The sequence below is a fragment of the Prevotella sp. SGI.167 genome, from assembly GCF_050313615.1.
Taxonomy (GTDB): Bacteria; Bacteroidota; Bacteroidia; order Bacteroidales; family Bacteroidaceae; genus Prevotella.
The window spans coordinates 1-81817 of record NZ_JBNPLT010000016.1; the positions used below are offsets into that span (position 1 = coordinate 1).

Here is an 81817-nt window from a genome sequence, read left to right on the forward strand (position 1 = left end):
TTGGAAACAAGCAAATTATGCGTGTTAAAAAATTAATATTGTTCTATAAAAATCAACATTTTTTTACTATTCTTTTAATACATAAATTCCTAAGTCGTTGATTGAACGAAAGTTTTCGGCATTTCTGTATCTCTTATGTAAAGATTCAGAAAAATTGGTTCATTTTGGTTCATTTTTCGAAAACCCTCTTTTTATTCTTTTTTGTGGCTCATAGGGCTGCCAGTATCTTGGCGTTTGCATCATCCACTTCTGAGCTTTTGATGGAGCGGAGATAGATTTGTGTGGTGGTTTCGGAATGATGTCCCAATGCCTCGCTGATAACGGAGATAGAGACATCATTGTCTCTTGCCGCCGTTGCCCAGGAATGGCGGGCGATATAGAGGGTAAGCTTGCCCTTGATGCCAATCTTAGTTCCTAACTTCCTGAGGTGGTAGGAGATACGGGCTTCCGCATTGTGATACAGGCGCGCCTCTTCCTGCATTTTGTCAATAGTTTTATCCTGTCTTTTGTTTCCATCATCAACAAGGAAAGGAAAGAGATAAGATGAGGAGGCGGTCTGCGCCTGGTACTTTTCCATCAACTCCTGCATCTCCTTCTCCCATCGGATGGTGAGGCGCTGTCTTGTCTTGCTTCGGGTGTAATAAAGATGATAGCCCTGCTCTGCGCCATGCTGATGATTCCTGCCCTGCCAGGTGGCGGATACGAGGTAAGAGGCAATGGCGAAATGTTTCCGCTCAACGGCCCCGCCTGGTCGCTCTTCTTCGAGTACATCGGCAACATCCTCTATGCCCTTTTCATCCGGAGGCTCTCCACCAGGGCTCTGGCTATTCTCGCCGGAACCCTATCCATCCTGCTGCTTTGGTTCACGGCTACGGATGTATGCGGATATGGCATGTTTGGTGTGGGCTGGACGCTCGATGGTCTCAACTTCTGGGGTGGACTTCTGCGCATGCTCTGCCCGTTTACGATAGGAATGCTGCTGTCCCGTGTTTTCCATCGCATCCAGTTCAAGGTAAAGGGTGCGTTCTGGATCAGTTCCATCATTCTTCTCCTGCTCTTCCACGTACCTTATATAGAGAGCATGGTTGGCGGCAGTAGTGTGGGCAGCGTTGATGGCATCATGGAGAATGGCATCATGCTGAATGGTGTTTTCGAAGCAGTGTGCATCATTCTGATTTTCCCGGCGATAGTATGGCTGGGAGCGAGCGGAACAACAACCGACCGTTTCAGTACCCGCGTCTGCACGTTCCTTGGCGACATCTCCTTCCCGCTCTATATCGTACACTATCCGTTTATGTATTACTTCTATTCGTGGCTCATCGAGAAGCAGCTCTTCACGCTTGGTGAAACCTGGCCCGAGGCACTCATCACCTGTGCGGTTTCGATAGCAGCAGCCTGGCTCTGTCTGAAGTTCTACGACCGGCCAGTGCGCAGATGGCTGGCGAAGAAATAACATATCCTCTAAACGAGGGAAAAAAATATCAGGCATCCCGACGGATTTCCGTTCCGACAGGACGCCTGATGTTTTTTATCTAATCCTAATGATAATCCTTTCTTTCTATCCTCCTGGCTCGCAGGTTCAGCTTACGAGGATTTTGGCGCAAATCCCAGAGATCCACCAGCCAGAGGATATCTTTCTCTTCATTGTAGAAATAGATAATCTTGAAGTTCTTCATGATGATGGCACCACGATACTTTCTCCATTTCTGCAGTTCAGGCACAAACGGATAACTCTCAGGCATCATTTTCAACCGATGCATGATACGAGATAACTGCTCTTGCCATCTCCCAACCGACTTCTTTCCAAACTCTTCTAATGCAAAAACAAGACATTTCTGAAATTCCTGCATGAAGATCTCATCCTGTCTTACAACCATCCTGGAATCGTTTTACGTAAATGAGCATTAAATTCCTCCCACGACATTCCATAGTTCGGGTCATCCAAGTGCTTGTCTATTTCTGCACAATGCTCCATCACCTGCTCCAGCGAGCGCCCCAAAGGATAGGAATCGGTGTCGTAAGCCTCATCCCATGATACTGATGATGCTGCTGATGCTGCCGAACGATAGGCAGGCGATGGCTCGCAGACCTTATCCCCTGCTATCTTCGATCCCTCGATATGATATTTCTTTTCCTCCATATTTCTTTCGCTCTTAAAGTTCCACGTTACTTATTTGGTGCAAAAATACGAAGAAAGATTGGAACTCGCAAGAAAATCTGAAAGAAAATGGCAGAGAACACTGAAATTTAAAGGATTATGCGAATCAATCCAGATGCTGCAAAAATCAAAGATAACAAAGAGATTCGCCACCTTTTTTATATTATCCCCCATTTTTTCTTGCGAAATCAAAATATTCGTCGTATCTTTGCAGAAAGAATTTGTAGAAAGGTGGATGGCTCGCAAAAAGCTATCCTGAAAACATAGGAGATCAGATTATGACAGATACAGAAATGAACGATAGAAGATTGCCGGTAGGTATCCAGTCCTTTGCTGAAATAAGAAGAGAAGGTTACCTGTATGTTGACAAGACTGATATAATATGGAGACTTGCCAACAGGGGGAAAAAGTATAATTACCTGAGCCGCCCACGCCGCTTCGGTAAGTCGATTCTCGTGGATACACTCCAGGCTTACTTCGAGGGGAAAAAGGAACTCTTCGAAGGATTGAAGGTGATGAAGCTGGAGAAAGACTGGACCTGCTATCCCGTCATTCGACTCGACATGAGTTGCGGAGGAGCTACACCAGAAGAACTCAACTCCTATCTCGATGATGCTTTCTATAAATACGAACAGAAGTATGAAGTAGCCGTGCGCCCGGAGGCTTCCCTTGCCGTCCGCTTCCAGAACATCATCGAAACGATGTTTCAAAAGACCGGAAAACAGGCGGTTATCCTCATCGATGAGTATGATTCTCCATTGCAGCATTCCTGGAAGACTCCTCAGCATGATGCCTGCACAGCCATCTATAAATCCGTATTTGCCGTCTTGAAAAAAGAGGACGAACACGAGCGCTTCGTCTTCATCACAGGCATCACCAAGTTCACACAAATCTCCCTCTTCTCTGTGCTTAACAATCTGAGCAACATCAGTTTTGATGCACCCTACGCCACCATCTGCGGCATTTCAAAGCAGGAAGTTGCCGAAAACTTCATACCTGAGATTGAGGCAATGGGAGAAGAAAACGGATGGACTCCTGAGGAGACGCTGAAGCAGCTCACGGCGTTTTACGACGGATATCATTTCTGCAGCGATAACATGGTAGATATATTCAATCCGTTCAGCCTCATCAATGCCCTGGAGGATAGGAAATTGAGAAATTACTGGGCTTCATCTGGCGCCACTTCCCTATTGCCAAAGTTCGTGGATGACATGGAAATGAAGATGGAATATTTTGACCACTGCTTCATCGAGGGCGATACCCTGGAGACATCGGACGTGGTGAATGGCGGAGCCGAGCTCTTCCTCTACCAGTCGGGGTATCTCACCATCAAGGGTTACGATGATGGCGTTTACATCCTGGGCTTCCCTAACTTTGAAGTTCGCAAGGCATTATACCGCGTAGTGGTTCCAGCCTTGACCATGAAGTCGAATTCGGAAGTGGTTTCTGCGCAGAGTTTTCTCAGAAAAATGATGCAAGACGGCAATACCGCTGAAGCCAAGAAGGCATTGAAGGCTCTAATCGCCGATGTTCCATACAGCAACAAGAAGATGGCTAGCATGGATATGGAGGAGCGTTACCGACTGATAATGAGCACGATATTCAGAGCCTTGGGATTTAGGGTGGAAGTAGAGAGAATGCTGGCCACTGGCAGAATAGACATGATTGTGGAGGTTCCGTCCATCATCTACGTCCTGGAACTGAAGCTATCTAACAATGGCGGCATTTCTGCTGCCGAGAGCCAGATAAAGGAAAAGAGCTACACAAAACCATTCAAGGCCGACAAGCGCAAGGTCATCGCCCTGGCAGTGGAACTCGATGAAACGGGCAAGGGATTGATAGATTGGAAAGAAGTGGATGAGTCTTTGTAAAATACAACTCCAAACAAACATCCCGCCAGATGTCCTACCGGATTCAAAATCCGTTGGGACACCTGGCGGGTTCTTTTGTTTATCATAAAGACTAATGATACTCCTTTCTTTCTATCCTCCTGGCTCGCAGGTTCAGCTTACGAGGATCTTGGCGCATATCCCAGAAATCCACCAGCCAGAGGATATCTTTCTCTTCATTGTAGAAATAGATAATCTTGAAGTTCTTCATGATGATGGCACCACGAAACTCCATTCTTTCATTACGGAAATGAGCTACTATAGGATAACGCTTGGGCATAAATTCCAATGAACGCTTAATTTCCTTATATTGTGTTTGCCACTTACGAGCAGTTTTTAATCCAAACTCTTGCAAGGCATACTCAATACTCTTTTTTATCTCCTTCTTGAAAAGGGCATCAGTTTTTATTTCCATTCTGCAATCATCCTTTCTATCTCATCATCCAAAACGGAAATAGGCTCTCCATAATTAGGATCATCCAATTTATCAAAAATGCTCTCGCAATGCTCCATCACCTGCTCCAGCGAGCGCCCCATAGGATAGGAATCGGTGTCGTAAGCCTCATCCCATGATACGGATGATACTGATGAAGCTGATGATGCCATAGAACGATAAGCAGGCGATGGCTCACATACCTTATCCCCTACTATCTCCGATTCCTCGATATGATATTTCTTTTCCTCCATAATTCATTCTTTTTTAAGTTCTACATAATCATTTATATTTTGAGACTGAGAACCTTTTTGGATTCTGCCTCATATCCCAAATGTCAACAATATGCACCACATCCAAGGATTCATCATAATAATAAACCAACTTGAAATTACGCATAAAATTAGCACCCCGAAGCAAATAACTAAACTTTGGAGCACCAAGAAAAGGGGGTTTACCTTCAGGATATTTTTTCAGGAAGTTCTGAATTTTCATCAGTTCTTCTTTCCACTTTCGAGCAGTTTTCTTACCAAAATTCTCATAAGCATCGATAATATACTGGCGTTCCTTTTCTTCATACAGCTTGTGGACAACTATCTCAGCCATGGGAATTCCTCATATAAACGTTCATTAAAGGCATCAACAGATTCCCATTTAGAAGGATCATCCTTAATGGTTTCACAATAATCTATACTATCCAAAAGACCCTCATAGCTAAAATGATTTTTAAGAACAGGAATTTCATCTTTCTGCTCTATCCCATAATCAATCACGTGATGAGATACAGACTCTGATGCAACAGATGCATAGGCTGGCGATGGCTCACAGACCTTATCCCCTGCAATCTTCGATTCCTCGATATGATATTTCTTTTCCTCCATATTTCTTTCGCTATTAAAGTTCCACGTTTTTTATGTAAAGATGATGCAAAGTTACAAAGAAAGATTGGAAACCGCAAGAAAATCTGAAAGAAAATGGCATAGAACGCTGAAATCAATGTACAGATGGAAGGAGATAACAAGATGGTAAAAGAGAAGCAAGAGGTGGTCCACAAAGCAAGAAGGCAATCTCAAGTGAACTTAATCACTTTTGATTGCCTTCTTTTTTTTATCATTAATCGTAAAGTAATATTCTGATTCTATTTTTCGCTTCCTGAGAAAATCTTGATGCGCTGTTCCTCAGAGAGCTTGCAGATGAGAAGCGTTCCGTCTTCCTCAGCTACGATATAGCCGTCGAGTCCCTGGATAACCACCTTCTTCTCGTTCATCGTATGGATGATGTTGTTCTTTGATTCTATCATCTCGATGTTTTTGCCAATCAGGGCATTGCCGTTGAGGTCCTTGCGGCTCTGAGCCAGCAGACTGCCCCATGTGCCCAAATCACTCCAACCGAAATCGGCTGGCATCACGAAAATCTCCTCTGCCTTCTCCATGATGGCATAGTCTACCGAGATACTCTCACATTCAGGATAACGGAGATCTATCTCTTCCTGCTCCTTGTCGGTGCCATAGATGCTTCTCATGCTCTCGAAAATCTTGGCGATGGCAGGCTGATAAACGCGGAAAGCATTCACGATGGTGGCAGCACTCATCACGAAGATGCCCGCATTCCAGAAGAAACTCTTATCCTTGATATATTCTGTTGCCGTTGCCAGATCAGGCTTCTCTCTAAACTGGTCTACACGGAATATTTCCTTGTTTCTTGCCGAAGGAGTAGTCAAATCTGCCTGAATATAACCGTAGCCTGTCTCCGGACGGTTGGGCTTCATACCGAGCGTCACGATACTGTCGGTCTCGCTGGTAAATTTCATGGCAGAAGCAATCACTCTTCTGAACTCATTACCATTAGTAACAATATGGTCGGATGGTGTTACCACGATATTGGCATGTGCATCCTTCTCCTTGATGCGCCAACTGATATAAGCGATGCAAGGAGCCGTATTTCTGCGGCAAGGTTCCTGAAGGATGTTACTCTCCGGTATCTCAGGCAACTGCTCATGAACCAATGCTGCATATTTCTTGTTGGTGACAACCCACACGTTTTCCGGGTCACAAATACCTTCAAAACGGTCGAAGGTGAGTTGCAACAGCGTACGTCCCGTTCCTAGAACATCGATAAATTGCTTTGGCTTTTCAATGGTACTCATAGGCCAGAATCTACTGCCTACTCCACCTGCCATTATTACTAAATGATTATTTTTATGAGCCATAATTTAAAAATATATTTTAATAATGGGCAAAGGTACTAAAAATTATCTGTATAAACGAAAAAAAAGGATGGAAAAAACTTCCATCCTTTATTATTTGTCAGTTTCTGACTGATTTATATCAAAAAAGACAGATTTCAATCCCTAAAGACTGATTTACATGATCATGATTTTCAGCAAAAGCCCGTTTAGAGCTTTGTCAATTCTGCCTTCCAGTTAGCATAAGCTTCGAGATAAGCCTGGCGGTTAGCCTCATCCGGTTCGATAACAGCCAACTTCTTCAGGGTTGCAAATGCCTCATCATGGTCCTTGTAGATACCGGCACCGATACCAGCACCCTTGGCAGCACCGGCACTACCATCTGTCTCATAGAGTTCGATGGTGGCTCCACTTACGCCAGCCAATGTATCTCTGAACAATGGGCTGAGGAACATGTTAGCCTTACCGGCGTGGATTTTCTTGATGTCCATACCCATCTGCTGCATGATTTCCATACCATAGCAGAAGCTGAATACGATACCCTCCTGAGCTGCACGTACGATGTGGGCACGGTTGTGCTTGGTGAAGCTCAAGCCACGGATGGAGCAGCCCACCTCTCTGTTCTCCAATACACGCTCAGCACCATTTCCGAATGGGATAATCTTCACGCCGTCGCTACCGATTGGCACACCGGCAGCCAGGTCATTCATATCAGCATAGCTGACGTCTGGAGTAACATTGCGATGAACCCAGGCATTCAGGATGCCGGTACCATTGATGCAGAGCAATACGCCGAGACGGTCAAGCTCTGTGGTATAGTTGACATGTGCGAAGGTATTCACGCGACTCTTAGGATCGTAGTTCACATCACCGAGCACACCGTAGACCACGCCAGATGTACCCGCTGTACTTGCGATTTCACCAGGGTTGAATACATTGAGGCTGACAGCATTGTTAGGCTGGTCGCCGGCACGGTAAGAGATAGGAGTACCCTCCTTGAGTCCGAGTTCATCAGCAGCAGCCTTGCAGACTACGCTCTGTACAGAGAATGTAGGAACGATGTCGGCAATCATACTCTCATCAAATCCGAAGTAATCGAACAGGAACTTGGCAGGCTTCTTGGCTGTAAAGTCCCACATCATACCCTCAGAAAGACCGCTGATGGTAGTCTTCACCTCACCGGAAAGTTTCATGGCGAGATAATCGCCTGGGAGCATGATTTTATCAATCTTGTCGAAGAGCTCAGGCTCGTTCTCCTTCACCCATGCCAGCTTAGAGGCAGTAAAGTTGCCTGGAGAGTTGAGCAGATTGCGCAAGCAGAGGTCTTCTCCCAGTTCACGGAAAGCCTTCTCGCCATAAGGTACGGCACGGGAGTCGCACCAGATGATAGATGGGCGCAACACCTGCTGGTTCTTGTCAACGCAAACCAATCCGTGCATCTGATAAGAGATACCGATAGCGAGGATATCCTCACCCTTGGCACCGCATTCAGTCATGATTTTCTTCAGCGCCAGCTTGGCATTATCCCACCACATCTGTGGATCCTGCTCAGCCCATCCAGCCTTCACCGCCATGATAGGCGCCTCATGGTCTGGATAAAACGCAGACGCTACAATTTCACCGTTGTCTACATCGGTAAGAGATGCCTTTACCGAACTGGAACCTACATCAAAGCCTAATAAATATCTTCTAGCCATAATTAGTTCATTTTATATGTTTATTATAATTAAATTGTTCTTTCTTTATATAATACGAACCAACATGGAATTCCCCCCGAAATGAAATATATTTTTTCTTGCTATTTACAGATTATCGCCAAAGAGATCGTTGCTAACGTAGCCATTTCCGCTGTCGGAACCGGGATTATCCTCCTCGTTATTGATGCCAGCCGTGGCAGAAGAAGAGAAGTCGAGCATGAGCTGCTGAACCTGAACCGACTTGAAATTGATATGATAAACACCATATCCCTTGCCTTTCTCAATAAGCGAACCTGGGTCTTTGGCGCAACGGGTGAGATACTGTGTGACATAGGCATGCACATCCTTATAATTCAATGGTGTAAAGATTGAATTACATGAATTATAAACATGACGGGCAATCTTCTCAAGTTTGAGACCATTGCTGCCCGCAGCCATCAACACTCTGAATATCTCCTGATCTATAGACATGGTTACTGTAATAATAAAGTTTTTAAGTTAAAACAAAGATAAAGAACAAAGAAAAAGAAAGACTAGAGACAGAAAGAGCCGCGGCATTCTCCTGAAAAGAAAACCGCGGCTCCTTGAGATTTCTTATTTAAGCGAGAGCTACCTTGTTGTCCTCGTCCTTAATCTTACCCTCTTTGAAGAGCCAACCGAGACCGAGGATAGTTTCCTCTGTGCTGATACCAGCAGCCTTAGCAATCTCTGCAACTGTCTGAGGCTTCTCTGCAGCAGCAAGAGCCTGATAAACATCACCAGCACGGAAGCCAGCGTTTTCTGCGTTCAAGTAAAGAACGTCCTTCTTTGCAACAGTTGTCTTCTTTGCAACTGGAGCCTTCTTTGTAGCTGTCTTCTTTGTGGCAGCTGTCTTTGTTGTTGATTTCTTTTCTACCATGATTTTAGTAAAATAATTATAGTCTCTATATAAGCACCACTTGATGCTTCACTTCCTTTTGAAGGAAGCATCTGATGATGCCCTTGCTTTAGTCATTTTTTAACACCTTTCAGCGTTATCTTTTATTTTGTACTGCAAATTTATAACATTTTTTTTAGATTATCAACTTTTTATTGAAAAAAATGACGTATAATAAATAAAAGCGCAGCATTTCTTGACTTACATCAAGATAATGCTACGCTTTTTTGCTTATATTCAGCGATTTAGCTAAAATATTAATCCTTTAAGTCTAACTTGATTTCCAACTCATCGAGCTGCTTTGGATCCAACTCTGATGGTGCATCAAGCATCACATCGCGGCCTGAATTGTTCTTAGGGAATGCGATACAGTCGCGAATGCTGTCGAGACCTGCCAAGATGCTGACGAAGCGGTCGAGACCGAAAGCAAGACCTGCGTGAGGTGGTGCTCCATACTTGAAGGCATTCATAAGGAAGCCGAACTGAGCCTCAGCACGCTCTGGTGTGAAGCCGAGAACCTCGAACATCTTCTCCTGCAACTGGGTGTCGTGGATACGGAGAGAACCTCCACCCACTTCGATACCGTTGCAGACAAAGTCGTATGCCTTGGCACGAACCTGCTCTGGATGCTCATCGAGCAATGGGATATCGTCTGGATTTGGCATGGTGAATGGATGGTGGGTAGCCATCAGGCGCTGCTCCTCGTCGCTCCACTCGAAGAGAGGGAAGTCAATAATCCAGAGACACTTGAATACGTTCTTGTCGCGCAAACCAAGACGCTCACCCATTTCAAGACGCAGAGAGCAGAGCTGGATACGGGTCTTGTTGGCATTGTCGCCACTCAGGATCAATACCAGGTCGCCATCCTTGGCACCCATCACGGTCTTGATCTCAGCCAATTCCTCTGGAGTATAGAACTTATCGATGCTACTCTTGATAGTACCATCAGCATTATACTTGATGTAAACCAATCCCTTAGCACCTACCTGTGGACGCTTCACGAAATCGGTCAGTTCATTAAGCTGCTTGCGGCTATAGTCAGCGCATCCAGGAACGCAGATACCACCGATATACTTAGCCTCATCGAATACGGCGAAGATTCCCTTGCCCTTGAAAGCTTCCTTGAGTTCTACAAACTCCATGCCGAAGCGCAAGTCTGGCTTGTCGCTACCGAAGCGGCGCATAGCATCATGCCATGTCATCTGCTCCAGCTTAGGCAATTCTACGCCACGGATTTCCTTAAACAGGTGGCGTGCCATCTCTTCGAAAAGATTGATGACATCATCCTGGTCTACGAAACTCATCTCGCAGTCAATCTGTGTAAACTCTGGCTGACGGTCAGCACGGAGGTCCTCATCACGGAAGCACTTGGCAATCTGGAAGTAGCGGTCGAAACCAGCTACCATCAGAAGCTGCTTCAGGGTCTGAGGGCTCTGAGGAAGTGCATAGAACTGTCCTGGGTTCATACGGGAAGGAACCACGAAGTCGCGGGCACCCTCTGGAGTACTACCGATGAGGATAGGAGTCTCAACCTCCATGAAGTTCTGGCTGTCGAGGAAGTTACGGATGAGGATGCACATACGGTGGCGCAACTCCAGGTTCTTGCGTACGGCAGGGCGACGCAAGTCGAGGTAACGATACTTCATACGGATATCATCACCACCATCAGTATTATCTTCGATAGTGAAAGGAGGAGTCTGGCTCTTAGAGAGCACGTTAAGTTCCTTCACCAGGATTTCAATATCACCGGTATCCATCTTAGGATTCTTGCTCTGTCGCTCGCTTACTGTACCCTTAATCTGGATGCAGTATTCACGACCCAGCTTGTTAGCTGCATCGCACAAGTCCTTGTTATCGGCCTCATTGAAGACCAACTGTGTGATACCATAACGGTCGCGCAAGTCAACGAATGTCATACCACCCATCTTTCTTGTGCGCTGTACCCATCCGGCAAGAGTTACCTCTTTGCCTGCATCAGAGAGACGAAGCTCTCCACAAGTATTACTTCTGTACATACCTTTATATTATATATATTTATTTACTACAATGTGCAAAGTTACGACAAAAAGAGGAGAAAACAAAAAAAAAACGCGAAAATATTATAAAATAATACCTTCGCGACCTTATTCTATTATAAACCAACTATCAATTTGCATCATTCCTGCCCATTTGTGCATCTTGCAGGAATCTTATTTCTATCCAAGACGAAATATTATTTGTGCATCCTGCGGAATGCCTGTCTGTGGAATTTCTCCTCTGCCCTGATAACGCTGAGCACCTTATAGGCAGGCAGCACGGTCATGAATCTTGCATGATATTCCTGCTGCAGCTGTTTCAGCTGGATGTCTATCTCATCCTGTCGGCGGATAGCCGCTTCGCACGCCTCGTTGTCCTTAGGATTGATGTGTCTGTACCGGCGCATCTCATCGAAAAGCATACGCATCTTCTTGCCCATCTGTCGATACATGGGGAAGAATCTGGCAGCCTCTCCAGGCGTCAGGGCAGCATTAGTTGTGATATACTGCTCCAGTTCCACCTGAAACTTCTTAGGGTCGAATGCAGCATGCTTTCTGCCATGCTGAGCCTGAATGCCAGTGATGCCCATCAGCAGCATGACCATCAAAATGATGATTCTATGTTGGAAATTCCATTTCATATCTTTAATTATTGTTTATTTCATCTGATTCCGTAACCTAAACGTTACTATCTTAGTTCTCTGTCATCAATGATGCATAGATAGTCTCATTGTCTATCATCGCATAGTCTGCCATCTCATTGAAGGCGGCTTCCTCACTGGCCACAGTTTTCTGTTCATGCTGCTTCACATGAGCCACCACCTTGCTGTTGCCTTCATGCTGCCAAGCCCAGAACGAGCCGCCGCCCAGCAGCGCCACGACAGCAACGGCAGCAGCTATCTTGCGCAATGGCAACTTCTGCCAGAGCGTCTGACGGCTGCGTATGTCGATGACACGAATCTCCTGTTCCGGCAATTTCTCCATGATTCTCTCGGTGAGATGATCGAAGTAACCATCAGGAACCTTGAAGGGATTCTCCTTGCTAAAACGTTCTTTCAATATGTTTTCTTCTCTTGTCATATACTACTACCTTTCCTTCTTTTTTATTATTGACGGATTCAACCTCAAAAGGTTTAATATTTCTGCAAGAATTCTGTTATTTTCTTCACTGCCAGATGGTAAGATGCCTTCAAGGCGCCTTCGCTGGTAGAGAGGATTTTGCTTATCTCAGAATATTTCATGTTGTCGAAATACTTCAGGGTGAACACCGTGCGCTGCACATCGGGCAACAGGGCTACGGCTTCCTGCAGATGTACCTGGATCTCATCCCCGTCGAAATATTCATCGGCAAGCAAGCGTGAAGCGATGCCGGGTTCATCATCCGCACTCACCTGCGTGGACTGCTTCTTCTTTCTGAGGAAATCCAGGGATTCGTTGATGGCGATGCGGTAGAGCCAGGTGGACAGGGATGACTTACCCTGAAAGGTTGCCAGATTGGTCCATGCCTTGATAAAGACATTCTGTAAAATGTCATCGGCATCGTCATGATTGAGTACGATGTTACGAATCTTCCAATACAACGTCTCGCTGTACTGACTCACCAGCACAGCGAATCCTGCCCGTTGCGTCTTCGGATCGCTCAACATTTCCAAAAGTTCTTTATCTTTGATCATAATTAAGATTTATTTTCTTATAAATATTTCTTCAGATGCTCCCATATCACCTTGTCATATCCGTACACGTCGGGATATTCCCTGGTGCGTCCACCTGCCAGCGGATAGAGCGTATAGTAGGTGATGAAGAGAGGCACCTCCGGCTTCACCTTCACAACATTCACCACCATCTTGCGGTTGCTCAGCGAGTCGTCTGTCATCGAATATTGTATCTTGTCCATCAGCTTCCGGTTCTTTTCTGCCAGGAGGAATACTGCAAAATCGTAAGGCTTCTCTATTCTGATACATCCATGCGATACTCCCCTTTCCTCTCTTTCAAAGACTCCCCTGCTGCTGGTATCATGCAGATAGACCGAGAAGTTGTTGTCGAATCGGAAGATGATGCGTCCCAGGGCATTGCCCTTTCCTCCGCGCTGCACCACTCCATAGGCACCAGAAACCAGCATGGCTCTCGTCACCCGATGCAGATCCACCTCCTCACCGGTCTTCACATCCCTCACATAGTAGTTACGTGCCAGGAAATAGCCTGGGTTTCCGGCATGGCGGGCCATATCGTGAAGAATGATGCTGCGTGGCACAAACCATTTCGGATTGATATCCATTCTCTTGATATGGCTGTTGAGCAATGGGGTCTTGGTCTTGAGCGATCCGCAGCCGATACGCATGGTGAGCGTATCCTGCCCGTCTACCGCCATCAGCTGGTAAGCCGGGATATTGACCACAACATATTTCTGATGGTTCCAGATATTGTCCTTCTGTCTCCATCTGCTCCTTTCCATATTCACCAGCACCCGGTCACGCTCTCCTTTGGAAAGTCCTCCCCTGTTCAGTTTTTCCTTGAATACGCGGTAGAACGGATTTTCCGGCTGTACTGATTTCAGGAATGCGGTAAGCGAATCTGTTCCCATACCGATTCTTTCCATCGCCTGGGCAAAGAACGAATCATCAGGATGTTCCATCTTCACATCAAAGAGCTCCCTGAATCTTACAGGTAGCTTGATTGTATCATAGGGATTAGGAGCCACCGTATCCAGGCGGTTCAGCACGAAGTTGGGATTCATATAACCAAAGCGCTGACCGGCAACGTATCTCAGATACGATTTGGTAAGCCGGTACTCCAATCTAGCCATCACCCTGTTCACCTGGTTCTGCTGTCTGTCCAGGTGCAGGGTTCTGAGCCGTTCGATGTCTTCCGTAATCTCATCCACAAAAAAGCGTCGCTTATTGAATCCGAATTCATCTACAGTTTTCAGAAACGAGAGCAGCGAATCGGCACGATGATCTATACCATGACGGTCAATCCACAGGAAGCCGCCACGGTGCTGATAATATTTCCGAGTATGGAGGTCGGCAACAAGACGGTCTTTATCCTGCTGCATGAGGCTATCCATCAATCCTCGAATCACTTTAGAATTGACAGCATACGCCTTCTCGTTAAAATCCTGATAGTATTCTAACGTCAACAGCCTGTTGCTATTGGGTTGCGAATCCTTACACCCCATCATCATCAAACCGAGCAACAGGGGTAAAAATCTCAATAACTTCACTTTTACCTACGATTGACAGTAATTTTACGTGTAAACGATGGACCTACTTTAATAATATAGATACCATCCGACAAAGGCATGGAGATGCGCTTGTCCTGACCTTCTACCATAAAGGATTTGACAACGATGCCAGCCAGGTTATAAACCTTAACTACCAGCCCGTTGGCACCCGTGATATGCATCACGCCATTGGTATAGCTTACGGCAATGTCCTGTGCTTCCAGGTCTATCATTTCCACAGCACTGGTTTCTGCCAGCACCTGGGTAGGTGCTGCCATCATCATTGCAGCCAATGTTATCATAGAAAGTATAGTTTTCTTCATATTGTGATTCCTTATATAATGATTTTACGTAAAATTCTTTCTGCAAAGGTATACAAAAAATAGGAACCTTCCAACATATAGCTGGTAAAGTTCCTATTATTTTTATATTTTTAACCTAACAGGCAATATGATTTCATCATGATTACATGATACCGTCTTCACGGAGTTTCTGCTGCCATTTCCATGCAGAAGCCAGGACGTCAGAAAGATTAGCTTCTGCCTTCCAGCCCAATACCTTGTTTGCCTTGGTGCAGTCGCCCCAGATCTTCTCGATATCACCCTCACGGCGAGGACCATACTTCCAGTTCAGCTTCACACCGGTAGCCTTCTCGAAGGTCTCTACGATTTCGAGGGTTGAATTACCGTTGCCTGTACCAATGTTGAAGTACTCGATAGGCTCTGTCTCCTTGTCAAGTACACGAGCCATAGCGCAAACGTGAGCCTTGGCAAGGTCTACTACATAGATATAGTCGCGGATGCAGGTTCCGTCTGGAGTATCATAGTCGTTACCGAAGATGGTCAACTCCTTGCGGATGCCCATAGCGGTCTGAGTAACGTAAGGAATCAGGTTGTTTGGCACGCCGTTAGGCAACTCACCGATTTCAGCAGATGGGTGTGCACCGATTGGGTTGAAGTATCTCAGCACGATGCTCTTGATGTTGGCACCGCTGTGGATATAGTCGGCAATGATCTGCTCGTTGATTTCCTTAGTATTACCGTAAGGAGAGGTAGCCTTCTGGTGAGGAGCCTCCTCAGTAACAGGAAGGTTCTCTGGCTTTGGCTGACCGTAAACGGTGCAAGAAGAAGAGAAGATGATACCCTTGACATTATATTTTGGCATCAACTCAAGCAGGTTGATGAGCGATACTACATTGTTACGATAATACATCAGAGGTTTCTGAACGCTCTCGCCTACTGCCTTGCTGGCAGCGAAATGGATGATACCCTGGATTTCAGGATACTTCTGGAAAATAGCCTCTGTTGCTTCCTTGTCACGCAAGTCTACTTTCTCGAAAGCAGGACGAATACCTGTGATCTTCTCGATACCGTCGAGAACCTCAATCTTTGAGTTGGAGAGATCGTCTACAATGACTACATTGTAACCTGCCTGCTGTAATTCTACTGTGGTATGACTACCGATAAAACCTGTACCGCCAGTTACCAAAATTGTCTGTTTCATACTTCTTAGTCTTTGATTGAATAATTGATAGTGTCTAGCGTTTATCGCTTAGATGGTTGCAAAAGTACTGCAAAAAAGTGAAACTACAAAATAATTCTGAAAAAATATGCTTACTTATTCTTTATTTTCAAGAATTCAACGTAACTTTGCAACTGAATCAGAATGATCAGCGGAAGAAATCTTTTGAATTTAACATCCATAGAAAACAAAATTATTATGAAACAGTACGATATTGAAAAAGACATAAGATACTTGCAACTGCTGTCGCAATCGTTTCCTACGATAGCAGAAGCCAGCACTGAGATCATCAATCTCAAGGCTATCCTCAACCTGCCTAAGGGCACTGAGCATTTCCTTGCCGACATCCACGGTGAGTACGAGGCTTTTCTGCATGTATTGAAAAACGCATCGGGTAACATCAAGCGTAAGGTGAACGAACTCTTCGGCACTACCCTGCGCGAACAGGAGAAACGTGACCTCTGCTCGCTCATCTATTATCCGGAGCAGAAACTCGAACTCGTCAAGATCAACGAGAAGGACATTGATGACTGGTATCACATCACGCTCCACCGCCTGGTGGCTGTTTGCCGTGATGTTTCCAGCAAGTATACCCGTTCCAAGGTGCGCAAGTCGCTGCCTTGCGATTTCTCCTATATCATCCAGGAATTGCTCCACGAGCATACCGAAGATCATGACAAGACGGCATACGTCAATGTCATCGTTGATACCATCATCTCTACCGGCCGTGCCGATGATTTCATCATTGCCATCGCCAACGTCATCCAGCGCCTTGCTATCGACCAGCTGCATATCCTGGGCGATATCTACGACCGTGGTCCGGGTGCGCATATCATCCTCGACAAGATGCGCCGCTACCACAGCTGGGACATCCAGTGGGGCAACCACGATGTTTTGTGGATGGGTGCTGCTGCGGGCAATGATGCCTGCATCTGCAATGTCATCCGCCTCTCCCTGCGTTATGCCAATCTCTCTACCCTAGAGGAAGGCTACGGCATTAACCTCATTCCGCTTGCCACCTTCGCCATGGAGACCTACAATGATGATTCTTGCACCGAGTTCCTGCCTAAGCTGAGCGGTGGCGCTGCCAGTCTTGACGACAAGACTACCCGACTCACAGCACAGATGCATAAGGCGATAGCCGTCATCCAGTTCAAGATTGAGGGTCAGCTCATCGAGAAGCATCCGGAATGGAAGATGGACGGCAGACGCCTCTTCGAACACATCAATTATGAAAAGGGTACGGTAGAAATCGATGGCAAGGAATACGAGATGAGTTCCTGCAACTTCCCTACCATCGACCCGAAATACCCAAACCGTCTCTCTGAAGAAGAAACGATACTGATGCAGAAACTGCACCACTCTTTCAAAGTCTGCGAAAAGCTGCATAAGCATATCCGGGTGATGTTGCAGCATGGCTGCATGTATGCCATCTTCAACAACAACCTGCTCTTCCATGCTTCCTGTCCGCTCAATGCAGATGGTTCCTTGAAAGAGGTAGAAATCTATCCGGGTCATAAATACAGCGGTCGCGACCTGATGCACTATACCGGCATGCAGATTCGTACCGCCTTCCAGCAGGACAGCGACCCAGCCGAGAAGGAATATGCCATCGACTACTTCCTGTATCTCTGGTGCGGTCCGGACAGTCCGCTCTTTGACAAGAGCAAGATGGCTACCTTTGAGCGCTATTTCGTGGCTGACAAGGAGACCCATAAGGAGGAGAAGGGTTATTACTTCCTCCTGCGCGACAACGAGGAGGTGATAGACCATATCATGGATGAGTTTGGCGTTACCGGACCTAACCGCCACATCATCAACGGCCACGTGCCGGTACGTACCCTGAAGGGCGAGAATCCTATCAAGGCAAACGGCAAGCTGATGGTGATAGACGGTGGTTTCTCCAAGGCATACCACAACGAGACGGGTATCGCCGGCTACACGCTGGTATACCATTCCCGTGGTTTCCAACTGGTACAGCACGAACCGTTTACCAGTACCGAAGATGCCATCAAGCAAGGTACCGACATCAAGAGTACCACCCAGATTGTGGAAATGTCCAACCGCCGTATGCTGGTTGCCGATACCGATATAGGTCAGGAACTCCGTAAACAGGTAGAAGACCTGAAGGAACTTCTGTATGCTTACCGTCATGGCTATATCAAGGAGAAGGAAACAAAGAAAATGTAAGTTCCAGAAAAGATAAGAGGCTGATGCTGTCATCGTTAACCGATAACAACACCAGCCTCTTTTTTATTCAATCGGCTTTTTTATTCATTCAGCCATTTTTATTCATTCAGCCATTTTTATTCCAATCCAAACAAAGTCTTCAGACCACCGTCTACACCAGAGAAGCCCATGAAGGCTAGACTGAGGAGTGCAGCTGTAACCATCACGATAGCTACGCCCTGCATACCCTTAGGAATGCGGACCAATGCCTGCTGCTCACGAATGCCGGCAAAGACGATGAGAGCCAGGGCAAAGCCGAGAGCGGTAGAGAAGGCGTAAACCACACTCTCCAAGAGATTGTAGTCCTTCTGGATAACCAGGATGGCTACACCCAGCACAGCACAGTTGGTAGTAATCAAAGGCAGGAAGATACCGAGCGCCTGATAAAGTGCAGGAGAAACCTTCTTGAGGATAATCTCTACCATCTGAACCAAGGCTGCAATCACGAGGATGAACGCCAGGGTTTGGAGATATTGCAATCCGAATGGATCGAGTACATACTTCTGAACACACCAGGTAATGATGGTTGCCAGGGTCAAGACGAAGGCGATGGCACCCCCCATACCGATGGCTGTATTAACTTTCTTCGATACGCCCAGGAACGGACAGATACCGAGGAACTGCGACAAGACGATGTTGTTGACGAATATCGCAGAGATAAATATCAATAAATATTCCATAATTTCTATTCTATTTCATGGATTGAAGCGATGCTTACGCTTACTTCTTTACCTTATTAAATATAGCAATGATGTAACCCAAGGTGAGGAAAGCTCCAGGAGGCAGGATAAACATCAGAATGTTGGTAGTCTCTGGCAACAGAGTGATACCGAATACGCTTCCTGCACCGAGAATCTCACGGGCACTACCCAAGATAGTCAAACCGAGGGTGAAACCCAAACCGCAGCCGAGACCATCAAAGAGACTGGCAATCGGTGAGTTCTTGGCAGCAAAGCTCTCTGCTCTACCCAGGATGATACAGTTTACTACAATCAATGGGATGTAGATACCCAGTGCCTGGTTGATGCTGTCAGGAGCATAGGCGCTCATCAACATCTGCAGGATGGTTACGAAGGCTGCAATCACTACGATGAAAACAGGGATGCGAACCATATCCGGGGTAATCTTCTTGATACAGGAAATCACAAAGTTGGTACAAACCAATACTGCCATGGTTGCCAATCCCATGGAAAGACCATTGATGGCACTGGTAGTTGTTGCCAAGGTAGGACACATACCGAGGAGCAACACGAAGGTAGGGTTCTCCTTGATGAGTCCGTTCATCAAAATTTTCATATTACTCATATCGGCTTATCCTTTCTTTTCGTTATGTTCAACTTTAGATGCACGGCTCTCAGCATCTGCTTTCTGAGATGCACCACTCTCGCCATCTACATTCTTACCTGCATAGGCAGCATACGCCTGATTGATAGCCTTGAGGAAGGCACGGCTGGTAATGGTTGATGCGGTGATGGCATCTACTGCATTGCCACCCTTATCGTCCTTGCTTACGTGAAGGTCGCCATCCTTTGGAGTTTTTCCGATGATGCTACCCTTTCCGTCTTTCTGGAACCAGGTAGTTGCCTTGGCACCCAGACCCGGAGTCTCTGAAGCCTGAAGGATGGTGTAACCCATAATCTTGCCCTCGGTATCGAAACCTACGAGCACCTTCAAGTCGCCACCGAAACCGCCGGTAGTACTCTCTACGGCTGCGCCCAACTCCTTACCGCTCTTGTCAGAGCACTTGTGGAGGATAAAGGTAAACTCCTTGCCGCCAAACTCCTGCTTCACCTCTTCAGGTTCTGCTACCTGGAGGTCTTCAGTACCCATCACGCTCTTGATACCGGTAGCCAGACTCTGTGCTGCCTTCTCGGCGATAGGACCAGATGTAAGGTGATTGATGTATGCCAGCACAGCACCCACAACGAGCGCTACGCCTACGAGCACCAAAACCATGTTCTTTAATGATGATTCTAATTTCTGCATGTCTCAGTCCTCCTTATTTCTTAGCTGGCTTCTCACCGAAGCGCTTTGGTTTAACGTATGTATTAATAAGAGGTGTGAACGCATTCATGATAAGAATGGCGAACGACATACCTTCCGGATAACTACCCCAGTTACGGATGATAACGGTGAGAAGACCGATGCAGACACCGTAGATGAGCATACCCTTGTGAGTCATTGGTGATGTTACATAATCGGTAGCCATAAAGATGGCACCGAGCATCAGACCACCACTGAAGATGACTGCCAGAGGATTGGCATAAACAGGATTAGCCAAATGCATCAAACCGCTGAAAACGAATACGGTAGCAATGATGCTGACTGGAATATGCCAGGTGATGACCTTCTTCCAGAGCATGTAAGCCAAACCGAGCAAGAGGGCGAATGCACAAACCTCACCGGTAGTTCCGGCACCGAAGGTATCTCCAGTAGCACCGAAGAGCAGGCTCATGGAATCAGGCAACTGATTCAGGAGAGAAGCATCGCCAGTCTTGATGGCTGTCTTCATGATAGCCAGCGGTGTAGCACCAGTTGTAGCATCGGTATAGCTGAGCATCTGTCCAGCCACAGGCCATGATGTCATCTGTGCAGGGAAACTGACGAGCAGGAAGCAACGGCCTACCAAAGCAGGATTGAAAGGATTGTTACCCAGACCACCGAAACTCATTTTACCCACACCGATGGCAAACAGGGCACCGATGATGATAATCCAGAGAGGAAGGTTACTTGGCAAGTTCATGCCGAGCAGAAGACCGGTGATGATGGCAGAACCATCGAGCAAGCTGGTCTCCTCCTTCAGGAGATATTTTGTAATTGCCCACTCAAAGAAGACGCAGGCTGCCACAGAGGTGAGCAGTACGACTGCTGAACCCAGACCGAAGAAATAGAAAGATGCGAGGATGGCAGGCACAAGAGCGATGATCACTCCGTACATGTTCTTCTCCACGCTCTCATTTCCATGGGCATGTGGCGATAATGAAACGATTAATTTTCCCATTTTATCTTTTAAATTCTTTCTTAAATGAAATTCATTCTTGACGTGAACGCTTACTTCTTGGCGTTGCGAGCTCTGATGATGCCCATTACCGCTGCCTTACCATTGATGATGTTATCGAGGATAGGACGATGAGATGGACAGGTAAACTGGCATGAACCGCAGGCAATGCAGGATGTTACCTCCTCTGCCTCCAGACGTTCATAATCCTTCACTACGCTCAGGGTAGCAAGCAAGTATGGCTCCAGGCCCATTGGGCAGGCATCCACACACTTGGCACAGCGGATACATGGCTGAGCCTTCTTGCGATGAGCATCCGCATCGGTCAGTACGGTGATGGAGTTGGTACCCTTGGTTACAGGAACATCGAGACTGATTACAGCCTTACCCATCATCGGACCACCAGCCAACACCTTGTTGTCGCCCTCAGGCAAACCTCCGCAATTCTCAATCATCTGAGAGAATGGAGTTCCCATACGTACGAGGAAGTTGCCCGGATTCTTCACCTGCTTACCGGTCACGGTGGTATAGCGCTCGAAGAGAGGCTTGTTCTTCATAACTGCCTGATAAACAGCGAAGGCAGTACCTACATTCTGAACTATTGCTCCAACGTTGACTGGGATAGCTGGAGGAGCAGGAACCTGACGGCGAATGACGGCATCCACCAGCTGCTTCTCACCTCCCTGAGGGTACTTCTTAGCCAGAGGTACAATCTCGATACGAGCGTCATTAGCAGTCTTTTCCTCGAAGAGTTTGATGGCAGCAGGTTTGTTATCCTCGATACCGATGTAGCCCTTCTCTACCTTTGCCGCCTTCATCAGAAGGTTCAAACCAACGAGAATCTCATCGGCATGCTCCATCATCAGGCGATAATCGGCTGTGATGTAAGGCTCGCACTCTACACCGTTGATGATGACGCACTCTGCCTTGGCTCCTGGAGGAGGACAAAGCTTGATGAAGGTAGGGAAACCGGCACCACCCATACCAGTGACACCTGCTACCTTGATGCGGTTTACGATTTCCTCTGGAGTAAGCTCAGTATGAGCCTCAAGCGTCTCGAGTTTATCAGAGCGGTCGATGCTCTCCTCCCACTCATCGCCTTCTACATTAATAATAATGCAAGGCTTGCGATAACCGGTAGCATCAATAGATGTATCTACCTTGAACACGGTTCCAGAAACGGAACTGTAAATAGGAGCACTCACAAAACCACCAGCCTCAGCGATGAGTGTACCCACCTTCACCTTGTCGCCCTTGGCAACTACAGGCTTGGCAGGAGCACCGATGTGCTGACCAAGTGGGAAAATAGCCTGCTTTGGGAGAGGAGCCACCTGAGTAGCCATCTCAGCAGTAATCTTATTCTCTTCTGGGTGAACTCCACCAATTCTAAAAGTTCTCAAATTCATGATTTAGTCCTCCTTCTTTTCTTCTGAAGTTTCTACCTTTGGAGCGGCTACAGGAGCCTCAGCCTTTGGTGCAGCAACTGGAGCTTCTGCTACAGGAGCAGCCTCTGCAGCTGGCTTTGCCTTCTTAACTGGGAAATTAACTTTTACGAGAGCACCTGTTGGGCATTCATCAACACACTTGGTACACATGCGGCACTTATTGAAGTCAACATAAGCCACATTGTTCTCAATGGTGATAGCATCAAACTTACAGACTTTCTGACACTTACCGCATCCGATGCAAGCAACGCTACAAGCCTTCTTAGCCACAGCTCCCTTGTCGTGGTTCACGCACTGAACGTAAACACGGCGACCCTTAGGACCCTTCTTACGGAGTTCGATGATATGACGTGGACAAGCCTTGGCGCACGCACCACAGCCCGTACACTTCTCCTCATCAACCTCAGGAATACCCGTCTCAGGATTGATAGAGATGGCACCAAACTGGCAAGCAGCCACGCAATCACCACAACCCAGACAGCCGAATCCGCAGCCGGTTTCACCAGCGCCACAGGAGTTCATAGCAGCACAAGTATGCAAACCATCATACTCGGCGATGCGAGGACGATGCTCGCAAGAGCCATTACAACGAACCACAGCCACCTTTGCCTCTGTGTTAGCCACAGCCAGACCCAGGAGATCAGCTACCTTGCCCATCACGTCGGCACCACCTACAGGACACATCAGCCCATCGATGCTACCTGCATCAGCACCCTTGACCAGCGCTGCAGCCATACCGGAACATCCGGCAAAACCGCAACCACCACAGTTGGCACCCGGAAGGAGTTCTCCCACCTGTCCCAGTCGAGGGTCTTCTTCGACGGCAAACTTCTTAGATACTCCGAAGAGCACCAATGCTGCAATCAGCGCAATGGCACCGAGTACCAAGACCGCAATCAAAATAAAATTCATAATAATTTGTATTTGTTTTAGTTAATAATCAACAACGTTCGAGTTTAAAACTGAATCGGTTTCTTAACCTGTTACGCATCAGATAGAGCACAACATAATAAGGGACGAGAATTCCCAGCGCCGAAACGGCAGCCATACCCTCAGAATGGGTAGTAGCAAGAACAGCTATCAAGGTTGCCACCATGGTCACCAGAGGCAAAAGATAACCGTAAAGGCTGGCTCTGTAACCTACGGAAGCGTCAGCCACCACGACAACTGAATCGCCCTTCTGATAAGAAGCAGCGTCAGCCATTCTTATCTCTACCATTTTTTCTTTCATTTCAGAGGCATTGCAGTGGGCAGCCACTTTGCAGGCGCTGCAGGCAGAAGCCTGGAGGATGCGAACTTTCACACATTCTCCCTCTACCCCATCTACGATACCAGCATGTTTTATCTTGTTCATTTGCAAAGTCTAGTTAGCAATTTATTTGGTTGCAAAGGTAGCAAATATTTTAGAAATGACAAACAATTTAAGAAGGTTTTTTAATTAAAAGGGGCGTAAACGTTTTCTTTGTTACTTTTTTTGCCAAACTTCTTTGTTTGTTTCATTTTTTTGTGTACCTTTGCAATAGAAAGATAAAAAACAAGCCTCAAGCTCGCAAAAAGCCAAGGGCTGATAAAAACGTAGATTTATGGAAGTAACAGAACAAATGATTCAACAAGTAGAGCGCTTTATCAGAAAAGTGTCTCAAAAGTTTCCTGTACCAGCGTCTGAAGAAGACACATGTATGCTGACCGATATCCATGTGAGAGTATCACAGGACAGCGGCGAGATGCTTGCCTTTGACGATGACGAGAACGAAATTACCCGCTGTGTTGTTGAGCAATGGATTGACAACAAAGATGAAAACTTCTATGATGAGGTGGCGAAGCTTTTGCGTGACCTCTTGCGCAAGAATGCTGAGACGGTAGACCATCTCGGAATCCTAAAGCCTTACAGCTTCGTCTTGGAAGATGATGAGAAAGAGAATCTGGGAGAACTCTACCTTGCCGATGATGATACCATCATCGTGGGTGGCGACCTGATGGAGAATCTGGATCACGACCTGGATGAATTCCTTGACGACTTGCTTAAGGAATAACTTTCCGAATCAAGGAATCATGACATAAGCATAAAAAAGGAGGGAGGTTCGAAAGCCGCTGCTTCCTTCTCCCTCCCGGGCTAATGATATAAAAACTAATATTGTCTTAATGCACCCAGCAATTCTGCATTCTCACTCTTATTACCGATGGTAATACGAAGGCAGTTGCCACAGAGTTGCACTTTATTTCTATTTCTTACGATGATGCCCTGTGCCACGAGATAATCGTAGATGGCATTGGCATCCGTCACCTTTGCCAGGAAGAAGTTGGCATCCGTAGGATATACCTTCTCGCAGATAGGTAATTCCATGAAGGCTGCCATCACCTTGGAACGTTCCTGCAGGATGTTCTTCACCCATTCATCCACCTTCAGCGGATTCTTCAATACCTCCAAAGCCTGCTCCTGGGTAAGGAGATTCACATTATAAGGATATTTCACCTTATTAAATATATCTACTATTTCCTTACTGGCAAAAGCCATACCCAGACGAAGGGCTGCACAGCCCCAAGCCTTGCTCATCGTATTCAGGACGATGATGTTTGGGAAATGATCGATCACGCTGCGGAAGGTTCGCTCGGAAGAGAAGTCGCTATATGCCTCGTCTACGATGACGATGCCATCGAACAGGCGCAACACTTCTACGATGGCTTCACGGTTGATGTGGTTGCCCGTAGGATTGTTAGGACTACAGAACCAGATAACCTTGGTATTGTCATCGCAGGCATCGATAATCTTATCGGCTGTCACCTGATAGTTCTCATCAAGCAACACCTCCCGATACTCCACGTCATTGATATCGGCACATACCTGATACATGCCATAGGTTGGAGCAATGGCTACAACATTGTCCTGACCAGGGCGACAGAACACACGGTAAACCAGGTCGATGGCTTCATCAGAGCCATTGCCCAGGAAGATTTTTTCTTCCGCCACACCCTTTATCTTACTGATCTGCTTCTTCAGCTCCACCTGAAGCGGGTCTGGATAGCGATTGTAAGGGTCGTTATATGGATTCTCGTTGGCATCGAGAAATACGCGGGCATTTCTGCCGGCGAATTCTGTTCGAGCGCAACTGTATGGTGCCAGGTTCCAGATATTCTCCCGGCACAAGTCTTTTAAATCTTTCATACTATCAAACTACTTTAGACTTTCTACTCTCAATCTCATGGCATTGGCATGTGCCTCGAGCTGCTCGTTTTCAGCCATGGTCACCACCGCATCTCCTATGTTACGAATACCTTCTTCAGTAAGATGCTGGAAAGTGATCTTGCGGTTATAGCTGTCGAGATTCACGCCGTTGTAAGCCAAGGCATAGCCATGGGTTGGCAGGGTATGATTGGTACCGCTGGCATAGTCGCCCGCACTCTCACAGGCATAATTGCCCAGGAATACGCTACCGGCATTCACTACCCTTTCAGCCAGCTGCTCATAGTTGGCAGTAGCGATAATCAGATGCTCAGGAGCATAGGTATTGCAGAGATCGATAGCCTCCTCATCATCCTTGACAAGGATAAACTTGGAATTATCCAACGAGGTCTGTGCCATCTCCTTACGTGGCAATCGTTCGAGCTGTGCTTCAATTTCCTTCTTCACCTCCGCCAATACCTTTTCAGAGGTAGTGATGAAGAACACCTGAGAGTCGAAGCCATGTTCTGCCTGAGAAAGCAAGTCGGCAGCTGCGAAAACAGGGTTGGCTATTTCGTCAGCAATCAGACAAACCTCCGAAGGACCGGCAGGCATATCGATAGCCACATCATGCAATGAAACCTGCTGCTTGGCAGCCATCACGAACTGGTTGCCCGGACCGAAGATTTTATATACCTTAGGCACGCTCTCAGTACCATACGCCATGGCACCGATAGCCTGTACGCCACCCGCCTTGAAAATCTTGCTCACGCCGGCAATCTTAGCCGCCATGAGAATGGCTGGGTTCACCTTACCCTCCTGGTTAGGTGGAGTACAGAGAACAATTTCCTCGCAACCGGCAATCTTGGCAGGAGTAGCAAGCATCAGTACGGTAGAGAACAGCGGTGCAGTACCGCCCGGAATATAAAGTCCCACCTTCTGGATGGCAACACTCTTCTGCCAGCAGGTTACGCCAGGGCATGTTTCAACCTTCTCGCCTGCAAACTTCTGGCTCTGATGGAATGCGGCAATGTTATGATGGGCGAGGTGCAAAGCGTCTTTCAGTTCTTGAGAAACCAGTTGCTCAGCCTCTTCGATTTCAGCTTCAGTCACAGCCAAAGAATCGAGATGGGCATGATCAAACATTTCCTCGTAACGCTTCACGGCTTCGTCGCCATGCTTCTTCACATCGTCGAGTACACCCTGTACCGTAGCATTGAGCTTGGATACATCCAGGTGTGGGCGTTTTACTATCTCGCTCCATTCCTCCTTTGCAGGATACTTAATTACCTTCATTCCAATTTAATTAATAATTTATAATGTATAATTAAGAATTAGACCTGCACATAAACAGTTCCCAACTCCTAATATCTAACTTTCTTACAATATCATCTTCTCAATTGGTGTTACAAGGATGCCCTGTGCACCGAGTTCCTTCAGCTTACCGATGATTTCCCAGAAACGCTTCTCATCGAGCACGGTATGGATAGAACACCAGTCATCGTCTGCCAATGGGATGATGGTAGGACTCTTGATACCCGGCAATACCTGGGTAATCTCCTCTACCTTTGCCTTAGGGGCATTCATCATCACGTACTTCTTGTCCTGGGCAGAACGCACAGCCTCGAAGCGGAACAGCATCTCGTTCAGAATCTGATGCTTCTCCTCATCCATTTTCCAGTTGCCGATGAGCAAAGCCTCACTCTTCATCACTACCTCTACCTCGGCAAGGTTGTTGCTTACCAGTGTAGAACCGGAACTGACGATATCAAAGATACCATCTGCCAGACCGATGCCCGGACTGATCTCTACAGAACCGGTGATGACATGGATGTCGGCATTGATATTATGCTTCTTCATGAAGTTGCGCAGGATGTTAGGGTAAGAGGTGGCAATCTTCTTGCCGTTGAACCACTGTAATCCTGGATATTCTATCTTCTTAGGGATGGCAAGACTCAAGCGGCACTTGCTGAAACCCAGGCGATCGATGATCTGCGCTTTCTCACCACGCTCCACGAACTCGTTCTCGCCCACGATACCGATATCTGCCACACCAGAGGCTACACTCTGAGGAATATCATCATCACGGAGGTAGAGAACCTCGAGTGGGAAATTACTTGCCTGCACCAGAAGTGTGCGCTTGGAGGCACTGACCTTGATGTCTGCCTCTGCTAAAAGATTCATGGTGTCGTCGAACAGACGACCCTTACTTTGTACTGCTATTCGTAACATATTTCTGTATTTTGTCTGAAAAACATTGCAAAAGTACATAAAATTGTTAGAATATGCAAATAATTTAGCACTTATATTTAAAAATTTCGTACTTTTGCAGTCGCAATGAGAAAAAAGTTATATTTATACGCATTTTATGCTCTTATTTTACTGGGAAGTTGCGAAGAAAAGAAACCGCAACAAGAGCTCACGCCGTGGGGAACTCCTATAGGCGAAGTGGAGGGCATGTCTGATGGCGAAGAAGGGGCGGCTGACGAATCAGCCAACAAGAATAAAAGACAGAAGGGCTTCTCGCTGGAGGACATTCAGGAAAACGGTGAGCTGATCATGCTTACCGTGAACGGTCCTACTACCTATTATGATTATCACAACCACGGCATGGGTCTGCAATATCTCCTTTGCGAGAAGTTTGCCCAGCAGATTGGTGTATCGTTACGCGTGGAGGAATGTAAGGATACCACCGAGATGATCCAGAAGCTGACCAAGGGAGAAGGTGACATCATCGCCGTTCCCCTATCCCGGAAACAGACCAAGGGCGACCTGCTCTTCTGTGGTGTGACACCCGACAGTACCCGCACGCAGTGGGCTGTGGTAGGCGGCAACAAGAGTCTTGCCGATACACTGAACGGCTGGTTCAAGCCAAAGATGATAGCCGAGACGAAGAAGGAGGAAAACTGGCTGCTTTCTTCTGCCAGCGTTACCCGACATGTCTATTCTCCGTTCCTGAACCGTTCCAAGGGCGTCATCTCCCGTTACGACCATCTCTTCCAGCGATACAGCGGTACGGCAAGAATGGACTGGCGCCTGATGGCGGCACAGTGTTACCAGGAAAGTTGCTTCGACCCGAATGCCAAGTCATGGGCAGGTGCCTGCGGACTGATGCAGATCATGCCTTCTACGGCAGACCATCTGGGATTGCCGATGAGTGCGATACATGATGCAGAATCGAATGTGGCGGCGGCAGCCAAGTATATGGCAGAGTTGCAGGGCCATTTCTCTGACATCGGAGATCCTACACAGCGAGTTCTCTTCGCCCTGGCTGCATACAATGGCGGTTTCCATCATATCCGTGATGCGATGAACCTGACCAGAAAGCATGGTGGCAATCCTTATAACTGGGGACACGTAAGAGAATATGTCCTGCGCCTGGCACAGCCGGCTTATTACCGTGATCCGGTTGTGAAATACGGTTTCATGCGTGGTACGGAGACTGCCGACTATGTGGACAGAATCAGAGCACGCTGGAGTGAATACTGCGGTGGCGCCAGCTTCCACGACAGTTATCGTGGTGGCAGCAGAGGCATCGGTGGCGGTGCCTTCCATGGTGCACCGATGAAATCGAAAAGACATTATCAGGGTAAATACCATATATAACATAAAAGGCTTCTGCGTATGTATTCGCAGAAGCCTTTTATGTATCGATGAATATAAAATAATTACTTACCCAAAACCTCATCCAACAAGGTGTAGAATGCAGGATCCTCACCAACGATGGTCTTTACAATCTTGCCGTCAGGACCTACAACAATCTTGGTTGGGAAACCCTGGACACCATACTTGTCGAGTACATCGCTACCCTTTGGATTATAAACGTGAATCCATGGCAACTGATGCTTCTCTACGGCAGCCTTCCACTTTGCCTCGGTATCATTGCAGTCAACACCCAGGATTTCGAACTTACCCTTATACTTCTCGTAGTACTCCTTCATCTTAGGCATACCCTTGATGCACCAACCGCACCATGAGCCCCAGAAGTCGATGACAACATACTTGCCACGGAGACTAGAGAATGTAAATGGCTTGTCATTAATGTCGTTCAATGTGAAGTCAGGAGCATCTATACCGGAAGCCTGCAACTTCTTAGCCTTCTCATCAGCCTCTGCACGCTTCTTAGCCGTATCAATAAAATACTGATAATAGGCCTTCATTCTTCCATTCTTCACATTCTCAGAGAGCAAGCCCAGAAGTTCCTTCATCTGGTCGTAATCATCCATTTTCTCGAAAAGTGTAGCACATGCCTCGTTATCAGGGTTCTGCTTGACGAAAGCTAAGATTTTCTCCGTTCTAGCCTTCAGCAAAGCAGGCATCTTCTTCTCATACTCATTCATGATGGTCTCACGGTCTTCACCATTCTTCGTGCGAGCATTCAGAGATTCTGAATACTCCTTCAAATCCTTCTCGGCAGACTCCATCATCAAATCAACCTCATGACACTGCTGGTAGAACTTACTACCGGTAACATCGAAACGGGTAGCGAAATCACCCTTTATCTCTGCCTTCTCGCCTGGCACGCAAGGGAAATTGAACATCTTTCTTTCCAAACCACGATAGGCCTTTGGTGTCAAGAAAGCACGGTTTGACACCTTGGCAAGGTTATCGGAATAGGTAAACTTACCATTCTTAACCAAGATGGTATCCATCTTCACATCACGGCCTTTGAACACGATTACAGAATCGGTAGCAAAGTTCTTCAAATCCACTTTCACCTGAAAGTTGCTCTTCTGAGCCATCGCTGCTGCTGATGCCAGCACCAAAGCAGCAGTAAAAATCATTTTCTTCATTCGTACTATATCTTTTCTTTTATATTTCCACAATAACCTTTATCTATACCTTATTATATAGGTATCCTTATTCCTCATACTCTGTGGTATCTTCGATACCCGCCTCAGCCAGGGCTTCCTTGCGCTCTACGCAGGTGCCACACTTGCCGCAATGCTTCTCACCACCCTTGTAGCAGCTCCAGGTCTCGGCATAATCGATACCGAGTTTCTTGCCGATGGCCGCAATCTCACCCTTGGTGATGTTGGTATAAGGAGCCACCACGCGAACATCCACGAAGGTGCCAGCCTCGGCAGCCTCATCGATAGCCTTGATAAACTCCGGGCGACAGTCCGGATAGATGGTATGATCACCGCCATGATTAGCAATAAACACCTTCTTGAGGTTATTACTCTCAGCAATACCGATGGCAATGCTCAGCATGATACCGTTGCGGAAAGGCACCACGGTAGACTTCATGTTGTCGGCAGCATAATGTCCCTCAGGAATTGCACCCGCACCTTCCAGGAGCGAACTCTTGAAATACTGGTGCATGAATCCCAGATCGATGGTGATATGCTTGATGCCCAATCTCTCACAATGCATCTTGGCGAAAGGAATCTCCCGCTCGTTATGATTGCTTCCATAGTTGAAACTGATACCCAGGGCTATCTCGTCCTTCTTGTCATAGAGCAGGGTAATACTATCCATACCGCCGCTCACAATAATTACTGAATCCTTCATTTACTTTGAACTTATTATTTATAAAATCAGATTATATTTAAAATTCAGACTATACACTAAAATCTGCGCAATCTGCGAAATCTGCGTGAGATCTTCACCCGAACAGGCAGCGGAACGCCTCTTCCACTTTCCTTACGGGATGAATCTCTATCTGATACTTCTTATGGTCGAAACCATGATAGTTGTATTTCGGAATGATGATGTGCTGGAAGCCGAGTTTCTCAGCCTCTGCTATGCGCTGTTCGATACGGCTTACCGGACGAACCTCACCACTCAGTCCTACTTCGCCTGCCATGCACCACCCCTGCTCTATCGCAGTATCCACATTGCTGCTCAATACCGCAGCCAGCACACTCAGGTCCATCGCAGGGTCAGTAACCCTCAATCCTCCGGCAATATTCAGGAACACATCCTTCTGCATCAGCTTGAAGCCTACCCGCTTTTCCATTACCGCCAGGAGCATGTTCAGTCTACGCTGGTCAAAACCCGTAGCCGAACGCTGTGGAGTTCCGTATGCAGCCGTACTCACCAGAGCCTGCGTTTCTACCAGAAACGGACGCACACCCTCGATGGCAGCACTGATGGCTACACCCGAAAGTCCGTCATGGTCCTCTGTAAGAAGCAGTTCCGATGGGTTGCTCACCTGTCTCAATCCTCCCTGCAGCATCTCATAGATACCCAGTTCCGAAGTACTTCCGAATCGGTTCTTGATGCTTCGCAGGATGCGATACATATAATGCTGGTCACCCTCAAACTGGATGACGGTATCCACGATATGCTCCAATATCTTAGGTCCCGCCAAGGTTCCCTCCTTATTGATATGACCTATCAGGATAACCGGAATGCCACTGGTCTTGGCAAAACGGAGAAGATGGGCTGCACACTCACGAACCTGAGATACCGAACCCGGAGAACTGTCCACCTCTTCGGTAGCGATGGTCTGGATAGAGTCAATGACGATGAATTCCGGAGCCACCTCCTGGATATGAGAGAAGATTTTCTCCAGCTGCGTTTCACAGAGAATCGTGATATGATCGAAGGGTTGAACCACTTCCTCTCCCCTCAGCAGCGCCTGTCCCTTTGCCAGTCGGTCGGCACGCAACTTAATCTGATGGGCACTCTCCTCACCGCTGACGTAGAGAATACGGCGGTCGGTCATATTCAGAATGGTCTGCAGGGTAAGCGTACTCTTGCCGATACCCGGTTCACCACCCAGCAGGGTGATGCTTCCCGGCACCATTCCTCCACCCAGTACGCGGTTCAACTCCTCATCGCGCATATCGATGCGAGGCTCATCAATGGCAGAGATGTCGCGCAACTTCATCGGCTTGGCATCATGGTCGCTATGCTGACCGCCGAACATGGTAGCAGCCCCGCCATGTCTCATAGTCATGCCGGCATTCTTAGCCGCCTGCGAGCCGCTATCGCCCGCAATGCGAATCTCCTTGAAAGTGTTCCATTGTCCGCAACTAGGGCATTTACCCATCCACTTGGAACTTTCCTGTCCACAGTTGCTACAAACGTATGCTATTTTGTCCTTTGCCATAAATGTAACATTTATTCGTGCAAAAGTACAGCATTTTTTTCAAGTGACACAACTTTTTTATTTTATTTAAGGTAAAAAACGGGATGTAGGGATTTTCCCCCACCCATTTAGGGAAAAACCTTACCCCGAGAACGAAAATAGCCCTATCTTTGCACCAGAAATAAGAAACAAGAGTATAAACAATTTTAAAATATACGATTATGAAGAAGTTAATCATAGCACTTGTAGCAATGTTCATCATGACATTCACTACTGCATCAGCAATGAGTTACGAACAGGCACGCCAGCAGGCACTCTTCCTGACTGACAAGATGGCTTACGAGCTGAACCTGACAGATGATCAGTACGAGGCAGCTTATGAGGTGAACCTCGACTATCTGATGGGCATCAATACTTATGATGACCTGTATGGCGTATACTGGCGCCAGCGTAATCTCGACCTGAGCTATATCCTGCTCGACTGGCAGTTTCGCGCTTTCTGCAATGCCACCTACTTCTATCGTCCTCTCTACTGGGACGGAGGTTACTGGCATTTCGTAATCTACGCACGTTACCCTCGCCGCGACTACTTCTTCTTCGGTAGACCACACTTCTACGTTAGCTATAGAGGCGACCACTGCTGGAGAGTGAACGGTGGAAGAAGCTGGTATCACGGACGTGCATACGGCAGACCATTCGCTGGCGGTCAGCCACGCATGGGAATGAGAGACAGTTTCAACCGTGGTGATTACGGCCGCGGACAGTCTTTCGGCAACATGCAGCGCCAAAGCAGCACCCGTACCACAGTAACCAGAGACCGCAACTTCGGCAACGGTTCGTTCAATAACGGTCGTATAGAAAGTAACCGCAACAATAATGGCGGTGGCACATTCGGTGGAGGAACCTTCGGAAGCAGAAACAACAGCCGTTCTAACATGAGCCGCGATTTCACCCCACGTTCTACAACTCCAAACAGCAGTTCGTTTGGCGGTAACCGTTCATTCGGTGGCAGCAACCGCTCATTCAACAGCGGAAGCAACAACAGAAGCAATAGCCGTTCATTCAACAGCGGCAGCAGCAACCGTTCATTCGGAGGTGGCGGTACATCCCGTTCATTCGGAGGTGGTGGTTCTCACAGCAATGGCGGAAGCAAAAGCGGTGGCGGCAGCTTCGGTGGCAGAAGATAATATGAAACGTACCAGCGTTAAAATCTTTAAATAAAATTTGTTACAACTCAGCACCCATGGAAGCCCTATGGGTGCTGAGTATACGCTATGAGATGGAAAACTATCTCTTCAAGGCGATATTATAATTGTCATACTGGGTATTGCCCGTAATATCTTCCACCACCTGGATGAATGGAGGGAAGTTTACATTCTCATGCTGAGCTATTCCCTTGGTTTCCAGTATCATCAGGTCGTGAACTGGCTGCTCGAAGGAATCCAGTTCGAAGTACTGTCCCTTCCAGATAAAGCTCTTACGGTGCTTGCGGATGGTGGCACGGTAAGGGTCTGCCTGCTGAAGCATCGATTCATAGAGATTAGCATTGATCTGACGCTCTGTCTCAATCTGCTCCTTATCCGAAATACGCTTCTTGGAAGTATGAACGTAAACATATTTACCACCCTCAAAACTACGGCGACGGAGACGGATTTCACTACCCGGCTCACCCGAAAGATAGGTCTGGACAATATCGCTGTCAATGGCATTAGGCACCTCGCCCACCAGTTTCACGATATATTTGCGCTCCTCCTCTATCGGCTGAGGAATGCCCAGGACATTGCTTATCTCCTTCAATACGCGATTGAGTTTGTTCTCGAAATCCTCATGGTTGTTGATGACACGGAGATGAGGATGACCCTTCCAGGCAGAAACAATCTTCTTATCCAGTTCACGGGCTATCTGAAGACCAGCCTCATCAGCCTTCTCCAATCGCTGCGCATTATTGGCGGTGGTATAGAACTGTTCTGCTCCATCGGCAGCACTCACGAGATGAAGCACTGCATCATAACGCTCACGCAACTGGGTGTTGCTGTATCCCTGTTCAGAGATGATGCGGTTCCAGAAATCTACAGAAAGATAAGTAGAAATATCCATCGTACCACGATCGCAAACGATGATGACCGGCTGATCCAAAGTCTCTGCCATACGGGAAAAGCTATCCTCTAACCCTATCTGAGTCAGGAAGGTAGCCTTCTCACCCTCAAAAAAGAACTTCTCGTTTTTGGTAAGATAATTCATACCCGACTGGGTGAACATGGTTGGTACTTCTGGAATGGTAAATACCTTATAGCCAAGGCTCGTAAAATGCTCTATCACCTTGACCAATGCAGTGGTCTTTCCCGCACACGGACCACCCGTAAGTACAATCTTCTTAATTGTATTCATATCTCATTATTTGTTTTTATTCGTCTGATTAGATGCAACCATCTTGCTTATGTTCTATTCTGGGTGCAAAGATAGCAATAAAATCTTAAAGATAGAAAAAAAACGGTTCTTTATTTTGTAATCTAACCGAAATATAGTAACTTTGCATAATCTATGGATAAGAATTATTAAACTAAAGGAAATAAATGGAAAAAGTAAAGACATTAATCATAGGTAGTGGACCTGCAGGATATACTGCAGCCATCTATGCAGGTAGAGCCGACCTCAAACCTGTTCTCTATTCGGGTATGCAACCTGGTGGACAGCTTACCATCACCACCGTAGTAGAAAACTTCCCAGGCTACCCTAACGGTGTAGACGGAACCCAGATGATGATGGACATGAAGGAGCAGGCTGCAAGATTCGGTGCTGACCTGAGAGACGGAAGCATCGAGAAGGTAGACTTCAGTTCACGCCCTTATCACCTGACAGATGAGCGAGGAAATGAGATTGAGGCTGATACCGTAATCATCGCAACAGGTGCTTCTGCCAAATATCTGGGTCTGCCGGACGAAGAGAAATACCGTGGACAGGGCGTTTCGGCATGTGCTACCTGCGACGGCTTCTTCTACCGCAAGCGTACTGTTGCCGTAGTAGGTGGTGGTGATACAGCCTGCGAGGAAGCACTCTATCTCTCCAGTCTTGCCAAGAAGGTTTACATGATTGTCCGCAAGCCTTATCTGCGTGCGGCAGAAATCATGCAGCAGCGCGTGAAGGAAAAGGAGAATATCGAAATTCTCTTCGAAACCAATACCTTAGGTCTCTTCGGAGAGAACGGTGTAGAGGGGGCTCATCTCGTTCGTCATAAGGGAGAAGCCAACGAGGAGGAGTTTGACATCGCCATCGACGGTTTCTTCCTGGCTATCGGCCATAAGCCTAATTCCGACCTTTTCAAGGATTATCTTGAATTGGACGAGCAGGGTTTCATCAAGGTTATCCCAGGTACGGCAAGCACTAAGCTGCCAGGCATCTTTGCAGCCGGTGACGTTGCCGACCCAGTTTACCGTCAGGGAATCGTTGCAGCAGGTTCAGGAGCCAAAGCAGCCATCGAAGCAGACAGATACCTGCAGACATTGTAGGTATTGGGCAGGTGAAAGTATAATTAAATTAAAAAAAATCGTCTATATTTTGTCAGGTGCAAAAATAATCGTACTTTTGCATCTGATAATGACGAAGGAAGATTGGCAGAGTGACCGAATGCGCTGGACTCGAAATCCGGTATACCCTCTTTCGGGTATCGGGGGTTTGAATCCCTCATCTTCCGCAACATTCGTTTTTTTCAGATAATAAGTAAAACCAACATGAAAAAATTTATCATCCCTATAATGATGCTTCTTCCTCTTACTATGCAAGCACAGACTGTGCTTACAGAGCAACAGCAGTTGGAAGAAGCCCAGAAACAATTGGAAGCTGCCAAGAAGGCACTGCAGATAGCTAAGATGAAGGCGGAAGCAGCTCGTCTGAAGGCGCAGACCGACAGTCTGAACCAGGAAGCAGCCAAGGCGGAAGCTGAAGCCAAGCAGATGGAAGCCAAGAAAGCAGAAATCAAGCAGGCTGAAGCCCAGAAAGCTGAAGCAGAACCTGCTCCCAACCTCCCGAAGGAAGAAGCTGTCACCAAGGGTGGATGGGCAATTCCTACCACGGTAGCCAAGAAGAAGGAAGATGCAAAGCCTGTGCTGATGGCAAACGGTGTGGAGCTCAAGGAAGATCCTAAGTATCTGGAAGGAGCTGTCAAGCTGAACCAGGAGGGCAAGGTGGAATTCACCCTTGATACGGATGCCAACGGCAAGACAGCCAAGCAGATCTACGACATCGTATACGAATATATGAGCGACCTGACACAGTCGGATGAAAATATCGGCAGCAGAGTGGCGTTGGTGAACCCTAGCGAATACATCATCGCCAACAGCATGGACGAATGGCTCGTATTCAGCAGTTCCTTCATCTCACTCGACCGTTCAGAGTTCAAGTATCAGCTCGTTGCCAAAATCGCAGACAATCATCTGAATCTCAGTCTTCTCCGCATCTCATACAACTATGAGGAAGACAGACCGACAGGATTCAAGGCTCCTGCAGAGAAGGTGATTACCGACAAGGTGGCACTGACCAAGAAAAAGAACGACCTGGCAAAGATATTCGGTAAGTTCCGCAAAAAGACTATCGACAGAAAAGACCAGATTTTCAGTGAGATAACAGCATTGGTTAAAAAATAACATCAATTCAAAACATGACAGAAGAAAATAACAGCATACAGACAGAACAGGCAGAAAACAGCAAGCAGCAGGAACAGCCAAAGAACAGCTATGCCGTGCGTCCGGATCACAGACATCACCGCCGACTAGCCTACAGCGACCAGAACAATATGTTGCAGTTACGCAACTTCCTCAACATCGCATTCATGCTCCTGGCTATCATCGGCGTTGTTATCTGGACCCAATTGGACGACTATCACACATTGGCAGCAATCGTACTGATTCTTGGTGTGGCAATCAAGATTGCAGAAGTTTGCATCCGACTATTCAAAAAATAACAGCTGGTTTCCAAACATCCAGAAAGATTACAGCCAGTTCCGAACATTCAGAAAGATAATGAAGAAATCAATATTAACGATGATACTATTTTGTGCTGCAACTCTCACAGTTGCGGCACAAAACGATTTTAACAATAACGAAGATTCACAGTTCAGACCACAGACCAGCAACCGGGTGAACACAGACTCGCTCGGTTCGGACAAGGAAATACCAAAGGGTATCAAGGTGTGGACCATAGACGAAAGATTCGGAGACAGGACGGAAGCTCCCGTCGACACACTGCAGCACCTGTATATGAACTCTACATTCAACGAGGGACTATATGGACAGTATAACACACTGGGCAACATGGGTACTGCAAGAATCAACCGTATCTTCATCGACCGACGTACGCAGGGTAACTTCATGTTCACGGAACCATACGACAACATCGTAACGCCCGTGAGCGACTTCCATTTCACCAACACCTACTCTCCTATCACCAACGTGACGCTGAACAGTTGTGGTGACCGCACCAACGGAGAAGACGACTTCAAGGCTATCTTTGCAGTGAATGCCAACAAACAGTTGGGTGGTGGATTCCGTTTCGACTACAAATACGGCAGAGGATACTACAATGCACAGAGTACTTCCCACTTCAAGTACACCATGTGGACCTCTTATCTGGGCAACAGATATCAGGCACACTTCCTCTTCAGTACCAATCACCAGAAGGTGACCGAGAACGGAGGTATCACCAATGATGACTATATCAAGCATCCGGAACAATATACCGATGATTTCGCCAGCAATGAAATCCCTACCGTACTGGAGGAGAACTGGAACAGAAATGACAACCAGCATATCTTCCTGAGTCACCGATACAGCTTCGGCTTCAACCGCAAGGTAAAAATGACCGAGGAAGAAATCCAGGCTAAGAAATTCGCCATGGAATCGGCCAAGGAAAACGCTGCGGAAGATGCCAAGGAGGAAGCCAGGAAACAGGCCAAGAAAAGCGGAAAGAAATTTGACGAGAAGGCTTTCGACAAGAAACAGAAGGCCCAGTTCTCGGGAAGACCGGACAATGCCAAGATTGCCGGAGACGAACCTGCAAAAAATGAGAATGGTAAGGATGACAGCAACCGTATCGCCGTGAACGGAAAGGCGGCTGCCGACAGTCTGATGGCCATCGAAAAGAAAAAACAGGAGGATTCGCTGTGGTACAAGAACGAGTATGTGCCGGTTACAAGTATCATACATACCGTGAAGTTTGACAATTACAAACGTATCTACATGGCATACAAGACTCCTGCCGACTATTATCTAGAAGAATACTATACCGCAGGCAGACTGCAGGGTGACTCCATCTACGACCAGACCAAGCACTGGCACATGAAGAATACCCTGGCACTGGCTACACTGGAAGGATTCAGCAAGTGGGCAAAGGCTGGTATCAAGGCTTTCGCCAGCTATGACCTGCGCCACTATACCCTGCCTGACAAGGAAGGCGGATTCGAGAAATTCAACGAGCATGCACTGAGCGTGGGTGGACAGTTGAGTAAGCAACAGGGTAAGACGCTGCACTATAATGCCACAGCTGAGATTGGCTTGACAGGTGTAGACGCCGGTACCCTCGCCATCGACGGTAACCTGGATGTCAACATCCCATTCCTCGGAGATACCGTTCAGGTAAGAGGCGATGCGTTCTTCCACCGGGAGACACCATCCTTCTACTACCGTAAATATCATGCACGTCATGCATGGTGGGATGATGACCTTGAGAAGACCATCCATACCCGCATCATGGGTACATTGAGATATAACAAGACCAACACGACCCTTCGTGTGGCTGTAGACGAGATCAAGAACTATACTTATTTCTCACAGTCATACAACGTGACAGAAGATTTCCTTCGCACTGGCGTTGTGGTGACACCGATGCAGGAAAGTTCAGGCATCAATCTGCTGACAGCCCAACTGGAACAGAACTTCAAGTTCGGCATCTTCCATTGGGAGAACCAGATTACCTATCAGAACTCCAGCAACAAGAGTGCACTTCCGGTGCCAGCACTCAATGTATACAGCAACCTCTATATCAAGGTAAACATTGCCAAGGTACTGAAAATAGACATGGGTACCGACGTACGCTACTTTACCAGCTACGAAGCTCCAGACTATTCTCCATACGTGGGCATGTATACCGTGCAGGGTAATGGCGAGAACAACGTGAAGGTAGGCAACTACCCTATCATCAACGTATATGCCAATGCACATCTCAAGCATACCCGCTTTTTCATCATGATGAGCCACATCAATGCCGGCAAGGGTGACAAGAATTATTTCTTCACCCCTCATTATCCTATGAACGCAAGCGTGATGAGAATCGGTGTAAGCTGGAACTTCTTCAACTAGTATATTTAAATAATTGTAAGGAGTGAGTCTTATCGCTCACTCCTTACATAAAATTCCCTAATCTATGGTTAAAACTAATTCTCTCAAAGCATGGTTTCTGGCAGCCCGTCCGGTTACTCTGACGGCAGCTGCTGTTCCCGTAATGCTGGGTGTAGCCCTGGCATACAAGGATTCCAGCACCCATTGTCAATGGATTCCAGCCCTGCTCTGCCTACTCTTTGCCTGGGTGATGCAGATAGATTCCAACCTGGTGAACGACTTCTTCGACTTCAAGCATGGCAACGATGACGAGACGAGACTCGGTCCAAAACGCGCCTGTGCCGAAGGCTGGATTACGATGAAAGCAATGAAATGGGGCATCATCCTCACTACCCTCCTGGGGTGCGCCATCGGACTGCCACTCGCCTTTTACGGAGGAAAGGAGATGATCATCGTAGGCATCTGCTGTGTGCTATTCTGCTTCCTCTATACCACCAAATTGAGTTATCTGGGATTGGGTGACCTGCTGGTGCTGGTCTTCTTCGGCATCGTACCGGTCTGCTGCACCTACTACCTGGTGATGCCGGAAGGAATGCAGGGAGTATCCGGCGAAGCCATACTGACTTCCATCGCCTGCGGACTGGTAGTAGATACGCTGCTCATCCTGAACAACTATCGCGACCACGACAACGACCTCAAGGCGGGCAAGAAGACGCTGATTGTTCACATCGGGAAGAAAAACGGTGAACGACTCTACTGCGCACTGGGCAACATCGGCATCCTCATCATGATAGGAATCAACATCTACGGTGCCCTTGCCTACGATGCAGATTCGAAGTTCTTGCCTTTTGCTGCTGTATGCCTTGTGCAGCACAACCGAACATACGCCAAGATGAGGAAGATAGGAGAAGGAAGAATGCTGAACAAGGTGCTGGGTTATACTGCGCTCAACATCTTCACCTTCGGTATCATCTCTACCTTCATCATCATTGGAATGATGTAATTATATAATGTACGCGCGTACATTATTATACATATAAAGAAGAAAAAATATGAAGCAACAAGTAAATCTCGAAATCATGCAGTTTGTGGAAACACAGATTCTGCCCAAATATACGGAGTTTGGTGAGAGCCACGGCTTGCGCCACGTGACCCGTGTGATCAAAAACGCCCTGAAACTCGTACCTGTAACACATGCCGACATCGACATGGTTTATATCGTTGCCGCCTACCACGACTTAGGAATGAGCGGTCCGCGAGCCATCCATCACATCACGAGCGGAAAAATTCTCCAGGCTGATGCCAGACTGAAACGCTGGTTTACTCCCGAACAGATCAAGATCATGAAGGAAGCAGTGGAGGATCATCGTGCTTCATCCAGCAGACAGCCACGAAGCATCTATGGGAAAATCGTTGCCGAAGCAGACAGAGACATCGAGGTACACGAGATCTTCCTTCGCGCCATTGAATACGGAAAAGAGAACTATCCAGAGAAAAACAAGGAAGAACAGTGGGAAAGATTCTCTGAACACATGGAAGAGAAGTATTCCAGAAACGGATACATCAAACTATGGATTCCGAACTCCCCCAACGAGAAAGCACTGAAGGAACTGAGAAACATCATCGAACACAAAAGTATGCTCAGAAAGGAATTCGAAAAGATATACGACGCAATAGAGAACAGGAAACCATAATAACTATTTGGGTAGAACAAAAGATTTTTAGAAAAAAAACAGCATAAAGATTTGGTAGTTTCAAAAGATTACACTATCTTTGCATCATAGAAAAACGAAAGACTTCTATCGATAGATGATAGCATAAGCTACGTCTAGTCGAAAAAATATAAGGGTCGTGTCGGTTCGATCGGGATACTCATCAAATTACACTTATGAAACCGAGAAGACTTCTCTTGCCAATGGCGGGCCACATAAACTGACATGTCAACTAAGCTGCAAAGCCGGTGGATTACAAAAGCGGAGAGCTCTCAAATGTTACTGACATTCGGAGTTTCATCACATCATCGAGCGGCCCTTTCCTTTTAAAAGGCAGATTTCCTTAGTTGGAAATCTGCTTTTTTCGTATTATCTAAAATTTATTTTGCTCATAAACCTCGAAAATACGTTCTTCACACTCGTTTTAAACTTACATCAGACTTACCACATTTTATACTTTTATCTACATTTTACACCCAAACTCCATTTTAAAAGATAAAAAGTAAAAAAATGGGTGCCTGAGAATGAGAGGGTTACGAAAAAAGTGATTTTTTATTTAAAAATAATCGCTGAAAAATTTGGTAGAACCGAAAAAAAGTAGTACCTTTGCAACCGCATTTGAGAACGATGCTTGTTGATTCGGTAACGATTTCCGACTGGAAGGTTGGGTGAGTGGCTGAAACCAGCAGTTTGCTAAACTGCCGTGCGGGTAACCGTACCGGGGGTTCGAATCCCCCACCTTCCGCAAGCTGACTTCAAAAAATGTACCGTTGGTCGATTCATCTAATGGTTAGGATACAAGATTCTCAATCTTGGCATAGGGGTTCGATTCCCCTATCGACTACAACACAACAAACAGCATAGCAATATGCAAACAATAACCGGTCGATTCATCTAATGGTTAGGATACAAGATTCTCAATCTTGGCATAGGGGTTCGATTCCCCTATCGACTACAGTGTTTTCATGTATTAGTTAGATTGTTTAAGCTTGCATTCAGTCCTTCAGAGACTATTGCAAGTTATTTTTTTGCCCTTTTGTTTGGTAGTCTCCCCTATTTGCCGTATCTTTGCAAAGACAAAAAGATTCAGTACAAACGCATTTTAAAACATGAAAAAAGATAACTCCATCATTTCATCCAGCATCAAAGCGATGATGATAGGCTGCATACTCATCCTGACAGCTCAACTACCAGGTAAAGCTCAGCATAACATCATACACAACAAACGCATTGCTTCACTCCAGGTGGTAGCCGGAACAGACTGGCTCAGCATGCCTATCACCCAACTGGGCGGCAATGCCATCAACATAGACTTCGACGACATGACCCACGATTATCATCGCTACACCTACAAAATCACCCATTGCGATGCCGACTGGCAGGAATCGGAAGGAATCTTTGATACCGACTATCTGCAGGGATTCAATGGAGAACTGACGATTGACAACAATGAGCAGTCGTTCAATACCAACCACCTATACACCCATTACCACCTGACTATCCCCAACGAGAACTGCCGGATTACGATGAGCGGAAACTATAAACTGACCGTTTACGATGACAACGCAGAAGAGGGAGAAAACACAATGTTTACGGCATGCTTCATGATCGTAGATCCCAAGATAAAGGTAGACCTAGCCTACTCTTCCAATACCGACATCGACAACAACAGACAGCATCAGCAGGTGAGGATGACGGCCAACTACAGGAATATCCACGTTACAGCACCCGGCGAACAGATTAAAACCGTGGTACTGCAAAACGGAAGATGGGACAATGCCGCAGTGAACGCAAAACCCGACTATCTCAGCGCAGAACAGATGAGCTGGATACACAACAGACAACTCATATTCAAGGGCGGAAACGAATACCACAAGTTTGAAATGCTGGACCTAGACCACCCGACCATGGGTATCGAGCGAATCAGCTGGGACGGAAAGGACTATCACGCCTACGTCACTCCCGACGAACCCAGACCCAGCTACGTATACGACGAAAGCGGACAAGGAGCCTTCTACATCCGCAACAGCGACAACATAAGCAACAACAGCCAAAGTGACTACGCCATCGTCCACTTCACCCTGAAGGCTCCCCGCCAGGAAGGAGCAGTATACCTGAACGGTTTCTGGACCCAAGATTCATTTACCCCAGAATACCAGATGGAATATGACGAAAGCAGCCATTGCTATCATGCACAGGTGAAACTGAAACAAGGCTATTACAGCTACCAGTACCTGGTTTTAAGAAATGATGGAAGCACAAGACACGTATCAACAGACGGTGACTTCTATCAGACAGCCAACAGATATGATGCACTGATATACTATAGGGGAACCACAGACCGAAGCGACCAGCTGCTAGGATGGAAAAGCATTCAATAGAGAGGCGGACAATCTTAAAAGGATTAAAAAGAATGCCGGATAATGCCCTAATTAGTTAAATCTTCATAAAACCATATTCTTTAGGAAAGCAATATTCGTTTATATCGAAGATAATTTGTAATTTTGCACTCCGAATGCTCATGGATTGGGCAAATGTTACAGAAAAGTTTAGTTCGTTGGGGCTCGGTCAAGATCCGGCACGAAGCAGGACGCCTCGCGGAAAAACCCGTTTATATAAATAATTAAATGTACGCAATTGTAGAAATTAACGGTCAGCAGTTCAAGGCTGAGGAGGGCAAGAAGCTCTTCGTACATCACATCAAGGATGTTGAGGCAGGTCAGACTGTTGAGTTCGACAAGGTTTTGCTCGTTGACAAAGACGGCGCAATCACTGTCGGTGCACCAGCTGTAGAGGGTGCAAAAGTAGTAGTAGAAGTAGTGAACCCACTCGTAAAGGGTGACAAGGTAATCGTCTTCAAGATGAAGCGCCGCAAGGACTATCGCAAGAAGAACGGTCATCGTGCTCAGTTCACTGAAGTATCAATCAAATCTGTAATCGCTTAAAATTAGGAGGAATTAGAAAATGGCACATAAGAAAGGTGTTGGTAGTTCTAAGAACGGCCGTGAATCAGCTTCACAAAGATTAGGCGTTAAGATCTGGGGTGGTCAGAGCATCATCGCAGGTAACATTATTGTTCGCCAGCGTGGTAACAAGCACTTCCCAGGTGAGAATGTAGCTCAGGGTAAGGATGATACATTGTATGCTTTGACAGACGGTATCGTTTACTTCCACAAGGGCCGCAAGGACAAGAGTACAGTTTCTGTTCTCTCTCCAGAGGTTTACGCTGAGAAGACCAAAAAAGCTGACGCTTAATTTTTAAAGTTTTAGAAAAAACTATTCCAAACAAACAACATAGAAGCCTGCTCATACCTAGAGCAGGCTTTCTTCGTTTATATAAGTTTTTATTTTATGAGAGATGATAATCGTTTTACTTATATTAGCGCCATAAGTCCGTGTAATCCGTGTAATCCGTGCCTTATCTATATTCTAAGAAGCTTACACCTCACCCCTTTCTAAGCTCCTTAACCCTGTAAAACCACAAAAAAACTTTAATTCTACCCTTCCCTGTAAAAAAGTCAGCATTTTTTTGCGTTATCACAAATATTTTTTGTACTTTTGCCTACAAATAGTAAATAATTAAATAAAAAGACATTATATGCTTACACTTAAACTCATCAGTGAAGAAACTGAACGTGTAGTTAAAGGTCTTGAAAAGAAGCATTTTCCAAATGCTCGTGAGGCCGTAGAGAAAGTTTTGGAGTACGACAAGATTCGTCGTGAAGCTCAGCAGAAGCTGGATAACAACAAGCAGCAGGCTAACCAGTTTGCCAAGCAGATTGGTGCCCTTATGAAGGAAGGTAAGAAAGAGGAAGCTGAGAGCGCAAAGGCTCAGGTAGCTATGCTCAAGGCTGACGCTAAGGCTCTTGAAGAGATCATGGAGAAAGCACAGAACGATATGACCAATCAGTTGCTCGAAATCCCTAACATCCCTTGCGAACTGGTTCCTGAGGGTAAGGATGCGGCTGACAACGTGGTCGTAAAAGAAGGTGGCGAAAAGCCAAACCTCGGCGAGGATGCACTCTGCCATTGGGATCTCTTGAAGAAGTACAACCTCGTGGATTTCGACCTCGGTGTGAAGATTACCGGTGCCGGCTTCCCTGTATATATCGGTAAGATGGCTCGCTTCCAGCGTGCTCTCGAGGCATTCTTCCTCGATGAGGCTCGTAAGAGCGGATATCTTGAGATTCAGCCTCCTTATGTAGTAAACGAGGATTCTGGTCGTGGCACAGGTCAGTTGCCAGACAAGGAGGGTCAGATGTATCACGCGAATCTCGACAACCTCTTCCTCATCCCTACTGCTGAGGTTCCTGTAACCAACATCTTCCGTGATGTCATCCTTGACGAGAAGGATCTCCCTATCAAGCGCTGTGCTTACTCTGCCTGCTTCCGTCGTGAGGCTGGTAGCTACGGTAAGGATGTTCGCGGCTTGAACCGCTTGCACCAGTTTGACAAGGTAGAGATTGTACGCATCGATAAGCCAGGTCACTCTTACGAGAGTCTGAACGAGATGCTCGACCACGTAGAGGGGCTGCTGAAGAAACTGGAGTTGCCATACCACATTCTCCGTCTCTGCGGTGGTGATATGAGCTTCACCTCTTCTATCTGCTACGACTTCGAGACCTGGAGTGCAGCTCAGGGTCGCTGGTTGGAGGTTTCATCAGTATCTAACTTCGAGAGCTACCAGGCTAACCGTCTCCACTGCCGCTATCGCCATGCAGAGGACAAGAAGATTGAACTTTGCCACACCTTGAACGGTTCTGCTCTCGCCTTGCCACGTATCGTTGCAACCATCCTGGAGAACAACCAGACACCAGAGGGTATCCGCGTGCCTAAGGTATTGGTTCCTTACTGCGGATTCGAGATGCTTGATGACAAAAATTTCGATTAATTTGAAGTATCGGTAAGACTTTCAGTTTTTCTCGATTATACAAAACATTCGAAAAACAAAAATAACATATATTGTACGAGGATAACTTCGACTGCCACAAAGGTAGCCGATGTTATCCTTTTGCATTTTTATGTACCATGAAGCAAACTCTAAACAGCGAACCAGAAATATTAATATATCAGCATTAAGAAATTTAATAGCCCATGAACAAGATTATCAAGAAAGAACAATACTCAGAGAAAGTATTCCGCTTCGATGTAGAAGCACCGCTTATAGCCAAGAGCCGAAAGGCAGGTAACTTTGTTATCATCCGTGTAGACAACAACAGCGAGCGTATGCCGCTGACCATCGCTGATGCTGACATTGAGAAAGGAACCATCACACTGGTTGTGCAGAAGGTAGGTCTTTCATCTACCAAACTCTGTGCCCTAAATGAAGGTGATGAAATTCACGATGTGGTGGGACCACTTGGAAATCCTACACATATCGAGAACTTCGGAACAGTCATTTGTGCCGGAGGTGGTGTAGGCGTAGCTCCTATGCTCCCTATCATCAAGGCACTGAAAGCCGCAGGAAACAGAGTCCTTTCCGTAATTGCGGGTAGGAACAAAGACCTCGTGATTATGGAGGATGAGGTACGTGCTTCAAGTGATGAACTCATCATCATGACCGACGACGGCAGCTACGGCGAGAAGGGTGTTGTTACCGTGGGTATCGAAAAGCTCATCAATCAGGAGCATATCGACAAGGTATTCGCCATCGGTCCTCCTATCATGATGAAGTTCTGCTGTCTCCTGACCCAGAAATATAATCTTTCCACAGACGTTTCGCTCAATACCATCATGGTGGATGGAACCGGTATGTGCGGTGCCTGCCGCCTGACCATCGGTGGCAAGACCAAGTTTGTCTGCATCGACGGTCCTGAGTTTGACGGCGCCCAGGTAGATTGGGACGAGATGTTCAAGCGCATGGGAACCTTCAAGGACGTAGAGCGCGAGGAGATGGAACACTTCGAGGAACATCTGGCTACCATAGATGCCGAAAAGAACAAGGAGACCACAGACATAACAATGGACGTAGAGCCAACAGATGCATCCATCGAAGAGCTGACAGACCGCAACGCCGAGTGGCGAAAGGAATTGCGTGCTTCCATGAAAGCCAAGGAACGTACGGCTATCGAGCGTGTGAAGATGCCGGAACTCGACCCAGTATATCGTGCAACTACCCGTACGGAAGAGGTGAACATCGGTCTGACCAAGGAGATGGCATTGACCGAGGCAAAGCGCTGCCTCGACTGTCCTAAGCCTACCTGTATGGAAGGCTGTCCGGTAAGCATCAACATTCCTTCATTCATCAAGAATATTGAGCGCGGTCAGTTCCTGGCTGCTGCAAAGGTTCTGAAGAACACCTCTGCCCTACCTGCTGTCTGCGGACGTGTCTGCCCACAGGAGAAACAGTGTGAAAGCAAGTGTGTGCATCTCAAGATGAACGAGCCGGCAGTGGCTATCGGATATCTGGAGCGTTTTGCAGCCGACTATGAACGTCAGAGTGGCAACATTTCAGTTCCTCAATGCGATGAAGCCAACGGAATCAAAGTTGCCGTTATCGGTTCAGGTCCTTCCGGTCTGAGCTTTGCTGGCGATATGGCAAAGAAGGGATTCGAAGTCACCGTATTCGAGGCTCTGCACGAAATAGGTGGTGTATTGAAATATGGTATCCCAGAGTTCCGATTGCCTAATGCCATCGTAGACGTAGAGATTAAGAATCTTCAGAAGATGGGCGTGAAATTCATCACCGACTGCATCGTAGGCAAGACCATCTCTGTAAAAGACCTGGAAAAACAGGGATTTAAGGGCATCTTTGTGGGTTCGGGAGCAGGTTTGCCTAACTTCATGAATATCCCTGGTGAGAATGCCTTGAACATCATGTCTTCTAACGAGTATCTTACCCGTGTAAACCTGATGGATGCCGCCAATCCTCATACCGATACCCCTATCAACCTGGGTAAGAAGGTAGTTGTTGTGGGCGGAGGAAACACTGCGATGGACAGTTGCCGTACAGCCAAGCGTCTGGGAGCCGAGGTAACATTGGTTTATCGCCGTTCTGAAGCAGAGATGCCTGCCCGTCTTGAGGAAGTCAAGCATGCCAAGGAAGAAGGCATCAACTTCATGACTCTCCATAATCCTAAGGAGTATGAAGCTGACGAGAAGGGCGCTGTGAAGTCTGTTGTCCTCGACGTCATGCAGCTGGGAGAACCTGATGCCAGCGGTCGCCGTCGTCCGGAAGCTACAGGCGAGACCGTGACATTGGAATGCGACCAGGTGATTGTTGCAGTGGGTGTAAGTCCTAACCCTCTTGTTCCTCAGAGTATTGAAGGATTGGAGCTCGGCAGAAAGAACACTATCGCCGTAAACGAGCAGATGCAGAGTTCTATCAAAGAAATCTACGCTGGTGGTGATATCGTCCGTGGTGGTGCTACAGTAATTCTTGCCATGGGTGATGGAAGAAAGGCTGCACTGAATATGAGTGAAAGACTCTTGAAATGATAAACAAGCAAAAGATAGCGTGTTATAAGTCTAGATAAAAGTTGGCGCATAACAGTTGACTACCGCATGCACATCAGTTGGTGTGCGAGCGCACAACAGCTGATATGCGAGCGCACAACAGCTGTTGTGCGGCCAGAGATACTAACTTTCTCACAAACATTGACTGTCTTTTCCGAAAACATATCTATAAGATATAAAAGAAAAAGAGGGTGCATCATGAACTTATGACACACCCTCTTTTCTATTTATGTTTTAAAGATTGAATCTCAAACCAAACTGAAAATTGAAGTTCAGTTTCTTATCCTTGAAAGTGTTTTCAATCTCGCTGCCATTGTCAATGTAATATTTAGCACCCGGCTCAATATACAAGCCTACATTTGGCGTGATATCATATTGTGCTCCGAGCGAAGCCTTTCCTGAGAACTGCACTCTATCACGTTTGGCATTCTCTTTCTTTACTCCCTCCTCTTCCGTATCATTCTTCACATTCAAGTCAGCTTCAGCACCAGCCATCACATAGGCATGGAATCCTCCACTCTTCCATAACTCATAGTTCAAACCTACCGGAATGCCCACATAGTGAAGCACCTGATGGACATTATAATTGTTATGAGGTGCATACGGATAAAAGTCGGAGGAGGTACGGGTATACACGAAACCCGAACTCAACGACAGACGTGGAGCAATACCAAATGCCACCTGCAATCCTACAGAGACAGGAGCATGATGCTTGGCTTCGCCTTTATGGGTTTTCTGAACCACCTTATAGGATGCCATCAGATAATCGATATCATTCACACCTCCTACTGTTGGATCAGGAACAACACCCGGCATAGGGTCTGCCAAAACACCAGAACTCGCATAGGAATCATCAGAAGTAGACAATCCCAAGTTCGGACTCAGATTTTCTGCATAGAGCTTCATTGACCAGCCAACAGTCTCTTCATGATGAGAGAATTGATAAGCATCAGCCACTACGGCATTCGCAAAGAGGTTATCAATAGACTTTGCCTTTTGAGTCTGCCGGGCCGGAGAATCCTGCTGAAGAGTTGATTCAGTTTTCTCTTCTGCAGATGAGACTGGCTGAGAATCAACAGATGCCACCATCAATTCATTCTCCGAAGCTGGCATCACTTCATTCTCGGAAGCAGAAGCCAAAAGAACCGTTTGATCAGCCAAAAGCTGTCTTCCAGCATTTTTACCTTCTACTGTTTGCTTTGGATTCCTTTTCATCCCCAACCCTACATTGTCATCTCTGGAATCAAGCGGATTTCCAGCTCCATTTTCCGATGTCTTACCCATAGGATGCGAATGCTCTGCAACCGCAGATGCAGATGCTTTATCTGTTACCATTGCCAACTGCGAACTGGCAAGTTTGTCTTCCTCCTGATGGAAGTAGACATAACTACCTCCTATTCCCAACAAAGCCACAGCCGCCGCAGCAGACCAACGTTTCCAAGTGTTTATATGGATTATTTTACCAGGTTTAGATACCTCTTGATGTCCCGTCTTCTGAGCAAGCGATTGTTCAATACCCGCCCACAAGTCACGGCTGACAGGCTCTTGATAGTCTGCCAACTGATCTCGAAGTTTGTTTGTCCAATCATTATTACTCATATTCTTTCTCGTTTAATTTACTCAGATAATCATTAATTTTTCTTGCCAAGAGTTTCTTGGCTCTCAGATACTGCGATGCCGAACTACTTTCCTTAATGCCTAACCGCAGGGCAATCTCCTTATGACTCAACTGTTCGAAGACATACATATTAAGTACTAATCTATAGCCATCAGGCAGTTCTCCTATCATTTTAGTCAGCTCAGCAGGTGGTATCTTTTCTACAGGCGGTTCCTCTTCCAAAGGCTCATCCGGAAATTCTTCCACCAGCGTAAGTTTACTTTTCTGCCGAACACAAGTAATCGCCTCATTTGCAACAATACGAAGCAACCACCCCTTCAGTGATCCTTCACCTCTATACTGAAAATTCGGAATCGCAGCAAAAACCTTGATGAAGCTGTCCTGGACAACATCCTCGGCATCTTCGCGCAAAGGGGCATACCTCAGCGCAACCGCCATGGCATGCCCTACATACCGTTCGTACAACCGATGCATAGCATCCCGGCTGCCACGAAAAATATCGTCCAAAAGTTCCTTCTCAGATTCCAATTTTATTTTCTCTTTTTTAAATCAAACGAAAGATATGAAAATCCTTGCATCAAATCATGAACTTTTTTTGAAAAACTTATCAAACGACATCAAAAACCATTCCCTCCTGAGAGAGTATAGAGTGATCAAACACCGCCTTGGCCTCTTGCAGCAAGACCTGTTCGTCATTATATCTCGCACTATAATGTCCCAGAAGCAAGGTCCCCACACCCGCTCCTGCTGCTATGGTAGCAGCCTGGCTCGCCGTACTATGATAATATATCTTGGCACGATCTTCCTGATCCGATGTATAGGTACTCTCATGATATAACACAGTAACGCCTTTCACCTTCTCTTTCAAACCAGGCACAAAACGAGTATCACTGCAGTAAGCATAACTACGAGGCGAATCAGCAGGCTGAACGAGTCGGGCATTCGGGATAACATCACCATCCTCATTCGTCCAATCAGCACCATTCTTGATATTGTTGATCTGACTGACAGGAATGCCATAATAGTCTATCATATCACGACGGATATGTGGCAAGGTAGGTTTCTCACGGAAGATGAATCCACAACAAGGCACACGATGCTGCAAAGGTACAGTTTCAACGGTAAGAGAGTGGTCCTCATATATGACCTGCTGCTTCTCTGTATCAACTGGAATCATTTCCATCTCATACTCCATCGTCTGCATGAAGAATTCAACCTGCTGCCTGAAGAGAGGTTCATAATCCTTGGGAGCATAAATTCTCAACTTGGAAGTACGTCCGAGCATTCCAAGCGTAGACAACAATCCCATCAAACCGAAACAGTGGTCGCCATGCATATGACTGATAAAGATGGCATTCAGTTTGGAGAAATGGATGTGAGAGCGACGGAACTGCATCTGCGCTCCTTCACCGCAATCCACCATGAAGCACTTGCCTCTCATCTCTATGAGTTGAGAGGAAGCGTTATGTTTGAGGGTAGGCAGTGCACTGCCACAACCCAGAATATGTATCTTAAAAGGTTCCATTAGCAAAATTATTCATCTTACACCGTTCCTGATTCACCAGGCAACTATTCCTGACGCTTAAAGACGAAGATACCCTGATGATTCTCCAACAGCAAACTGTCAGGACCCAAATTATCGATATCAAAGGTGTCCTTATTCAAAAGCAGCTTACCATTCAGGATTTTCCAGGAAGTCCAAGGGTTGGTTTCAGCCTTGACATTATTCTTCACCACGCCACCTTCCAGAAGGTCGAAATTCTTATCCAGAGAAATCCACTTACCCAACAAAGAAGTAAGATTGATAATCTTCCTGGCTACCATCTCCCCATCCTGTGCCTTATAAGCCAAAAGGGCAATACGGTCGCCAGCCATCAATCCTCCCTGAACAATAGAAGGGTCAGCGTCATCAATAAAGACAGAAAGCGTATCACCCTCATCAGAACACAGTTCCAGACTGTGCATGGATGTACCTTCTCCGCACACACCATATATCGTAGAATCATTCATCTCCTCTACTTCAACAGAGTCATTGGTACTGATAATAGAAGTCTCCTTCTTTTCCTTACAGCTATTGGCAGCAAACATGATTACCAAAGCTATCGCTATATACACTAACTTTTTCATAACTTTCCTAAGTTAAATATTAATATTGCTCAACATGACTGTTGATTTCCCAGCTTATCTACGTTTACTCACTCTTTGCGCTCTTCCTGCTTGGCTTCATTCCAGAGTTGATCCATTTCTTCCAGGCTCATATCCTTCAGAATTCTGCCCTGCTTAAAGGAATGATCTTCCACATAATTGAAGCGACGGATAAACTTCTGGTTCGTCTTTTCGAGGGCATTGTCAGGATTGAGTTTGTAGAGACGGGCAGCATTGATGACAGAGAAGAGGAAATCTCCCAATTCCTGGGTAGACTTTTCCTTGTCTTCCCTAGCCAATTCCACCTTGAGTTCCTCCAGTTCTTCCTGCACCTTATCCCATACATCCTCCTTTTCCTTCCAGTCAAAGCCCACATTGCGAGCCTTGTCCTGAATGCGATAAGCCTTGATAAGCGAAGGAAGAGAATTAGGTACTCCACTCAGGACTCTTTCATTGCCATCCTTCTCCTGCTGCTTGATCTGCTCCCAAGTCTTTTCCACGGAAGCCGCAGTCTTGGGTTTGCCAGCCTTCAATGCCTGAGCATCAGACTCCTTATACACAACCTGTCCGGCTTCATTGATATACATATCAGGATTAGAGACCGTCCATTCCCCCTCTTCATTCCAATTGATGAACGGATGGCGGAACATAAGTTTATCAGCTTCCTGGTTGCAGACATCACAAATATCAAACTTGCCATCTTCACGACCAATAATGCTATAAAACATCACATGTTCCAAGACGTCACCCAATTCTTTCTTTATATCCTTATAATCACGCTTCATGAGGGCATCACAAAGTTCGAAAGCCTCCTCGATGGTGTTAGGTCGAAGACTTTCAAACGTCTGTTTTCTGTCCCAAGGACATTGAACACGAAGTCGGTCCTGAACATCCAGCAATCTGCTGAATGCAGCTAGTTTTTCTTCTTTTGTATGCACTTTTATAGAGTTAAAATTAAATATTCATTATAAAATCATCGATAATCGAATTATTTTTGTGCAAAGATAGGCAAAAAATTTGGCAGAAACAAATTTTTTAATTATCTTTGCACTCGAAAGATAACTTTTCGAGCGATGTTTCAATTCTTGAAACGTCAAAATCACTCAGAAACAATATTCACATATACAATATATAATAATGTATAGCAAGGAAGAATTATCAGCAAATAGTGTCGTTCAGTTAAAGGACATTGCTAAGCAAATTGGAGTCAAGATTAAATCTGGCGACAATAAGGAAACGATTATCAATACTATTTTCAATGCTCAGACAGAGGATTCTACTCTGGCTGTAACAAAACGCAAGCGTACCCGTATCGTCTCCAGCAAAGAGGATAGAGTATATAGCGTAAATGGTATCGATGGAGAAAACTTTGACGTACAAAAGCATCAAGTAACAGGTCCAACAGAGAACAATGCGAAGGAAGAAGTCCTCCTGGAGGAAGAGACAAAAGACCCATTGGCAGCATTCCCAAAACACCGTGGGCGCAAGAGCAAAGCAGAGCTTGAAGCCATAGCTGCTGCCAAGGCTGCTGCCATCAAAGCACAGCAGGAAAAACAGGATGCGCAACAAGGAACTCCAGTAGAGGCAAACCTTAACTTTTCAGAGCAGAATGTTCCTGAGACATTAACCACAGAGCAGTCTGATTCTACTGGAGCTAGCCAGAACGATTCGACCACATCAGGAGAAAACCACTTCCAGCAAAACGATTCCTTCATACCGGAAGAACAATTTGCACAGAATGACGCAAACAAGGACAATCAAGGAAACGACAAAGAGGAACTGATTGCAAAATTGCAAGCCAAAATGGAAGCACACAACAACAAGAATACGGATACCGACAATGATGCCGATTCTGCTGAAGAGAATCAGGAAGCATACAAGCCAGAAGCAGCAGCCAACAATGCAAACGGTATATGGGAAGGAGATCCTGGTGATGGTACTGACTTCATCACCGTTGTAGACATTCCTATCGAAGACCAGACTGCCATTCCTTTGGTAGACATCTTCGACAGACCAATCAATACAGCAAATCCTGCGGCAGCACAGGAAACACCTAACGTAGAAGTGATTCCTGAGCCAGCCTATGATTTCTCTGGCATCGTCACATCATGCGGAGTGCTTGAAGTGATGCCGGATGGATATGGATTCCTGCGCAGCAGCGACTACAATTACCTTTCTTCACCAGACGATGTCTATGTATCTGCCAATCAGATCAAGCGATATGGTCTTAAGACGGGTGACGTTGTATTCTGCCAGGTTCGTCCACCACACGAGGGTGAAAAATACTTCCCACTCACAAACATTGAAAAGATCAACGGTCGTGAACCATCAGAAGTAAGAGACCGTGTACCATTTGAACATCTAACTCCTCTCTTCCCAGACGAGAAGTTCAATCTTTGCGGAGACCGCAAGACCACCAACCTGAGCACACGAATCGTAGACCTGTTCTCTCCTATCGGTAAAGGACAGCGTGCCCTTATTGTGGCTCAGCCTAAGACCGGTAAGACCATCCTCATGAAGGATATCGCCAATGCAATAGCAGCCAATCATCCAGAAGCCTATCTGATGATGTTGCTCATTGATGAGCGTCCTGAGGAGGTTACCGACATGGCCCGCACTGTCAATGCAGAGGTGATTGCCTCTACATTCGATGAACCTGCTGAGCGCCATGTGAAGATTGCAGGTATCGTTCTGGAAAAGGCAAAGAGAATGGTAGAGTGCGGACATGATGTAGTCATCTTCCTGGATTCCATCACCCGTCTGGCTCGTGCTTACAATACAGTGGCTCCTGCATCCGGTAAGGTTTTGACCGGTGGTGTTGATGCCAATGCTTTGCAGAAGCCTAAGCGCTTCTTTGGTGCTGCACGTAACATCGAAGGCGGTGGCTCTCTCACCATCATCGCAACAGCCTTGATTGATACAGGTAGCAAGATGGACGAAGTAATCTTCGAGGAATTCAAGGGTACAGGTAACATGGAATTGCAGCTTGACCGCTCACTCAGCAACAAGCGTATCTTCCCTGCTGTCAACCTCGTGGCTTCATCTACACGTCGTGATGATCTCCTGCAAGACAGAACCACACTCGACCGTATGTGGATTCTCCGCAAGTACATCTCTGACATGAACCCTATTGAGGCAATGAATACCATCCACCAGTCAATGCAGAACACTCGCAACAATGACGAGTTCCTACTGTCGATGAATTCATAAAAAAGTCTCAGCATAGTCTCATTGACTCAAATCAAGAAATGCATGTTACATACACATTTCATGCAGAAATATTCGTTATTCCGATAAAAAAGTGTTAACTTTGCACTCGTATTAAGGAATAACGAATAATAAAATTTAAAAGATTAGAAAAAATTATGATGACTATGTTTACTTTAGCGTTAGCAGCAGTAATGTTCTCAGGAATGGTTGTATGTATGGGTATGTTCTTGAAGCATGTTATACATTCTATACCAGAGGTAGTTGATATCAACCATAGAGTATGTCTCTGTAAGTAAAGTAGACTCAAAATATTTCAGAGAGAGAGATTTTAAAAAAGAAAGGGCGGGTTCCGAATATGGAATCTGCCCTTCTTGCTTTATTGTATTACCAATCAATCTTATTTACCGCTTTCCGGTACCAGGAACTTGTCACCAGACTGCTTAACCAATTCCTTGGCATACTTCTCAGGATAGCCTGGACGAGCTGGACGAGCACCCAAACCATACTGGGTCTTCTCGAAAGTACCGTTCTTGTCGGTTGGCTTGATAATCATATCATTATACTTCACCACCATGAACTCGAAAAGCTGGTTCCAGCGAGCCAACATCTGCTGAGCCTTCTCTACACTGTAGTCGTTGAGATACTTCACAGCAGCCTGTGGGTTCTGGGCATAAAGCTCCTGAGCCTTCTTCTCAACACCAGCCTGAGCAGCGAAATAGCTGTTGTCCAAGCTATCACGAACCTCCTTCAAGGTTGGGAACATCAGGCTGTAACGAGGATAAACCATATTGCTGGTCATGTTGCATACCCAGTAAGCATTCTTCTTGCTGAAATGCAAGGCATCAGCACCAGGAGTATTGTAGCACTCAGGACGCTCGGTCATAGAGCAATATACAGGAGTGAATGCAGCCATGTTGGCATCATCATTGGCAAACCAGAACACGCCACCAATCTCTCTTGGCAACCATGAACGCATCTGACTTACGAATACGAAACCACTCTGCTGGGTGCTGACAGGACGCTCGTTGAAATACTGCTTGCCATCCACCTTGTACATCAATGGTGTAGGACGATATGGCATCTCCCAGATACCGCCACCGATATCAGAACCGTCGGCTACAGAAAGAGGAGTACCCTCGTAATGATCGCGCATCACATTCTCTACATCCTGAACGCTCACCTTCTTGTTAGGAACCACCCAGAGAGGCATATCCTGCGCATCAGGATTCTTGCCGAGTGCCCAATCCAAATATGGAGTCATGTCATAGAAGTGGTTGAGCATAGACCATGCACGGGCATCGCAGAAACGACGGCCAGAGAAATCAGGCTTGGCATAAGCCATCTTCCAAGAGAAATCAGCATCCTTGCCCTGGAACCAGCCCTTGCTCCGAGCAAAAGAAACCACGTCCTTGGCATACATCACGTTCTTCTTGTCCTTCATGTTGAACTTGCCGATGCGGCTCTGGTTGGCATGAGCACAGACTGCATCATCCGGAATACGGAGGGCTACCCATACAGCACCCTTGGAACCGGCACCTTTACCCATCATCTCCATGATCCAAGCCTCGTTAGGATCGCAGATGGTGAAGGTTTCACCTTCTGAATTATAACCGTACGTATTGGCGAGGGTGGTCATCACCTTGATAGCCTCGCGGGCAGTCTTACTGCGCTGCAAAGCTACATAGATAAGTGAACCATAGTCCATGATACCGGTAGAATCCACCATCTCCTCACGACCGCCATAGGTAGTCTCGCCGATGGTAACCTGCCATTCGTTGATATTGCCGATAACGCTATAGGTCTGGGCTGCCTCAGGAATCTCACCATGATACTTGTTGGTATCCCAGTCATAAATCTTGCGCATCTCGCCCTTGGCATGCTTAGCCGCAGGATAATGGCAGAGGTTCTGGAACATACCGTAGTCATCGGCACTATAAGAACACATCACGGAACCATCCACAGATGCCTTCTTGCCCACAATGAAGTTGCTGCAAGCCTCTGCCTCAGAGACGCAGCCCATCATAGCTACAGCCATCATGGCTGAAGCAAAAATCTTATTCATAAAATATACCTTTATTTACTGAACTTTCGCATATCAGGAAGTTAAAGGAGTTAAGGAAGTTAAGGAGTTAAGACGTATGTCTTGCTGCTTAAAAAACTACACCAAAAAGACTGTTGTCTTAACTCCTCAGCGACCGTAGGGAGCGATAACTCCTTTAACTCCTTTAACTTCTGAGCTTGCGAAACTTGAATTTATTCATATTAATCACAAGCCTTGAAGCTCATATCCAAGCCCTTTACACTATGTGTCAAGGCACCAACAGAGATGAAATCAACACCCTGCTCTGCATAGTCACGGATAGTATCGTAGGTGATACCGCCAGATGACTCTGTCTCATACTTGCCAGCAATGATATCTACAGCCTTCTTGGTATCAGGCACAGAGAAGTTGTCGAGCATGATACGGTTGACACCACCGTGCTTCAATACCTGGTCGAGCTCATCGAAGCTGCGAACCTCGATTTCAATCTGCAGGTCGAGACCCTTCTCCTTGAGATAAGCATGGCAACGGTCGATAGCGTTGTCGATACCGCCAGCGAAGTCGATATGGTTGTCCTTGAGAAGAATCATATCGAAGAGACCGATACGATGGTTCATACCACCGCCAATCTTCACAGCCTGCTTCTCCAACATACGGAGACCTGGAGTGGTCTTACGGGTGTCGAGGATGTGAGTCTTGGTACCTTCGAGGCGCTTAACATACTTAGCGGTCATGGTAGCAATACCACTCATACGCTGCATGATGTTGAGCATGAGACGCTCAGTCTGAAGCAGAGAACGGGTCTTTCCTTCAACAATCATGGCGATATCGCCCTTCTTGACATGGGTACCGTCCTGCAGCAACACCTCCACCTTCATGGTAGGGTCAAAGCGGGCAAATACTTTCTTTGCCAATTCAACACCAGCCAAAACGCCATCTTCCTTGATGAGCAAATGACTCTTACCCATGGCGTCCTCTGGGATACAACACAAGGTTGTGTGGTCGCCGTCACCGATATCCTCAGCAAATGCCAAGTCTATCAACTTGTCTTCTAATTGATCTACGCTTAACATATTATTAATGTTTATTGTTTAATGTTTCATGTTTACTTTTTTGGGGGAGATTTCTTAATTATCAATTCTCTTCCCCTTCCAATAGGCACGTCGGATACCTTCCTTGTCTATGATGATTCGAATTTCACCGCCTAGCCATTCCGTCATCGGCAGTTCATCCCGAAATTCATAATAGTTGACTACCCTGCTATCTTCCAGTTCAACAACGGCCTGCAGAAGCTGGGTACCATCAGGAAGGCTAACGACATGCGCTCCACATCTTCTTGTTTCCATCAGCCTACTCTACCTTCATTTCTACCGGTCGCAGCTGTTGCCCATTTGGAGAAGGAAGCGGCTGGTTGAGCATCGGTCTTGCTGCATGATCGATAGGAATAGGCTTCAGAGAATCTACCTTGGTACTGTCTTTAGAAGCAGAGTCCTTCGCCTTATCTTCCTTCTTGGCATGCATTCTGATGAGTCGGATATGCTCAAGGAACATCAGCTTGAGAGTAGATTCGGAAGTTTCATTCGTTGCGAAACCACCAGCACTCAGCATAAAGTATCCCTTTACCTGCTTGATTCCAAGATTCTCATTATCCTTAATCTGCATAGAATAATGCTGGGAGCCGGAGATATGGATGATAGACTGAGCAACACTATCATTGGTGAATTCAACAGCCAACAAGGCGATACCATCACGAATACCATCCTGATAGATGAACTGGGAATCGAAATCCAGCATCAAGCAGTCGCCCTTGTGGTAAGCGGTATCAGCTTCCATCTTAAAGCTGAAGACATTATATGGCTGAATAGTACTGAAGACCATAGAACGGGCATAACTCCAGATATTAGCCGTATCACCAGTAGCTGACAAGGTGTTGAAATCTGCACCAGCATGGCTACTTCCACCAAGCGCTTCAGTCTCATTACCCAGACGGTCAGCCAAGTCTTTATAGACATCCTTCAACAATTCCGTATGTCGCATGTAATAAACCATAGAGCTGTCAAACTCAGCTGACGTAACATCATGCTTCTTCAGAACCGCCTCACGATAGGTCAGACTCTCTCCCTTGTCGCCACCATCCTTGGTATGCGCCATGGACAGCGCCAAATGATAATCGTAAAGAATATCTGTCATCTGGCCCTTAGAAAGCACGTCACCAGGAAGCGACGGCTTACATGAAGCCATCATCTCCATCAGACATACGATACCAACCAGGAAACACAGATAGATGAATGATTTTTTCATAAGACTAATCCTCCTTGTTTTGAGCACTATACTCTTTAGCAACCTCTACATGATTCTTTTCTTCAGCAGTCATGTCCTGTTCTTTATCAGCAGACTTAGCTTTCTTCTTTCCATCTCCCAGACTTTCCAGTTCCTTACGGCAGAAAAGAAGCATAGAGATAATACCGACAGAGACACAGGCATCAGCCAGATTGAAAACAGGATCAAAAAAGACACCATGCTGACCTCCGAGGAAAGGCACCCATTCAGGCCAGGTATAGCTAAAGAATGGGAAGCGGAACATATCTACAACCTTACCCATCAGGAAAGGAGCATAACCCTCGCCAAAAGGTACCTGATAAGATACATAATAAGGCGAAGCTGCTGTAAAGATGAGACCGTAGAACATGGAGTCGATGATATTACCGATGGCTCCGGTTGTGACCAGAGCTACCAGGATGATATACAGCTTCCGATGCTTTCCCGACTTGATGATGTGGTACAAATACCACAACAGAACACAGATGGCGGTGAGGCGCAGCATACTCAGCCAGAACTTGCCGATAAACGTCATGCCCCAGGCCATACCATTGTTCTCTATGAACTCTATAAAAAACCAATCTGTAACACGAACAGACTCGCCAAGGCAAAAATGGGTCTTGATGTACAACTTGATAATCTGATCGATAACCAAAAGTACAACCATCATTGCGGTGACGAGCCAGCCGATATGTAATTTACTATTTTTCTCCATTTATTAATGTTTTCTTGCTTCCTTGGAAGCTACACTCAATGTGGCATGAGGTACAGCACGCAATCGCTCCTTAGGAATCAGCTCACCTGTCTCGCGGTCGATACCGTAGGTCTTGTTCTCGATGCGAATCAACGCAGCCTCCAATCCCTTGATAAACTTCTGCTGGCGCTGAGCCATCTGGATGATTTCCTCCTTGCTCTGTGCCTCGCTTCCCTCCTCCAGGGCCTTGTAGGTTGGTGATGTATCTACCACATCATTACTATCAGAGTGATTAAGCTGAGCCATACAGTCTCTGTAGGTCTGCTTTGCCACCTTTAATTTCTCTTCAATGATAGCGCGGAACTCAGCGAGATCCTCATCGCTATAACGTGCTTTTTCGTTAGCCATAGATGTTCTTTTGTTAAAAGTTATTATTAATGTTGTCTAGCTATTAAGGTATTAGAAGTTAGAAGTAAGCAGTTTTGGTAAAACTCCGAACTCCCAACTTCTAACTCCTAGCTTATTTAATTCTTCTCTACAAGAATGTTCAACTTAAAGTCATCAAACTCGGTCTCAACACCTGCGTTGTCACCGATTTCGATGCTGTCTGCCAATACCTGCCCCTTGATGTAGTCGCCGAATGCCTCGATAGCTGCATTGGTCTCCTCGTTAGGAGCCACAGTTACGTTGACGCGGTCGGTAATCTCCAGTCCGGTCTCCTTGCGGAGGTTCTGGATACGGTTGATCAGCTCACGAGCCATACCCTCTTTCTTCAATTCTGGGGTCAACTCTACCTCAAGTGCAACGGTCAGATTGCCCTCGTTAGATACGAGCCATCCTGGGATATCCTCAGAGATAATCTCCACGTCGGCTACCTCTACCACGGCTTCCTGTCCGTCGATATTCAATGTGATGTTGCCTGCCTTCTCGAAGGCTGCAATCTGGTCCTGATCGAGTGCTGACATCTGGGCTGCAACACCCTTCATCAGCTTGCCGAATTTCTTACCCATCACTCTGAAGTTACACTTCACCTTCTTAACGAGAATGCCCTGACCCTCAATGAAGTTAACCTCCTTCACGTTCACCTCGTTCTTCAACAGTCCGGCTACTGCCTCGATGTGTGCCTTCTGCACATCATCTACGGCAGGAATCATGATCTGCTGCAGTGGCTGACGCACCTTGATGTTCACCTTGCGGCGCAATGCCAATACCATAGAAGTAATCTTCTGGGCGATGGCCATACGCTCCTCCAGGTCGGCATCGATAGTAGCTTCATCAGCTACAGGGAACTTATCCAGGTGTACGCTCTCCAACTCGCCGCCCAAGTCGTGATACAACTCGTCAGCATAGAATGGAGCGAATGGAGCCAAGAGCTTAGCCACTGTCATCAAGCAGCTATAGAGAGTCTGGTAAGCGCTCAACTTGTCCTCGCTCATCTCCTTACCCCAGAAACGTTTACGGTTCAGACGAACGTACCAGTTAGAGAGGTCATCGTTTACGAATGCATCGATGAGACGACCAGCACGGGTTGGATCATAGCCAGCCAACTCTCTGTCAACGTCCTTGATGAGGGTATTGAGTGAAGAGAGAATCCAGCGGTCAATCTCTGGGCGCTTCTCGAATGGCACCTGAGCAGCCTCTGCATCGAAACCATCTACATTAGCGTAGAGGGCGAAGAAGCTGTAGGTATTATATAAGGTACCGAAGAACTTGCGACGGGTCTCATCCACGCCGTTAGGGTCGAACTTCAGGTTGTCCCAAGGCTCGCTGTTGGTCATCATATAGAAACGAACAGGGTCGGCACCATACTTGTCAATCATCTCGAATGGGTTGGTCACGTTACCCACGTGCTTACTCATCTTGTTGCCCTTAGCATCGAGAACGAGACCAGAAGAGATTACGTTCTTGAAGGCTACGCTGTCGAATACCATGGTAGCGATGGCGTGCAGGGTGAAGAACCATCCACGGGTCTGATCCACGCCCTCGTTGATGAAGTCGGCTGGATAGAACTTAGGAGGAATAGCATATCCCTCGTAGGTGCTGTGGATGAGTGCATCGCGGTCTGCCTCTGTGCCACGGGCCATCTCTCCCTCGAATGGGTAGTGGAGCTGGGCATAAGGCATTGAACCTGAATCGAACCAAACGTCGATGAGGTCGCTCTCACGATACATTGGCTTGCCCTCCTCGTTTACCAATACGATCTTGTCAACGTATGGACGGTGGAGGTCAATCTTATCATAGTTCTCCTGACTGTAGTCGCCAGGAACGAAACCATTCTCCTTCAATGGGTTGCTCTGCATGATGCCTGCAGCCACAGACTTCTCGATTTCAGCATAGAGTTCCTCGAGGCTGCCGATGCACTTCTCGCCACGGTTCTCGTCACGCCAGATTGGCAATGGAGTACCCCAGAAGCGGGAACGTGAAAGGTTCCAGTCGTTCAGGTTTTCGAGCCAGTTGCCGAAACGGCCTGTACCGGTGCTCTCAGGCTGCCAGTTGATGGTCTTGTTGAGTTCTACCATGCGCTCCTTGCGGGCGGTATCCTTGATAAACCAGCTATCCAATGGGTAGTAGAGGATAGGCTTGTCGGTACGCCAGCAGTGAGGATAGTTGTGCACGTGCTTCTCGCTCTTGAAAGCCTTGCCCTCCTGCTTCAACTCGTAGCAGAGTACGATGTTCAGGTCTTCTGCCTTATCAGAAGCCTTCTTGTCCCAAACACCATCCACATTAAACTGTGGGTCGTAGGCATTCTTCACGTAGTCGCCTGCGTGATGAGCGTATGCCTCCTTGTTGACGCAAGCACTTACGAAGTTGGCATCGAGGTCTTCGATGAGATAGAACTTACCCTGCAGGTCAACCATTGGGCGAGTCTCACCCTTCTTATTAATAAGGTAGAGGGCTGGGATGTTGGCATCCTTAGCCACCTTGGCATCATCGGCACCGAATGTAGGAGCGATGTGAACGATACCTGTACCGTCATCGGTAGTAACGTAGTCGCCGAGGATTACGCGGAAAGCCTCGCTGTCCATCTCAACGAACTTATCGCGACCATCCTCAGAAGCGAATACCTTCTCAGGATGAGCAGCTGCATATTCTGTTACGAAAGCTGGAGCAAAAGCATCTACCTTCTCGCATGGCTTCACCCATGGCAGGAGCTGCTCGTAGTGCATGCCTTCGAGGTCGGTACCCTTCATGTGGTCGATAATACGCCATGGGCACTGCTTCTTCTCCTTGTCGAATGGAAGGAGATCGCCCTCCTTGCACTCCTGGTCTGCCTTCAGATAAGAACCTACCAGCGCCTCAGCCATCACGAGTGTCATAGGCTCGCCATTGTAGAGGTTGTAGGTCTCGATAGCTACATAGTCAATCTTAGGACCCACACAGAGAGCCACGTTTGATGGCAAGGTCCAAGGTGTAGTGGTCCATGCGATGAAGTATGGCTTGCCCCACTTGGTCCACTCAGCCTTAGGATCCTTGATGAGGAACTGAGCAGTGGTGGTGAGGTCCTTTACATCACGGTAGCAGCCAGGCTGGTTCAACTCGTGAGAGCTCAAACCAGTACCTGCACCTGGAGAGTATGGCTGGATGGTGTAACCCTTGTAGAGCAGTCCCTTGTTGTAGAGCTGCTTGAGGAGCCACCAGAGTGTCTCGATATACTTGTTATCGTAGGTGATATAAGGATGGTCGAGATCTACAAAGTAACCCATCTTCTCGGTCAACTCGCGCCACTCAGCGGTGAACTTCATCACGTTCTCGCGGCACTTGTGGTTGTAATCCTCGGTAGAGATATACTTCTCAGAAGCCTTGTTGTCGATATCCTTCTTGGTGATGCCGAGTTCCTTCTCGACACCGAGTTCAACAGGGAGTCCGTGGGTATCCCATCCCGCCTTGCGGTGAACCTGGAAACCCTTCATGGTCTTGTATCTGTTGAATGTATCCTTGATACTACGTGCCAACACGTGGTGAATACCCGGGTGGCCATTAGCTGATGGAGGTCCCTCGAAGAAGATAAACTGAGGGCAGCCTTCACGCTCGTCGATAGACTTGTGGAAGATATCGTTTTTCTCCCACGCTGCTAGTACGTCATTGTTTGTCTGAGTCAAATTCAGACCGTTGTGCTCGGCAAATTTCTTAGCCATATTATCAATTTAAATTTTATATTGTTTTTACTTTTGGGCGCAAAGTTACAAAAAAAATATGTTTTACCCGAATAAAGGGGTAATAAATTAATAATTTTTCTATTAAAAATCCCGATTTGAGCACCAAAATACTACCTGATGCTCAAATCGGGAATCAATATTCTGTTAAGGCTGGCAGGAAAAGCCATCAGCCCAAACGCTAAAATCCAAAACTGTTGAGGGTTAGAAATCAGTCCAGACTATCCAACCACTTCTGGCCCCACTTACTTTTCAGCCAAAGTAACATAATAGATGCAATCACTGCCAAAACGCCATAAACAATAGTCATTCCTTCAGCGAATCCCATCAAAAGTATATTTAATGCAAAATCCATAACTTTTATTTTTTATTAATTATCACAAATCCTAAGCAAGCAAAAAAAGTTGTAAGCAGAAGACCTAGTACTAACATACTGAAAAGCCATTGCGCACTTCCATTCTCGGTTATTAACCCCATACCACTTCCCAGCACTGTCGTACCAAAAGTTACAGCTGCTAAGTTATAGAAGAACTTTCCTAGTTCCTCCCTACTTGTTCTTGCCCGTTGCTTATCTTCTCTTTGCGTCATAACTCTGATTTTTAAATCAACAATATGTTTGACCTTCCAAATATAAGAAAATATCCGGCAAAGTGTAATAATCTTACTATTTATTTAACAGTTTTTACACTAAACTACAGGCTTTCCGCCTCCTGCAGCCAGATGGAGGATGCGGCATCGCTAGGCATGCGCCAATCGCCACGAGGACTGAGGCTCACGCTTCCCACCTTCGGACCGTCTGGCAGACAGCTGCGCTTGAACTGCTGGTTGAAGAAACGGCGCACGAAGGTCTTCAGCCACTTCTTGATGGTCTCCTCATCATAGGAATCAGGATCGTTGTCGCTGATTTTCATGCGCTCCAGCTCGGTATCGATAAATGCCTTCTTTGCCAGCATGTAGATCTTGGCTGGACGGAAACCGAAGCGAAGGAAGTAGTAGAGGAAGAAATCGTGCAACTCGTATGGTCCCACCAGGTCTTCGGTCTTCTGCTTGATATTACCGTTCTCATCTGCCGGAATCAGCTCAGGACTGATTGGTGTATCGATGATGTCGCGAAGGGTGATGCGGCTCTGTTCGTCTACCCCACTCTCGGCAACATGGTTTACGAGATAACGGATCAGGGTCTTTGGGATGCTGGCATTCACGCCATACATGCTCATGTGGTCGCCATTATAGGTAGCCCATCCCAAAGCCAGCTCAGAGAGGTCGCCGGTACCGATAACCATTCCTCCCATCTTATTTGCCAGGTCCATCAGGATCTGGGTACGTTCACGTGCCTGCGAATTTTCATAGGTTACATCATGCACGCTGGCATCATGACAGATGTCCTCGAAGTGCTGGGTTACCGCCTTGGCGATGCTGATTTCCTTGATGGTGATACCGAGGCTCTGCATCAGTGAGATGGCATTGTTGTAGGTTCTGTCCGTGGTTCCGAAACCAGGCATGGTGACGCCCACGATACCCTTGCGGTTCATCTTCAGCTTATCAAATGCCTTCACACAGACGAGCAGTGCCAGCGTAGAATCCAGTCCGCCGCTGATACCCACCACTACGGTCTTGGCATGGGTATGGACGATGCGCTTGGCAAGTCCCATCAGCTGGATATTGAATATCTCCTCGCAGGAGGCATTCATGTCGTTGCTGGTAGGAATAAAAGGATGCGGATTCACCTCACGCTCCAGCACGAATTCACGCTCATTCTCGGTAGGATCTGCATCGATGTTGCGGATATTGAACTGTCCTCCGAGAACAGAATATTTGATGTTGCGCTGGGCATTCACATAGGTTGAATTTGTACGACGTTCCGAGCGGAGTTTCTCTACATCTACCTGCGAGATAACCATCTGAGGATCAAGTGAGAAACGTTCACTTTGTGAAAGTAAAACTCCATTCTCATAAATCAGGGCATTTCCACCATATACAACATCCTGTGTACTTTCCCCGAAACCGCAGGAACTATACACGTATCCGGTCATCGTGCGGGCACTCTGCTGACTCAGAAGACTCTTCAGATAATTGTGCTTACCGATGAGTTCATCGCTGGCAGAGAGATTGAAGATAAGGTCAGCTCCAGCCAATGCCAACTTGTTGCTTGGAGGAGCAGGAGCCCATACATCCTCACAGATCTCCACGCCAAACTGCACGCCGTCGTAGGTCTGGAATATCTGCACATCCGGAGTCAGTTTCACCTTGTGTCCGGCATAGCGGATTTCGCTGTCTCTCAGGTCCTGAGCAGAGGCAAACCAGCGCTTCTCGTAGAACTCGCTGTAGTTAGGCAGATAGGTCTTAGGCACGACACCCAAGATCTGTCCGTGCTGGATGACGATACCGCAGTTGAGCAGCAGGTCACCAGCCACAACCGGTGCACCGACGATGGAGATGATATCTAGCTTGCGTGTGAAATCAAGCAGCATCATCACCGCCTGCTCCGATGTTTCCAGCAGCATCTGCTGGCGGAAAAGGTCCTGACAGGAATAGCCCGTAATGGACAGTTCCGGGAAAGTAATGATCTCTACGCCCTTGCCTTCAGCCTGGGCTATCAGATCTTCTATCTGTTGAGCATTGAATACCACATCACCCACCTTGACAGATGGAATGGCACTCGCCACCTTGATAAATCCGTACTTCATATTACTTTGAACTTTGAGATTTGAACTTGGAACTTTGAACTTTGAACTTGGAACTTGGAACTGTATGATTACTTTGAGTGATATAACTTGCTGAGCATATCATAAGGTTCCAAGTTCAATGTTCAATGTTTACTTAATCGTTACCTGTGTGGCACCATAGCCGTATTCCTGGAAGGAAGCATCCTGGTAGCTGCAGCTCTTATAGCGATAGTTCAGCTCATGGATGAGAGCCTGGCGCAGTACGCCTTCGCCCTTGCCATGGATGAAGACAATCTTCTGTCCCTTCTTGTTCTTGTATTCATTCATCGTCTTCGTGAACACATCCATCTGATAATGAAGGATATCGGCCGAATTCATTCCAGCAGTTGTTTCAAGTACCTCGTCCGCATGAAGGTCTACTACGAGTGTGCCATCATCCTTCTTGCTCTTCTTCTTGCCGGTATTGGCAATCACCTTCTCGTCCTTGTACATCTGCTCCTTCAATCGTTTGGAGTCGATAACGAGCGGACGAGCCACCTCGTCATTCTCTATGATGGTGAAGAGATAGGCTGGAGTCTCGAAGAAATCATTCTCCTCGAAGAGATGAAGCTTGTAGAACTTCACTGGGTCCAGACGGAACTGTACGTCGGTAGCCGGCTTCAGGAGGAAAGGTTTCTCCTTCTTGTAGGCAATCATCTGGATGGCGATATGCTCCATTTCGTTCAGTGCCTCACGGCCGAACTCCTCGATGAAGAGCTTGGTGTTGGGTTCGATTTCACCCTCAGCCTTCAAGGTCCAGGCATTGCCCTCTGCTACGAGATAAGTATAGTGCAGATAATAGTTGCTGTCGTTCACCATATAGGTCTCGAAACGGGTATTGGTAACCTCCTTGATATCGATAGGCACGAAGGCGAGATAGGCACTCAGCTTGTTGCCGCCCGTACGCTCCTGGATGTGCTTGACAAAGGTTACTTCCCTGTCAGCCGGATCATACTCTTCCTCCTCGATGTCGGTATCATGCTCATTGAGAATAGCCTTGATGCTTCGGCTGTCCTGATGCAGTTCCGTGTTGGCATGTTCTTCCGCCTTCTGCTTGGCATCCATCTTAGCCGAAATCATCTTACCCATGGCATAGTCGTCCTGCTCTACTACCACTACCTCGTTGATAGGCATAGGGATTTCAAATCCATCCTCGTCCTCTACCAGGACGATATTCTTACCCTGGAAGCCGGCAACCTTACCGCCACCCACTTCACTCAGGAATCTTACTTTATCTCCTTTTTTCATATCTGTTATTTTTTATATTCTTACTTACTATTGCGATATACAGGTCGTTGAAAGACCGGCGCTGACGACATACGGTTGCTAAAAAACCGTATATGTTCTGCAAAGATACAAAAGATATTGCAAAATACTACCGTTTTTTATTATTTTTAATGTATGTAAGAAAATAATCTATGGGAAAGAGAGCAGTATTGAGATATTTTTTATATCTTTGCAAGAGATTTATCGACTCTTAAACAATTTAGATTATGATTACATTTCCTTGCGCCAAGATTAACCTTGGCTTAAATATAGTTAGCAAGCGGGCAGACGGTTATCACAACCTGGAAACCGTGTTCTACCCTATTCCGTTAACAGATGCGCTGGAAATCAAGCTCATGGGCGAAGAGTTTCCGAGCGATGTGCCATGCGATCTCAAGATAACAGGTAATGCAGTAGATTGCGATGAGCAGAAGAATCTCGTGGTGAAGGCATACAATATGATTGCTGCCGACTTCAAGATTCCCCGCATCCATGCCCATCTCGTGAAGCGTATTCCGTCTCAGGCTGGTATGGGTGGCGGTTCTTCTGATGCTGCCTACATGATTCGTCTGCTGGATGAGCGGTTCCGTCTCAACATAGGCAATTCCGAGATGGAGCGATATGCAGCCAAGCTGGGTGCCGACTGTGCCTTCTTCATCTCTGCCGACCCTGAGGATGGCGATACAGCCTGCTACGCTGAGGGAATTGGCGATGTATTGATGCCATCGAGTGTTCCGAATGACAACATGAGGGGCTATTACATCGTGGTAGTGAAGCGTGATGACATTGCCGTGAGCACCAAGGATGCCTATGCAGCCATCACTCCTAAGCAACCAGCCAAGTGCTGTCGTGACATCGTACGTCAGCCTATCGAGACCTGGAAGGAAGAGCTTATCAATGATTTCGAGGCTCCTATCTTTGCGATGCATCCTGAGCTTGCCGAAATCAAGGAGAGCCTTTACAATCTCGGTGCCGTATACGCAGCAATGAGTGGCAGCGGAAGTGCCATCTTCGGCATCTTCAAGCATAAGCCAGCAAACATAGAGGAACAGTTCGAGGGAATGTTCTGCAAAACAATGAAACTTTAAAAAATGATGAACGAAGAAACACATCAGAAACTGATGACTATCAAGCGAAGCTTTCGCTTGCTGATGAATGGTCCGGGTTCGCAGTCGATGCGCGACAAGGGCTTGGGATATAAACTGAATTGGGGCGTGCCATTCTATGAGCTCAAGAAGATGGCGCAGGAATACGGCAAAGACTATGACCTAGCCATCGAGCTCTGGAAGGAAGACATCCGAGAGTGCAAGATTCTGGCTACGCTCATCATGCCTGCCGACAGGATGCTTGCCGAGATCACGGATATCTGGATGGAACAGGTACAGAGCCAGGAGATGGCTGAGATGCTTGCCTTCAACCTGCTGCAGCATGTAGACTATGCGCCTGTGATTGCCTATCAATGGATAGCAAGCGACAAGCCATTCTATGAGATTGCCGGTTTCCAGCTCCTTGCCCGTCTCTTTGCAAATGGTCAGGAGCCTAACGAGCGTGGCATCAATGAGTTCCTCGATCAGGCTGCCGTGGCTTTGCAGGGTGACAATATGGGCATCAAGCACGCTGCTGCCAATGCCGTCATGCGATTCTGCGATTTCGGAGAAGATTTCGAGAAGATTGCTCAGGGGGCACTCAAGGGAATCTTCGAGATATAGGAATATCCGAGAATAAGATTCTTTGAGATATAAGAATATCCGAGAATAAGATTCTTTGAGATATAAGAATATCCCCCAAAGGTGATTCAAGACAGCCCACGACACGGCTGAAATTACATCCCGACGTAGCAACGACTACGTCACGACATACAAAAAAATACGTCCCGATGCAGTAAATGCTACGTCGGGACGTATTTTTATTGTCTATTCCATCAAAATTCCATACGTAATCACGCCATATAGGCGTCTCGCCGGATTTGTAATCCGGCGTCAAAAATGGTTCGACCTATTAAAACCGAGGGATTTGTAATCCCCCTATCTATCAACTGCATTCTTGCTTGCTGCGGATTGCAAATCCGCAGAGCTAAAATAGGTTAGGACATTTTTTAACGCCGGATTACAAATCCGGCGGGACGCCTAGCGGATGCTCTGTGTAAATCTGTGGGACATTTTCTTAGCGGTCGAAAAACTTCTGGTATTCGTTTTCGAAATTAGGAGTAAAGACTCCTTTTCCGATGTTTTCCTTGATTTCCTCCTTACTCCAGAATCTGCCACCAGCCAATTCTTCCTGGCTAGGCTTCACCTCACCGTCGTATACGCAGCGGTGAACGTATACCAGTTCCTTTTCCCTCTGACTTTCAAAGACATAATGTCCCAAAGACTCCGGTTCGAAATCGGTGATACCCAGCTCTTCCCTTACTTCACGATGAAGCGCCTGATTCACACTCTCGCCTAAATCTACGTGCCCACCGCAGGCTGTATCCCATTTATCCGGCTGGATATCCTTCCATGCCGGACGATGCTGGAGATACAGTTCTCCCTTGCTGTTGAATACATGCAGATGAACCACCGGATGCAATATCTTGCTTCCGTCATGGGCATGTCCCCGGGTGATGGCACCCAGGATATTGCCCATTTCATCTACTACCGGAAATTCCTCGTTCTTATTGTCTGTCATAATTTCTTGTTATAGTGTTCCATACTCCTCAGAATAGCGAAGCATCTGGTCGGTATAGCTCTCCTCGTAATCGAGATTTACATCGATAGGATTGCCTTCTTCGTCAAATACCAGCGTCATCTTAGGATTGATGAAGCCCTTGTATGGGGCGAGATTCAGCTTCTTGTATCTTGCCAGAATCTCACGATGCAAGGCTGGGTCGATGTTCACGGCATACTTCTCTACCAGCTGTCGTGCAGCCTCATAATCGCCCTCGCTCTTGATGCGCTGAATCTCGGCAAGCAGTTCACCGAAGAGATGACGGAGCTTCTCATAATCATTCACCTTCATATAGGTACGGGTGGTGATGATATTGCCCTCTGCATCCTTCAGCGCATCCTCGGCAGAAGCATAGCTCACTTCTTCCTGAACGAGTTCCACGGCTCCCTCTGCATGTTCCAGCGTCCACCAGGCGATGAGGGCACGGTTGCGCATGTGGGCTTCCTCTATCTTGTCGCCCTCCTTGATGCGGATGGTCTGGGTGAGCAGTCCGTTCATCAGATAGCTGTAATACTGAGCCTTATACGCCTCGTCATTAGGCGTCAGACCGAGTTCTACCAGCTTATGATCGGCTACATAATAGAGTCCGAAGAGGTCGGCACGTGCTTCTTCTATGGTGTTGCCGTAAGCCTTCAGAGCATCCGGGTCTGTGGTAGGAAGCAATTGTCCGCTACCATGTCCCAAGCATTCGTGCAGGTCGGTATGCAGGTCATCGGTGATGTCGGCATACTGGTTCATCAGCGCCACGGTTTCCTTGTCGATGACGAATTCATCTCTGAATCCGTTGCCCTGTGCAGCCTTGTTGTAGGCATCAGTCAGGTTGCCGATGGTAACGCTCTTGGAGCCATGTTCCTGACGGATCCAGTTGGAGTTAGGCAGGTTGATACCGATGGCAGAAGCCGGATATTCCTCTCCGCCCAGCATGGCAGCACAGATGACGTTGGCTGTAACTCCCTTCACTTCCGGCTTGCGGAAACGGGAATCTACAGGCGAATGGTCCTCAAACCACTGTGCGTTCTGGCTGATGGTCTGGGTGCGCTTGGTAGCCTCCAGGTCCTTATATTCCACGATACCTTCCCATGTACCTTTCATACCGAGAGGGTCACCGTATACTTCGATGAATCCATTGATGAAATCCACCAGGCCTTCATGCTGTTCTACCCATGCGATGCTGTATCGGTCGAAATCCTCCAGGCTACCGGTGCGGTAGAACTTCACCAGCAGGTCGATGACATGCTTCTGTCCTTCGTTCTCGGCATACTTCTGCGCCTTGAGCAGCCAGGACACGATTTCGCGGATGGTCTCACCATAGAGTCCATCTTCCTTCCATGTCATTTCCACTACTTCATTGTTGCGCTTGGTCAGTTTGGAGTTGAGTCCGTATGAAGGAGGGTTCGGATTGTCCGTGTTCTTCATCTTGGCATAGAATCTCTCTACCTCCTCCTGCGTCACATCCTCATAGAAGTTGCAGGCAGATGTCTGCACCAGGTCTTCCCCATCCGTCTGGTTCACGCGCTTAGGCATCACCACGGGGTCGAAGAGGATGGATTCCAGCTGTCTCATGAGGTCTTCCTTGGTTTCTCCCCTCTTGATGGGCAGGAGTTCTTCCCCTATGTTTTCCAGCAGATGATAGAAATATTCCTCGGAGAATCCCGGCTTGAATTTTTCACAACCATAATGGTGATGAATGCCACTGGCAAACCAGATGCGCTTCAGGTAGACTTCGAATGCCTTGAATTCCTCGCATTCTCTGTCGCCTTCATAGTGCAGATAAACGGTTTCCAGTGTTTTTCTGATGCGAAGGTTGTACTTTCCCTGCTGGTCGAACGTGATATCTCGTCCCATCAGGGTAGCCTTAGCCAAGCAGAAAATATACAGTTTCTGGTTGAGCGATAAGTCCTCAAATCCCTTCAGCTCATAGCGGAGCATCTGGATGTCGGCGAATCGCTCATTCGTGTTCACATTACATTTTGCCATGTTATCATTGTTTGATTCTACCGCAAAAGTACGACAATTATTTTATATTTCAAACTTTTTTGGCTACTTTTCTTACTTTTAAGTGTAGAAAATGACTATTCTCCCGATTTTTTAGTAACTTTGCAGTAATATCTAACAAAAAAATAGAAAATAAGAAGAAAATGCAAATCCACGAGATATTAAAGACATACTTCGGTTACGACTCGTTCCGTCCCAATCAGGAAGCCATCATCCAGGAGGTGATGCAGGGGCACGACTGTCTGGTGCTGATGCCTACGGGCGGCGGCAAGAGTCTGTGCTATCAGGTGCCGGCATTGGCGATGGAGGGAACGGCGGTGGTCATCTCTCCGCTCATCAGTCTGATGCACGACCAGGTTGAGGCGCTCAAGGCGAACGGTATTCCTGCCGAGGCTCTGAACAGCGGCAATGATGCTACCGATGAAGTCATCATCCGCCGTCGCTGCGAGGCTGGCGATCTGAAGCTGCTGTATGTATCACCCGAGAAGCTGATCAGCGAGATTCCTTTCCTCTTCAGCAACATCAGGATATCGCTCTTTGCGGTAGACGAAGCGCATTGCATCAGCCAGTGGGGGCATGATTTCCGTCCGGAGTACAACCAGCTGGGTCTGCTCCGCGAGAAGTTCCCCAACGTCCCGGTGATGGCGCTCACGGCTACAGCCGATAAGATTACGCGCCAGGACATCATCCAGCAGCTGCATCTCAACGGTCAGACCTTCGTCAGCAGCTTCGACCGTCCTAACCTCAGTCTCTCCGTCCGTCAGGAGAGCACGAAGAAGGAGAAGCTGAAGTTCATCTACCGCTTCATCCAGAGCCATCAGGGCGATGCGGGCATCATCTATTGCCTGTCCCGCAAGAACACGGAGATGGTGGCAGAGGCGCTGAAGGAGCACGGTATCAATGCCGAGGCCTATCATGCCGGACTCTCCAGCGTGCAGCGTGCATCGGTGCAGGAGCGCTTCAAGATGGACCAGATTGATGTGGTATGTGCCACCATCGCCTTCGGAATGGGCATCGACAAGGGCAATGTGAGATGGGTGATTCATTACAACATGCCGAAGAGCATCGAGAGTTTCTATCAGGAGATAGGACGTGCCGGACGAGACGGCGATCCTGCCGATACCATTCTCTTCTATTCGATGGGCGACATCATCACCCTGCGCTCGTTCTGCGAGGAGAGCGGACAGCGGACGGTGAATCTGGAGAAGCTGCGAAGAATGGAGGAATATGCCGAATCACGTGTGTGCCGCCGCCGCATTCTCCTGAATTACTTCGGAGAGACATCGGCAAAGGACTGCGGTCACTGCGATGTTTGCAACAATCCTCCGCGCACTTTCGACGGTACGGTACTCACGCAGAAGGCGCTCAGTGCCATGGTGAGAGCCAGCGAGAAGATTGCCGTGGGCACGTGTATCGAGATTCTCAGGGGCATGCAGACGCCTGCCGTTGTCAGGAATCATTATAATGAGCTGAAGACGTTTGGCGTGGGCAAGGACGTGAGCGTGCGCGACTGGCAGGCTTATCTGCTGCAGATGTTGCAGATGGGTTTCTTCGAGGTGGCGTATAATGCGCATAACCAGATGAAGGTTACGCCATTGGGATGGAAGGTTCTCAAGGGCGAGCATCAGGTTTCGCTGGCGATCATGGAGAATGAAGAGCGGTCAACTCGTCCGCAAAAAGCCAATAGGTCAGCACGCGGCAACAGCATCCCTGTGGTTCATGCCGAGCGTGTTGTTTTCCAAGAAGAAATGTCGGGTGCAGAAGACAAGAATCTCTTTGAATATCTGCGCAAGATCAGGAAGAATCTAGCTGACGAGCAGGGTTATCCGCCATACATCGTCCTTTCCGACAAGAGTCTGCATGAGTTGACCAGGATGAAGCCAACCACCCTTGAAGCCTTCGGGCTCATCAGTGGAATCGGAGAATTCAAGGTGAAGAAGTATGGTGAAACCTTCATCAAGGCTATCAGGAAATATACGGGGAAATAGTTAGTTATCGGCTAACCCATTCCAGACTGTTCACCTCGTCCTTCACCGAGAAGTTCAAGCCTATCTTCACCACCTTCTTGCCACTCATCTTGAAGGCGTCGGCATAGTGCTTTGCGTCTATCTGGGCGAGAGCCTCCTCGGCACTCTTGTTGAACTTCAGTTCCATCACGTAGATGGTATCATCCGTCTCCATCGTGATATCGATTCTGCCCTTCGCAGTATGAGATTCCACCATGATGCGATAGTTGGTGAGCAGTGCAAACATGATGTAGAGCGTCTGCTGCCAATGCCCCTCGTAGTTGGTGTTGTCGCAGTAAGGCACCGTCTCCAGGAAGTCGTTCAGCAGGCTAAAGGCTGCATCCATATCCCCCTTCTTCACCAATACCGACATCTTGGCGATGGTCGTGTTAGCCTTCGCCGACTTGTCCGTCAGATAATGAGGCAAGAGACTTCCATATAGCCCCACCCTTATCTCTTGGTTAGGCAATGCCAACAGGTACAATTTTGTAGGCTTGTCATATCCCTTGATGGTGACATACCCGCTCTGATAAAGCAAAGGTACGATGGTGGTCATCGTTTCTGTGGGGGCATCAAAGTCCTTCTTGCCCACCTCTATGGTCTCGCCAAGGTCTGCAGGCAAAAAATCATACTTTCTCATCATGTTGATGAGATAGGTAGGAGTGCCCGAGCCAAACCAGTAATCATCCATTCTGCCATCGGCAAAGCAATTGAGCAGACTGTAAGGATTGAAGACATCTGGCGATGGCCAGCAGAAATGATAGCCATCATAATGATTTTTCAGTTCCTCGATGGTTTCCTCCCTACTAAGTTCCTGATGCTCGGCAAGAGCGTCGATATCATCGCTCATCTGTGTAAGCATTTCCTCCTTGGTGATACCGCAGATGCCGGCGTAAGGCTCGTCCATGCTCACATTCTTGATATTGTTCAGCTCGCTGAAGATACTGAGCTGCGAGAATTTCGTGATGCCCGTCAGGAAGACGAAACGGAGCATTGGCTCACAATCTTTCAAGGGACTGTAGAAATTGCGCATCGTATTGCGCAAAAAATCGAGTTTTTCCTTCTCGTGAGCCACATCCAGCAGCGGTGCATCATATTCATCGATGAGCACCACCGCCTGCTTACCAGTCTTTGCTGTAACAGTTTTTATCAAGTTGAGCAAACGAACGTTCGGATCTGGAGAATCACAATCCACTCCAAACCTATCCTCATTTTCCTTTAATATATATAAGAGGTATCTATCCAGCTGTTCCTTCTCCATATGTTTGCCTCCAGCCAGGCTGAAGTGCAGCACGGGATAAGCCGTCCACTCCTTCTCCAGCTTCTCTATGGCAAGCCCCTCGAAGAGTTCCTTCTTGCCCTCGAAATAACTCTTGAAAGTGGAAACCAGCAGCGACTTGCCGAAACGGCGTGGTCGGCTCAGGAAGAAATACGTTCCATCGGTATGCGTCATATGATAGATGTATTCCGTCTTATCTACATAGAACATATCCTCCTTGCGGATCCGTTCAAATGTCTGAATTCCTATAGGATATAATTTTCTTGCCATAATCAAACGCGTTGCTATTGTCTTGTAGTTGCAAGGATATCCCTTGCGGTGGTTCTCCTATCGTCAGGGAGTTGTCATCTCCTCTTTATTATTTCCTCTGATATTTAAACATGCCAGTAAATTCAGCGTCTTCAGCTGTCAATTTAGAAATAGAATCATCAACCAAGCCTAAAAGTTCACGATTACCTTTTAATATTGCAATCTTTCGCATCTTACAGTAGTTCTCATATTGATTCCACACCTTCAATCTACTTGCTTTGAGTACACTTCTATCGTTCAATTTGAACAACTCGATAGTCTTGACAGCTTTATTTTTGAAAGGCGCAGTATCCCTTACCGCAACCAGATGTCTATGAAACTCTATATAATCCCCTATTTCATCAGTTGCAGGATTCAAAAGCAAAGGCTCTTCCTTTGTGATATTCTCATGTTCAATATCACGCTGGTTTTCGTTAGCCAAAGGAAAGAAATTCCTTTTATAACTCGTATTACATTCACTACAACTATATAACAGGTTATTCCAATCATAAGCCAGCCAATAATAGCCAGGCTTTCTAAGATATTTCTCATCCTCAATCTGGTAACCACCTTTAGGCCTAAAATGCTCCACAGCCCCAAAGTCACCATTCAAAGAACGTTCACAATAAGCACATTTTCCAAACTGATCACTCTTCAGTTGTTTTTTCACTTCATCATCAGCATAAATCTGATCTTTAAACACTAAAGGTTTATTCTCTGCCACGTTTTCACGTAACAGAGCAATCTCCCTAGTTCCTTTATCAATCAAGATACCTGGAACTTTATCCGATTTAGTAACCTTATTCATGCTATCAAATATTTAATTCTTCTGCAATTTTGTTGATATATGACTGCATTTTCATATCATCCAACGATGCAGAATAAGACAAGCCCTTCAATTTTTCATCCAAGGCCGCCAAGCGTTTCTGTTCTTCACTTGTCAAATGCCCATATCGTTTCAGCAACTCTTCCTGTTCCTTAATATCCTGATCATATAAAGGAGCCTGTACACTTTCAACCCCAAAGAGTTCACTTAAAAGAATTTGACTGACATCATAATTAGTAAAGTCAGCATTACAGGTTTTTATCGTGTCACCATCAAGCACAACAATTTGCGCAATATCAGAAGCACCTTGCAGAATAATAGGGCTATGAGTGGTAACAACAAACTGCACATTAGGAAAAACCTCATGCAGTTTACGCAATATTTCCCTTTGCCATTTAGGATGAAGATGCAGATCTATTTCATCAATCAGGATGACCCCCGAAGCTTCCAAAGGATTCTCTATTCCCGGATTTCCTTCCGCCATACGCGATGCGATATCCGCCACCATAGCAATGATTATTTTATAGCCATCACTGAATTGTTCTAGTCGCAATTCTCTTTTTTTCACCCCATTCTCATATTCATCCATAACAAACCTAAGGGGATGAATCTCAATATGTGGATTTCTATATTTTCTATCCACAAAAGCTTCAATAGCTCTGCGCACTACCTGCAACATGGTAGAGTGATAATTAAAATCTCTTCTGCTTTCCCTCTCTCTTCTCTCTTCATCTTCCATCATATCATACCAAGCAAAGAATCGCTTGAAATCAGTAGAAGCCTCCAAGGATGAGTTATAGCAATCCCATTGATAAAAAAACTTTTGGAAACCACGTTTACGCTCAGGAGCCTTTATTTGCCCACGTCCTGTACCATAATAAGCAAGAATAGGCAAACCAACCCTTTCTCCATGCATAATTAGATTTCTCATGTTTTCAGCATAAGCTTTCACTTCCTTCACATCAGATTGCAGAGGAAGAATCATCCCTTTACGGTAACGCGTTATACCATAATGGTTTTCATCGTTTCTGAGCACAAGTTTTGCATACAGGAAATCTGCGATACGATTATCATCATCAATATGAACATCAGAATCTTTAAAGTTTTTCAGAGAATTACCAGGGAAGACACCAATAAACGGACTGAGCATAATGGAGATCGTGTCAAGAATAGTACTCTTGCCACAACCATTATTACCCAATAATATCGTTATATTCTTATCATCTTCAAATGTCAATGACTGTGTATTATTGCCAAACAATCTCACATTCTGCAATGACAGCTGCTCTATTCTCATAAACAAATTCTTTAAATGATAATGCAAAGATAATGATTTCCCTGACAACCTCCAAGTTTTTTCACGATTTTAACAAAAAAAACAATCCCGGCCCAGAGATTCCTTTTTGAATCTCCGAGCCGGGAACAGCATATATTTAAATATAGAGAATTAAATTTCATCTAAATTAAAAACTGGATAATCCTCTGCATAAATACTTAAACTTAAAAGAACATCATCTGTCATTTCATGCTTGTGAGACTTCAGATTCTCCCATACTTCCGAGATGAGACTAGCTATCAGAGTTGCCTCTTCTGCTATGTAACAATACTTATAATAAGCTTTTCCCCACCATTGAAGAGTTTTATAGATCTGTTGCCAAGATTTATTCTCCAACATCTTTGCAAAGTCTGCCTTGCCTTTTACAAAATCGTGGATTGGCTGATAAGGCAAATCTTCTGGTGCGAGATAGGCCTTGCAAAACATCGTGGGACTCATCACCACCCACTCCTTTTTTGAAACATTGGAATACCTTTTAGAGAACATCCAATGAATCGCTTGTTGACACAGTAAACCATCAAAAACAAATATTGCCTTGTCAGAAACTAGACAAACAGCAGGATTCAACAGTTCAAGAGTATGCGATACTTTACGATTCAAGCTAGCAGCCTCTAGTCCTTCAGTCGATTTATACCCCAGCCTTTTCATAAATGGGGTGCGACTCTACACACTCATTATCAAAAATCTGTATCGCCATATTGCTGAATCCTTTCCAATGCTATATTGAACGAATTAAAGATAGGTTCGATGTCACTGCCAAGAGGCTTAAAAGCATACTGAAACCCATCATCATCCACACTCTGAGCTAAATAGAAGTTTGTTTCAGCCAAGATTTCTTCCTTTTTGGCTATTGCCTTGATGGCAGCGACAAAGTCAGGATTATGACTCGCTAAGACTATTTTTACTCCCAACGATTTACGGATAAGAATCAATAATCTAGCAAAAACAACAACCCACTGAGGGTGCAAATGAACTTCCGGCTCATCTATCATTAGAACCGTCTTGTCATCTAAATGACCATTCTTTATCAACTGGAAAAGATAGGCAAACGACTTCATACCAGTAGCGATTTTATCCAAAGGAAGCAATAGCTTGCCATCCTTGCGCTCATAATACATTTCTTTATTGCCCAACAAACTGTCAGAAACATTAATTTTTCCATTTAGGATTTCTGATATGCGATACAGCAAACGTATGTTTTGCTTATCATGACAACCATTTTCCTCTAGCATTAATTTTCTTAATCTTTGCCAAAACACATTCTTTAGGAAGTCATCCAAGCCGAAAGCCATTGGAGTGTCTATGTAAATCGCTTTGTCCAGATTAAAGAGAGAGCCTATTCTCCCATCAGATATAATGTTGACCCCTTCCTCTTGCAAGGCAATCTTAACGGGAACCATCTCATCTTCATATAGATATGTATGAAGAAAAGACAAGACATCTGTCAAGGAGCGATCCTCGCTTTTATACAATACCTCTTGCTGCATTTTATCTACCTGTAGGCTTATCAACTCAGCAAAAGTTTGAGCATTTCTAGCCGTTTCCTCACCATCTAAATTCTGATTCAAGAAATTAAGAACTCTATCTTTTCGTTGTTCTTGAACATTCTCAGCATTCAAGAATTTATCTAGTTGTGAGGCAAATTCACCTATAAACAAATGTAACTTGCCAGAGTATTCGCCTATTGAGTCTAATGAGAAATTATCATCGAGTTTTAAATCGTCAACAGATTGCAAAATATTCAGACCATTGTTAATCCCTCTATGTAGTCCCCACATTTCCCTAATAGCACGACTGATATTTTGCAGCAATGAATTTATTTCTGTTTT

At 46.6% G+C, this 81817-nt stretch carries 76 protein-coding genes, 4 tRNA genes and 1 pseudogene; 26 read left to right on the forward strand and 55 right to left on the reverse strand.

From position 1 onward, the window contains the following. Window positions 1-208: 208 nt before the first annotated feature. Window positions 209-718 (reverse strand): tyrosine-type recombinase/integrase, encoded by a 510-nt coding sequence (locus ACQRBJ_RS09500; protein WP_445303514.1) that lies wholly within the window; start codon window positions 716-718, stop codon window positions 209-211. Between ACQRBJ_RS09500 and ACQRBJ_RS09505 the strand changes: the two are divergent. Continuing rightward, a pseudogene (locus tag ACQRBJ_RS09505) lies at window positions 647-1453 on the forward strand (acyltransferase family protein); the annotation flags it as partial. The gene ACQRBJ_RS09500 and the pseudogene ACQRBJ_RS09505 overlap by 72 nt on opposite strands. 85 nt (window positions 1454-1538) lie before the next feature. On the opposite strand, the gene ACQRBJ_RS09510 reads toward ACQRBJ_RS09505, so the two are convergent. Then, window positions 1539-1877, reverse strand: coding sequence for a hypothetical protein (locus ACQRBJ_RS09510; RefSeq protein ID WP_441937016.1), 339 nt, complete (start codon window positions 1875-1877; stop codon window positions 1539-1541). Next, the gene (locus ACQRBJ_RS09515; RefSeq protein WP_441937014.1) at window positions 1868-2140 is read right to left on the reverse strand and encodes a hypothetical protein; all 273 of its coding nucleotides are present in this window, start codon (window positions 2138-2140) and stop codon (window positions 1868-1870) included. The genes ACQRBJ_RS09510 and ACQRBJ_RS09515 overlap by 10 nt, the downstream gene beginning before the upstream one ends. Before the next feature lie 117 nt (window positions 2141-2257). On the opposite strand from ACQRBJ_RS09515, the gene ACQRBJ_RS09520 reads away from it, so the two are divergent. Together ACQRBJ_RS09520 and ACQRBJ_RS09525 are read left to right on the forward strand one after the other, a co-directional pair. Next, on the forward strand, window positions 2258-2425 hold the full coding sequence (locus tag ACQRBJ_RS09520; RefSeq protein WP_441937012.1) for a hypothetical protein: 168 nt from the start codon (window positions 2258-2260) through the stop codon (window positions 2423-2425). Between the two features lie 11 nt (window positions 2426-2436). Further along, window positions 2437-4029, forward strand: coding sequence for an AAA family ATPase (locus ACQRBJ_RS09525; RefSeq protein WP_445303474.1), 1593 nt, complete (start codon window positions 2437-2439; stop codon window positions 4027-4029). A gap of 91 nt (window positions 4030-4120) precedes the next feature. On the opposite strand, the gene ACQRBJ_RS09530 is transcribed toward ACQRBJ_RS09525, so the two are convergent. The 15 genes from ACQRBJ_RS09530 to galE all read right to left on the reverse strand — a co-directional run bounded on the left by ACQRBJ_RS09530 (window position 4121) and on the right by galE (window position 16016). Further along, window positions 4121-4462: a hypothetical protein gene (locus ACQRBJ_RS09530; RefSeq protein ID WP_445303475.1), complete on the reverse strand. Its 342-nt coding sequence runs from the start codon at window positions 4460-4462 to the stop codon at window positions 4121-4123. After that, complete coding sequence (locus tag ACQRBJ_RS09535) at window positions 4453-4734, reverse strand: hypothetical protein (RefSeq protein ID WP_441937007.1); 282 nt, start codon at window positions 4732-4734, stop codon at window positions 4453-4455. The genes ACQRBJ_RS09530 and ACQRBJ_RS09535 overlap by 10 nt, the downstream gene beginning before the upstream one ends. Before the next feature lie 28 nt (window positions 4735-4762). Beyond that, window positions 4763-5086: a type II toxin-antitoxin system RelE/ParE family toxin gene (locus tag ACQRBJ_RS09540; protein WP_153121750.1), complete on the reverse strand. Its 324-nt coding sequence runs from the start codon at window positions 5084-5086 to the stop codon at window positions 4763-4765. Further along, entirely contained in the window at window positions 5074-5361 is a 288-nt protein-coding gene (locus ACQRBJ_RS09545; protein WP_445303476.1) for a hypothetical protein, read from the reverse strand. The genes ACQRBJ_RS09540 and ACQRBJ_RS09545 overlap by 13 nt, the downstream gene beginning before the upstream one ends. Before the next feature lie 257 nt (window positions 5362-5618). Then, window positions 5619-6689, reverse strand: a complete 1071-nt coding sequence (locus ACQRBJ_RS09550) for a mannose-1-phosphate guanylyltransferase (RefSeq protein WP_295346717.1) — start codon at window positions 6687-6689, stop codon at window positions 5619-5621. Between the two features lie 185 nt (window positions 6690-6874). Further along, window positions 6875-8362: a xylulokinase gene (locus ACQRBJ_RS09555; protein ID WP_445303477.1), complete on the reverse strand. Its 1488-nt coding sequence runs from the start codon at window positions 8360-8362 to the stop codon at window positions 6875-6877. 105 nt (window positions 8363-8467) lie between these two features. Next, the gene (locus ACQRBJ_RS09560; RefSeq protein WP_445303478.1) at window positions 8468-8833 is read right to left on the reverse strand and encodes a hypothetical protein; all 366 of its coding nucleotides are present in this window, start codon (window positions 8831-8833) and stop codon (window positions 8468-8470) included. Between the two features lie 127 nt (window positions 8834-8960). Continuing rightward, window positions 8961-9260, reverse strand: coding sequence for a winged helix-turn-helix domain-containing protein (locus ACQRBJ_RS09565; protein ID WP_294968300.1), 300 nt, complete (start codon window positions 9258-9260; stop codon window positions 8961-8963). Window positions 9261-9535: 275 nt separating this feature from the next. Then, a complete protein-coding gene (gene aspS, locus ACQRBJ_RS09570; RefSeq protein ID WP_441932664.1) occupies window positions 9536-11293 on the reverse strand; it encodes an aspartate--tRNA ligase in 1758 nt (585 codons plus the stop codon). Window positions 11294-11490: 197 nt separating this feature from the next. Further along, entirely contained in the window at window positions 11491-11934 is a 444-nt protein-coding gene (locus ACQRBJ_RS09575) for a hypothetical protein (RefSeq protein WP_445303479.1), read from the reverse strand. A 52-nt stretch (window positions 11935-11986) separates the two neighbouring features. Then, window positions 11987-12373, reverse strand: coding sequence for a hypothetical protein (locus tag ACQRBJ_RS09580; protein ID WP_445303480.1), 387 nt, complete (start codon window positions 12371-12373; stop codon window positions 11987-11989). A gap of 53 nt (window positions 12374-12426) precedes the next feature. After that, a complete protein-coding gene (locus ACQRBJ_RS09585; RefSeq protein ID WP_441932666.1) occupies window positions 12427-12966 on the reverse strand; it encodes an RNA polymerase sigma factor in 540 nt (179 codons plus the stop codon). A 17-nt stretch (window positions 12967-12983) separates the two neighbouring features. Then, complete coding sequence (locus tag ACQRBJ_RS09590) at window positions 12984-14504, reverse strand: L,D-transpeptidase family protein (RefSeq protein WP_445303481.1); 1521 nt, start codon at window positions 14502-14504, stop codon at window positions 12984-12986. Between the two features lie 11 nt (window positions 14505-14515). Continuing rightward, on the reverse strand, window positions 14516-14836 hold the full coding sequence (locus ACQRBJ_RS09595) for a T9SS type A sorting domain-containing protein (RefSeq protein WP_264950227.1): 321 nt from the start codon (window positions 14834-14836) through the stop codon (window positions 14516-14518). A 142-nt stretch (window positions 14837-14978) separates the two neighbouring features. Continuing rightward, window positions 14979-16016, reverse strand: a complete 1038-nt coding sequence (gene galE / locus ACQRBJ_RS09600; protein WP_295346712.1) for a UDP-glucose 4-epimerase GalE — start codon at window positions 16014-16016, stop codon at window positions 14979-14981. A 216-nt stretch (window positions 16017-16232) separates the two neighbouring features. On the opposite strand from galE, the gene ACQRBJ_RS09605 reads away from it, so the two are divergent. Beyond that, entirely contained in the window at window positions 16233-18224 is a 1992-nt protein-coding gene (locus tag ACQRBJ_RS09605; RefSeq protein ID WP_295346711.1) for a fructose-1,6-bisphosphatase, read from the forward strand. 116 nt (window positions 18225-18340) lie between these two features. Here ACQRBJ_RS09605 and rsxA read toward each other — a convergent pair whose 3' ends face one another. From rsxA to ACQRBJ_RS09640, 7 genes are read right to left on the reverse strand one after another with little or no spacing between them, the layout of a single operon-like run. Further along, window positions 18341-18943 (reverse strand): electron transport complex subunit RsxA, encoded by a 603-nt coding sequence (gene rsxA / locus ACQRBJ_RS09610; RefSeq protein ID WP_445303482.1) that lies wholly within the window; start codon window positions 18941-18943, stop codon window positions 18341-18343. A 40-nt stretch (window positions 18944-18983) separates the two neighbouring features. Next, complete coding sequence (gene rsxE / locus ACQRBJ_RS09615; protein WP_089542705.1) at window positions 18984-19568, reverse strand: electron transport complex subunit RsxE; 585 nt, start codon at window positions 19566-19568, stop codon at window positions 18984-18986. 6 nt (window positions 19569-19574) lie between these two features. Then, the gene (locus ACQRBJ_RS09620) at window positions 19575-20249 is read right to left on the reverse strand and encodes an RnfABCDGE type electron transport complex subunit G (RefSeq protein ID WP_294968274.1); all 675 of its coding nucleotides are present in this window, start codon (window positions 20247-20249) and stop codon (window positions 19575-19577) included. A 13-nt stretch (window positions 20250-20262) separates the two neighbouring features. Continuing rightward, window positions 20263-21264: an RnfABCDGE type electron transport complex subunit D gene (locus tag ACQRBJ_RS09625; RefSeq protein WP_089542707.1), complete on the reverse strand. Its 1002-nt coding sequence runs from the start codon at window positions 21262-21264 to the stop codon at window positions 20263-20265. A gap of 50 nt (window positions 21265-21314) precedes the next feature. Continuing rightward, window positions 21315-22667, reverse strand: a complete 1353-nt coding sequence (gene rsxC, locus ACQRBJ_RS09630; protein WP_117727673.1) for an electron transport complex subunit RsxC — start codon at window positions 22665-22667, stop codon at window positions 21315-21317. A 3-nt stretch (window positions 22668-22670) separates the two neighbouring features. Continuing rightward, window positions 22671-23618: a Fe-S cluster domain-containing protein gene (locus tag ACQRBJ_RS09635; RefSeq protein ID WP_294968267.1), complete on the reverse strand. Its 948-nt coding sequence runs from the start codon at window positions 23616-23618 to the stop codon at window positions 22671-22673. 28 nt (window positions 23619-23646) lie between these two features. Then, window positions 23647-24060: a SoxR reducing system RseC family protein gene (locus ACQRBJ_RS09640; RefSeq protein ID WP_445303483.1), complete on the reverse strand. Its 414-nt coding sequence runs from the start codon at window positions 24058-24060 to the stop codon at window positions 23647-23649. Between the two features lie 229 nt (window positions 24061-24289). Between ACQRBJ_RS09640 and ACQRBJ_RS09645 the strand changes: the two genes are divergently transcribed. Further along, window positions 24290-24739, forward strand: coding sequence for a hypothetical protein (locus tag ACQRBJ_RS09645; protein ID WP_153121767.1), 450 nt, complete (start codon window positions 24290-24292; stop codon window positions 24737-24739). A gap of 95 nt (window positions 24740-24834) precedes the next feature. Here ACQRBJ_RS09645 and hisC read toward each other — a convergent pair whose 3' ends face one another. From hisC to hisG, 3 genes are all read right to left on the reverse strand, one after another. Then, the gene (gene hisC, locus ACQRBJ_RS09650) at window positions 24835-25869 is read right to left on the reverse strand and encodes a histidinol-phosphate transaminase (protein ID WP_294968258.1); all 1035 of its coding nucleotides are present in this window, start codon (window positions 25867-25869) and stop codon (window positions 24835-24837) included. Between the two features lie 9 nt (window positions 25870-25878). Continuing rightward, window positions 25879-27162, reverse strand: coding sequence for a histidinol dehydrogenase (gene hisD / locus ACQRBJ_RS09655; RefSeq protein WP_445303484.1), 1284 nt, complete (start codon window positions 27160-27162; stop codon window positions 25879-25881). Window positions 27163-27246: 84 nt separating this feature from the next. Beyond that, the gene (hisG, locus tag ACQRBJ_RS09660; protein ID WP_294968252.1) at window positions 27247-28098 is read right to left on the reverse strand and encodes an ATP phosphoribosyltransferase; all 852 of its coding nucleotides are present in this window, start codon (window positions 28096-28098) and stop codon (window positions 27247-27249) included. Between the two features lie 105 nt (window positions 28099-28203). Between hisG and ACQRBJ_RS09665 the strand changes: the two genes are divergently transcribed. Next, the gene (locus tag ACQRBJ_RS09665; protein WP_295346705.1) at window positions 28204-29472 is read left to right on the forward strand and encodes a transglycosylase SLT domain-containing protein; all 1269 of its coding nucleotides are present in this window, start codon (window positions 28204-28206) and stop codon (window positions 29470-29472) included. 62 nt (window positions 29473-29534) lie between these two features. Here the strand turns inward: ACQRBJ_RS09665 and ACQRBJ_RS09670 are convergent, their stop codons facing one another. The 3 genes from ACQRBJ_RS09670 to radA form a co-directional block, all read right to left on the reverse strand. Next, the gene (locus ACQRBJ_RS09670; protein WP_445303485.1) at window positions 29535-30659 is read right to left on the reverse strand and encodes a redoxin domain-containing protein; all 1125 of its coding nucleotides are present in this window, start codon (window positions 30657-30659) and stop codon (window positions 29535-29537) included. Window positions 30660-30726: 67 nt separating this feature from the next. Continuing rightward, window positions 30727-31380, reverse strand: a complete 654-nt coding sequence (gene queC, locus ACQRBJ_RS09675) for a 7-cyano-7-deazaguanine synthase QueC (RefSeq protein WP_445303486.1) — start codon at window positions 31378-31380, stop codon at window positions 30727-30729. Between the two features lie 94 nt (window positions 31381-31474). After that, a complete protein-coding gene (gene radA / locus ACQRBJ_RS09680; RefSeq protein WP_441936974.1) occupies window positions 31475-32926 on the reverse strand; it encodes a DNA repair protein RadA in 1452 nt (483 codons plus the stop codon). Between the two features lie 200 nt (window positions 32927-33126). On the opposite strand from radA, the gene ACQRBJ_RS09685 reads away from it, so the two are divergent. Next, window positions 33127-34092, forward strand: a complete 966-nt coding sequence (locus tag ACQRBJ_RS09685) for a hypothetical protein (RefSeq protein WP_445303487.1) — start codon at window positions 33127-33129, stop codon at window positions 34090-34092. Between the two features lie 100 nt (window positions 34093-34192). On the opposite strand, the gene ACQRBJ_RS09690 is transcribed toward ACQRBJ_RS09685, so the two are convergent. Further along, the gene (locus tag ACQRBJ_RS09690) at window positions 34193-35293 is read right to left on the reverse strand and encodes an AAA family ATPase (protein WP_294968233.1); all 1101 of its coding nucleotides are present in this window, start codon (window positions 35291-35293) and stop codon (window positions 34193-34195) included. A gap of 185 nt (window positions 35294-35478) precedes the next feature. On the opposite strand from ACQRBJ_RS09690, the gene trxB reads away from it, so the two are divergent. From trxB to ACQRBJ_RS09765, 15 genes are all read left to right on the forward strand, one after another. Continuing rightward, window positions 35479-36411, forward strand: coding sequence for a thioredoxin-disulfide reductase (trxB, locus tag ACQRBJ_RS09695; RefSeq protein WP_294968230.1), 933 nt, complete (start codon window positions 35479-35481; stop codon window positions 36409-36411). 96 nt (window positions 36412-36507) lie between these two features. Continuing rightward, window positions 36508-36596, forward strand: a tRNA-Ser gene (locus ACQRBJ_RS09700). A 37-nt stretch (window positions 36597-36633) separates the two neighbouring features. Next, complete coding sequence (locus tag ACQRBJ_RS09705) at window positions 36634-37545, forward strand: DUF4468 domain-containing protein (protein WP_294968227.1); 912 nt, start codon at window positions 36634-36636, stop codon at window positions 37543-37545. A 14-nt stretch (window positions 37546-37559) separates the two neighbouring features. After that, window positions 37560-37862: a mechanosensitive ion channel protein MscS gene (locus ACQRBJ_RS09710; RefSeq protein ID WP_445303488.1), complete on the forward strand. Its 303-nt coding sequence runs from the start codon at window positions 37560-37562 to the stop codon at window positions 37860-37862. 58 nt (window positions 37863-37920) lie between these two features. Beyond that, entirely contained in the window at window positions 37921-40254 is a 2334-nt protein-coding gene (locus ACQRBJ_RS09715) for a putative porin (RefSeq protein WP_445303489.1), read from the forward strand. Between the two features lie 64 nt (window positions 40255-40318). Beyond that, window positions 40319-41236 (forward strand): 1,4-dihydroxy-2-naphthoate octaprenyltransferase, encoded by a 918-nt coding sequence (gene menA, locus ACQRBJ_RS09720; RefSeq protein WP_295346697.1) that lies wholly within the window; start codon window positions 40319-40321, stop codon window positions 41234-41236. 49 nt (window positions 41237-41285) lie between these two features. After that, entirely contained in the window at window positions 41286-41927 is a 642-nt protein-coding gene (locus ACQRBJ_RS09725) for an HD domain-containing protein (RefSeq protein WP_294968216.1), read from the forward strand. 676 nt (window positions 41928-42603) lie between these two features. Beyond that, window positions 42604-42690 (forward strand) — tRNA-Ser (locus ACQRBJ_RS09730). A gap of 27 nt (window positions 42691-42717) precedes the next feature. Beyond that, a tRNA-Glu gene (locus tag ACQRBJ_RS09735) sits at window positions 42718-42789 on the forward strand. Window positions 42790-42828: 39 nt separating this feature from the next. Beyond that, window positions 42829-42900: transfer RNA gene (locus tag ACQRBJ_RS09740), tRNA-Glu, on the forward strand. 154 nt (window positions 42901-43054) lie between these two features. Continuing rightward, window positions 43055-44326 (forward strand): DUF5103 domain-containing protein, encoded by a 1272-nt coding sequence (locus ACQRBJ_RS09745; RefSeq protein ID WP_445303490.1) that lies wholly within the window; start codon window positions 43055-43057, stop codon window positions 44324-44326. 246 nt (window positions 44327-44572) lie between these two features. Then, window positions 44573-44890 carry a 50S ribosomal protein L21 gene (rplU, locus tag ACQRBJ_RS09750; RefSeq protein WP_089543391.1) on the forward strand — a complete coding sequence of 106 codons (318 nt, stop codon included), beginning with the start codon at window positions 44573-44575 and terminating at the stop codon, window positions 44888-44890. Between the two features lie 19 nt (window positions 44891-44909). Further along, a complete protein-coding gene (gene rpmA, locus ACQRBJ_RS09755; RefSeq protein ID WP_118116983.1) occupies window positions 44910-45200 on the forward strand; it encodes a 50S ribosomal protein L27 in 291 nt (96 codons plus the stop codon). A gap of 343 nt (window positions 45201-45543) precedes the next feature. Continuing rightward, complete coding sequence (gene serS / locus ACQRBJ_RS09760) at window positions 45544-46836, forward strand: serine--tRNA ligase (RefSeq protein ID WP_153123549.1); 1293 nt, start codon at window positions 45544-45546, stop codon at window positions 46834-46836. A 203-nt stretch (window positions 46837-47039) separates the two neighbouring features. Next, entirely contained in the window at window positions 47040-49382 is a 2343-nt protein-coding gene (locus tag ACQRBJ_RS09765; RefSeq protein WP_445303491.1) for a bifunctional dihydroorotate dehydrogenase B NAD binding subunit/NADPH-dependent glutamate synthase, read from the forward strand. Window positions 49383-49634: 252 nt separating this feature from the next. On the opposite strand, the gene ACQRBJ_RS09770 is transcribed toward ACQRBJ_RS09765, so the two are convergent. The 5 genes from ACQRBJ_RS09770 to mazG all read right to left on the reverse strand — a co-directional run bounded on the left by ACQRBJ_RS09770 (window position 49635) and on the right by mazG (window position 54101). After that, window positions 49635-50999, reverse strand: coding sequence for an outer membrane beta-barrel protein (locus tag ACQRBJ_RS09770; RefSeq protein ID WP_445303492.1), 1365 nt, complete (start codon window positions 50997-50999; stop codon window positions 49635-49637). Beyond that, window positions 50992-51546 carry an RNA polymerase sigma factor gene (locus tag ACQRBJ_RS09775; protein ID WP_445303493.1) on the reverse strand — a complete coding sequence of 185 codons (555 nt, stop codon included), beginning with the start codon at window positions 51544-51546 and terminating at the stop codon, window positions 50992-50994. The genes ACQRBJ_RS09770 and ACQRBJ_RS09775 overlap by 8 nt, the downstream gene beginning before the upstream one ends. 79 nt (window positions 51547-51625) lie before the next feature. Next, the gene (locus tag ACQRBJ_RS09780; protein ID WP_445303494.1) at window positions 51626-52543 is read right to left on the reverse strand and encodes a ribonuclease Z; all 918 of its coding nucleotides are present in this window, start codon (window positions 52541-52543) and stop codon (window positions 51626-51628) included. 44 nt (window positions 52544-52587) lie between these two features. Further along, window positions 52588-53145 (reverse strand): hypothetical protein, encoded by a 558-nt coding sequence (locus ACQRBJ_RS09785; protein WP_445303495.1) that lies wholly within the window; start codon window positions 53143-53145, stop codon window positions 52588-52590. A 68-nt stretch (window positions 53146-53213) separates the two neighbouring features. Beyond that, window positions 53214-54101 (reverse strand): nucleoside triphosphate pyrophosphohydrolase, encoded by an 888-nt coding sequence (mazG, locus tag ACQRBJ_RS09790; RefSeq protein WP_445303496.1) that lies wholly within the window; start codon window positions 54099-54101, stop codon window positions 53214-53216. Window positions 54102-54300: 199 nt separating this feature from the next. On the opposite strand from mazG, the gene rho reads away from it, so the two are divergent. Then, window positions 54301-56373 (forward strand): transcription termination factor Rho, encoded by a 2073-nt coding sequence (gene rho / locus ACQRBJ_RS09795; RefSeq protein ID WP_445303497.1) that lies wholly within the window; start codon window positions 54301-54303, stop codon window positions 56371-56373. A 397-nt stretch (window positions 56374-56770) separates the two neighbouring features. Here the strand turns inward: rho and ACQRBJ_RS09800 are convergent, their stop codons facing one another. The 11 genes from ACQRBJ_RS09800 to ACQRBJ_RS09850 form a co-directional block, all read right to left on the reverse strand. Next, on the reverse strand, window positions 56771-58435 hold the full coding sequence (locus tag ACQRBJ_RS09800) for a C69 family dipeptidase (protein WP_295346689.1): 1665 nt from the start codon (window positions 58433-58435) through the stop codon (window positions 56771-56773). A 200-nt stretch (window positions 58436-58635) separates the two neighbouring features. Next, a complete protein-coding gene (gene nadC / locus ACQRBJ_RS09805; protein ID WP_445303498.1) occupies window positions 58636-59487 on the reverse strand; it encodes a carboxylating nicotinate-nucleotide diphosphorylase in 852 nt (283 codons plus the stop codon). 54 nt (window positions 59488-59541) lie between these two features. Then, on the reverse strand, window positions 59542-59760 hold the full coding sequence (locus ACQRBJ_RS09810; protein ID WP_445303499.1) for a hypothetical protein: 219 nt from the start codon (window positions 59758-59760) through the stop codon (window positions 59542-59544). A 4-nt stretch (window positions 59761-59764) separates the two neighbouring features. Further along, window positions 59765-60715 carry a DUF4296 domain-containing protein gene (locus ACQRBJ_RS09815; protein ID WP_445303500.1) on the reverse strand — a complete coding sequence of 317 codons (951 nt, stop codon included), beginning with the start codon at window positions 60713-60715 and terminating at the stop codon, window positions 59765-59767. Between the two features lie 4 nt (window positions 60716-60719). Then, window positions 60720-61448, reverse strand: coding sequence for a lipoprotein signal peptidase (locus ACQRBJ_RS09820; RefSeq protein WP_445303501.1), 729 nt, complete (start codon window positions 61446-61448; stop codon window positions 60720-60722). A 3-nt stretch (window positions 61449-61451) separates the two neighbouring features. Continuing rightward, window positions 61452-61835, reverse strand: a complete 384-nt coding sequence (locus ACQRBJ_RS09825) for a TraR/DksA family transcriptional regulator (protein ID WP_153123529.1) — start codon at window positions 61833-61835, stop codon at window positions 61452-61454. A 116-nt stretch (window positions 61836-61951) separates the two neighbouring features. After that, the gene (ileS, locus tag ACQRBJ_RS09830) at window positions 61952-65563 is read right to left on the reverse strand and encodes an isoleucine--tRNA ligase (protein WP_445303502.1); all 3612 of its coding nucleotides are present in this window, start codon (window positions 65561-65563) and stop codon (window positions 61952-61954) included. 229 nt (window positions 65564-65792) lie between these two features. Then, window positions 65793-65936, reverse strand: coding sequence for a hypothetical protein (locus tag ACQRBJ_RS09835; RefSeq protein WP_445303503.1), 144 nt, complete (start codon window positions 65934-65936; stop codon window positions 65793-65795). A 5-nt stretch (window positions 65937-65941) separates the two neighbouring features. Then, the gene (locus ACQRBJ_RS09840; protein WP_445303504.1) at window positions 65942-66169 is read right to left on the reverse strand and encodes a hypothetical protein; all 228 of its coding nucleotides are present in this window, start codon (window positions 66167-66169) and stop codon (window positions 65942-65944) included. 104 nt (window positions 66170-66273) lie between these two features. After that, entirely contained in the window at window positions 66274-68268 is a 1995-nt protein-coding gene (locus tag ACQRBJ_RS09845) for an NAD(+) synthase (RefSeq protein WP_445303505.1), read from the reverse strand. Between the two features lie 129 nt (window positions 68269-68397). Continuing rightward, window positions 68398-69534, reverse strand: a complete 1137-nt coding sequence (locus ACQRBJ_RS09850) for a DUF2027 domain-containing protein (protein WP_445303506.1) — start codon at window positions 69532-69534, stop codon at window positions 68398-68400. 245 nt (window positions 69535-69779) lie between these two features. Between ACQRBJ_RS09850 and ispE the strand changes: the two genes are divergently transcribed. After that, window positions 69780-70640, forward strand: a complete 861-nt coding sequence (ispE, locus tag ACQRBJ_RS09855) for a 4-(cytidine 5'-diphospho)-2-C-methyl-D-erythritol kinase (RefSeq protein WP_445303507.1) — start codon at window positions 69780-69782, stop codon at window positions 70638-70640. 6 nt (window positions 70641-70646) lie between these two features. After that, the gene (locus ACQRBJ_RS09860) at window positions 70647-71261 is read left to right on the forward strand and encodes a DNA alkylation repair protein (protein WP_153123557.1); all 615 of its coding nucleotides are present in this window, start codon (window positions 70647-70649) and stop codon (window positions 71259-71261) included. A gap of 454 nt (window positions 71262-71715) precedes the next feature. Here ACQRBJ_RS09860 and ACQRBJ_RS09865 read toward each other — a convergent pair whose 3' ends face one another. After that, the gene (locus ACQRBJ_RS09865) at window positions 71716-72219 is read right to left on the reverse strand and encodes an NUDIX hydrolase (RefSeq protein ID WP_441933586.1); all 504 of its coding nucleotides are present in this window, start codon (window positions 72217-72219) and stop codon (window positions 71716-71718) included. Between the two features lie 9 nt (window positions 72220-72228). Further along, complete coding sequence (locus ACQRBJ_RS09870; RefSeq protein ID WP_445303508.1) at window positions 72229-74235, reverse strand: dipeptidyl-peptidase 3 family protein; 2007 nt, start codon at window positions 74233-74235, stop codon at window positions 72229-72231. Between the two features lie 161 nt (window positions 74236-74396). On the opposite strand from ACQRBJ_RS09870, the gene recQ reads away from it, so the two are divergent. After that, complete coding sequence (gene recQ / locus ACQRBJ_RS09875; RefSeq protein ID WP_294972164.1) at window positions 74397-76241, forward strand: DNA helicase RecQ; 1845 nt, start codon at window positions 74397-74399, stop codon at window positions 76239-76241. Window positions 76242-76245: 4 nt separating this feature from the next. On the opposite strand, the gene ACQRBJ_RS09880 is transcribed toward recQ, so the two are convergent. The 5 genes from ACQRBJ_RS09880 to ACQRBJ_RS09900 form a co-directional block, all read right to left on the reverse strand. Beyond that, entirely contained in the window at window positions 76246-77808 is a 1563-nt protein-coding gene (locus ACQRBJ_RS09880; protein ID WP_445303509.1) for an ATP-binding protein, read from the reverse strand. An 88-nt stretch (window positions 77809-77896) separates the two neighbouring features. After that, the gene (locus ACQRBJ_RS09885; protein ID WP_445303510.1) at window positions 77897-78634 is read right to left on the reverse strand and encodes a retron system putative HNH endonuclease; all 738 of its coding nucleotides are present in this window, start codon (window positions 78632-78634) and stop codon (window positions 77897-77899) included. A gap of 4 nt (window positions 78635-78638) precedes the next feature. Beyond that, on the reverse strand, window positions 78639-79949 hold the full coding sequence (locus ACQRBJ_RS09890; protein WP_445303511.1) for an AAA family ATPase: 1311 nt from the start codon (window positions 79947-79949) through the stop codon (window positions 78639-78641). Between the two features lie 150 nt (window positions 79950-80099). Continuing rightward, window positions 80100-80588 (reverse strand): hypothetical protein, encoded by a 489-nt coding sequence (locus tag ACQRBJ_RS09895; RefSeq protein ID WP_445303512.1) that lies wholly within the window; start codon window positions 80586-80588, stop codon window positions 80100-80102. A 77-nt stretch (window positions 80589-80665) separates the two neighbouring features. After that, on the reverse strand, window positions 80666-81817 hold a 1152-nt coding region (locus ACQRBJ_RS09900), incomplete at its 5' end, for an AAA family ATPase (protein ID WP_445303513.1).

What these genes read in the sequence shown, in the direction of transcription:
- ACQRBJ_RS09510 (WP_441937016.1), bottom strand. Translation starts at nt 1,877, where the DNA reads ATGGTTGTAAGACAGGATGAGATCTTCATGCAGGAATTTCAGAAATGT.
- ACQRBJ_RS09515 (WP_441937014.1), bottom strand. Translation starts at nt 2,140, where the DNA reads ATGGAGGAAAAGAAATATCATATCGAGGGATCGAAGATAGCAGGGGAT.
- ACQRBJ_RS09520 (WP_441937012.1), top strand. Translation starts at nt 2,258, where the DNA reads ATGCGAATCAATCCAGATGCTGCAAAAATCAAAGATAACAAAGAGATT.
- ACQRBJ_RS09525 (WP_445303474.1), top strand. Translation starts at nt 2,437, where the DNA reads ATGACAGATACAGAAATGAACGATAGAAGATTGCCGGTAGGTATCCAG.
- ACQRBJ_RS09530 (WP_445303475.1), bottom strand. Translation starts at nt 4,462, where the DNA reads ATGGAAATAAAAACTGATGCCCTTTTCAAGAAGGAGATAAAAAAGAGT.
- ACQRBJ_RS09535 (WP_441937007.1), bottom strand. Translation starts at nt 4,734, where the DNA reads ATGGAGGAAAAGAAATATCATATCGAGGAATCGGAGATAGTAGGGGAT.
- ACQRBJ_RS09540 (WP_153121750.1), bottom strand. Translation starts at nt 5,086, where the DNA reads ATGGCTGAGATAGTTGTCCACAAGCTGTATGAAGAAAAGGAACGCCAG.
- ACQRBJ_RS09545 (WP_445303476.1), bottom strand. Translation starts at nt 5,361, where the DNA reads ATGGAGGAAAAGAAATATCATATCGAGGAATCGAAGATTGCAGGGGAT.
- ACQRBJ_RS09550 (WP_295346717.1), bottom strand. Translation starts at nt 6,689, where the DNA reads ATGGCTCATAAAAATAATCATTTAGTAATAATGGCAGGTGGAGTAGGC.
- ACQRBJ_RS09555 (WP_445303477.1), bottom strand. Translation starts at nt 8,362, where the DNA reads ATGGCTAGAAGATATTTATTAGGCTTTGATGTAGGTTCCAGTTCGGTA.
- ACQRBJ_RS09560 (WP_445303478.1), bottom strand. Translation starts at nt 8,833, where the DNA reads ATGTCTATAGATCAGGAGATATTCAGAGTGTTGATGGCTGCGGGCAGC.
- ACQRBJ_RS09565 (WP_294968300.1), bottom strand. Translation starts at nt 9,260, where the DNA reads ATGGTAGAAAAGAAATCAACAACAAAGACAGCTGCCACAAAGAAGACA.
- aspS (WP_441932664.1), bottom strand. Translation starts at nt 11,293, where the DNA reads ATGTACAGAAGTAATACTTGTGGAGAGCTTCGTCTCTCTGATGCAGGC.
- ACQRBJ_RS09575 (WP_445303479.1), bottom strand. Translation starts at nt 11,934, where the DNA reads ATGAAATGGAATTTCCAACATAGAATCATCATTTTGATGGTCATGCTG.
- ACQRBJ_RS09580 (WP_445303480.1), bottom strand. Translation starts at nt 12,373, where the DNA reads ATGACAAGAGAAGAAAACATATTGAAAGAACGTTTTAGCAAGGAGAAT.
- ACQRBJ_RS09585 (WP_441932666.1), bottom strand. Translation starts at nt 12,966, where the DNA reads ATGATCAAAGATAAAGAACTTTTGGAAATGTTGAGCGATCCGAAGACG.
- ACQRBJ_RS09595 (WP_264950227.1), bottom strand. Translation starts at nt 14,836, where the DNA reads ATGAAGAAAACTATACTTTCTATGATAACATTGGCTGCAATGATGATG.
- galE (WP_295346712.1), bottom strand. Translation starts at nt 16,016, where the DNA reads ATGAAACAGACAATTTTGGTAACTGGCGGTACAGGTTTTATCGGTAGT.
- ACQRBJ_RS09605 (WP_295346711.1), top strand. Translation starts at nt 16,233, where the DNA reads ATGAAACAGTACGATATTGAAAAAGACATAAGATACTTGCAACTGCTG.
- rsxA (WP_445303482.1), bottom strand. Translation starts at nt 18,943, where the DNA reads ATGGAATATTTATTGATATTTATCTCTGCGATATTCGTCAACAACATC.
- rsxE (WP_089542705.1), bottom strand. Translation starts at nt 19,568, where the DNA reads ATGAGTAATATGAAAATTTTGATGAACGGACTCATCAAGGAGAACCCT.
- ACQRBJ_RS09620 (WP_294968274.1), bottom strand. Translation starts at nt 20,249, where the DNA reads ATGCAGAAATTAGAATCATCATTAAAGAACATGGTTTTGGTGCTCGTA.
- ACQRBJ_RS09625 (WP_089542707.1), bottom strand. Translation starts at nt 21,264, where the DNA reads ATGGGAAAATTAATCGTTTCATTATCGCCACATGCCCATGGAAATGAG.
- rsxC (WP_117727673.1), bottom strand. Translation starts at nt 22,667, where the DNA reads ATGAATTTGAGAACTTTTAGAATTGGTGGAGTTCACCCAGAAGAGAAT.
- ACQRBJ_RS09635 (WP_294968267.1), bottom strand. Translation starts at nt 23,618, where the DNA reads ATGAATTTTATTTTGATTGCGGTCTTGGTACTCGGTGCCATTGCGCTG.
- ACQRBJ_RS09640 (WP_445303483.1), bottom strand. Translation starts at nt 24,060, where the DNA reads ATGAACAAGATAAAACATGCTGGTATCGTAGATGGGGTAGAGGGAGAA.
- ACQRBJ_RS09645 (WP_153121767.1), top strand. Translation starts at nt 24,290, where the DNA reads ATGGAAGTAACAGAACAAATGATTCAACAAGTAGAGCGCTTTATCAGA.
- hisC (WP_294968258.1), bottom strand. Translation starts at nt 25,869, where the DNA reads ATGAAAGATTTAAAAGACTTGTGCCGGGAGAATATCTGGAACCTGGCA.
- hisD (WP_445303484.1), bottom strand. Translation starts at nt 27,162, where the DNA reads ATGAAGGTAATTAAGTATCCTGCAAAGGAGGAATGGAGCGAGATAGTA.
- hisG (WP_294968252.1), bottom strand. Translation starts at nt 28,098, where the DNA reads ATGTTACGAATAGCAGTACAAAGTAAGGGTCGTCTGTTCGACGACACC.
- ACQRBJ_RS09665 (WP_295346705.1), top strand. Translation starts at nt 28,204, where the DNA reads ATGAGAAAAAAGTTATATTTATACGCATTTTATGCTCTTATTTTACTG.
- ACQRBJ_RS09670 (WP_445303485.1), bottom strand. Translation starts at nt 30,659, where the DNA reads ATGAAGAAAATGATTTTTACTGCTGCTTTGGTGCTGGCATCAGCAGCA.
- queC (WP_445303486.1), bottom strand. Translation starts at nt 31,380, where the DNA reads ATGAAGGATTCAGTAATTATTGTGAGCGGCGGTATGGATAGTATTACC.
- radA (WP_441936974.1), bottom strand. Translation starts at nt 32,926, where the DNA reads ATGGCAAAGGACAAAATAGCATACGTTTGTAGCAACTGTGGACAGGAA.
- ACQRBJ_RS09685 (WP_445303487.1), top strand. Translation starts at nt 33,127, where the DNA reads ATGAAGAAGTTAATCATAGCACTTGTAGCAATGTTCATCATGACATTC.
- ACQRBJ_RS09690 (WP_294968233.1), bottom strand. Translation starts at nt 35,293, where the DNA reads ATGAATACAATTAAGAAGATTGTACTTACGGGTGGTCCGTGTGCGGGA.
- trxB (WP_294968230.1), top strand. Translation starts at nt 35,479, where the DNA reads ATGGAAAAAGTAAAGACATTAATCATAGGTAGTGGACCTGCAGGATAT.
- ACQRBJ_RS09705 (WP_294968227.1), top strand. Translation starts at nt 36,634, where the DNA reads ATGAAAAAATTTATCATCCCTATAATGATGCTTCTTCCTCTTACTATG.
- ACQRBJ_RS09710 (WP_445303488.1), top strand. Translation starts at nt 37,560, where the DNA reads ATGACAGAAGAAAATAACAGCATACAGACAGAACAGGCAGAAAACAGC.
- ACQRBJ_RS09715 (WP_445303489.1), top strand. Translation starts at nt 37,921, where the DNA reads ATGAAGAAATCAATATTAACGATGATACTATTTTGTGCTGCAACTCTC.
- menA (WP_295346697.1), top strand. Translation starts at nt 40,319, where the DNA reads ATGGTTAAAACTAATTCTCTCAAAGCATGGTTTCTGGCAGCCCGTCCG.
- ACQRBJ_RS09725 (WP_294968216.1), top strand. Translation starts at nt 41,286, where the DNA reads ATGAAGCAACAAGTAAATCTCGAAATCATGCAGTTTGTGGAAACACAG.
- ACQRBJ_RS09745 (WP_445303490.1), top strand. Translation starts at nt 43,055, where the DNA reads ATGAAAAAAGATAACTCCATCATTTCATCCAGCATCAAAGCGATGATG.
- rplU (WP_089543391.1), top strand. Translation starts at nt 44,573, where the DNA reads ATGTACGCAATTGTAGAAATTAACGGTCAGCAGTTCAAGGCTGAGGAG.
- rpmA (WP_118116983.1), top strand. Translation starts at nt 44,910, where the DNA reads ATGGCACATAAGAAAGGTGTTGGTAGTTCTAAGAACGGCCGTGAATCA.
- serS (WP_153123549.1), top strand. Translation starts at nt 45,544, where the DNA reads ATGCTTACACTTAAACTCATCAGTGAAGAAACTGAACGTGTAGTTAAA.
- ACQRBJ_RS09765 (WP_445303491.1), top strand. Translation starts at nt 47,040, where the DNA reads ATGAACAAGATTATCAAGAAAGAACAATACTCAGAGAAAGTATTCCGC.
- ACQRBJ_RS09770 (WP_445303492.1), bottom strand. Translation starts at nt 50,999, where the DNA reads ATGAGTAATAATGATTGGACAAACAAACTTCGAGATCAGTTGGCAGAC.
- ACQRBJ_RS09780 (WP_445303494.1), bottom strand. Translation starts at nt 52,543, where the DNA reads ATGGAACCTTTTAAGATACATATTCTGGGTTGTGGCAGTGCACTGCCT.
- ACQRBJ_RS09785 (WP_445303495.1), bottom strand. Translation starts at nt 53,145, where the DNA reads ATGAAAAAGTTAGTGTATATAGCGATAGCTTTGGTAATCATGTTTGCT.
- rho (WP_445303497.1), top strand. Translation starts at nt 54,301, where the DNA reads ATGTATAGCAAGGAAGAATTATCAGCAAATAGTGTCGTTCAGTTAAAG.
- ACQRBJ_RS09800 (WP_295346689.1), bottom strand. Translation starts at nt 58,435, where the DNA reads ATGAATAAGATTTTTGCTTCAGCCATGATGGCTGTAGCTATGATGGGC.
- nadC (WP_445303498.1), bottom strand. Translation starts at nt 59,487, where the DNA reads ATGTTAAGCGTAGATCAATTAGAAGACAAGTTGATAGACTTGGCATTT.
- ACQRBJ_RS09810 (WP_445303499.1), bottom strand. Translation starts at nt 59,760, where the DNA reads ATGGAAACAAGAAGATGTGGAGCGCATGTCGTTAGCCTTCCTGATGGT.
- ACQRBJ_RS09815 (WP_445303500.1), bottom strand. Translation starts at nt 60,715, where the DNA reads ATGAAAAAATCATTCATCTATCTGTGTTTCCTGGTTGGTATCGTATGT.
- ACQRBJ_RS09820 (WP_445303501.1), bottom strand. Translation starts at nt 61,448, where the DNA reads ATGGAGAAAAATAGTAAATTACATATCGGCTGGCTCGTCACCGCAATG.
- ACQRBJ_RS09825 (WP_153123529.1), bottom strand. Translation starts at nt 61,835, where the DNA reads ATGGCTAACGAAAAAGCACGTTATAGCGATGAGGATCTCGCTGAGTTC.
- ileS (WP_445303502.1), bottom strand. Translation starts at nt 65,563, where the DNA reads ATGGCTAAGAAATTTGCCGAGCACAACGGTCTGAATTTGACTCAGACA.
- ACQRBJ_RS09835 (WP_445303503.1), bottom strand. Translation starts at nt 65,936, where the DNA reads ATGGATTTTGCATTAAATATACTTTTGATGGGATTCGCTGAAGGAATG.
- ACQRBJ_RS09840 (WP_445303504.1), bottom strand. Translation starts at nt 66,169, where the DNA reads ATGACGCAAAGAGAAGATAAGCAACGGGCAAGAACAAGTAGGGAGGAA.
- ACQRBJ_RS09845 (WP_445303505.1), bottom strand. Translation starts at nt 68,268, where the DNA reads ATGAAGTACGGATTTATCAAGGTGGCGAGTGCCATTCCATCTGTCAAG.
- ACQRBJ_RS09850 (WP_445303506.1), bottom strand. Translation starts at nt 69,534, where the DNA reads ATGAAAAAAGGAGATAAAGTAAGATTCCTGAGTGAAGTGGGTGGCGGT.
- ispE (WP_445303507.1), top strand. Translation starts at nt 69,780, where the DNA reads ATGATTACATTTCCTTGCGCCAAGATTAACCTTGGCTTAAATATAGTT.
- ACQRBJ_RS09860 (WP_153123557.1), top strand. Translation starts at nt 70,647, where the DNA reads ATGAACGAAGAAACACATCAGAAACTGATGACTATCAAGCGAAGCTTT.
- ACQRBJ_RS09865 (WP_441933586.1), bottom strand. Translation starts at nt 72,219, where the DNA reads ATGACAGACAATAAGAACGAGGAATTTCCGGTAGTAGATGAAATGGGC.
- ACQRBJ_RS09870 (WP_445303508.1), bottom strand. Translation starts at nt 74,235, where the DNA reads ATGGCAAAATGTAATGTGAACACGAATGAGCGATTCGCCGACATCCAG.
- recQ (WP_294972164.1), top strand. Translation starts at nt 74,397, where the DNA reads ATGCAAATCCACGAGATATTAAAGACATACTTCGGTTACGACTCGTTC.
- ACQRBJ_RS09880 (WP_445303509.1), bottom strand. Translation starts at nt 77,808, where the DNA reads ATGGCAAGAAAATTATATCCTATAGGAATTCAGACATTTGAACGGATC.
- ACQRBJ_RS09885 (WP_445303510.1), bottom strand. Translation starts at nt 78,634, where the DNA reads ATGAATAAGGTTACTAAATCGGATAAAGTTCCAGGTATCTTGATTGAT.
- ACQRBJ_RS09890 (WP_445303511.1), bottom strand. Translation starts at nt 79,949, where the DNA reads ATGAGAATAGAGCAGCTGTCATTGCAGAATGTGAGATTGTTTGGCAAT.